Genomic DNA, 111743 nt, shown 5'->3' with positions numbered 1-111743 from the left:
TCCGCCGGATGGCGCTCAGCGAGCGCATCACCGACGAAACCCGCCGCCAGGTAAAAGAGAGCTTTCCGGAGCTCAACGAAATGTGCCAGCTGTCGGTGAAAGAGATATTCCTCAGCGAGGCGTACCGCGCCTTTGGCGACGCCCTGTTTCTGTCGCTGGCGGAAACCACCATCGAATTCGCCAGCCACGATCCGCAGCGCGCCCGGGAGATTATCGCCCTCGGCTTTGAAGCCATGTGGCACGCCCTGCATGAGGCGGACGCCTAATGACGCCGGAAACACTGCATCCCTGCGCTCACCGTATCGCCCTGACCTACCCGTTTACCGAGCACTGCTGGCCCTTTGGGCCAGAGTACGACGTGTTTAAGGTCGACGGCCGCATCTTTATGATCACCATGACTATTCGCGGCCGGGCGCTGGTCAATCTCAAGGCCGAGCCGCAGAAGTCGCTGCTGAATCAGCAAATTTATCGCAGTCTCGAACCCGGCTACCATATGAACAAGAAACACTGGATCACGGTGGTGCCAGGAGAGGATATCAGCGAGGATCTGCTGGCCGAGCTGATTGACGATTCGTGGCATCAGGTGGTGAACAAGCTGAGTAAAAAGGCGCAGCAGCGCCTGCGTCCGCGCTGATTTTCAGCCAAATGCGATAAGTGTTATCGCATTTTTCACCCTTATCATTTTGCGATCTTCGCTGTACTCTTCCTCTCCTGAACGCACCGGTAAGGTGCTGTAAACTGTGAGGAAGAGTTATGGATATCGTATCGGTCGCTTTGAAGCGCTATTCCACCAAGGCCTTTGACGCCACGAAAAAGCTGACTGCCGGGGAAGCGGAACAGCTGAAAACGCTGCTGCAGTACAGCCCGTCTAGCACCAACTCCCAGCCGTGGCACTTTATTGTCGCCAGCACCGATGAAGGCAAAGCTCGCGTGGCGAAAGCCGCCAGCGGCACCTACGTGTTCAACGAACGTAAAATTCTCGACGCCTCGCACGTGGTGGTGTTCTGCGCGAAAACCGCGATGGACGACGCCTGGCTGCAGCGCGTGGTGGATCAGGAAGAGGCCGATGGCCGTTTCGCCACCCCGGACGCAAAAGCCGCTAACCACAAGGGTCGCACTTTCTTTGCCGATATGCACCGCAAAGAGCTGAAAGATGACGATCAGTGGATGGCAAAGCAGGTGTATCTCAACGTCGGCAATTTCCTGCTGGGCGTAGCGGCGATGGGCCTCGACGCCGTGCCGATTGAAGGGGTTGATTTTGCGATCCTCGATGAGGAATTTGACCTGAAAGCCCAGGGCTACACCAGCCTGGTGGTGGTCCCGGTTGGCCACCATAGCGTGGAGGATTTCAACGCTACCCTGCCGAAGTCGCGTCTGCCGCAGTCGACGACCATTACCGAGATTTAATTCCCTTCTGCCGGGAACGCCCGGGCCATGGCGCAGCAGCGTCTCGCCCGGGACTTTCTTCACCCACTCTTTCCCCCTCTTTTCTGCCGTTTGTGCCAAGTTTCTGGCGCTCATAATCCCGCTTGTGCCAGGAATAACGACTTTAGTGTGAACCAGACGATTTAATTAATTGATAAATAATACTTTTCATTTCTGGCACGCCCTTTGCTCTTAACAGATACCGCTATCTGGATGAAGGAGAAACCGGGTGAAACATATCTATGTGGCCAGCCACGGCCATTTTGCTCGCGGACTGGTGAACAGTTTGTCGCTGCTGATTGGCGACGAACACGGCGTTATCCCGGTCTGCGCCTATGACGAAGATATCGTGACCACCGAACAGCTGGAGCAAACCCTGGAGCATCTCATCGTCCAGGCGAATGGTGATGAAGTGGTGATCTTCACCGACCTGCTTGGCGGCAGTATCAACAATAGCGCCGTGAGCGTCTTGATGCGACATCGCAACGTTTTCGTGGTCGCCGGCATCAATCTGACTCTGCTGCTGGAGTTTCTGCTGTGCGAAGAAGCCACTACCGAGGCCGCGATTATCTACGCCACCAGCGCGGCGCGTGAATCCATTGTTTTCATCAATCCTCTAATAACACAACCATCCTCTGACCCACAGGGAGAATCTCATGATTAAACTCGTGCGCATTGATTATCGGCTGCTGCACGGCCAGGTGGTTTTTGCCTGGACCCGAGCGCTGGATATCGACCATATCATCGTCGCCAACGCCAAAGCCGCGGCGGATGCCTTCATTACGATGTCGCTTAACCTGGCAAAGCCAGCGGGCGTCACGCTGGACATCGCCACCGTTGAACAGGCGGCGGAAAAGCTTAACAGCGGCAAGTTGGATCATAAAAAAGTCATGGTGGTCCTGGGCAATACTGCGGAAACCCTCGCGCTAGTGGAAAAAGTCCCGGGAATTAGCGCAATTAATTACGGCGGTCTGCCACAGAAGGAAGGGGCAAGACAATTCGGCAAGGCCATCTATCTGACCGAAGAGGAAATCGCCCATAGCAGAGCGCTAAAAGAAAAAGGTATTCGGCTGGAGATGCGTCAGGTACCCGCCCACTCGGCTGAACTCCTTAACGACCAACTTTAACTTCGGAGGTCACTATGTTGCTCACCGCAACGTTACTCGGACTGATCGCTGCCCTGGGGATACTTGATGGCCGCCTGCTTGGGGTATCAATGATCGATCGACCGCTGGTGATGTGCGCCCTCACCGGTCTGGTCTGCGGTAATTTACATGAGGGGATTCTGATTGGCGCTACGCTGGAGCTTATTTTCCTCGGCAACGTCGCCATCGGCGCCGCGCACCCGCCAGATATCGTGACCGGTTCCGTATTGGCCACCGCGTTTTCGATCATGTCCGGTCGTGGTCCAGAGGCTGCGCTCACCATCGCCATCCCTGTCTCAATGCTGGCGCAGACGCTGGGAATCCTGGTGCGCGTGGTGAACGCCCGCTTTGGTCATCTGGCGGACCGCTATGCGGCACAGGGTAATACCCGAATGGTCGGCCTGATGCACCTCGCCGGTCCGACGCTACTCTATTTTTTAAACGGATTTCTACCGGTATTTTTTGCCATTCTGCTTGGTTCTTCGGCGGTAAGCTGGTTCCTGGAGGCCATTCCGCCGGTGATAACCAATGGATTGATCGTCGCCAGTAAGATCCTGCCAGCGCTCGGCTTCGCCCTGCTGATCAGCATGATGCTCAGCAGCAAACTGATGCCGTACCTCGGTCTGGGATTTCTGATAGCGGCATATACCAAACTGGATATCATCGCCATCGCGCTGTTCGCTGTGGTGTTGGCATTTATCATCAGCCAGTTCCTTAATCTTAAGCAGCAGGAGAGCTAATCATGAGCGAAATGACGCAAACTGTGACTGGCGCTACCCAGCCGCAAAGCGATGATGCAAGCCGCATCACCGCCCGCGATTTACGCAGCGTGTTCTGGCGCTCCTTTACGCTACAGGGCTCCTGGAACTACGAGCGCCAGCAGCATATGGGCTATGCCTTCGCAATGTCGCCAGCCCTGAAGCGCATCTATCAGGACCCAACGGAGCTGGGGCGCGCCCTGCAGCGTCATCTGGTGCTGTTTAACACCACGCCCCATCTCTCGACCTTTATCTTCGGCCTGTCGATTGCCATGGAAGAAGAGAACCAGCGTAACCCCGAATTTAATGAGGAGTCGATAAACGCGATTAAAACCAGCCTGATGGGGCCGCTGGCGGGCATCGGCGACTCCATATTCTGGGGATCATTAAAGGTTATCGCCGCCGGGATGGGTATCTATTTCGCCCAGCAGGGCAGCCTGCTGGGACCGATACTGGCGCTGTTAGTTTATAACCTGCCGCATCTTTTGTGCCGCTGGTATGGCCTGAAGCTCGGCTACCGGGCGGGTACGACCTGGCTGATGAGAATTTACCAAAGCGGCCTTATGGACCGGGTGACCTATATCGCATCAATTGTTGGCCTCATGGTCGTCGGCGCGATGACCGCCAGCATGATAGATATCACCACCCCGCTCAGCTTTACCGCCGGGCAGACCACCATGAAGGCGCAGGAGTTTATTGACAAAATACTTCCTTCGCTGCTGCCGCTGCTTTTCACCCTTGGGATGTACAAGTTGATCCGCAAGGGAGTCAATATTAACTGGATCCTGCTAGGAACCGTCGCGTTTGGCATGGCGGCCAGCGCGCTAGGCCTGCTTTAAGAAGAGGAATATCACCCATGCACGTAGAAGACTATATGAATGAAACACCCGCCTGTCTGCTCGCTATGCTGACGCAGACGCGGGAAGATCTATGGCAGGCGGCAAAAGCGCTAACGGAGCGCGGCGTCACGCGTATTATCCTGACCGGCTCCGGTACCTCTTATCACGGCGCGCTGACCGCCCGCTCGTTTATGCAGCAGTGGTGCGGGCTACCCGTTGATGTCTACTGGCCTTTTCTGCTGGATGATTCGGCGCTGACCCTCAGCGACAAAGCGCTGGTCATCGGCATTTCTCAGGGAGGCGGCAGCCTCTCTACCCTCGCCGCAATGGAACGCGCCCGGGCAGCCGGGCATCTTACCGCTTCCATGGCCGGGGAAGCGCCAGCCGTTATCGACCGGGCGGCAGATTTGGTCTTAACAGTACCCTGTGGAGAAGAGCGGGCTGGCGCCAAAACCAAAGGGTATCACTGCACCATACTTAATCTGATGCTGCTGGGGCTTGCTGTCGCCAGTCGCCAGCGGCGCCTGAGCGATGAGGAGCGCAAGGCGCTACTCGTCCGCATGGATACCACGTTTAATCATTTGCCTACGCTCATTGAGGCCTCGCAGGCGTGGGTTCTCAATCATGCCCGACCGCTTATCGACAGCGCGGACATTCGCCTGACCGGTCCGGCAAGGCTGTTTGGCACCGTTCAGGAAGGTGCGCTAAAGATGCTTGAAACGCTACGCTGTCCGGTTGCCGGTTACGAATTTGAGGAGTTCATCCACGGGATCTATAACGCCTTCGACGAGCGCTCTACCCTGATCATGCTCGATCCGTTTCCCGATGAGCGTCAGGATCGCCTGGCGGAAATACTTGGCGGCTGGACTCAGCATATTTATCGCATTGGTCCACAAGTCGAAAATAACGGCAAAAATATGCCCTTCGCATTTATTAACGATCCCGACTTTGCGGTCTTTGAATATATTATTCCGTTACAAATGGTTTGTGCCCGACTGCCGCCAGTGAAGGGCATCGATCCCGCAATACCGAAGGATCCGCATTTCCACCAGAAAATGAAAAGTAAACAACTCAATTAATTGACGCATAGTAAAAGTTATCCGCGTTTCAGCGGAGGACCCGTTACATCCCAAGGAGACCAATATGTCTATAGCTCATCAAAACGCACATACTATTATTCGCGATATTTTATCTAAGCAGCACATTGAGCGCGTATGGTTTGTTGGCTGCGGTGGTTCATTAACCGGTTTCTGGCCGGGGAAATATTTTCTCGATTGTGAAGCTAAAAAGCTGGCCGTCGGCTATGTTACCAGTAATGAATTTGTCCATGCGACGCCGAACGCGTTAGGTAAAAACAGCGTAGTGATCCTCGCCTCGCAGCAGGGCAACACCGCTGAAACGGTGGAAGCCGCCCGCATCGCGCGTCAGAAAGGCGCCGCCACTATTGGACTGGTATATACCCCCGGCACGCCGCTGTGCGAACACAGCGATTACACTATTGAATACTGCTGGGCGCGCTATCCCGAAACCGTCGATCCGACGCAGCAAAAAGCGGCATACAGCCTGTGGCTGGCGCTGGAAGTGCTTGCGCAAACTGAGGGATACGCCCATTACGATGAGATGGTCAGCGCCTTTGCCAGTTTTGAATCCGTGGTACGCGGCGCTCAGCAGCAGGTTCAGGCGGATGCGCGCCATTTTGCCGAAGCCTGGAAGACCGAAAAGGTCATCTACATGATGGGCAGCGGCCCCTCATTCGGCGCCGCGCATCAGGAATCCATCTGTATTCTGTTGGAGATGCAGTGGATTAACTCCGCCAGCATCCACAGCGGCGAGTATTTCCACGGCCCCTTTGAGATTACCGAAACGGGAACGCCGTTTATTTTATTAAAAAGCAGCGGCCGCACCCGCCCGCTGGATGATCGCGCGATCCGCTTTATCGAACGTTACCAGGGAAAACTGCAGATTATTGACGTGGAAAAGGTGGGAATCGACGCACTGCACGCCAGCGTGCGCGAATATTTCTGCGGCCTGCTGCACAACTGCGTACTGGATGTTTACAACCTGGCGCTGGCCACCGCTCGCAACCACCCGCTGACCACCCGCCGCTATATGTGGAAAGTCGAATATTGATTCGCTAACCGCCTGCCAGCCCCGGCGTAATTCTCCGGGGCTGCGTTGAGGATTACCAGCTAAAATCTTCAATACGTAATTCAAAAATATCGTGAATATAGCCAATTTCCGCTACCGGTAGCGCCACGTTATAGAGTATTTTCAGGCGCTGGAACGAGTGATTCACCATGGCAATAAATTCGCCATGCTGGCTGGTAAATTGCTCAAGATCTTTATAATGGCTAATTTCATTACGCATTACCAGACGCTCAATCATACAGCTGAGATGCACATATAAACTGATAATTAAGTTATTATTAAAATGAAAACCAAGCGTATTTTGCCACTCAGCGATAATGGTTTCGATATGACCCATGGTTTTTCCAGCATTCAGTATCGTCAGAGAGTTGACAACGTTATGCAGTGAAAACTCACGAACCATATTTTTATTAATCAGCGCAATTTGCTTTTCATTAAGATAGCCGCTTAAGAGCTGACTTAGATGTCGATGCCCCTGCTCGCCAAGTAGTTCCTCAATGCCAACCCAGGGCACTCCGGCCAGCTGCGGGTCGTGGGTACCCACGACCGCAATAACTTCATACTGGTGGAGCAACGATACCGCCGTACGACTGTTTTTTAAGCGCGTATACTCGCAGGCGATGATGTTAATATCAAAATCGTTGAGCAGGCTCTTCTCCATCAGATTTTTAAATTTAAATGCGGTACCGATACCTGTAATACAGGTCACCAGCAGCACACGCTCTTTTTTTTCTGCGGGCCAGAACACATCCCAACGCGACTGATTAAGCGGCACGATCTCTTCGGCGATTTGTTCGATGTTTTTTCCCAACGCGATCTCGCTGGCAACGTTCAGCGCCATGCGGGTCGTGACGTTATCCACCACTACCAGCGGGCCGTTAATCACCGACAAAAGCGCATCGGCAATCTCCTTGGTGTAGCCCATATCAATAAGCACCATCACACCCGCACGCGTGTCCGTATGCTGGAGATAATCAACCACGGCGCGACTGACATCGTTAAACGCCACCTCCATCGGCATATCCATGGCCTGGTAGATCTTCTCGCCAATCAGGCGGTTGGCAACGCCGGCAATGCTGCTGGCGGTCGAATAACCGTGGGCGATTATCAGCGCTTTCACTTTTCCGCCGCTGGTCGCATCGATAGCATTACTGACAATGGCGGTAATCGCCAGACGGTCAATCGTATCGATGAGCAGATCGTATTTATTATTGACGACATCCAGTAGTTTCTCCGCGATGCGTTGCGCCAGCCCCGCCGAGGAGTCCAGCCAGCGCTGCATCACCAGACGCACGGGCTCAGCAACGCTGCGCGGCGCCAGAGGGAGACTGGTGAGGTAGCGGCCGGTAAGATAAGCGAATTCGACATTTAGCTGAAGGTCATAATTGACAGCGATTGCTTTGCCCACATCTTCAATAAAGCGCAGCCGTTTGTCCTGCAGAGAGACCGTACTCTCCTGATTCATCAGCGCATCAAGATAGAGCGTCACGTTCTGATAAATAAGCTTTTCAAAGGTCCGCACGCTAATATTATCCTGAGCCAACTCCTCGCACAGGCTACAAATATTTTCCGTTAGCCGTTGGTATTCATGGTGACGACCAGAAAAAAGAGGCTGCGCGTCGCCATCGCGGTAAATCATAACCCGCTCGCTATTTTGCTGAAGGGTAAAAGGCGCATCCGCCAGTAATCGGTCGGGCAGCAAACCCGCTTTTATATGTAAAAGACCGCTATCACGTTCGCCAAATGTCCAGGCGCTGGCGCAAATATTGCGAATCAAATTTTCCAGCCCACCGACATTTCCTTCAAGCGTTTCACGCATTAGCTGGCTGACGATTTCGCCATCCAGCGCCAGATCGTGGTTCAAACGCTGGGCTTCACGGCGGAAAAAGTGGTGGATAAACGCCAGCCGCTCGAATTGGCCGCGTTCAGCGATCGGCAGAATTTTTACAATCACCGGAATACGGCGAATAAAGGTCGCCAGGAAGTGTTTTTCCAGATCCTCGGTTGAAGCAAAAATTAGCCGCACCGTGGCGCTGCGCTCGTCGGCGCTCTCCCCCAGCCGGCGCCAGCTACCGTTATCCATAAAATGAAACAACTTTTCCTGGCCTTCGGGCGGCAGCCGATGAACCTCATCGATAAACAACACCCCGCCGTTGCTGGTCTCGATAAGACCAGGAACGGCCTTATCGGCGCCGGTAAAGGCCCCCTTCGCATGACCAAATAACTTCGAGGTCAGTAGTTCTGGATTATTCGCGTACTCGGCGCAGTTAAATACGGTAAAAGGCGCATCGGCAGGTAAAATACCTTCATCTATTGCGTAGTGCCAGAGCTGGCGAGCTAGAAAACTTTTCCCGGTGCCAGTAGGGCCCCGCAGCAGCAGCGGCAGACCTGCGCCAGGGTAGCTGATGGCAGCCTTGCACTGGCGCAATGCTTCCTGCAGGCTGCCCTGCGCGCCAATCAGCTGCGCCAGACTATCCTGACGATCCGCGCACAGCGCCTGAATGGAGGCGTATTCGCCGTGCCGAACCGCCAGGCGGTGATGATCGCGCAGAACGGTAACGGGTAAAAACAGCACCGGGCGACCGTTCACTTTGACCACCCGCTGCTCGCGATGGAGATTATTCAGATGATGGCTGATGATGCTGCGTTTTTGCTTCAAGCTATCGGCGATGGCCATAGCGTTAAACTCGCCCAGCGCTTCCGCCGTCAGCGCTCGCCCGGCGATCCGTTGTTCTAGTTGGCGAAAAATCGACTCCTTATTCATCTCGCTCCCCTGTCAAAAGCGTAAAATTCGCTTATACGACAATTCGCGCAGGACGTCGCTGCCGCCAGCCACACTTCTTTAAAAACGCTTAATTTTTCATGGCTTAACGTTCCCCGCATGCCAGATGCGCTCGGCATAGCGGCCAATCACCGCCAGCGAGACGGCAAGGATCAGGAAAAACAGCACTTTGTGCATCCCGTTCCAGAAAAACTCAAAGAAACGGGTATAGAGATTGATCGCCAGGAAGGTTAGTCCGAAGCCGCGCAGCATTCCGTCATCGGTTTTCAGGCTGATAAAAATGCAGACGCCGGCCGCTACGGCAAACAGCAGCCCCCACGGCAGGAGTCGCGCCTGGCTCACCTGGTACCAGCTGTCTGCGTCGTAATTGCCGAAAATCGACATGATCCACAGCGCAATAAACAGGTACGTGAGGCCCATCGCCTTGCTGACGGTAAACAGCTGCCGCTGGCGAAGCAGGGATTGCGCGCCGTAGCAGAGCGCCAGCAGCGCGCCGCCGAACAGGACGAAGCGAATCGGGTAGTTCATGCCCAGCCAGTAGGCGCCCCACCCCGAGACGTAGCCGGTTTCCGCGCCGAACCAGTTGCCCAGCGCCAGCAGAAAAAAGAGCCACACCAGCCCGGAGCGGGCAATATAGCCGATGGCACCGTAAATCACGCATCCGGCCAGAAACAGCGGTGCGATATGGCCGCTGCCGTTATCCAGCCGTTCGCCAAGCTGCCATAGCGCCACCGCGGTAAAGACGACGCCCAGAAACAAAATCGCCTCGGTGCTGTAGTGCCACTGCGTCTCCCGCCGCTGGCGGCGAAAACCCCAGCCGTAGCAGACGACTGCCAGCAGCGCAGGCAGCAGGATCCGCATCAGCGCCGAGTGGCTGAACAGGCTCAGCAGCCACGCCACCAGCTCGCTGTCGGCGAACAGACTGCCCAGGGAAATCAGCACGCAGGCCAGCGCGGTCCAGAAGGCATAGCGGCTCAGGCGCCGCCAGTCGAAGGGGGAGACGCGCATCGTTTGCGCCAGCCGCTGGCTGTCCGAGGGGGTTAACTCCCCGCTGGCCTGCCAGGCATTCAGCGCGCGCTGAATAATGCGCTGCTCTTTTCGGGTTACGTTCATAGGCATTCCTTGAGACTGATGACAAACCTGTTTTCGCTAATATGCTCGCCTTTCTGCCGGGCAGCGGCTGTCGCCCTCCCCGGCCTACTTAACCATTTATATATCAGATTGTTACTCCTTACCGTAAGCCCGCGTAAGCGCAGCGCCGCCGAGCATGATATCAGGCGCGGAGCCGCTTTATTGCCGGGTGGCGGCTGGCGCCTTACCCGGCCTACGGTCCGTATCAGCCAGCCGTTAACTTACCCACTTGTGCGACTGAAACTGCAGGTGTTGCGGCCTCAACATCGCTGAGACGTTCCCGGAAGGCCGGGGCAGCCCGCATGGATGCGGGCTGAGGGCCGTGTTTTGCAGGGACGCTGCCTCGGCCCGACCCGAAGCCTGCAGGGATAAGTCGAAGGGACCGCGTAGCGGCGATGTTGCTGGCCGGAGCCCGGGGGTACAGGGGGCGGCGGCGACTGGCCGCCCCCTGTGCGCTCCCTGCGCCATAAGAGACATAGCGCAGAAGAAATATCGGGAGCGCAATCTGCCCGGACATAACACGGGAGTGGTAGCCCTGCTAAGCGCAGTGCGAGCAGGGAATATCCCGGATGGCGGCGCGTGGTGCCTTATCCGGACTACAAAAGCGTCAAAACCACGCCTTAACCTCCAACGCCGTGGCCCATTAACGCCAGCGCGTGGCTGACGATGGTCTGACGGTTGACCGCCTGTAAACGCGGATCGCTGTGGATGCGTGAAAATGGCACCAGCACCAGGCTAATCACCGTGGTAAACAGCAGCTCCGGCGCCAGCGCCGGATTGATCTTGCCTTCCTGCTGCCAGCGACGCACCGTCCCCAGCATCACCTGAAAACGCTCCTCGCCGAAGCGGGCATCCATATGCTGGCGCAGAATCGGCATTTCGCCGATGATCTCCTGCATCCACAGCGGCGCGAACCAGGCGTTTTTCTCCGCCATATGCGCCAGCGTCTCGACCATCATCGTCAGCGCCAGTACCGGGTCCTGTGGATGATCGACAAAGATGCGGCTGATGTGATTGCGCAGCGGCATAAAGCGCTCCTCAATCAGCTGAGTCACCAGCGCATCCCGCGAGCTGAAGTAGTAATGCAGCATCGCCGGCGTCACCCCGGCCTCTTTGGCGATGGCGTTCAACGATACGCGGCCCGCCCCGTCGCGGGCAAACAGCGTCAGGGCGATGTCCATCAACTGTTCGCGGTTGGCGGTACCCGGTTTTTTACCGCGCGGCCGACCCGGGCGGCGGGGAGCATCCTGATCCTTTTGTGCTGTCATGATATGGCGATCTCTTGACCCGACTCATTCTTTCACTAAATATTAATTATGCATTTAATTAATTTCAAGCGAGCGTTGTAATGACTACTCAAGTCGCAAACCCACCGGTGCAGTCGATACGCCTGCTGTTCAGCGCATTGCTGCTGGTGATGCTGCTTTCAGCGCTGGATCAGACCATTGTCTCCACCGCGCTGCCGACGATTGTCGGCGAACTGGGCGGGCTGGACAAGCTTTCCTGGGTGGTCACCGCCTATATCCTCAGCTCCACCATCGCGGTGCCGCTGTACGGTAAATTTGGCGATCTGTTCGGCCGCAAAATCGTGCTGCAGGTGGCGATTGGGCTGTTTCTCGTCGGCTCCGCGCTCTGCGGGCTGGCGCAGAATATGACCCAACTGGTGCTGATGCGCGGCCTGCAGGGGCTCGGCGGCGGCGGCCTGATGGTGATCAGCATGGCGGCGGTCGCCGACGTCATCCCGCCCGCCAACCGCGGCCGCTATCAGGGGCTGTTCGGCGGCGTTTTCGGCCTGGCGACGGTGATCGGCCCGCTGATCGGCGGTTTTCTGGTGCAGCACGCCTCCTGGCGCTGGATCTTCTATATCAACCTGCCGCTCGGCCTGTTCGCGCTGCTGGTGATCGGCGCGGTATTCCACAGCAGCAATAAACGCAGCCAGCATCAGATTGACTGGCTGGGGGCGATTTATCTCAGCATGGCGCTGCTGTGCATCATCCTGTTTACCTCGGAAGGGGGCAGCGTCCATGCGTGGAATGACCCGCAGCTGTGGTGCATTCTGGCCTTCGGCATCGTGGGGTTCATCGGCTTTATTTACGAAGAACGGATGGCCGCCGAGCCGATTATTCCGCTGGCGCTGTTCCGCAACCGCAGCTTCCTGCTGTGCAGCCTGATCGGCTTCGTCATCGGCATGTCGCTGTTCGGGTCAGTCACCTTCCTGCCGCTCTATCTGCAGGTGGTGAAGGAGGCGACGCCCACCGAAGCCGGGCTGCAGCTGATCCCTCTGATGGGCGGCCTGCTGCTGACCTCGATTATCAGCGGGCGGATTATCAGCCGTACCGGTAAATATCGCCTGTTTCCGATCCTCGGCACCCTGCTCGGCGTGACCGGCATGGTACTGCTGACCCGCATTACCATTCACTCGCCGCTGTGGCAGCTGTACCTGTTTACCGGCGTGCTGGGAGCGGGTCTGGGGCTGGTGATGCAGGTGCTGGTCCTGGCGGTGCAGAATGCGATGCCGGCGCAGATGTACGGCGTCGCCACCTCCGGCGTGACCCTGTTCCGCTCGATTGGCGGCTCCATCGGCGTGGCGCTGTTTGGCGCGGTGTTCACGCACGTGCTGCAGAGCAACCTGCAACAACTGCTGCCGGAAGGCGCGGTGCTGCCGCCGGGAATGAATCCGGTGGCGGTCCAGCACCTGCCCGCGGATATCCGCCTCGACTACCTCGACGCCTTCGGCGCGGCGATCCACGCGGCGTTTCTGATGGCGGCCGGCATTATGGCGGTGGCGTTTGTCCTCTCATGGCTGTTAAAGGCGGCGCCGCTGAAGACCGCGACGCATTAAGCGGCCCCGGCGATGCGCAGCAGTGCCTGACGCAGCGCCGGTGCGGCAAAATCGATAAATTTGCGCAGCTTAAGCGGCGCCAGATCCCGAGCGGTATACAGCAAATGGACCGGCGCCGGATCCGGCTCGACGTTTTCCAGCAGCAGACGGAGCTCCCCGTGGCGCAGGCCATCCAGCGCCTGATAATGCAGTAAGCGGGCCACCCCCACCCCCAGCCGCGCGGCATCGGCGGCGCTCTCCGGCGTGGTGACGGATAGCACCGGCGGCAGGTTAATCAGCTGGTCCTCGCGCTCAGCGGCGCGAAAGCGCCAGCCGCGATAGGGCATCGGCGATTCAATGCGGATGATCGGCAGCGCCGCCAGATCGCGCGGCCGCTGCGGCTCGCCGTATTTCGCCAGCAGCGCCGGATGGGCGCAGGCCACAATCCGCATGGTGCCGAGGCGGGTGGCCACCATGCTGCTGTCCGCCAGGTCGCCAATCCGCACCGCCAGATCGACATGGTCGCTCACCAGGTCGGCATTGCGATCGCTGAGCAGCAAACGGACGCGAATTAGCGGGTAGCGGGCGATAAATTCACTGATTACCGGAAGAACGTGCTGGCGTCCAAACATCGTTGGCGCGGAGATCACCAGCTCGCCTTTTGGCTCCTGATATTCGCCCGTCGCCTGGCGTTCGGCGTTTTCCACCTCCTCAAGGATCCGCCGCGCGGCGGCAACATAATCGACCCCGGCGTCGGTGAGCGTCAGTTTGCGGGTGGTTCGCGCCAGCAGGCGTACGCCCAGCGCGCTCTCCAGTTCGCCAATATGGCGGCTGACGGTGGTCAACGGCATATTCAGCGCCCGCGCTGCCGCCGACATGCTCCCCAGCTCGGTCACTTTCACCAGCAGCGCCATCGCGCTTAATCGATCCATTATTCTCCCGTTTTGCGGAAAGATGATTGCCACTTTACCCGTATTATCATTCTTTACAGTACAGTCCATGATGGCGCCAGACAACAGGAGGCGCTATGGCAGCAACCTTTCTCGATATCGCTATCACCCCGGACGTGATGGATGTGCAGCATGAAATGGGCAGCGACTCGCTGTGGCAAACGCCGCGCAGTCGCCGCCAGGCCGACCGCTTCGGCGACAGCGAAGCGGGGATGATCGCCACCCGCGACAGCTTTTATCTGGCGACGGTGTCGCAGAGCGGCTGGCCCTACATTCAGCATCGCGGCGGCCCGCCGGGGTTTCTGCATCTGCTGGATGACACCACCCTGGCGATGGCCGATTTCGGCGGTAACCGCCAGTACATTACTACCGGCAATCTGCGCGGCAGCGACCGGGCCTGCCTGTTTTTGATGGATTATCCGCGCCGTGCCAGGCTGAAAATCTACGCCACCGTCGAGGTCCTGGCGGCAGAGGACCACCCGCAGCTGCTGGCGCAGGTGGCGCCGGCCAACTATCGCGCCCGCATTGAACGTCTGTTTCTTTTTCATTTGCAGGCGTTTGACTGGAACTGCCCGCAGCACATTACGCCGCGCTACAGCGCGCAGCAGGTGGCGGAGTACAACCAGAACCTGCAGCAACGTATTCATGACCTGGAGCAGGAGAATCAGCGCCTGCAGCAGCAATTAGCCCGTAGAGGAGAGTAAGCATGACCGAACAACGTCCCCCGTTACCGCCGTTTACCCGCGACAGCGCTATCCAGAAGGTCCGCGCCGCGGAAGATGGCTGGAACAGCCGCGATGCGGAAAAAGTCGCCCTGGCCTACACCGTGGATAGCGAATGGCGCAACCGCAGCGAATTTGTCCACGGTCGGGGGCAAATTGTTGAGTTCCTGCAGCGAAAATGGCGCAAGGAGCAGCAATACCGGCTGATTAAGGAGCTGTGGGCATGGCAGGAGAATCGCATTGCCGTGCGCTTCGCCTATGAGTGGTGCGACGACAGCGGCAACTGGTTTCGCTCGTATGGCAATGAGAACTGGGAGTTTGATAAGCATGGACTGATGCAGACGCGCTACGCCTGCATCAACGATCTGCCAATTAGCGAAAGCGAGCGCCTGTTCCACTGGCCGCAGGGGCACCGCCCGGACGATCATCCGGGGCTCAGCGATCTGGGGCTGTAAAACCGGCGCTGCGCGACGGATTAATCGGCTTTCGGGAAGTCGACCACCGTGTCGTTAACCCGGTTCACCATGTTGGTGAACAGGATGGCGCTGATGGCGCTGATAATCTCAATCACCTGCTGGTCGCTAAAACCGGCGTTGCGCAGCGCGGCGACGTCGGCTTCCGGCAGCGTACCGGTGGTGGTCACCAGGGTCTGCGCGAATTTCACCAGCGCATCAAGCTGCGCCTCTTCCGCATACTCCCCGCGGCGCAGGGCATGGATCTGCTCGCTGCTGAAGCCGGCTTTTTTCGCCATCAGGGTGTGCGCGGCCAGGCAGTAGTCACAGCCGGTGGCTTCGCTGACCGACAGATTAATCGCCTCCAGCTGTTGGGCGCTGAGGCTGCCTTTATGGAGCATCGCATTGTGCGCCAGCGCCTGCTGCAGCGCCGCCGGCGAGTGGCCGCCGATGGTCAGGTAGGCGTTCGGCACTTTGCCCATCGCTTTTTTGATCCCGGCGAAAATATCGGCGGCCTTGCCGGTGGCGTCTTGTTCACGGATATCTGCTAAACGGCTCATGGTTAACTCCTGTTGTTATCGAGGGTGTGTTGGCAATGGGGTCATCTTAGGCGCTTGCCGCATGCTAGACTGGCGGTCTTCGTCTCACCTTTTTGTCTTATCGTCTCAGGAGAAGCATGGACAGTCTCAGTCATCTGCTGGCGCTGCTGGCGCCGCGCTGCGAAGTGAACCTGCACTGTCGCTTCGGCGGCCGCTGGCAGGCCGGGCACCAGCAAATGCGCAGCGGCGTGGTGCCCTGGCACGTGGTGCTGCGCGGCGAGGGGCGGCTCAACGTCGGCGGCCAGACCCATCACCTGCGCGCGGGAGATGTCGTCCTCCTGCCCCACGGTTCGCCGCACCTGATGGAGAGCCTGGTGGAGTGGGGCCAGGTGCTGCCGGTGGCGCACCGGTTTAACGGCACGGTGACGGAAATGCGCGCCGGCCCGGCGGAGGGGGCGCTGGAGATGCTGTGCGGCGAATTCTATTTTGGTCCGCACGTCAGCTGGCTGTTCAGTGAAGCATCGACGCTGATCCATCTCCATACCGATGCGCGTGAAGACTGCCCGGAGCTGGACGCGCTGCTTAATATACTGGTGCGCGAGAGCCTGGCGCAGCGTCCCGGCGGCAGCGCTATCGTGCGCAGCCTCGGCGATACGCTGCTGGTGCTCCTGCTGCGCATGCTGCTTGGCGAGCAACAGCCGCCCGGCGGGCTGCTGCGCCTGATGAGCGATGAACGCCTGATGCCGGCGGTGCTGGCGGTGATGGCGACCCCGGAGCAACCGTGGACGCTGGAGAGTATGGCCGCCCGCGCGTTTTTATCACGGGCCACCTTTGCCCGTCATTTTGCCCGCGTCTATCACCTGACGCCGCAGGCGTGGCTGTCGCAGTTGCGAATGGCGCTGGCCGCCCGGCTGCTGCGCCTGGAGCGTCAGACCAACCTCGAGGTCATTGCCGAACGCTGCGGCTTTCAGTCGCTGGCGTCCTTCTCGAAGCGCTTCAAAATGCGCTATGGCGTGACACCGGGCGAGTGGCGACGGGGCTAGCGCCTCGCGTTTCGCGAAGATGATTTTATTTCCAGTTGCGTGGTTTGCTGTTTATTACCCGACCCGAAAGTCGCTATAGTTTTGCACGAAAAAAAACAATGACATTCAGGACAGACAGGGTGAAGAGGATGAGATTACGTTTACGGGCCGCCGCCGCAGTGATGCTGGCGGGTCTGGCGCTGGTCGGCTGCGACCAAAAGGGTAATGAAGCGAAGCACATTAAGGTCGGTGTGATTAACGGCGCCGAGCAGGATGTGGCGGAAGTGGCGAAGAAGGTGGCCAAAGAGAAGTACGGTCTGGAGGTCGAGCTGGTGGGGTTCAGCGGCTCACTGCTGCCCAACGAGTCGACCAACGCCGGGGATCTGGACGCCAACGTCTTCCAGCATCGGCCTTTCCTTGAGCAGGACAACAAAGCGCATAATTATCATCTGGTGGCGGTCGGGAATACCTTCGTCTTCCCGATGGCCGGCTATTCGCGCAAGATCAAGTCAGTCGCCGAACTGAAAGACGGCGCGACGATCGCTATCCCCAACGATCCGACCAACCTCGGGCGGGCGCTACTGCTGCTGCAAAAAGAGAAGCTGATTACCCTCAAAGCCGGGACCGGCCTGCTGCCGACGGCGGTGGATATCACCGACAACCCGCATAACCTGAAGATCATGGAGCTGGAAGGGGCGCAACTGCCGCGCGTACTCGACGATCCCAAAGTCGACGTGGCTATCATCAGCACCACCTACCTGCAGCAAACCGGGCTGTCGCCGGTTCGTGACGGCATCTTTATCGAAGATAAAAACTCGCCCTACGTGAACATCATCGTGACCCGGGAAGACAATAAAGACGCGCAAAACGTGAAGGAGTTTATGCAGTCGTACCAGTCGCCGGAGGTGGCGAAGGCGGCAGAGACTATCTTCAACGGCGGCGCGGTGCCTGGCTGGTAAGCCAACACACAGGGAGAGGCGCGTATGGTACGCCAACGGCAGGCTGACCTGCTGCTGATTGCCGCGACGGTGATTGCCGCCTGCGGCTGGATATTTTCCCGCGAGGCGATCGCCGGCATGCCGGTGTTCGCGTTTCTTGGGCTGCGTTTTTTCTTCGCCGCGCTGCTTCTGCTGCCGTTCTGCCGCGGTTTTCGCCCGCAAAAGCAGCACTGGCCAAAACTCATCATCAGCGGACTCTGGTTTGCGCTCAACCTCTGCCTGTGGATCTATTCGGTCTCCACGACGGCGTCGCTCGGCGAAGGGGCGTTTATCATGAGCCTGTCGATGATGTTCGTCCCGCTGACCGCATGGGTGATGATGAAGGTGCGCCCGCCGCGCGCCTGGTGGGAGTGCCTGCCGATTGCGGTGGTTGGCCTGGGGCTGCTCAGTCTGCATATGCCGATAGCCTTCCACCCCAGCCAGGGCTGGTTTTTGCTGACGGCGCTGGTGCAGTCGATCTGGTTCTGTTACACCAGCCGCTGCGCGCGTGAAGTACCGCTGATCCCCCTGACCACCGTGCAGCTGGCGATCACCGGTATCGTCGGGTTGACCATCTCCGCTGCCGTTGAACGCTGGGACCAGCCGATGACCCTGCCGACTCTCGGCTGGCTGGTGGCCAGCATTGTCATCGCCACCAGCCTGCGCTTCGGTCTGCAGATGAAGGGGCAGAAGTACGCGGCGGTGGCCAGCGCGGCGATCATCATGGTGCTCGAACCGCTGCTGACGGTCATTGCCGCCGCGCTGTGGTACGGCGAACAGCTGTCGCTGCAGAAGATTATCGGCGGCGTGCTGATCCTCGTGGCCCAGCTGTGGTTCCGCTGGCGGATGCTTAAGCCGTAAGCGAGCCGCTTCGCCGCTGCGCCATCAGCTGCAGCAGCGGCACCAGCGACAGCCCGTCCGGCATCTCGCCGCGGGCGATCAGTTTGTTTATCTCGTCGAAGGTAAACCAGCCGGTCTCCATCACCTCATCCTGATCTGCATCCATCCCCACCCAGTGTAAACCGGTGGCCAGCCAGGTGATAAACAGCTGATCGCTGCTGCCGTAGGAGGGGTTAAAGCGAATGATCTCCTCAACGCGTTGCGCCTGCCAGCCGGTCTCTTCCCGCAGCTCGCGCAGCGCGGCGACCGCCGGGTCTTCCCCTTCATCGACGCCGCCAGAGGGGATCGCCCACACCACCTTATCGATCAGGTAGCGGTAGTGGCGAATCAGCAGCACTTTCTCATCCTGGATGGCCACAATCCCCACCGCCGGGCGCGGGTAATGAATGGAATAAAAGTCGCGGCGCTCGCCGGGGGCGACATCAATACCCACCTTACGCATGCTGAACCACGGCGTCTCGGCGATGACCTGCGGGTCGTGCATATCGGCGGCGGTCAGTTTCTTTTTCATCCTGCCACTCCTGTCAAAAATTGAGCCTTAAGAACAACATAGCCGGAGGCGGATGGCAACCGCCGCAGGTTGGCCCGATTTCATCGATCATTGCCCAAACGCCCCTGTTGAGCCAGGCGGGGACTCAGTACGATGTTCGTCAGATGACCCCAGAGGAACGCCAACATGAACATCACCCACATCCGTAATGCGACCCAGATTATTCACTACGCCGGGAAAAGATTTCTCATCGATCCGATGCTGGCGGACAAAGGCGCCTGGCCGGGTTTTCCGGGCACCGCGCGCAGCGAATTGCGCAATCCGCTGGTTGAGCTGCCGTTTTCCCGCGATAAAATTGTCGACGTTGATGCGGTGATCGTCACCCATACCCATGACGATCACTGGGACGCGGCGGCGATCGCCGCGATCCCGAAAACCCTGCCGGTGTTCGTCCAGCATGAGGCCGACGCCGCGCTGCTGCGCAGCCAGGGATTTCAGGATCTGCGCCTGCTGTCGGCAGACAGCGAATTTGCCGGCGTGCGTCTGCTGAAAACCACCTCCGGCCAACACGGCAGCGACCGCACCTACGCGGTGCCGGCGATGGCTGAACGCCTGGGCGAGGCCTGCGGCGTGGTGTTTCGCCATCCGCAGGAGAAGACGCTGTGGCTGGTGGGGGATACTATCTGGCGCGATGACATTGCAGCCGACCTGCTGAAGCTGCGCCCGGACGTGGTGGTCCTCAACGCCGGCTACGCCCACGTCATCGGCTTTGGCCCGATTATCATGGGCAAGGAAGATCTCCTGAACGTGCACTTCACCCTGCCGGAAGCAAAAATCATGGCTATCCACCTCGAGGCGGTCAACCACTGCCTGGTGAGTCGGGAAGAGATGCGCCAGTATGCGCTGGATAATCAGATTGCCGATGTGGTTTCTATCCCGCAGGATGGAGAAACCGTCGTTTATTAACATGCGTAAGGGGAAGGGACGATGAAACTCACCGACGTGGCGATTGTCGCTGTAGAGGGCTTTAGCCCGTTTCACTACGCCGTCCCCTGCATGCTGTTTGGCGATTCGGTTTCGGAAATCAAACGCTTTAATCTGCACATTTGCGCCGAGCGGCCGGGGCTGCTGCGCGCCCGCGATGGTTTTGCGCTGTACGCCACCGGCGATTATGCCGCGCTGGAACAGGCGGATATCGTGGTGGTGCCTTACTGGGGCGAGGTCGATCGACGTCCGCCGCAGGCGCTGCTTGATAGCCTGGTGCGGGCCCGGGATAACGGCGCGGAGATTGTCGGCCTGTGTCTCGGCGCGTTTGTCCTCGGCTACGCCGGGCTGCTGGATGGCAGGCGAGCGGCGACTCACTGGGAGTTCGAGCAGGATTTCCAGCGCCGGTTTCCGCAGGTGCAGCTGGATATCAACGCCCTGTACGTCGACGACCAGCGGATCATTACTTCGGCGGGCACCGCGGCGGCGCTGGACTGTTGCCTCTACATCATCCGCCAGCGTTTCGGCAGCCTCGCGGCCAACCAGATCGCCCGGCGGATGATTGTTTCGCCGCACCGCGAGGGCGGCCAGGCGCAGTTTATCGCCCAGCCGGTGCCGAAAAACACCCGCGATGCGCGAATCAACTGCCTGCTGGATTATCTGCAGCAGCATATTGCCGAGCCGCACAGTCTCGATTCGCTGGCCCGGGTGGTGGCGATGAGCCGCCGTACCCTGACCCGCCACTTCGCCCGGGCAACCGGGATGAGCATTACCGACTGGCTGACCGCCGAACGTCTGCGCCGCAGCCAGACTCTGCTTGAGGCGGGCGATCTGCCGGTCGAGCAGGTGGCGGAGGCGGTGGGCTATCTTTCAGCGGTCACCTGGCGCCAGCAGTTTAAAGCGCGCTTTGGCGTCAGCCCGACGGAATGGCGGCGTACCTTTCGTCGCGGCGCTTAGCCGGCGAGGGTCGCACTGTCGATCACGAAGCGGTATTTCACGTCACCCTTGACCATTCTTTCCCAGGCTTCGTTGATCTCATCGCCGCGGATCAATTCGATATCGGCGACGATGCCGTGTTCGGCGCAGAAGTCGAGCATCTCCTGAGTTTCCGGAATACCGCCGATCATCGAGCCGGCAATTGACCGGCGGCGGAAGATCAGATTGAACACTTCCGGCGACGGATGCGGCGTAGCCGGGGCGCCAACCAGCGTCATGGTACCATCGCGTTTCAGCAGCGTGGTGAAGGCATCGAGATTGTGCGGCGCCGCCACGGTGTTGAGGATGAAGTCGAAGCTTTTGACGTGGGCCGCCATTTCGTCGTCGTTGCGCGACACCACCACGTCATCGGCGCCCAGCGCTCTGGCCGCATTACGCTTGGATTCGGAGGTGGTAAAGGCCACCACGTGGGCCCCCATGGCATGGGCCAACTTGATCCCCATATGCCCCAGGCCGCCGATGCCGACCACGCCGACTTTTTTACCCGGCCCGACGTGCCAGTGGCGCAGCGGCGAGTATGTCGTGATCCCAGCGCACAGCAGCGGCGCGACGGCGGCCAGTTGCGCTTCGGGATGGGTTATCCGCAGCACGTAGCGTTCATTGACCACTATCTGCTGTGAATAACCGCCAAGCGTGTGTCCCGGCGCGTCCTGGGTCGGCCCGTTATAGGTCAGCACCATGTGGTCGCAGTAGTTTTCCAGCCCCTCAGCGCACTCTTCGCACTGTTGACAGCTATCGACCATACAGCCGACGCCCACCAGATCGCCGACGGCGTAGCGCGAGACGGCGTTGCCGACCGCGGTCACCCGACCCACAATTTCATGCCCCGGCACGCAGGGATACAGCGTTCCCGCCCATTCCGATCGCGCCTGGTGGAGATCGGAGTGGCAGACGCCGCAGTAAGCGATGGCGATCTGTACATCCTGCGGCCCCGGGTCGCGGCGGGTGATGGCCATTGATTCCAGCGGCTGGCTGGCGGAGTAGGTACCAATAGCGTTGATCAGCATAGCGAAACCTCTTCTTGATGAATGGACTCAATAGAACGGGAGGGGAATGCGGGTGGTCAGTGGCATCGATAAGCGTAGCCTGGACTGGCCGAGATGCGAGGGGGAAAGCGGTAGAGAAACCCTCAGGCGCGGCCTTAACCAGCGCAGTAAATAATAAGATGGCCTTATCTTTATCGCCGCTAAGCCTTATAGGTATTTACGGCATATAGTATTATTTATTCCTGTAGAATAGAGATAAATAGTTATTGCAGATAATGATGCTTACACTCTTTTTATCCCCGTAACGTCTTGTCTTTTATTCGTTATTTCACCTGTTGATACTATGATTCTCAACGAATCACTTTTTCAACCAGACCTGATGGCATAAAAACCATGTCGATACCTGCAGCCAGCCCCTCTACCGACCAGGCGTTAACGTCCTTTTACTACGGAAGACAGACAAAGCCGTTATTGGCGGTGAAATCCCTGTTATCTGCGTTCCTGCCCGTCAGCTCACCCTTTGCGCTGCCGCGATCGACCTATTATCGTTTTCCGCCGACCCGGGAAGAATCTGGAATAATTTTAATCGAAGAGGGGATTGCCTCCGTTTGCCATGCGGAGAAGAGCATGGTTGTATCAACGATATTTGCCCCTTCGCTATTGGGATTAATCGATGGATACGGCGCGTTTAATGGTATCCCGGAAAAAAGCCACTGTTCCGTATTTGCTGAGACGGATTTGCGCGGAGGCTGGATAGGACACCAGGTGGCGGTCGAGATCCTCAATGAGAAAAACTTGTGGCAGGAGATGGCTCATATTCTGGCGCAGCGACTGATGGTGTTGAGGATGCGTTCGCAGGAGATGGTGGGGGTGGATTCTTATCCGATGGTGCGAACCCTGCTAACAGAGTTGGCGGACTACCCGGAGGAATATCGTCGCCAAATTAACGCGTTAAGCTTTATACAGCGCCGCACCAACCTGTCGCGCAGCCGTGTTATGTCGATTCTGGCAGAGCTGCGCAAAGGTGGTTACATTACGGTCCATCGCGGGGTGCTGGAAAAGATAACCCGCACGCTTCCCGCCCACTTTTAAACCCGCGCGGCGGAGGGGCGTGATTTTCCCACCCCTCGTCAGCCGGTGGGCTAAGGCTCAACCGGCGTCAGAAAGTCCAGCCGCAGCGGCTCAGCCAGCAGAGACTCCATCTGCGTCATAAACGCCTGAAAATAGGGCATCGCGACATGGGCATCGAGGGCGTCCTGTCCCTGCCACGCCTCGCGCATATAGAAGGTGTCCGGCGCGTCGCGCAGCTGAAACAGGGCATAGTCGAGGTTGCCCGGCTCCTGTCTCGTCGGCAGGAGCAGCGCCTGCAGGGCCTGGCGCAGTGCGTCCGTTTGGCCCGGTTTCGCCTTGAGCACGGCGATAAGCGATATCATCTTAAAACCCCTCCAGCACGATCTTGCCGACGGCGCGTCCGGTTTCCAGCTGGCGATGCGCTTTCTGCAGATTGGCGGCGGTGATGGCGCCGTAGTGTTCGCCAAGGGTGGTTTTGATAGTGTGGTTGTCGATCAGCGCCGCCACGCGGGTGAGCAGCTGATGCTGGGCGATCATATCATCCGTCTCAAACATTGAACGGGTGAACATAAATTCCCAGTGCAGGGACAGGCTTTTGGCTTTCAGCGGCACCACGTCCAGGGTCTCCGGGTCATCAATCAGCGCCAGCTTGCCCTGCGGGGCGAGGGCGTTGATCAGCGCGTTGAAGTGCTGCTCGGTATTGGTCAGGCTGGCGACATGGGTTACCGACGTGATACCAATGCGCGCCAGCTCGTCGGCGAGCGGCTTGCTGTGATCGATCACATGGTGCGCGCCCGCCTCGCGGACCCACTGCTGGCTCTCGGGACGCGAGGCGGTGCCGATCACCGTCATGGCGGTCAGTTTACTGGCCAGCTGGGTCAGGATAGACCCCACGCCGCCCGCCGCGCCGACAATTAGCAGCGTGTCGCCCGCATTGCCGCCTTCCTCAACGCCGAGACGGTGAAACAGCAGCTCCCAGGCGGTGATCGCCGTCAGCGGCAGCGCGGCGGCGGAGGCATTATCGAGGGTGCGCGGTTTGTGCGCCACCAGGCGCTCATCCACCAGCTGATATTCACTGTTGCTGCCGGCCCGGCCCAGCGCGCCGGCGTACCAGACCTCGTCCCCGGGCGCGAACAGCGTCACTTCCTCACCGACGGACTGCACCACGCCAACGGCGTCCCAGCCCAGCACCCGCGGCGTGTCGCCCTGAAAGCCGGCGCGCACTTTGGTGTCTACCGGATTGACCGAGATAGCCTTCACAGCGACCAGCAGATCACGCCCGTGGGCGGTGGGGATCGGCAGGTCGATCTCGGTTAAAGAAGGGATGTTGTTGCCGTCAGCGGCGGCTTGAGTAATGGCGATAGCTTTCATAACTGCTCCGGTCTGTGATTCGGGTGAATGAAAAGATGGAGCCATCGTAGACCGCTGCCGGGAGGGGAAAAACGGGCTAACGGCAATAACAGTTATATGCAGAAAGTGAAAATCAGCCCACCTGATAGAAGTCGAGCATCACCCCATCCTGGGTCCGGCCACCGGCGCAGATAAACAGCGAGGTGGTTAGCCAGCTGAGCGCGGGAGCATCCACCTCAAAGGTGGGCACGGTGCGAAAATAGATGGCTTCTGGCGGAATATCGCTAAAAAAGCGCATATCGTCGGCGAAAAGCTGGTCATGATACTGGGCCGGCACCCGGCGGATGCCATTGTTTTCCACATAGACTGTGCCTTCCGCCACCTGCAGGGCATAGCGGGCGGACAGCCTGCAGGTGCCGTCGGGTTCGATTATCTGGCTGTCGACGCCGCCGGGTAATACGTGGCCGCGAAGTTGACCCGAGACGCTGCCGCCGACAATCGGGATCAGCTGGCGCTTACCGGTCTGCGGGCTGCGGGAGACGATTATCGGTTTATCAACCTGGATGGTAATGGAAAAACAGTGTCTGAGTTCGGGGGTCATTATGGCTCTCCTGTTTCGGTTGGTAACGGCGCGCGGCCACCGCGCCAGTGTAACGGGTTTGCGAGAGACAAAATAACGCAGGGTTTGGATGAAAATGATTGGCTGTGATGATGAGTTGGGGGGCTGAGGTTGGTAGGGAGTGGCTGTGGGGGAGCAGGGGCAAACTGGCGGATTGATAACGTCAAACAGCGCTATCACCAGTGCATGAACATCGAATGCTCGGCCACGTTCCGCACGCTTGAATCCATCGACGGGGTTATTCGTTCACCGGCAACAGAGCCGGTCATCCCTGCACCCGCACCGGCGGCCACCGTTAATCGTGCCGGTGCGTAAGCACGGCCTGTCATCAGGAGAAACATACGTGACCACACTGACGCTACAGAAAGCCTTGGAGGCCTGTCAGGCAAATAAATCCGCCTGGCTGCAACGCAGCGATGAACTTACGCAGACCGAACATGTATACCGCGAACAGCTTGCCGGCAGAGGCCACAGCGGCCAGAGCCTGCAAACGCTGCGTGAGATTATCGACGTGAAAAAGTAGGAAATTAATCAGGCTGCCGGTCGCTACATCCGCTCGCATGAGGAGGTGCAGCGCATCAGCATCCGCGACCGATTAAATGATTTTATGCAGGCGCACGGCGCGGAGCTGGCCGCCGTACTTGCCCCTGAGCTGATGAATTATCCCTGGCAGCATTCCGCCATGCAGCACTCGGTCGACTATCTACGTGAGGCACTACAGGTCTGGCTGGTCGCCGGTGAAAAAAAATAATTATTCGGTGCAGGATAATGACATTTTAACGGCCATCGGATTCAGGCCTGACGCGGCTTCGCGCGATGATAATCGTGAAAAATTCACGTCTGCACAAAACCTGAATTACACCCGCCGTCGCGCAGAACTGGCCGTGCAGTAGTCCGCTTAAAAATCCCCCGAAAATCCCGCCATTTTTATGTATAAAAGCCATGCATAAGGAGCATGGTTTTGCATGCGTTTTACAGACATTGAATCCCCCGCCAGCGCCAGCACTGGCGCGCCCTGAGCCCGTCATGCACCTGCATTAAAAACGCCCCCTTAAGCGGGCAGGCGGGGCGGGGAGAGCATTGCGCGCATAATAATTGAATGCGATAAATTAATTGGGAAGGTTAATGCAGTTTTTATTTAATTTTGCTATAAGAGTTGGATGAATTACTGGTGTTAGGCGCTAAGCGAAGTAGTCGTGACGCAATATAAGGTGATGCAATGGATGTACGAGCACAAGAAAAGTTATTTAAAAAGCTCTTCTCTCCAAAATCTTTATTTGATGTATATACCGAGAGATTTAGTAAGTCCGCAGCAAAAGGCCTCGATAGAATCAACGGCATGCAATATTCAAACAGAGCCAGAAAGGAATTAAAGAAAGTCTCTGAAAAATGTCTTAACGGTTCTTTTAGATTTACTCCTTACTTAGAGAAGTTGAAAAGCAAAGGGAGAGGGAAAAAACCCAGGGTTATTTCTATACCAACGATTAGAGATCGCGTTGTATTAAAACAGCTCAATGTTTTTCTTTGTGAGGTTTTTCCTAATTGTGTACCGAAGAGCATAGCTTCAACTTATATTAGAAGTATATCAGATGATTTAAAAGGTGTGACCCCTGACGATATTTATGTTTGTAGTTGTGATATCGAAGGTTTTTATGACAACATAAACAAACATCGACTTAAAAAAATCTTATCAAAAGAAATAAGAAGTAAAAGGGCGCTGGATCTCATAGTTCATTCTCTTTTAACTCCAACAACTAGTGATAATGTTAATAAAAAAATGAGGAAGATATTTTTTGATAATGAAAAGGGAGTACCTCAAGGATTGTCAATATCTAACATTTTAGCTTCGATTTATCTGCAAGGTGTAGATAATGAAATGCTAAAATTTGATGTGACTTACTATAGATATGTTGATGATGTACTAATGTATGGTAATTATGATGACGTAAACTCAGCTTACCATTCATTAAGGCGCAGGCTTAAATATAGGGGGTTAAACACTCATCCGCCATCATCACCAAAAACACATTTAGGTTTTCTTAATGAGTCCTTTAGTTTTTTAGGATATGTGTTTAAAGAAAATGTTATAACAGTGCGAGATTCGACTGTTGAATCATTTATGAAATCAATTGCATCTAGGTTCAGTGATTATCTTCACAATAAAAACAAAAGGTTAAACAAATATACACATTTAACCTCTGATGATCTAAAAGACATTTTTCTGGAAGAGCTAAATGATAAGTTAACAGGAGCTATTAGTGAGAAAAAAAGATACGGGTGGGTGGCTTATTATTCAAATATTAACGACCTTTCTCTTCTTCATAAAATAGATTTTATAATAAGTGAAATGTTTAAGCGCTTGGATGATTTTGATAATTGTGCACCAGAAGGATTGAAAAAGGTAGCGCGTGCTTATTATGAAATGAAGTTTAGCCCACATAGAGGTTATATACGAGATTATGACCAGATTAAAACTATAAAACAAAAAACTGAATTCTTGCACCGACGTGGAAGGATTGCTGAAGGCGAGAGGTTAACTAAAGAACAGGTTGAAGAGCGTTATGAAAGATATAAAGCTAAAAATTTAGCTAGCATGCAAGCAGATGAAGGTGAAGTGTATCCTAAGTAATGCTATATTGAGCTTGACCAACGCCGACGGTACTTGCCTTGCAGGTGCCGTACCCCACGCGGTAAGGCCGTGATGGGCAGAAGTGCTCCTGACCTAAAATGGTAGTAAACCTTCATCGGGGGAAACCGCTGGTGAAGAGGATTGGACTGATATCTCCGGCGTTGCGTCATTTTATACTATTCATGGAGCTTATGATGAAAGATTTTTTGGATAGCCTAAGCAAATCCGCCTGGGAAACATCATGCGCAAGATACAATGCATCCCGTAGGTTAAAGGTTAGAGAGATTTTTTCGACTATCAGTCTCGCTTTAATTGGCCTTTCCGGTATCATACTCTCATTAATTCAATATTTTTGGATTACAGATATAAATCCTAAGCTCAATATATTAATAACTGCATTTTCCATTATCTTAAGCATGCTATTAATAATAATTAGTCTTATTGAATGGGGAGTCGCATCAGGAGCTAAATCTGAGGCTCTCTTTAGAAATGCTGAGTTGCTTAATGAGCATGAAAGGAAGATTTCTTTATTCAAAAACTGCTTAAAAGAAGAAATAATGGATGACGATTACAAATATATAGATAATCTTCGCGATGAGTATGAAAAAATAAAATCAACATGTACTTTCAACCATAGCCCTGTTGACTACGAGTATCATAAAATAGTAAAAAGTAGATATTATATTGCCCATACTTCTGAAAGCTTTAGTTTTTGGCGAGTGTTAAAAGGTAGAGTTAACTATTCCATTAGTAGTATTTGGGGGTACTTAATTATCTGGTCAATTGTTGCCATATTCTTCTTCAAAGTTTTAAAGGTAATAGCATCCCTATATTGATCATGAGTTGGAGCGTTTTCCGCTCCAATGTCTTATATAAAAAATCCGCATACTATTGCATCATATCTTTCCTTTTCTCTAAATACTGAGCATGGTTATATGTACCTCGAATAGTGTTTTTATCTACATGAGTTACTTGCATTTCAATCCATACACTGCCAAATCCCTTTTCGTGCAAAATGGTAGACATAGTATGTCTAAATCCGTGCCCTGTCGCACGAACTTTGTAGCCTAGTAATTCAATAACCTGTGACACATTTCTTGGGATATAGGTTTATTACGATTATTTCTACCAATAAAAATGTAGGGATAATGGCCAGTAATAGGTTTGAGCTGCTTGAAAAGGTCAATCACCTGAGCAGATAGCGGAACAATGTGAGGTCTGCGCATTTTCATCCTTTCTAAAGGGATTTCCCATATCCCTTTCTTAAGGTCAACTTCATCCCACGTAGCAAAACGCATTTCCTGCGTTCTTACACCAGTTAACATAACAATCTTAGTCGCATTTTTAGTGATGATGCTGCCGGTATACTTCTCAAGATCCCGAATAAAATGAGGTAGCTCTTCAGCGGATAAAAAAGGATGATGCTTTTGCTTAGGAACGGCCAGAGCGATGGCTAAATCAGGCGCAGGATTGTATTCAGCGCGGCCAGTTATGATTTCTTCGCGATAGGCCACTGTCCAGCCGTCAGCTTTGTTGGCGTGCCATTCTCGACATATGGCTTCGAATGAGCTCTCTATTGAGATTTGCTGTGCCAGCTTTTGGGCTTTACGTTCTTCTAATGGGTCTATGCCGCTTGCTACCTGCTTACGAGCTGTATCGCGTTTCTCACGTGTTTCCGCGAGACTCACAAGGTCATAGCAACCAAATGACATTAACCGCGCTTTTCCGGCAAAGCGAAAGCGGAAGCGCCAGCCCTTCGAGCCATCCGGATTGATAAGCAATGACAGGCCTTGCCCATCGTTCAATTTGTATGGCTTGTCTTGAGGCTTTGCTCGTTTGATTTGTATGTCTGTCAGTGCCATGTGTATAAGTCAAAAATGTGTATAAAAAATCTATACACATCACAATACATATTTATCTTGGATTCAGTGAGAACTTGGCGGATGGTTACGGATGGATGATTTACTATGTATATTGAAAATAAAGGGATTTTTATGCATTCTTGGATAGCGGCGGAGTAATTTTGGCGGAAGATCACAGGAGTTGAACCTGCCCGGGACCGCTGGCGGCCCCAACTGGATTTGAAGTCCAGCCACCTCACCGGAGATGACGATCTTCCGCGCCTCGATTGCTACATGGAGGCGGGGCGCATTATAGCTACTTTCAGCCGTTTACCACATACCTAAACGCACTTTTTTACTGTTAAAACTGGACTTTACAGAACAGTCCTGGACAAATCCTCACAAAATCAGTGAGTTACACTTTTTCACTCCCTGATTCCCTACCGCGATCACAGAAAACAAGAAACGTAATCTGATAACGAGATATCGCAATTCATCTTAGTGCGGCAAAGGTTTACAAAAACCGTAACCGGTACCAACCCTCGGTGCCGCTAAGGGAATAGTGCGCATATGAAAGATCACATTTTGTCCGTCAAAGAGAAAATTGGTTATGGCATGGGTGATGCCGCCAGCCACATTATTTTTGATAACGTCATGTTGTACATGATGTTTTTTTACACCGATATTTTTGGTATCCCCGCCGGCTTTGTCGGCACCATGTTCCTGCTGGCGCGCGCGCTGGACGCGATTTCCGACCCGTGTATGGGTCTGCTTGCCGACCGTACCCGCAGCCGCTGGGGTAAGTTCCGCCCATGGATCCTCTTCGGCGCTATCCCGTTCGGCCTCGTCTGCGTGCTGGCCTACAGCTCGCCGGATTTAAGCCACAACGGCAAGCTGATCTACGCCGCCGTGACCTACACGCTGCTGACCCTGCTCTACACCGTGGTGAATATCCCTTACTGCGCGCTGGGCGGCGTGATCACCGACAACCCGACGCAGCGCATTTCGCTGCAGTCCTGGCGCTTCGTGCTGGCGACGGCGGGGGGCATGCTCTCCACCGTGCTGATGATGCCGCTGGTCAACTTTATCGGCGGCGAAGACAAAGCGCTCGGCTTCCAGGGGGGCATCGCGGTGCTGTCGGTGATCGCCTTCCTGATGCTGGCCTTCTGCTTCTTTACCACCAAAGAGCGTGTCGAAGCGCCGCCGAGCAGTACCTCGATGCGTGAAGACCTGCGCGATATCTGGCGCAATGACCAGTGGCGGGTGGTCGGCGTGCTCACCATCCTCAATATCCTCGCGGTCTGCGTTCGCGGCGGCGCGATGATGTATTACACCACCTGGATCATGGGCTCGGCGGCGCTGTTCACCGCCTTCCTCACGACCTACTGCGTCGGCAACCTGATTGGCTCGGCGCTGGCGAAACCGCTGACCGACTGGAAATGCAAAGTCAGCGTCTTCTGGTGGACCAACGCCCTCCTGGCGGTGCTCAGCGTGGCGATGTTCTTCGTACCGATGGACGCCGAAATCACCATGTTTGTCTTTATCTTCGTCATTGGCGTACTGCACCAGCTGGTGACGCCAATCCAGTGGGTAATGATGTCCGACACCGTCGACTACGGCGAATGGTGTAACGGCAAACGCCTGACCGGCATCAGCTTCGCTGGCACCCTGTTTGTGCTCAAGCTGGGACTGGCGCTGGGCGGCGCGCTGATCGGCTGGATGCTGGCCGGCGGCGGCTATGATGCCGCCGCTAAAACCCAGAACAGCGCCACCCTCACCATCATTATCGCCTTGTTCACCCTCGTTCCGGCGGTGTGCTACCTGCTGAGCGCGGTGATCGCCAAACGCTACTACACGCTGAAAACGCCGTTCCTGAAAAAAATGATGGCCGAGCTGGCCGAGGGCGCGCGTCGCAACGAACAAGATTTCACCGCCGCCCCGATCGACAAAGAATGGCAAAACTAAGAGGACGTTTTAATGAAAATCAGTGATGGAAACTGGCTCATTCAACCAGGGCTCAACCTGATCCAACCCGTACAGGTTTACGAGGTGGAGCAGCAGGGGAATGAAATGGTGGTCTATGCCGCGCCGCGCGATGTCCGCGAACGCGCCTGGCAGCTGGATACGCCATTGTTCACCCTGCGCTTTTTCTCGCCGCAGGAAGGGATAATCGGCGTGCGCATGGAGCACTTCCAGGGCGCGCTGGATAACGGCCCGCACTATCCGCTGAACGTGCAGAAAGACGTCCATGTCGAAATGGAAAATACGGCCGGGTTCGCCGAGCTGAAAAGCGGCAGCCTCAGCGTGCGGGTGACTAAAGGCGAATTCTGGGCGCTGGATTTTCTGCGCGACGGCGTGCGTATCACCGGTAGCCAGCTAAAAAACAACGGCTACGTGCAGGATAGTAAGACCCAGCGCAACTACATGTTTGAGCGCCTCGACCTCGGCGTCGGCGAAACCGTCTACGGCCTCGGCGAGCGCTTTACCGCCCTGGTGCGCAACGGCCAGACGGTAGAAACCTGGAACGAAGACGGCGGCACCAGCACCGAGCAATCCTACAAAAATATCCCGTTCTATCTGACCAACCGCGGCTACGGCGTGCTGGTCAACCATCCGCAGCGCGTCTCCTTCGAGGTGGGCTCGGAGAAAGTCTCTAAAGTCCAGTTCAGCGTTGAAGGCGAATACCTTGAGTACTTCGTGATCGACGGCCCGACGCCGAAAGCGGTGCTTAACCGCTATACGCAGTTCACCGGCCGCCCGGCGCTGCCGCCGGCATGGTCGTTTGGTCTGTGGCTGACGACCTCGTTCACCACCAACTATGACGAAGCGACGGTGAATAGCTTCATCGACGGTATGGCTGAGCGCCATCTGCCGCTGCACGTCTTCCACTTCGACTGTTTCTGGATGAAGGCCTTCCAGTGGTGCGATTTTGAATGGGATCCGCAGACCTTCCCGGACCCGGAAGGGATGATCAAGCGCCTGAAGGCGAAAGGGCTGAAGGTCTGCGTGTGGATCAACCCGTACATCGGTCAGCGCTCGCCGGTGTTCAAGGAGCTGAAAGAGAAGGGTTATCTGCTGAAGCGCCCGGACGGTTCGCTGTGGCAGTGGGATAAGTGGCAGCCGGGGCTGGCGATTTATGACTTCACCAATCCGGAAGCCCGCCAGTGGTATGCCGACAAACTAAAAGGCCTCGTGGCGATGGGGGTCGATTGCTTCAAGACCGACTTTGGCGAGCGTATCCCGACCGACGTCCAGTGGTTTGATGGTTCCGATCCGCAGAAAATGCACAACCACTACGCCTTCATCTATAACGAGCTGGTGTGGAAGGTGCTGAAAGAGACCGTCGGCGAGCAGGAGGCGGTGCTGTTCGCCCGCTCCGCCTCGGTGGGCGCGCAGCAGTTCCCGGTGCACTGGGGCGGCGACTGCTACGCCAACTACGAATCGATGGCGGAAAGCCTGCGCGGCGGGCTGTCGATCGGCATGTCCGGCTTCGGTTTCTGGAGTCACGATATCGGCGGTTTCGAAAACACCGCGCCGGCCCACGTCTACAAGCGCTGGTGCGCCTTCGGCCTGCTCTCCAGCCACAGCCGGCTGCACGGCAGCAAATCCTATCGGGTGCCATGGGCCTACGATGACGAGTCCTGCGACGTGGTGCGCCACTTCACGCAGCTGAAATGCCGCATGATGCCGTATCTCTATCGTCAGGCGGCGCTGGCCAACGAGTGCGGCACGCCGATGCTGCGCGCGATGCTGCTCGAGTTCCCGGACGATCCGGCCTGCGACTATCTCGACCGCCAGTATATGCTGGGCGATTCGGTCCTGGTGGCGCCGGTGTTCTCCGAGGCCGGCGAAGTGCAGTTTTATCTGCCGGAAGGGCACTGGACGCATCTGTGGCATAACGATGAATTGCCGGGTAGCCGCTGGCATAAGCAGCATCACGATGCGCTGAGCCTGCCGGTCTACGTTCGCGACAACACCCTGCTGGCGCTGGGCCACAATGACCAGAAGCCGGATTACGCCTGGCATGAGGGCACCGCCTTCCAGCTGTTCCACCTTGAGGATGGACGCGAGGCACGCTGTGACGTTCCGGCGGCAGACGGCTCGACGATCTTCACCCTGAAGGCCAGGCGCCAGGGTAACGCCATCGCCGTGAGCGGCGAAGGCGAGGCCCGCGGCTGGACGTTATGTCTGCGCAATATCCCGCAGGTCGCGGGCGTGCAGGGCGGTACGCAGACCGGTAGCGAACTGGGCGTGGTGGTGAGCGCCGAGGGCAATACGCTGACGATTACGTTGTAAATAGGTTAACAGCAGCAGCCCTCTTCGCCCGGCGGAGAGGGTTTTTTTATTCCATTTTTGTACAAAAAGTAACGTTCATTTCATAGTGGTGACTCAGGCCGCAGACGCGGTTGTCGAACGGTGTTAGCGTATTCTGCCGCTGAGAGGAGCCCGCCATGGACGTAGAAAATATCTTTCGTGACGTGAAGCTAAGCAAAACGGAAATGACCGTGCTGCGCTTTATTCAGAACGACCCGGAGCAGTGTATCCGCCAGGGAGTTCGCGCTGTGGCTGAACAGTGCTACAGCAACCCCTCTTCCCTGGTCCGGCTGGCAAAGAAACTGAAGTTCAGCGGCTGGCTGGAGCTGGTCTATTTCATCAAGTTCAATATCACCATGCCGAAGCTCGATGTCACCAACGATATCGACTACATGAGCGTTCAGCCGGAAGAAGCGCTGACGCCGCTGCTGGCAAGCCTTAAACAGCAGCGCATCCTGATCCACGGCAGCGGCTTTTCACAGCTGATCGCCCAGTATATTTACAACAAGTTTCTCGTCACCGGCGTGAATGCCAGCCTGGCGCTGTGGCCCGATTACGAAATCCTCGAACAGAAAAACGCCGCCTGCTTCGACTCCATCTGGATCATTTCTAAATCCGGGCGCAGCAGCTCGGCGCTCAACTGGGTTAAGGCCCTGGAGGGGAAGGAGATTAATCTGGTTTGCTTTACCGGCGACTACCAAAGCCCGCTGGCGCAGGCCGCGGATACGGCGTTTATTATTCACGACCCGCAGAAGTTCGATGATGATATTTACTGGAGCAACCCGTTTTTCGGCTACTGCATCTTAGGCTTTGAGCGACTATTGAAGATGTGGTTTACCAGTCTACGTAGCAATAGTTAGCCCCCGCTAAGCGCGGTGCGAGCGGGGGAATCCCATCGGCAGCGGATTACCGCCAGGCGGCGAACTGCTCATCGTCGAGATAGGCTTCGACCAGGGTTTTCGCCAGTGAATAGGAACCGATCAGCGGATGCGCCATCAGCGCCCGCACCGCCAGCGATTTATCCTGCTGCAGGATCGCCGCCACCGCCAGCCGCTCATACTCCTTCACGCAGGCAATCATATTCTTCTGCGCCGTCGGTACCTTCACCGGCGTCACCGGCTTGAGGCCATCCCGGCTCAGGTCGCAGCTGATCTCGATCACGTCGTCCGGGCGCAAAAAGTCGAGCGTGTCGTGATTCTGGATCGACACCACGATCCGCTTAGTGGTGGTGCTGTTCACCGCTTCCAGGATATCCAGCGCCACTCCGGCATAGCCGCCGGTGTCCGGCTCTTCGATAAACTGGCGCAGCGTCAGCGGTTCGCGGGTGTGGAATTTCTCCTGCCGGGATTCGTTCTGCATATAGCTGTTTTCCCGGCGCAGATAATGCTGCATCCAGATGGTGAAGGCGGCCTCCGGTTGCGTTCTGGCATCCACGGTGCGCAGCGCCTCGCGCATCTCCTGATTGATGCGGGCGATCTGCTCTCCGCGCGTCTCGCCGGCCCCCTGAATCGCCTTCAGCGCCTCGTCGCGATAGTAGTAATAATAGAGATATTCATTGAGGAGCTGATTATCGCAAAGCCGTACCAGCTCCGGGGAGAAGTACTGCATCGCCGTCTTCTGGTACAGTTCCGGGCTGGCGATCAGCCGTTCGGTCACCTCTTCCCCACGGACGGTGAAGTGGGTAAACCAGGAGAAATGGTTCAGCCCATAGCATTCCACGCTGAGGTCGCGCTCCTCACAGCCAAGGATCGCCGGCAGTTCACGAATCAGCTCGGAGGGGGCATCGCAGATCCCATAGACCCGGCGCTTAAAGCCGGACTTAATAATCGCTTCCGTCACCAGACCTGACGGGTTGGTAAAGTTAAACAGAATGGCGTCTTCGGCGGCATGTTCTTCGATCAGCCGGCAATAGCGAAGGATCGCCGGGATCGAGCGCATGGCCATCGCGAAACCGCCGGCGCCGGTGGTCTCCTGGCCGAGAGTGTTATGCTCAAGCGCAATACGTTCGTCGCGAATGCGGCTTTCATCGCCGCCAACCCGCAGGGTGGTAATGATATAGTTGGCGTCCTGCAGGGCTGCGACCGGGTCGGTGGTGGTACTAAACTGAATATCCGGGCGAATGGTATTAAATACATAGCGGGCAATTTCGCCAAATATCGCCAGATTATCAGCAGAGTTATCGAGAAAAACGACTTCTGTTAAACCAATGCGGTGAGCGTTATAGGCCAGAGATTTCGCTAAAAATGCAGAGCGAACGCCGCCCCCGCCTAATACGGTTAATTTCATAAATACTCCTCATTAATTTTCTGCTAACCAGTTATCAACCCGGGAACGTACCTGTCCCACTTTGACGCCATAAATAACCTGAACTTCATTTCGATTGCGTACGACGCCGTTGGCGCCGGTATTTTTTAATTGCGTGTCATCAACCCGCGCCATATCGCGCACGGCCACGCGCAGGCGAGTAAAACAATTATCGACGGAGAGAATATTCTCCTTGCCCCCGAGGCCGCGGATAATGTCATCGGTGACCGACTGCGGTTGCGCGACTTTCTGGCGGTACTCTGCTTTGCTGTAGAGCTTCACGTTCTCGTCATCTTCCCGGCCCGGCGTTTTCAGGTTCAGCTTCACCACCAGGGTGCGGAAAATCACGTAGTAGACGGCGAACTGGCCGATACCGATAAGGACATAGCCCGGCCAGCGCGTTAAGGAGACCGGCAGCGGCAGGTTATAGATCAGAAACTCGATCAGGCCCGATGCTCCCCAGGGACGTACGGTGAATATGTCGCAAATGGCCTGCGAGGCGGCGGTTAACGTCGCGTGGATCACCCACAGCAGCGGTGAGACAAATAAGAAGGTGAACTCAATCGGCTCGGTGATGCCGGTCAGCATCGAGGTGATAATCGCCGGCAGCAGAATCGCCTTCGCCATCGCTTTCTTCTCCGGTTTCGCGGTGTGGTAGAACGCCAGCGAGGCGCCCGCCAGGCCAAAGATAGTGGTCATCCCTTGCTGCGAAAAACGTAATGCGTCGTTCATGACCGGTGTCAGGTCGGGATGGCGCATATAGGCGAGGAATATGGCCTGGGTGCCGGAGACCACCTGACCATCCACGTTCAGCGTGCCGCCAATCTGGGTGAGCTGGAAGGGGGACCAGACGAAATGGTGCAGGCCGGTGGGGATAAGGAATTTTTCAAAGAAACCATAGACGAAGACCCCGGCGACCCCGGCATTTTTCATAAAACCGGTGAGGGCGGAGATGCCGTGGGTCATAAAGGGCCAAATCCAGGTAAAGGCGATGGCGTAGAAGATAACCACCGGCGTCATCGCCACCAGCGTCAGCTTGGCGCCGCCGTACATCGACAGCGCGCCAGGCAGCTCAATGGCAGAGACTTTATTGTGCACCCACGCAATCGTGCAGCCGAGAATAATGCCCAGGAAAACGCCCATATCCACCACCACAAAGCCCAGCAGCTGGGTTTGCCCGGTGCCATAATATTCACCGTTAATTTTTTCGGCGAGTCCATGGGTGTGTTCCAGCCAGGAGTGGTTGGCGCCAAGAAACATAATAAAGCACATCACTGAAACCAGTGCGACTTCGGTTTTTTTATCCTTTGCCAGGCCATAGCTGATGCCGACGCAAAATAATAAGCCGAGGTTGCCAAATAAAGGCCAAAAGGTGTCGCCGAGCATTTGCCCAAGCTGATGTAAGAAACTGGTTTCAGCAATTAATGTCGGATTAGTTAATACTGAACTGAGGGCCAGAATTAAGCCAATGACCGGCAAGAACAATACGGCGCCGATCATGGCCCGGGAGAATTTTTGCATATTCTCCAGAATACGCTGACGTATTTCAGGCATGATTGATCCTTTTATATTTTTGTAGGTACAGGGAGCGGTTTTTTATCGACTTCCAGTGATTTGGTTATAGCAACTCTGATATTTGAAAGGAACCTGTTGCGCTAAATAGGTACAGATAGCCGCGTATTGCACACAGGTTTCAGGACTCGCACCCCAACTCTCTCCCTGAAAGGGAGAGAGATGTCAGAGTGGAGTTTTGCCGGGAAGCAATCCCTCTCCCCATAGAGGAGAGGGAATGGGCATCGCTATGGGGTGACGGGAGTGGGCGCTGGCGCGGCGGGGGCGGGGCTGACCTCGCCGTTGCGCATGATTTGCGCCACCTGCTGTTTCTCCATATTCACGGCGCTGAGCTGCCCGTTGACCGTCGGTTTGAGCGGGGCATCGGCTTGCACGCTGCCGCTGGCGGTCAGCTGGAGATTGCCATCCCCGCTTATAGGTAGCGACGGCCAGCCCCAGGCCTGCAGAATATTCAGCGGCACGCCGCGGCCGCTGAAGCTCAGATTGACCTGGCGCTGCGGCAGTTGGGATACCGCGGCGGTGGCCTGCAAAATGCCGCGCTCGGTGAAGGCGCTAAGCTCAGTGATATTGACCGTCGAGGCTGTGGCGTTCAGTTTGAGTGATGGGCGGCGCACGTCGATCCGGTTGAAAGTCGCCGCCGCGGCGTTCAGCGTCGCGCTGCCGTTCCATACTCCCCAGCTGCCGTTTTTCACCAGCTGTAGCTCGCCGCCATAGCCATCGAGGGCGGTAATTTGCCACGGGAAAGCAGGGTCCACATCGATGATCAGATTGCGGCTGGCGCTGAATTTTTTCAGCGTCAGGCTTTGCAGCCAGGCTGGCAGCGGCGTCATCCACAGCTGTTTCCAGTTCGCCGGCAGCGTGTACTCCAGTCCGGCGAAAGCGGTATCGTCGAGCACCAGGGCGTTCCCGGCGCGCAGCCAGTTGCCGGAGGTGCGCACCATGCCGCCCTCCCAGCGCGAGGAGAACTGGCGCAGCGCAATGCCCTGGGGAGAGAATTCGGCATTGAGGATCGGGTCGAAAAGATGCAGCGAGCCGTAGATAAATTCGCTGGCGTTCATCGACAGCGTGCCGTCCTCACTCTGCCAGCCGCCGTGGCTAAGGGTCAGGTTGCGCAGGCTCAGGTCGAGGTCGGTTACCGCCCAGTCCGGTCCCTGCAGGCGGGCGTCGGTGATGTCCAGGCGGCCAATCTGCAGAGAGGGGACCGTGGTTAACGGTGCGAAAAACTCGGCTAGCGAGGCGGGGCTTTGCAGTCGAATCTCGTTGAGCTGGAGGTTATCCACCCGCCAGCTGCCATCGGCGCTGCGTTTGGCATTGCCGGTTAAGGTGCCGCGGGCGACATCGGCGCCGAGGGTGGAGAGGGTGACCTCGCCCTGATCAATCTTACCCTGAATCAGAACGTTGCTGGCTTCGACGCCATTGAGCGTCATCGAGCCCGCGCTCATCTGGATCTGCGCCGTTTTCCCCAGCACATTGCCCGCCTCCGGCGTCCATGGGCTGACGCCGCCGGTGACGCGCTGCGCGCTGAGCGCCCAGCCGGTTTCCGGGCTGTTGAAAGCCATATTGCGCAACATCAGCCGGTCGGCAGCGAACGGCAGGTCTGCAGAGTGGGGTGACAGATTCAGAGTGCCGTCGTTAAGGACTATCTCATCCGCATGCAGCGGATCGCTAAACTGGCGGGTGCTGAAGCCAATGTCGACCGTTTTTGCCACCAAAGTGGCAGGCTTGCCTTCCCGACCAAAGGTGACGTTTCGCAACTGCACATGAAGGGGGGAGGAGAAATCGTGCTCCATCTCATCGAAGGAGACCTGCCAGCCGGTGCCATTGCTGAGCCAGGCGCTGGCCTGGCGGGCGCCCCAGTGGGTTTGCAGCAGGAACCACGCGCCAATAATGACGAGCAGCAGAGCGACTAGCAGCCAGAGAATCAGCTTTCCAAGAAATTTCATGGTCTTCCATTCTGTGAGATGCACATCACCGTGTTATGCCCGATTTAGGCGCACTTCTCAAGGCAGGCGTGGTTTATTTCCGTGATGGGGCAGGTGGTTGGAGGACGTCCCGGCCGATGCGCGACCGGGAACGCATGAGATCACGCCTTTTCTGGCGGGAAAATTAAATTCAGAACAATCGCCGTGATACCGCCGGCGGCAATCCCGGAGGAAAGCAGGTTTTTCAGCCAGTCCGGGGCGAACTGCAGGATCAGCGGCTGCTGCGACACGCCGAGGCCTACCGCCAGCGACAGAGCGATAATCAGGATCGCCCGACGGTTCAGCGGTTCACGGGAGACGATGCGCACGCCGGACGCGGCGATGGTGCCGAACATCACCAGCGTGGCGCCGCCGAGCACTGGCTCAGGGATATGCTGGACAAAGCCGCTCACCGCCGGGAACAGGCCGAGGACGATCAGCATCAGGGCAACCACAAAGCCGACGTAGCGGCTGGCGACCCCGGTCAGCTGGATCACGCCGTTGTTCTGGCCGAAGCAGGAGTTCGGGAAGGTGTTGAAGACCGCGGAAACGAAGGAGTTCAGGCCGTTAGCCAGCACGCCGCCTTTCAGGCGCTTCATATACAGCGGACCCGAGACCGGCTGTTCGGAGACGTCGGAGGTGGCGGTGATATCGCCGATGGTTTCCAGGGAGGTGATCATAAACACCAGCATCAGGGGCAGCAGCAGACTCCAGTCGATGCCGAGGCCATAATAGAGCGGCGTCGGGACGGTGATGAGGCTGCTGTTGGTCGGGGCGGTGTTGGCTGGCAGCATATCGAGGAACCACGCCGCCAGATAACCGGCAGCCATGGCAATCACTAGCGAGGCGATGCGCAGGTACGGGTTGCGCTGGCGGTTGAGGATAATAATCAGCGCCAGCACGATACCCGCCAGCAGCAGATTTTTCGGCGCACCAAAGGTGTGGTCAGCCATCGCCGCGTAGCCGCCGCCGATGGAGGTCAGTCCGACCTGAATCAGCGACAGGCCGATAATCATCACCACCACGCCGGAAACCAGCGGGGTAATGATACGGCGCGCCAGGTGCAGGATCCGGGAGAGGACCATTTCGGTGCAGCTGGCCAGCATCAGGGTGCCGAAGAGGGCGGCCATCATGGTGGGGACGTCGGCGCCGCCGGTTTTCAAGGCGGTACCGCCCATGATCAGCGGGGCGACAAAGTTGAAGCTGGTGCCCTGGATGGAGAGCAGTCCGGAGCCGACCGGGCCCCAGGCTTTGATCTGAATAATAGAGGCGACGCCGGAGGCGAACAGCGACATGCTGATGATATGTTGGGTATCTTGCGCCGGGAGACCGAGAGCCTGGCAGATTAACAGCGCCGGGGTGATCACCGCGACAAACATCGCCAGCAGGTGCTGGAAGGCGGCGAACAGGGTTTGCGGTAGCGGCGGGCGATCTTCGAGGCGGTAGATTAATTCGCTGGCTGGTTTATGCGCAACCGGTTGCGCATTTTCTGACTCTGCGGTGTTAACGGACATCACAAGCAATCCCAAGGTGGCAAAGCGGGAATTTTATCGGACTGTAGACCAAAAGCAAACGTTTGCCAGCGTTTGCTCATAAAAATTTATACCGTGAATATGCGCAACGAGATAATTAACATTTTGTATGCTAAATCGCATCATTCAGGATACAAAATATCTTTTTCTGTCAATTTTTCCGCCGTTCTGCGTAAAATCCCCCTCTGACTCCTCATGATGAGAAGCTAAAGACACCAGGAATATCGTCGCGTGTGAATGGATCATGCGCCCATAAGGAGCTTTTTATGTTTCATCTCGATACCTTATCGACGCTCGTTGCCGCAACGCTCGTGCTGTTACTCGGCAGAAAACTCGTACAAACCGTTCCCTTCCTTAAGAAATACACTATTCCTGAACCCGTTGCCGGCGGTCTGCTGGTGGCGCTGGCGCTGCTGGCGCTGAAAAAAAGCATGGATATCGAAATTGATTTCGATATGAGTCTGAAAGATCCGCTGATGCTGGCGTTCTTCGCCACCATCGGTCTTAACGCCAACCTCGCCAGCCTGCGGGCCGGCGGCAAGGTGTTGGGCACTTTCCTGATCGTGGTGGTTGGCCTGCTGCTGCTGCAGAACGCCCTCGGTATCGGCATGGCGACGCTGCTGGGGCTGGATCCGCTAATGGGTCTGCTGGCCGGGTCGATTACCTTATCCGGCGGCCACGGCACCGGGGCGGCGTGGAGTAAGCTGTTCGTTGAGCGCTACGGTTTTGCCAACGCCACCGAGGTGGCGATGGCCTGCGCGACTTTCGGCCTGGTGCTGGGCGGCCTGATCGGCGGCCCGGTGGCGCGTTATCTGGTGAAGCACTCTTCCTCACCGGACGGGACACCGGACGATCAGGTGGCGCCAACCGCCTTTGAAAAGCCGGACGTGGGGCGGGTGATCACCTCGCTGGTGCTGATCGAAAGTATCGCCCTGATCGCCATCTGTCTGACGCTGGGCAAGGTGGTTGCGCAACTGCTGGCGGGGAGCGTCTTCGAGCTGCCGACCTTCGTCTGCGTGCTGTTTATCGGCGTGATCCTCAGCAACAGCCTGGCGCTGGCGGGGTTGTATCGGGTGTTCGATCGCGCGGTATCGGTGTTGGGCAACGTCAGCCTGTCGCTGTTCCTCGCCATGGCGCTGATGAGCCTCAAGCTGTGGGAGTTGGCCTCGCTGGCGCTGCCGATGATTATTATCCTGGCGGTGCAGGCGCTGGCGATGGCGCTGTATGCGGTGTTCGTCACCTATCGGATGATGGGCAAAAACTACGATGCCGCGGTGCTGGCAGCCGGGCATTGCGGGTTTGGCCTGGGGGCAACGCCGACGGCGATCGCCAATATGCAGGCGATTACCGACCGTTTCGGGCCATCGCATATGGCCTTCCTGGTAGTGCCGATGGTGGGGGCGTTCTTTATCGATATCGTCAACGCGCTGGTGATTAAGCTGTACCTGCTGCTGCCGATGTTTGGTTGATAAAAAACCCGGAAGCGGTGCTGCGCACCTGTCCGGGCTACAAGATCGTGCTGTTTGGGGTTTTGTAGCCCGGCTCAGGCGTTTACGCCGCAAGCCGGGAATAACTTCACAATCTTACGCTTCGTCGTGCTCTTCCCACGCTAACGCGCGTTTCACCGCTTTCTTCCAGCCGCTGTAACGATAGTTACGCTCAGTAGTTTCAATCCCCGGGCGGAATTCGCGCTCAATCACCGCTTTCTCCTGCAGTTCATCCAGATTCTGCCAGAAACCGACCGCCAGACCGGCCAGATAGGCCGCGCCCAGCGCCGTCACTTCGCGTACTTCCGGACGCTCGACACGGGTGCCGAGGATATCGGACTGGAACTGCATCAGGAAGTTGTTAGCCACCGCGCCGCCGTCTACGCGCAGGGCGTGCAGACGAATGCCGGAGTCAGCCTGCATCGCTTCCAGCACGTCGCGGGTCTGAAAGGCGATGGACTCCAGCGTCGCACGGATAATGTGGTTGGAGTTCACGCCGCGGGTGAGGCCGAAAATCGCGCCGCGGGCATACGGGTCCCAGTACGGTGCGCCAAGACCGGTGAACGCGGGTACCACGTATACGCCGTTGGTATCCTTCACTTTGGTGGCGAAGTACTCGGAGTCGAAGGCATCGCTGATGAGCTTCATCTCGTCGCGCAGCCACTGAATAGACGCGCCGGCCATAAACACCGCCCCTTCCAGAGCGTAGTTCACCTCGCCGCGCGGGCCGCAGGCGATGGTGGTCAGCAGACCGTGGGTGGAGGTGACCGCTTTTTCGCCGGTATTCATCAGCATAAAGCAGCCGGTGCCGTAGGTGTTTTTCGCCATCCCTTCTTTGACGCACAGCTGGCCGAACAGGGCCGCCTGCTGGTCACCGGCGATCCCGGCGATAGGAATACGGGTCCCGCCTTTACCACCGATGTTGGTCTGGCCGTACACTTCGGAAGACTTGCGCACTTCCGGCAGCATGGCGCGCGGAATGTCCAGCGCGTCGAGCATCTTGTCGTCCCAGTCGAGGTCGTGAATGTTGAACAGCATGGTACGCGAGGCGTTGGTGTAGTCGGTGACGTGCACGCGGCCCTGGGTCATCTTCCAGATAAGCCAGGTGTCAACGGTGCCGAACAGCAGCTCGCCGCGCTTCGCACGCTCACGGGAACCTTCGACATGGTCGAGGATCCATTTCACCTTGGTGCCGGAGAAGTACGGGTCCACCACCAGGCCTGTGGCCTTGCGGATATACTCTTCCATCCCGTCACGCTTGAGCTGCTCGCAGATCTCCGCGGTACGGCGGCACTGCCAGACGATAGCGTTGTAGATGGGTTTACCGGTCTCTCGCTCCCACACCACCACGGTCTCACGCTGATTGGTGATGCCGATGGCCGCGATCTGATCGGAGTTGATATCCGCTTTGGCCAGCGCTTCGACCAGCGTCGAGCTTTGGGAAGCCCAGATTTCCATCGGGTCGTGTTCGACCCAGCCTGGCTTAGGATAAATCTGTTCAAATTCTCGCTGGGAGACGCTGACGATATTGGCATCATGATCCATCACAACGGCCCGGGAGCTGGTAGTGCCCTGGTCAAGCGCAACGATATATTTTTTGTCGGTCATAGTCGGTGTCCCGTAGTCAGATTACAGCGAAGCTTTATGTTGAGCGGTGGAAGAGGAGGGGCTCTGTTGCTCTTCCTCCACGCAGGTGTCGCAAGGCAGGTGACGGCCAATCAGCTTACGATAGCTGAATGCGCCCAGCGCCGCGCCGACCACCGGTGCGCACAGCGGCACCAGGAAATAAGGAATATCTTTGCCGCCGGTGAAGGCGACGTCACCCCACCCCGCCAGCCAGGCGAAGGCTTTCGGGCCGATGTCACGCGCCGGGTTCATGGCGAAGCCGGTCAGCGGTCCCATGGAGGCGCCAATCACCGCAATCAGTAGGCCAATCAGCAGAGGGGCCAGCGGGCCGCGCGGTATGCCGTTGCCATCGTCGGTCAGCGCCAGGATGACGCCCATCAGGATAGCGGTAATCACCATCTCTACCGCGAAGGCCTGCACAAAATTGATGTGCGGGTTCGGGTAAGTGGAGAAAATGCCGGCCAGATCGAGGCTTTCCACGCTGCCGCGAATCATATGGTGGGTGGTTTCATAATCGAGGAAAAGATTGTAGTAAAGCCCGTAAACTAATGCCGCAGCGCAAAAGGCGCCAGCGAATTGCGAAATAATAAAAGGAACCACTTTGCGGCCTTCGAAGCAGGCGAACAGCCACAGCGCGATAGTCACCGCTGGGTTAAGGTGCGCACCGGAGACCCCGGCGGTCAGGTAGATCGCCATGGCGACGCCCAGACCCCAGATGATGCTGATTTCCCATTGTCCGAAGCTGGCTCCCGCGACCTTGAGCGCAGCCACGCACCCAACGCCGAAAAAGATCAACAACCCGGTACCGAGGAACTCTGCGATGCACTGGCCTTTTAAGGTTGATGTTTGGCTCATAATCGAATCCTGAAGCGTGGTGATGATTATTGTATGTAGGGTGGTCACAGACGACCATATTGCCATGTAGGCATAGTGTTAATTTATCGTTAACGAGCAAAAACGAGAAATATCGAACTTCAAATGTGTGTGCCTCGTCAAGAAAATGAGCGTTTTCGCGCCATTTGCGCGCATCGAGAGCGCTGCCGGAGCGTTTCACCACGCATTTTGTTAACCATAAAATTAACATTGACCCATGAACTACGAGCGAACTGCGCTGAAAGCACCAGGTAAAGACTGAAAAGTGTTGCAAACCGCAATCTACGCGGCTTGCCGCTGGACAGGGGCGGCGGGGATTCATACAATCGACGATAACACCGCTATGTGCGCTAATTTTCGTTAAGGCGGGACCGCGTATACGAAACACGAGTTTCTATCAACGCCTTGCAAGTTCAGGAGAGGTATGACGATGTCATTAGAAGTGTTTGAGAAATTAGAATCTAAGGTTCAGCAGGCGATTGATACCATCACTCTGTTGCAGATGGAAATCGAAGAGCTGAAAGAAAAGAACAACACCTTGGTGCAGGAAGTTCAGAGCGCGCAGCATGGTCGTGAAGAGCTGGAGCGCGAAAACAGCCAGCTGAAAGAGCAGCAGCAGGGCTGGCAGGAACGTCTGCAGGCGCTGCTGGGTCGCATGGAAGAAGTCTAATCGCTTCGCGCCCTCTCCCGCCCGGGAGGGGGTCATCTTTACTCGCGTCTTTATATCCGCAAGTTATAGCCAATCTTTTTTTATTCTTTAATCATTGAATCGCTTTCTGGCACGCTTAACCCATCACAACATACATAAAGAGAGCGGTGCGATGAATAAGTGGGGCGTAGGGTTAACTCTGTTGCTGGCATCCGCCAGCGTTCTGGCAAAAGACATTCAGCTATTAAACGTATCTTATGATCCAACGCGCGAGCTGTACGAACAGTACAACAAAGCGTTTAGCGCACACTGGAAGCAGGAGACCGGCGACAACGTGGTGATCCGCCAGTCGCATGGTGGCTCTGGCAAACAGGCGACCTCGGTGATTAACGGTATTGAAGCGGATGTGGTCACGCTGGCGCTGGCCTACGATGTCGACGCTATTGCCGAACGCGGCCGCATCGATAAAAACTGGCTGAAACGCCTGCCGGATAACTCTGCGCCGTATACCTCCACCATCGTGTTCCTCGTCCGCAAGGGCAATCCGAAACAGATCCATGACTGGAACGATCTGATCAAACCGGGTGTGTCGGTCATTACCCCGAACCCGAAAAGCTCCGGCGGCGCCCGCTGGAACTACCTGGCGGCCTGGGGCTATGCCCTGCATCAGAATCACGGCGACCAGGCGAAAGCCCAGGAATTCGTCAAGGCGCTGTATAAAAACGTGGAAGTGCTGGACTCCGGCGCGCGCGGTTCGACCAATACCTTCGTAGAACGCGGCATCGGCGACGTACTGATCGCCTGGGAAAACGAAGCGCTGCTGGCGACCAACGAACTGGGCAAAGACAAGTTTGAAATCGTGACCCCAAGTGAGTCGATTCTGGCTGAGCCGACCGTCTCGGTAGTCGACAAAGTGGTGGATAAGAAAGGCACGCGTCAGGTGGCGGAAGCGTACCTGAAGTATCTCTACTCGCCGGAAGGCCAGGAGATTGCGGCGAAGAACTTCTACCGCCCGCGCGATCCGAATGTGGCGAAGAAATATGCTAACGAATTCCCGAAACTGAAGCTGTTTACCATCGATCAGGAGTTCGGCGGCTGGACGAAAGCGCAGAAAGAGCACTTCTCCAACGGCGGCACCTTCGACCAGATTAGCCAGCGTTAATTCTCTTGTCCCTGCTTGCGCTACGCTTAGCAGGGCTATAGTTTTGCGCGGTGCGTAGTCCGGGTAAGGCGTCAGCCGCCACCCGGGACAACGCCCCGTCCACCATCTGTTTTCATTTAGTCATCAAATTACGCTACTCTTCCGCTTCAGGCTTAACAGGGAATGAAAATGAGAAGAGTAAGATACTTTTTGCTGGCGCTGCTGGTGGCGATCCTCGCGGCGCTGGCGGGCGGCTACTACTGGCTGCACTCTGGCAACCCGGACGCATTACGCAAGATTGTCCTGCAGCAGTGCGTACCCCATCAGCAACAGCAGCAAAACCCGTCGCCGTGCGCGGAAGTGAACCTCAAGGGCGGCTATGTGCTGTTTAAAGACCGTAACGGCCCGCTGCAATATTTGCTGATGCCGACCTACCGCATCAACGGCACCGAAAGCCCGCTGCTGCTGGATCCGTTGACGCCGAACTTTTTCTGGCAGGCCTGGCAGGGGCGTGAAATCATGAGCCAGCGCCACGGCGCGCCGGTTCCTGATAACGCGGTATCGCTGGCGATCAACTCGCGCAGCGGGCGCACGCAAAACCATTTCCATATTCATATCTCCTGCCTGCGCCCCGATGTGCGCGCGCAGTTAGATAAGGATGCCGCGGCGATCAGCAGCCGCTGGCTGCCGCTACCGGGCGGGCTTCAGGGCCACGAATACCTGGCGCGCCGGGTGACGGAGGCGGAGCTGGCCCAGCGTAGCCCGTTCCTGATGCTGGCGGAAGAGGTGCCGGAGGCGCGTGAACATATGGGACGCTTCGCGCTGGCAATGGCGCAACAGAGCGACGGCTCGCTGGTGCTGCTGGCGACGGAGCGTAACCTGCTGACCCTGAACCGGGCTTCAGCGGAAGAAATTCAGGATCATCGCTGCGCCATCCTTAACGCAAACCACTAGTTCTGGCGTTTACCTGTCTTACCTGTCGTCGTATTCTTGCTGAAAAAAACGACAGGAGACAGGCATGTCGCTCTGGCTTACCCACCCGCTGTTCCTTCCTTCATTGATTGTCGGCGTCACCATCGTGCTCTGGGCGACGTCGCTGCTGCCGGAATTTATCACCGCGCTGCTGTTCTTCGCAGCGGCGATGATGGCGAAAATCGCTCCGCCGGAGGTGATCTTCGGCGGCTTTGCCTCTTCGGCGTTCTGGCTGGTGTTCAGCGGCTTTGTGCTCGGCATCGCCATCCGTAAAACCGGACTGGCGGACCGGGCGGCGCAGGCACTGTCGGCCAGGCTCACCGACTCCTGGCCGCGGATGGTCGCCAGCGTGGTACTCCTGAGCTACGCCCTGGCGTTCGTGATGCCCTCCAACATGGGGCGCATCGCGCTCCTGATGCCGATCGTGGCGGCGATGGCCCGCCGCGCGGGCATTGCCGACGGCAGCCGCGGCTGGTTCGGCCTGGCGCTGGCGGTGGGGTTCGGCACCTTTCAGCTGTCAGCGACGATTTTGCCCGCCAACGTGCCGAATCTGGTGATGAGTGGCGCGGCGGAAGGCTCGTACGGTATCCATCTGAATTATGTTCCCTATTTACTGCTGCATACGCCGGTGCTTGGCTGGCTGAAAGGGGCGGTGCTGGTGGCGCTGATTTGCTGGCTGTTTCCCGGCAAGCCGCATCCACCGCGCGACCTGGCGCCGCTGCCGCCGATGAGCCGCGACGAGAAACGTCTGGCGTGGCTGCTGGCGGTGGTCCTCTCGCTATGGGTGACCGAGAGCTGGCACGGCGTCGGCCCGGCGTGGACCGGCCTGGCGGCGGCTGTGATCACGCTGCTGCCGCGAGTGGGCTTTATCAACGGCGAGGAGTTTGCCAGCGGGGTGAATATGCGCACCTGCATTTACGTCGCCGGGATTCTGGGGCTAGCGATCGCCGTCACCCAAACCGGGATTGGCGGCGCAGTGGGCAATGCGTTGCTGCAGGTGATGCCCCTGGATAAAGACAATCCTTTCACCAGCTTTCTCGCCCTGACCGGGATAACCAGCGCGCTGAACTTTATTATGACCGCCAACGGCGTGCCGGCGCTGTATACCACCTTTGCCCAGAGCTTTGCCGACGCCACCGGTTTTCCGCTGCTAAGCGTGATTATGATTCAGGTGCTGGGCTATTCCACGCCGCTGCTGCCCTATCAGGCGTCGCCGATCGTGGTGGCGATGGGGTTAGGCAAGGTCCCGGCGAGGGCGGGGATGCAACTGTGTCTGGCGCTGGCGGCGGTGAGTTATCTGATTTTACTGCCGCTGGACTACGCCTGGTATCAGCTGTTGGGGAAACTGTAACGGCAAAAGAAAGCCCGGCTTGCGCTGTGCTAGGCCGGGCTCCCACGTTTTGTCAGTCAACCCGGTCGCGTGTCGCCACCGGGAAAAGCGAATTACGCTTTTTTCGCTGCTTCTGCTGCTTTAACGATCACCGCGAAAGCGTCAGCTTTCAGGGAGGCGCCGCCAACCAGCGCGCCGTCGATGTCCGGCTGGGTGAACAGCTCTGCGGCGTTGCCAGCGTTAACGGAACCGCCGTACTGGATGATCACTTGCTCAGCGATTTTGGCGTCAGCTTTAGCAATGTGGTCACGGATGAATTTGTGCACCGCCTGCGCCTGAGCCGGGGTCGCTGATTTGCCGGTACCGATAGCCCATACTGGTTCGTAAGCGATAACCACGCCTTCGAAAGCGGCAGCGCCCTGGGTTTTCAGCACGGCGTCGATCTGACGTGCGCAAACTTCTTCCGTTTTGCCCGCTTCGTTTTCGGCTTCGGTTTCACCGATGCACAGAACCGGGGTCAGACCCTGCTCTTTCAGCACGGCGAATTTCTTCGCGATCAGCTCGTCGGATTCTTTGTGGTAGGTACGACGCTCGGAGTGGCCGATGATGATGTACTGCGCGCCGATATCTTTCAGCATTTCGGCGGAGGTTTCACCGGTGAATGCGCCGGACAGGTTCACGTCAACGTTCTGCGCGCCCAGGTGAATGTGGCTGCCTTCTGCCGCGCGCTTAGCCAGGTCCAGATACATTTCCGGCGGGGCGATGGCAACTGCACAGCCGCTTACGCCAGCCAGCTCGGTACGCAGGTTCGCAACCAGTTCGTTTACCATGTGGCGGCTGCCGTTCAGTTTCCAGTTACCCATCACTAAAGGATGTCGCATTTTAATTCTCCACGCTACTTAAGCGAATTAAGGAATATAGCCGCCCCAGAGGGCAGCATGGTCTGTGAAACAGTATAGAGACTCGTCACTGGAAAGGCTTTGCTTTTTGTCATTTATTGTTACCTTCCAGCGTTTCAGATAGCGCCAGCTTAATCGGTTCAATGGCGAAGGTCAGGCCCTTTTCCCCATGATCTGCCACCACATAGCGCACGGCGCCTTCGGTATCGGCGAAGTAGCGCTTGCCCTTGCCGGCGGCCAGCAGTTTCTGCAGTTTTTGCTGGCTTTGCGTCTGGCTAAAAGTCGGCACGAAGGCGCGGATCATGGCGCTCATATACTCCAGCGCTTTGGTCCTGGCCGCCTTTTGCTCCGGCCCCTGGATCGGCAGCCAGGTGATCTGCATGGATTTGATCTTCAGCGTGCCGCGCTCCAGCGCGGTGGAGGCATAGAGATTTTCGTTAATTTTGCTGGCGGCGCGGGTCAGGTTAGCCCGATCGCGACTGGTGGCGATGGAACGGAATTCGTTCAGAGGCAGCTTTGGATTATCGGCGTTGAATTTCTCGCGGAACTGACTGATCGACTGGTCAAAGCTCGGCGCGCCGGCGAGCAGGTAGGGCGCTGCCGCGGTCGTCGATTCGCTCTCTGCGGACAACGCGTGCGGGCCGACGGCAAGGCCCATCAGCCCACTTAACCACAAAATTGTCCACTTCTTCATGCCCGTCGTTCCTTTTTTTGCCTGCTGACGATTAAATCGGGAAGCGCGGCGCTTGTCAAAAAGTCACGACGCCAGGGTAAACTACGCAGACGATGATGATAAGGAAAAACGCATGACCCTACAGCAGTGGTTATTCTCAATTAAAGGGCGCATTGGCCGCCGCGATTTCTGGATCTGGATTGCCATCTGGCTGGTGACCATGAGCGCCCTGTTTACCCTGGCAGGCAGCAATCTGCTCAACCTGCAGACGGCGGCGTTTATTATCGTCTGCCTGCTGTGGCCGACGGCGGCGGTGGTGGTCAAGCGGCTGCACGATCGCGGCAAATCCGGACTTTGGGCGCTGCTGATGATTCTGGCGTGGATGCTGCTGGCGGGGAACTGGGCGATGTTGCCGCAGGTCTGGCAGTGGGGCGTCGGGCGCTTTGTGCCGACGTTGATTATCGTCATGATGTTGATCGACCTGGGGGCGTTTGTCGGCACCCAGGGCGAGAATAAGTTCGGCAAGGAGACCCAGGACGTGCGCTGGAAAGCGGACGCCTGATTACCAGTAGTGCTCAGCCGTCATGTGGCCTGGCCGGCGACGCAGATGTTTGGTCATCTGCCGGGTCTCTTTTAACAGCTGTTGGGTATCGCGCACCATTTGCGGGTTGCCGCACAGCATCACATGGCTGGTGTCGGTGGTCATCGGCAGGCCGACGGCCTCTTCCAGCGCGCCGGTTTCAATCAGAAACGGCACCCGGCCGGTCAGCGAGCCTTCCACGGTTTCGCGGCTGACCACCGTCTGAATACGGAGTTTGCCGGCATAGCGCTGCTCCAGTTCGCGCATTAGCGGCAGATAGCTCAGGTCCGCGGCGTAGCGGACGGCGTGGACCAGCACCAGGTTGTTAAAGCGCTCAAGGTCCTTGCCTTCCTGCAAAATTGACAGGTACGGCCCCAGCGCAGTGCCGGTCGCCAGCATCCACAGGGTATCGCAATCCGGTACTTCCTCAAGGACGAAGAAACCTGCCGCTTCACTCACCACCAGGACTTCATCGCCCGGCTTCAGCGACGCCAGACGCGGGCTCAGCTTGCCTTCCGGGACGGTGACCAAATAGAACTCGAGGTCGGGATTGCCGGGGGCGTTGACGTAGGAGTAGGCGCGCTGCACGCGTTCGCCGTCGATTTCCAGCCCGAGCTTGGTAAATTGCCCGGCGGTAAACGGATGAACAGGCGCCCGCACGTATAAACTGAACAAGGCGTCCGTCCAGTACTCCACTTTTGTCACTTTGCCGCTAACCCAGTCCGCCATCGTCTTCTCCTGTTGCCAAGCGATGCCTTATCTTCGGTCCAGACGAGCCAGATTTCCACCCCGAAGGCGCAAGAAAGCTCTATTGATCAAATATAAACGAAGAACAGGGCAACCGCCTGCGGACGGTTGCCTGGGAGAGAAAAAGCGGTATTACAGGATGTGCTGCTGGATGTCTGGATCTTTACGGTCGAGGTAATGAATCGACTGGATACGACGGATAGTGCGCGACTTGCCGCGGATCAGCAGCGTCTCGGTGGTGGCCATGTTGCCCTTGCGGGTGATGCCGTCCAGCAGATCGCCTTTGGTGATCCCGGTGGCGGAGAAGACGACGTTATCGCTGCGCGCCATTTCATCCAGACGCAGCACTTTGCCCGCTTCAATGCCCATGGTTTTGCAGCGCGCCAGCTCATTTTCACCGATGCGGCGGTTCTCTTCGTTATCGCCCTTCACGTGGTGGCGAGCCAGCAGGCGCCCCTGCATATCCCCGTCGAGGGCGCGGATCACCGCGGCGGAAACCACCCCTTCCGGCGCGCCGCCGATGCCGTACAGTACGTCGACTTCGCTATCCGGCATGCAGGTGAGAATAGAGGCCGCGACGTCGCCATCGGGAATAGCGAACACGCGCACGCCCAGCTGCTGCAGCTGGGCAATGACCGCGTCGTGGCGCGGTTTCGCCAGCACGGTGACGGTCAGCTCGCCCAGCGGCTTGTTCAGGGCGCGGGCGATATTGTGCAGGTTCTCTTCCAGCGGCAGATTGAGATCGATAGCGCCTTTAGCGCCCGGGCCGACGATCAGCTTTTCCATATACATATCCGGCGCGTTGAGGAAGCAGCCCTTATCGCCGACCGCCATCACCGCCAGGGCGTTGGCCTGGCCCATCGCCGTCATGCGGGTGCCTTCGATGGGATCGACGGCGATATCTACCGCATCGCCCTTGCCGGTACCCACTTTTTCGCCGATATAAAGCATCGGCGCTTCATCGATTTCGCCCTCGCCGATGACGATGGTGCCGTCGATATTGACGAGGTTAAGCATAATGCGCATGGCGTTAACCGCTGCGCCGTCGGCGGTATTCTTATCGCCGCGGCCCAGCCATTTATAGCCCGCCAGCGCGGCGGCTTCGGTGACACGCGAAAATTCGATGGCCAGTTCTCGTTTCATAATCCACTCGTTGTGTAGAAAAGTTGCCCGCAGCGCGGCAAAAGCGCGCTACGCGTTGGAATAGCGTTCGGTTTCCGGCATCCAGCGCTCGATAAGCGCCTGGGCCTGCAGCGGATAGCGTTCATGAATGTGGCGAGCAATGCGCTGGACATCGGGGATCATCGCCTGATCGCGCAGTAAGTCCGCCACTTTAAATTCGGCGTTGCCGGTCTGGCGGGTGCCGAGCAGCTCGCCGGGACCGCGAATTTCGAGGTCTTTCTGGGCAATGACGAAACCATCGTTGCTGTCGCGCAGGACCTGCAGACGTTTCTGCGCCGTTTTGGAGAGCGGCGATTTATAGAGTAGCACGCAGTGGGAAGCGACCGCGCCGCGCCCGACGCGCCCTCTGAGCTGGTGCAGCTGCGCCAGACCCAGACGTTCCGGGTTTTCGATAATCATCAGGCTTGAGTTAGGCACGTCGACACCGACTTCAATCACCGTGGTGGCTACCAGCAGATGCATCTCGCCCTGCTTGAAGGCCTGCATCACCGCCTGCTTCTCCGCCGGTTTCATCCGCCCGTGGACGAGGCCGATATTGAGCTCCGGCAGCGCCAGTTTGAGCTCTTCCCAGGTGGCTTCCGCCGCCTGGGCTTCCAGCAGATCGGACTCTTCAATCAGCGTACAGACCCAATAGGCCTGGCGACCTTCATGGGTACAGGCGTTGCGCACGCGGTCGATAATATCGCTGCGCCGGGTGTCGGGGATGGCGACGGTGGTCACCGGAGTTCGGCCTGGCGGCAGCTCGTCGATAATCGAGGTGTCCAGATCGGCGTAGGCGGTCATCGCCAGGGTGCGGGGGATCGGCGTGGCGGTCATGATCAGCTGATGCGGGTGGAATCCCTGCTGCTGACCTTTCTCCCACAGCGCCAGCCGCTGATGCACGCCGAAGCGGTGCTGTTCGTCAATAATCACCAGCGCCAGGCCGTTAAACTGCACCTGCTCCTGGAAGATGGCGTGGGTGCCGACAATCATCTGCACCTCGCCGCTGGCGATAGCTTCCTGCTGCGCCTGACGGGCTTTGCCTTTCTGTTTGCCCGCCAGCCAGCCGACTTCTATGCCCAGCGGTTCGAACCAGTTGCGGAAGTTATTGGCATGCTGCTCGGCAAGCAGTTCGGTGGGCGCCATCAGCGCCACCTGTTTGCCGTGGACGATAGCGCGCAAGGCGGCCAGGGCAGCGACCAGCGTTTTACCGGAGCCAACGTCGCCCTGCACCAGGCGCATCATCGGCACGTCCAGCGCCATATCGTGTTCAATCTCGGCGGTAACCCGCGCCTGCGCGCCGGTGGGCTTAAAGGGCAGGGAGGCCAGCAGTTGGTTTTTCAGGGTATCGTTGGCGCCGAGCGGCAGGGCGTGATAGCGCTGGGCGCCTGCCCGCAGCGCCAGCATGCTGAGGTTATGCGCCAGTAGCTCTTCCAGAATCAGACGCTGCTGCGCCGGGTGCTTGCCGCTTTCCAGCTCGCTAAGTTGCAAGGAGGGAGGCGGGCGGTGCAGCGTACGCAGCGCCTCCGGCAGGCTCATCATCCCCTGCGCCAGCTCCGGCGGCAGGAGTTCGCTAATCGCGCAGGTTTCCAGGAGCTCAAGCGCCTGATCGGTGAGCTTGCGCAGGGTCGCCTGCTTGATGCCTTCGGTGGTCGGATAGACTGGGGTTAACGTTTCCTGCAGCTCCGGAGTACTCATATCGCCCTGGACGCGATATTCCGGGTGGATCATCTCGGCGCCGTACTTCCCGCGTTTGGCTTCACCGTAGGCCAGCACCCGACGACCGGTCGCGAGGCTGTTTTTCATCGCCGCGTTGAAGTTGAAAAAGCGCATGGTGAGGATGCCGGTGCCGTCGCTGATCTGGCAGGTCATCATCCGCCGGCCGCCGAAGGTGATATTGCTGTTGAGCACTTCACCTTCCACGGTGGCATAAACTCCGGGAAGCAGCTCGGCTATCGGGTAAAGATGGGTGCGATCTTCGTAGCGTAAAGGCAGGTGCAGCAGCAGATCCTGTACCGTATGCAGGCCAATCTTCGCCAGTTTGCTGCTCTGCGCAGCGCCCACACCGGTGAGTGAACTGAGCGGAACGGCATCTAACAGGCGGCCTGACATTGGGTTTACCTCGCAGCCTGCATGGTAGCCCACCACGCGGCATCGGCTTCCACTTCGCCCTGCTCGTTAACGTGGGGGTAAGGCAGACCTTTTTGTCTGGCGACGCGGGCCAGCACCGGATAGCCGCCTTCGAACAGCAGGCGCTGCTGCTCTTGTGGCGGCAGCATGCTGTTGGCGCGTTGGTACATCCCGGCATTCTGCCGCTGGCGCTGCGCCTCGTAGAGGATCAGCGCCGAGGCGACGGAAACGTTCAGCGACTGCACCATGCCGATCATCGGGATAATGATGTCCTGATCGGCCAGCGCCAGCGCTTCCTGGGTGATGCCGGTTTTTTCCTGACCCATCAGGATGCAGGTTGGACGCGTATAGTCGATTTCACGAAAATCGATGGCTTTGTCGGAAAGGTGAGTGGCGAGAATTTGCATGCCCTGGCCTTTCAGGTGGCCGACGGCATCTGCGATAGTGCGGTGGGTTTTAACCTGCACCCAGCTGTTGCTGCCCGCGGCGGCGGAGGCCATGGTACGCATCCGGCTGCTCGGCCAGACGGCATGCACTTCGTGTACGCCAACGGCATCTGCGGTCCGGATGACCGCAGAGACGTTATGAGGCTTATGGACCTGCTCCATGCAGACCGTCAGGTCAGGCTGACGCCTGGCGAGCATCTCGCAGATACGCTCGTAGCGCTTTGAGTTCATAAAGCTAGTTTCGGTTACGGGTGACTTTAATCACGTCCGGCATGACGCGGATTTTGCGCATGATATTCGCCAGATGCACGCGGTCGCGCGCGGTCAGGCGGATAAAGGCGCTGTATACGCGGCCATCTTTCTCTTCCGTATTCAGGCTCTGGATATTGGAAGACGCGGTGTTGATCGCCGCCGTCAGGTTAGCCAGCGCGCCCTGGTGGTTAAACATGTCCACCTTGATTTCGGTGATGAACTCCTGAGCGGTCTCTTTATCCCACTCAACCGCCATAAATTTCTCCGGCTCTTTCTGGTAGCCGCGAATGTTACGACAGGATTCATGGTGGATAACCAACCCTTTACCCGGGCTGACGTGGGCGATAATCGGGTCACCTGGAATTGGACGACAGCACTTGGCGAAGGTGATCAACACGCCATCGGCGCCTTTGATTGGCAGATGACCGTGGTTCGACGCGTTAGCCGGTACCGGCGCCGCAGCGGCTTCGCCCTGCTGCAGGTTTTTTGCCACCACGACGCTCATGGCGTTGCCCAGACCGATTTCCGCCAGCAGATCGTCAAGCGAGGCCAGCTTCATGCGATCGAGTTCGCGCTGGATATTCTCCGGTGGGATCTCGGCAAGTTTGCGGCTTCCGCCCAGCGCGTGATTGAGCAGACGACGGCCAAGGCTGACCGAATCGTCGCGCTTAAGGTTTTTCAGCAGCTGACGGATCTTGGCGCGCGCTTTCGAGCTGACGACAAAGTTCAGCCAGGCGGCGTTCGGGCGAGCGCCCGGCGCGGTGATAATTTCGACAGTCTGACCGCTGGAGAGCGGCTGCGACAGCGGATAGGGCTGACGGTCGACGCGCGCGCCGACGCAGGCATGACCGATATCGGTATGCACCGCGTAGGCGAAGTCCACCGGCGTGGCGCCGGCAGGCAGTTCGACAATGCGCCCTTCCGGGGTGAAAACGTAAATCTCATCGGGGAACAGATCGGATTTTACGCTCTCGATAAATTCAAACGAGCTACCGGCGCTCTGCTGCAGCTCCAGCAGGCTTTGCATCCAGCGCTGAGCGCGGATTTGCGCGGTGGTGCTGCTTTCGCCGCCGTGCTCTTTATAAGCCCAGTGCGCCGCTACCCCCATCTCCGCCATCTGGTCCATGTCTTCGGTACGAATTTGTACCTCGACCGGGACGCCGTGGGGGCCGATCATCGAGGTGTGCAAAGACTGATAGCCGTTAGCTTTCGGAATGGCGATGTAGTCTTTAAAACGACCCGGACGCGGTTTGTAGAGGCTGTGCATCTGGCCGAGCACGCGATAGCAGATATCGGCATCATGGACGATAACGCGGAAGGCGTAGATATCCATGATCGAGTGAAAACGTTGCTCTTTGAGCACCATTTTACAGTAGATGGAGTATAGATGTTTCTCGCGACCGCTGACGCGGCAGGGGATCCCCGCTTCCTGCAAACGCCCTTCGATTTCGGAGAGGATCTTTTGAATCATCTCCTTACGGTTGCCGCGCGCCGCTTTGACCACCTCTTTAATGACGCGGTAGCGATTAGGGTACAGCGCTTCAAAGCCCAGCTCTTCGAGCTCGGTTTTGATGTGATGGATACCTAAACGGTGCGCCAGCGGGCTGTAAATTTCCAGCGTTTCACGGGCGATGCGGCGGCGTTTATCCGGGCGCAGCGAGCCCAGAGTACGCATGTTGTGGGTGCGGTCGGCAAGTTTGATGAGGATGACGCGGATGTCCTGCACCATCGCCATGATCATTTTGCGAAAGTTTTCGGCCTGCGCCTCTTTCTTATCGCGGAACTTGAGCTTATCAAGTTTCGACACCCCCTCTACCAGCTCGGCGACGCTTTTACCAAAAAGCTGTTCCATGTCCTGGTAGGTGGCGGGGGTATCTTCAATCACATCATGCAGCAGCGCGGCCATCAGCGTTTCATAGTCGAGCTTCATCTCGGCCAGAATGCAGGCTACCGCGACCGGGTGCGTGATATAGGGTTCACCGCTTGAACGTGTCTGACCCTCGTGAGCGTCACGTGCAACGAGATACGCCTGCCGCAGACGCTTAATCTGGTCTTCCGGCAGGTAGTTTTGAATCAGCTGATTCAGGCTTTCAAACAGATACAAGGGCGACCCGCTGTGTGATTAACGACGACCTTCAGCAATCGCGGTAACGGCTTGTAATTCAGCGGCTTCCTGCTCTTGCTGTTCCTGGCGCTCACGTACGTCGAGGATCTGGTTGTTGATCAGACCTTCTTCGATTTCGCGCAGTGCGATAACGGTGGTTTTATCGTTTTCTTCCGGTACCAGCGGATCCTTTCCGCCAACCTGCATCTGACGAGCGCGACGCGCGGCGACCAGTACCAGGTCAAAACGGTTACCAATTTTCTCTACAGCGTCCTGAACAGTTACGCGTGCCATACTTAAAATGCTCCACAGGTGAAGAAATGACTGGGCATGATACTGAATGTGGGTTCAGTCTGCCAATAGTTTGGTGATTAAAGCGCCATGTCGCTGCTTTTGGCGGCTCATGCGCAGACGTTCAGCGCGGATGATATTTTTCAGGTCGCTCAGGGCGGTGTCAAAATCATCGTTCACAATCAGGTAATCATATTCCGCGTAATGGCTCATTTCCGCAACGGCCTGGGCCATCCGTTTCGCGATCACCTCTTCGCTGTCCTGGCCGCGGCCGCGCAGGCGACGGTCCAGTTCATCTTTTGACGGCGGCAGAATAAAAATACTGCGCGCGCCGGGCATGCTTTTACGGATCTGCTGCGCGCCTTGCCAGTCGATATCGAGGAAGACATCGACGCCGGTCGCCAGCACCTGCTCGATCGCTTTACGCGACGTGCCGTAATAGTTGCCAAAGACCTCTGCATGTTCCAGAAACGCGTTTTCGCCAATCATCGAGCGGAATTCGTCATGATTCACGAAGAAATAGTGTTCGCCGTGCACTTCACCCGGACGCGGCGCCCGCGTGGTATGGGAGACCGATACCTGGGTGTCATACAACGGTTGGGTTTTTAATAAAGCCTGAATCAGGCTGGATTTACCCGCGCCGCTAGGGGCGGAAACAATATAAAGCGTGCCTTGAGCCATGAGTGTCTTTTGTATGTGGTTATCGAAAGAGGTCCTACATACGAGCCTATTATACACGTCGCCGCGGCGTGACGCAGTCATTGTCACACTTTTTGCCGCTGTTTCTTTCATTTTGCCTGCCGTTTTCCTGAATTCGCCAGCCGTTGCTGCAATGAGGCGTAAATCCTGGAAGGCGTTTCGCAAGGCGAAAAAGCTTCCGTCGCGGCTCGCGGCATTCTGCAGCAGACTCTCCGCGAGGTGATGGAGGAGGGGACTGCAATGCGTAAAGGAGGGTGGTGGCTGGCGTTAGGGATGTTCTCTGCCAGCGCGCTGGCGACGTGTCCGGACTGGCCGCCGGCCAGAGGAAGGCAGGAGACATCACGCCTTCATCAGCAAATTGTCGCCTGGAAAGAGGCTTACTGGCGGCAGGGCGCCAGCGGAGTGAGCGATGACGTTTACGACCAGCTCACCCTGCGCCTGGCGCAGTGGCGACAATGCTTTCCGGGCGCGACGCCTGAGGATGACGATCTGCCTCCGCCCACCGGCGATGCGCGTCATCCGGTGGCCCATACCGGCGTGCGCAAGCTGGCGGATGAGGACAGCGTTGCCCGCTGGATGAAAAATAAATCCGACCTGTGGATACAGCCTAAAGTGGACGGCGTGGCGGTGACTCTCGTTTATCGCCAGGGGCGTCTGGTTCAGGCCATTAGCCGTGGCGATGGTCTGCGCGGTGAGGCATGGACCGCCCGAGCCCGGCAGATCCCAGCGCTGGAGAAAGTGATGACCGGTGAACTGGCCGACAGCGTACTGCAGGGGGAGCTGTTTCTGCGCCGGGACGGCCATGTCCAGCAGCAGGCCGGGGGGATGAATGCGCGGGCGAAAGTCGCCGGGTTGATGATGCGAGCCGACGCGGCGGCGGCGCTCAGTCAACTGGACGTTTTTATCTGGGCCTGGCCAGACGGTCCGTCCGATATGCGCCGTCGTCAGCAGCTGCTGGCGCAGGCGGGGTTTAAGTACAGCGGACAATATACCCATCCGGTGTCGCGCATCGAGCAGGTGGCGCAGTGGCGCCAGCGCTGGTATCGCTCGCCGCTGCCCTTCGTCAGCGACGGTGTGATTGTGCGCGAAGGACGCGAGCCGCCGGGGCGAGTCTGGTCGCCCGGAAAGGGCGAGTGGCTGGCAGCCTGGAAATATCCTCCGGCATCGCGGGTGATGCAGGTACGGGCGATCCGTTTCAGTACCGGCCGCAGCGGCAGACTCAACGTGGTGGCCGAGCTTGAGCCCCAGCGGCTGGATGATAAACGCGTGCAGCGGGTTAACGTTGGCTCTGTGTCCCGCTGGCAGATGCTGGATATTGGGGTTGGCGATCAGCTGCAGATCAGTCTGGCAGGGCAGGGTATTCCTCGGGTCGACGCCGTCGTCTGGCGGACGGCCGAGCGCCATAAACCGACGCCGCCGCCGGCGAAATTTAATGCGCTAACCTGCTATTTCGCCACCCCTGAGTGCAGCGAACAGTTTCTTTCCAGGCTGATCTGGTTGTCATCAAAGTCCGCCCTGAATGTCGATGGCGTGGGGGAAAATTTATGGCGCGTCATTCAGCAGCAAAACCCGATGACGCATATCTTTTCCTGGCTGGCGCTTACCGTTGAGCAGCTGCAGGCGGTGCCAGGGATTTCCGCCGCCCGCGGGCAGCACCTCTGGCATCAGTTTGATCTTGTTCGCAAACGACCTTTTATCCGCTGGGTGCTGGCGATGGGGATCCCGGTGCCGCAGGGGGCGCTGGCGCAGCTCGAAAGCGAGAACTGGCATTTGCTGGCGGCAAAAAGTGAAGCGCAATGGCGCACGCTGCCGGGCGTGGGGGAGATCAGAGCCCGCCAGCTGGTGGCTTTCCTGCACCATCCGGACGTGGTGGCGCTGGCGCAATGGCTTAGCGGGCAGCGCATCCCCGGATTTTAAGGCGGTTAGTGGGCGTCATGGGTGTAGTGGAAGACCGGTAGCCCCAGTTTCCAGCGTAGCGCCAGCATGCGGGCGGTAAAGCCGAACAGCAGTGTAGCCAGCACCACCACATCGTGGCTGCTGACGTAATGTTGCAGAGCAATATAGAGTACGGCTGCGGCAAAGGAGATCCCGGCATACAGCTCTTTCTGGAAGACCAGCGGAATGCGTTTGCAGAACATATCGCGCAGTACGCCGCCGAAGACACCGGTGATCACGGCGGCAATAGAGGCGATAACCGGGCCTTCGCCCATGTCCAGGGCGATCTGCGCGCCGATGATGGAAAACACGATCAGCCCCAGCGCGTCCAGCACCAGAAACAGCCGACGAAGGTGCGGCATCACCGGAGCGGCAATGGTCGTGAGGACGGCGGCGACGGCGACAATGATGACATATTCGGGATGCTTCACCCAACCAAGAGGATAGTGCCCCAGCAGGATATCGCGAACGGAACCCCCGCCCAGCGCGGTCGCAGTGGCGATAATGATGACGCCAAACGTATCCATCCGCCGGCGCCCGGCAGCCAGTGCGCCGGTCATGGCTTCCGCGGTGATACCGATTAAATACAGAACATGAAGCAGCATAGATCCCCCCAGGTAATGGCGGGCAGGTTAACGATTTGTGCGCAGGATCACGATTGAGATTTTCTAAAGCGAATCATTTACGCCAGGAAAAATTAATGGAAATAGTATCTTTGATGGCTTGATTTAAAGGTTTATTGGTTTTTTAGGGATTTTTATTGATTAGAAAAAGTAATGCTAAGTGAAGCGATGGGTATCACTATCGAAAACACTTTGATTACGCAATGTTTAAGTCTCGTCCTTTATTCTTTTATTTTTCCTTTTCAAGGCCTGAGAAAATGAGCGTCGCCGCCGGGAATAAAAATCATCTGATCCGCCTGATAGCCGTGGTATTAACCGGGATTCTGGCCGGTCTGTCCGGCATGGTTTTGGCACTGATTTTACACGCGATTCAGCACCTGGCTTTTGGTTACAGTTACGGGCAGATCGTCGGTTCGGTGTCATTTTTACAGGGCGTCACGGAGTCGTCCTGGCCACGCCGCATCGTGGCAATCGTGGCCGGCGGTGCCGTCGCCGGATTTGGCTGGTGGCTGCTTGGTCGCTATGGGCAGAGGCGGGTTTCCATTGCGGCGGCGGTGGCCAACCCCTGCGTACCCATGCCCGCGGGCACCACGACGATCCACGCGCTGCTGCAGATCGTCACCGTAGCGCTGGGCTCCCCGCTTGGCCGCGAAGTGGCGCCCCGGGAAATGGGCGCGCTGGGGGCGGGGATGGTGGCGCGTAAGCTGCGCCTGCTGGAAGATGAAACCCGCACGCTGATTGCCTGTGGGGCGGGCGCGGGTCTGGCGGCGGTCTATAACGTCCCGCTGGCCGGGGCATTGTTCAGCCTTGAGGTCATGCTGCTGTCGTTTAGCTGGGAAAAAACGCTGGCGGCGATAATGACCTCGGCGATTGCCGCGTGGACGGCCACCCTGGGGTTAGGGGATGAATCGCAATACCATTTTGTTTCCAGCGCACTTCCGCACACCTTTCTCTGGTGGGCGATTCTGGCGGGCCCGATTCTTGGCACCGGCGCCTGGCTCTTTCGCAAAGCGACCAGCGCGGCGCGTTCACGCGCGCGAAGTAACTGGCAGATGCCGGTGTTCTGTCTGCTGGGGTTTTCTCTTCTTGCCATCCTGAGTCTTTATTTCCCCGAGCTTCCGGGCAATGGCAAGGGTCCAATGCAGCTGGCGCTCAGCGACGGGCTGCCTCTCTCCATGGTCGCTGTCCTGTTAGTATTGAAGATGGTGGTGATTCTGGCGGTGCTGCGCGGCGGCGCGGAGGGTGGATTGTTAACCCCAGGGCTGGCGGTGGGCGGATTGGTCAGCCTGCTGCTCTGCGCGCTCTGGCAGCTCGGCTTCCCTGGCGGTGATAAAAGCAGCTTCGCTGTGGTGGGGGCGGCCGCGTTTCTCGCCGCCTCCATGCAGATGCCGTTGACCGCAGTGGCGCTGGTGATGGAGTTTACCCACATGGATCACAGCTATCTGGCTCCGGCGCTGCTGTGCGCGGCAGGGGCGTTTTTAACCTGCCGGGTGCTGGATAAAAAATAGGCTTACCGAGCCGCGGTGAAAGTCAGGGAGGGGCCCGTTGATCCTGAAAGTAAAATCAGCCGCGTTTTTCCCTGATGGTTGCCTCATGGTTAATAAGCCATATTTTTCGTGCAATGCCGCCGCCGTAACCGGTCATCGAACCATCTTTGCCGATAATTCGATGGCACGGGATGATAATCGCGACGCGGTTAGCGCCGTTTGCAGCAGCCACCGCGCGCGTGGCCGTTGGTTTACCTATCTCCATCGCAATCGATTGATAATGCGTCGTCTCACCGAAGCTAACGTGCTGTAAACGGCGCCAGACCGCTCGCTGGAATTCGCTGCCTGGGGTATCAAGCGCCACCTCGAACGATTGACGCTGTCCGGCGAAATACTCCGTTATTTCCTGTTGCGCCTGCCTGGTGTGGGCATTTTCACCTGCGATGATGCTGGCGTTGAACCGCCGCTGCAGGTCGCTGAATTCTGACTCCAGCGCTCGTCTGTCGACAAACTCCAGCAGACAAATTCCCCGTTGCGTTGCACAAACAAACATTGGCCCCAACGGGGTGGTAAAACGATGAATTAAAACAACCTGGCGTTGCGCGCTGGGTGCGAAACCGGTCAATTTTTTGCAGGTATAGCCGAAGCCGCTTAAGGACTCGTAACCGCTATCGAAAGCGACATCGGTAGTTGAGCGGCCTGTTTTTAATTCCTGAAGCGCCATATTCAAACGCTGCATCCGTTGAAAAGCCTGAAAGGTGATCCCGTGGTTTTGCAGGAACCAGCGGCGAATGCGTTCCGGGCTAATATCGTGCTGACGTAGCTCGCTATCGCTGAGGCGGACCTTTGGAGCTTCTCGCAGCAGGCGGAGCGCTTGTTCAACAAAGGCGGGGGCCGTCCGGGCATTCTCCGTCGGACGACAGACTTTGCATGGCCGGAAGCCGGCATCCAGCGCGGATTTAAAGTCATTATAAAATTCGACGTTTTCCCGCCGGGGTTTTCGCGCCCGACAGACCGAGATACAAAATACGCCGGTGGTTTTCACGCCGACGAAAAAAACGCCGGTGTATTCCACCGCGCGTTCAAGCAGCGCCTGATACCAGATATCGCACTGCATGCTGTCGGTAATTTTCATGGTCAAAAAACACCTGAGAAAGAGTGTTGGGTTTGCACCTGACATAATAAGTCTTTCAGTCTGGCCTGCGTCGCAGCATAAATAAAATTGCCCATCGAAATTCGTTTTACGCCCAGTGTCGATAAGGTGCTGAAGTCAGCCAGCTCAGGCATACACATTACGTTTAAGGGTAAAGGCACGTGGTGAACGATGGCGGTAATATCCTCCGCGCGGGTGACGCAAGGCACAAAAAAACCGCATGCGCCGTGTTTGGCGTAGAGTTGACCGCGATAGAGCGTTTGAACCAGCGCATCTTGTACGTTGAGAAGAAAGGTATCGGTGCGGACATTAACAAACAGACCGGGACAGGCGCGGGTGATTTCCTGCAGTTTGACGGCAAAGCGCTCCGCATCGTCAAGACGACGCGTACTATCCACCACATGACTATCCTCGAGATTTATTCCACTCACGCCGAGATGCGCCAGACGCCGGATATTGTCAATGATGAGGCTGGTTGTCGCGCCGTAGCCCGCCTCTAAATCGACGCTTAACGGCAGTTCGCTAACGGTTTTGATGCGTGAGACGACATAAAACAGCTCGTCAAAACTCATCTCTTCGCCATCTTCATACCCTAACATTGCGGCGATAGCAGCGCTGGAGGATCCCAGCGCCTGATAACCAGCCTGCTGAGCAGCCTGAGCGCTGCTGGCATCCCAGACATTGGCAAGCAACAAAGGTTGGTTTTGCTGGTGAAGCGCATTAAAGTCCATTCTTTTCTCTCGCGGTAGTGTTTTCCTGACTGTGCCGCGTTGTGCTTATTTGCCACAACCGAAAACTGGACGACTATTTTTTATAAGTAGATACTTATCATTCGCCCGTGAGAGAGATAAATAAAAAGGCCATGATTTATCATGGCCCTGGATACCGAAATACATTAACAAACGAGAAAGCGTTACTCGATATTCTGGATTTGCTCGCGCATTTGCTCGATGAGTACCTTCAGCTCAATCGCGGAGTTGGTCACCTCGGCGTTAATCGATTTTGACGCCAGGGTGTTCGATTCACGGTTGAACTCCTGCATCATAAAGTCGAGACGGCGACCCACAGCTTCTTTCTTCTTCAGAATGTTATAGGTCTCTTTAACGTGCGCTTCGAGACGGTCCAGTTCTTCGGCAACGTCGATACGCTGCGCCATCAGCACCAGCTCTTGCTCAAGGCGGTTATTTTCCAGCTGCACTTCCGCATCTTCCAGCTTGGCGACCAGACGCTCGCGCTGCCACTGGAGAATTTCCGGCATATGAGCGCGAACTTTCGCCACTTCGCCGCTCACGCCTTCAAGCCGCTGCTCGATAAGCGCTTTCAGGGCCTGGCCTTCCGTTTCGCGGGCGACGATGAAGTCGTCCAGCGCGCCGTCAAGAGCGGCCAGAATGTCGGCGGCGATGGCGTCGAGATCCTGCTCTTTGGCGGCCATCACGCCCGGCCAGCGCAGGATATCAACCGGGTTGATTTCCCCTTCATCGCTCTGCATTTTCACCCAGTTGGCAGCGTTTACCAGCTGTTTAGCCAGCTTTTCGTTGAGGATGAGTTCACCCTGAGCGCTGGGATCTTGTTCAAAACGCAAGGTGCATTCGACTTTACCGCGAGTCAGGCGGGCGCGAATGCGCTCGCGTACCACGGGCTCCAGACTACGGAACTGCTCCGGCAGGCGGAAGTACGTTTCCAGATAGCGCTGGTTTACCGAGCGCAGCTCCCATGCGGCGCTACCCCAGTCACCCTTGATTTCACGGCGGGCATAGGCGGTCATACTGCGGATCATAGGCGTTCCTGTTTTCGTAATAATGAATGCAAGGATTATAGCCGTGCGGGCGGTGACTTAACAGGAATAGTGATGAAATACTTCAAGGACGATTGTTTTAAGGGATATCGCCGCAAAGTTATTTTCACCAGGGGCTGTAGGTGGGGTTATATATTATGGGAATCCGTAGTTAATATTTTCTGATATTAGATACGGGCATGGAATTCGGATGCCTTTGTACAAATGCATATACCGCCAGACAAGCTATTCTGTGAGTTTTAGGAAGTATAACCACCAGAAATGAGATAGGGTATTACCTTTAAGCATTATGTATGTTTTTTTTGCATTGATTACTATAAATTTATTAAAACTTTGGTGATTGTATTTATGGTGAGAATACTGTTGTATTAATTATATCTAATTGTTTTGTTTTGGCCTTTTTAAGTTTTATGCGGTATTGTCCGACTGAAAGAACGCTAGTATAGTCGTTTACGATGAGTTCTATAAAAAGGATTTTAATATGGACGCTATCTTTGACAGAGTCGTAAGGGAATTTTTTCCAAATACAACCATACCTTTTTGGAAAAAATGGCTGTTCAGGACGGCATTTGGCAATAAGGTATTTTCTCGCTTAATATATAACGAGCGACTCGTTAATAAAAATGGGGTCGAGTGGGTTAATGCAGTTGTTGAACTCCTTGAGTTGAAATGTGAAAGCGAACACCACCAATTTAACAACATACCTGAGCATGGGGCTACGGTTGTTATTTCAAATCATCCGACGGTTATCGATGGACTTAGCTTAATACATACGGTCTCCCGAGTCAGGAGTGATATAAAAATAATAGCTAATCACGTTTTGCCAATTATATTCCCCCAGGTATCGGAACTTACCATTGGAATTGAGAATATGGCCGGTAAGATGAGCCATAAAAAATTCCGCGAGATGAACGATCACCTGCGAAAAGGAGGCGTATTGATTATATGTCCTGCGGGTAAGCTAGCTAACTGGTCTCTTTCCGGGTTACAGGAGCATAAGTGGAACCCCGGTTTTTTACAGCTTGCTATGAGAAATAATGCAGCATTGGTACCAATTCATATTACGGGAGCAAACAGTAAGATTTATTATCTTACTGCAACATTCTGGCGGCAACTGTCGAACATGATGGTTATTCGTGAAGCTCTCCGCCATCATGGCAAGACCATGAAAATCAATATAGGACAGCAAATAGCCTTATCCTCGTTTAAAGAATAAAATAAAGATCTTTCTGCCGCGGCAAATGTATGTTTGACGCACCTCCAGAGTATAGCGAAGAATGGCCCGGCTATGTTAGATACGATTGCGCCGCAAGAATTAGAACCAGGTAAAAAGGAGCTAATTAGCGCAATAGAGGAGTGCGAAATATTAAGGCAGTTTGAAGACGGTAGAAAACTAGTGATATATCGCTGTAATACTAACCGAACCTCACCCATTATTGATGAGTTAGGGCGCTTACGCGAACGCTGTTATCGCGATATTGGTGCCGGAACTGGTAACGACCGAGATAACGATGTTTTTGATGAAAGTTATTATCATATCATTTTGTGGGATCCTTCTGATGTGGAAATCCTGGGAGCATATCGTGTTATGCCCGTTGGCGAGCAGCTGGCCCAACATGGTGTAACAGGCCTCTATAGCAACAGCTTGTTTAAATACCATGATAATGCCTATTCCTGTTTAGAGCAGTGTGTGGAAATTGGCCGCGGCTTTATTCAGAAACCTTATCAAAAAAGTAAGGTGCTTGATTATTTATGGCAAGGGATATTTGACTTTATAAAAAGATATCCGGACTATAAATACTTGCTGGGTGTGCTGACCATTCCTGGAGCTTTTCCTGAAAAAGTACAGAAACTCATCATCAGTTTCTATAATATATATTTTCCCTCGACAGCTGATTTTTGTACGCCGATAGCATTGTTCACTGCCGAAAATGTACAGGATGATACTCCATTTTGTGGCGAAGATTTTAGAGCAGACTGGAGCATGCTTAATCACCTGCTGAGAGAAGAAGGTTATGAACTTCCCTGGCCTTTTAAACAGAGTGCTAAATGGTTCTCCCCGGGCGGATCGTCGATTCTTGCATTCACAAAAGATTATTCTTTTAATTCGATAGCTGGGTTAAATCTGAGCTCTATAGATAAATTGAATGAAAGCTACGTTAAGCATTATTTAAGAGATTAAACTGACGATGATTGTCCGGTCCTGGAGCGAGCGTGCCTCAATCCAGACCGTAGTGATAAGGGAAATGATATGCGTATGGATGCGTTTTAATGCGAAAGCCAATAAATGTATTTATTATACTGATATCGGTGCTGATACTCACCGCGTGTGATAACAAACCAGATAACATGTTATCCGGTTATTCACATGGAGAATTTGTATACCTTTCATATTCTGGTAATGAAAAAATAGAACGGATCTTGATCAATAAAGGAGATAACGTCGCCGCAGGACAGGAGTTAGTGAAGATTGAGTCCTTCGATGCGCAAAATATTTTCCTGCGCGCTGAGGAAAAGCTATCAGCAGAGAGCGCTCTATTACGAAATCTGGAATCTGGCGAACGGCCTGAAGAGTTGGATATTATACGTTCGCAGATAAAAAAAGCACAATCGGCAGAATCCCAGGTAAAGCGGCAGCTTGGGCGATATCGTAATCTTTACGCCAATCATGCCATATCGCTTGCGGAATGGGAGGATATCCGGGATGAATTAACTCAAAAAGGCGCACAGGTTGAAGAGTTAATTAATCAACTCAAAGCACGGCAACTTCCTGCCCGGCAGGATGAGATTAGCAAGCAGCGCTCAATGGTGGCCGCGGCAAAACTCGAACGGGATAAGGCGCTGTGGGATGTCCAGCAAACGACGATTGTTTCTCCGGTCAATGCTAAAGTCTTCGATATTATTTATCGTGCCGGGGAGCGCCCTTCTGCTGGTAAACCAATAATCAGTCTGTTACCTCCTGAGAATATAAAAGTACGCTTCTTTATACCCGAAGCGAAGCTCGGTAAATTTAAAATCGGATCTAAGGTAAAACTTATATGCGATGGTTGCGCTGAGCCCATTGCTGGCGTTATTAACTATATCAGCCCTGAGGCCGAGTTTACGCCTCCAGTTATTTATAGTACGAAACGTCGTGAGAAGCTCATTTTTATGGCGGAGGCTATCCCTGCGCTGCAGCAGGCAGGGCGGATGAAAATCGGCCAACCGTTTGATGTGGAGATTATTGGCGATGAATAATCTTTGTATTGATGTAAAAAATCTCAATAAACATTTTGGCGAGCATCACGTCGTAAAGGATTTCTCTTTACAGGTGGCAAAAGGCGAGATCTATGGTTTTCTCGGTCCGAACGGTAGCGGAAAAACGACATCGATTCGAATGATGTGTGGTTTGATTACGCCGGATTCCGGTGAAGGTACTTGTCTGGGTATGGATATCTTTACGCAGCGGGAAAAAATAAAAAAAAAGATAGGCTACATGACCCAGTATTTCTCAATGTGGGGAAATTTAACTATTCGGGAAAACTTACTTTTTATTGCGCGGTTATATAGCCTCGATCAGCGTAGAGATCGGGTTGAACGTGCGCTTTCTGAGTTAGGCCTCACTGCCCGACAGCACCAGCTGGCTAAGGAGCTTTCTGGGGGCTGGAAGCAAAGAATGGCCCTCGCCGCCTGTATGTTGCATGAACCTGTTTTGCTATTTCTGGATGAGCCGACTGCTGGCGTGGATCCCAAGGCGCGGCGAGAGTTCTGGCAAATGCTGCACCAGCTCTCTGACCGGGGGATCTCGATACTGGTGAGCACGCATTATATGGATGAGGCTGAGCGCTGCCATAAGGTTGCCTATCTCTCATATGGTCGGCTGCTGGCGAATGGCACTATTGCGTCGATTATAGCCTCCCAGAATTTGATCACCATGCGAACCAGCGGCGCCGGTCTGACGCTGCTTGAAAGCCAGCTACAGCGCTTGCCGGATATTGAGCAAACGGTCATTTTTGGCAATCAGCTTTATATTACATCCAGAGATGAAGCGAAGTTAAAATCCGCGCTTTTTGCCTTTACGCAACAGGGTTATGAGTTCTGTAAGGTGGATACCAATCTGGAAGATGCATTTACCTACTTGATGAAAAATAATTGTGAAAAAAATTAATTTTAGCTTCTCCGTTACGCGGTGGATTGGCGTGGTTATTAAGGAAATTCACGAGCTACGCCGTGATAAAGTCAGCATCAGTATGGTGCTCCTGACACCTCTTTTTCAGCTGATCATTCTTGGCTATGCCATCAATATGGATCCGCATAATCTTCCGACCGCCTTACTAAATTATGATACCGAACGCATGAGTCAAATCTTTGTGACGGAAGCGCAAAATACCGGGTATTTTTCGATGATTCCTGTCGATTCAGAAGAGGCGGCGCAGAAAGCCTTTGTGCGGGGGGATGTCACTTTTATCGTGACGATCCCTGAAGGGTTTACGCGCAAGTTACTGCGTGGAGAAAAGCCACAACTATTGATTCAGGGGGATGCCATCGATCCGATCACCACGGGGAATGCGCTCAGCGCCCTTGTGCAGGTGGCGAAGTCGATGTTTCAGCACGATTTGCCGGGCGACATGCGTGTGGTGCAAAAAGAGGATGATTTCGAGCTTATCATTCATCGCATGTTTAACCCTGAGGGGATAACCCAGTTTAATACTATTCCCGGTATTATGGGGTCGATACTCAGTACAACGTTAATCCTGATGACCGCCCTGTCAATTACCCGCGAGCGAGAAAACGGGGCGTTAGAAAATTTACTGGTCTCTCCGTTGTCCGGGCTTGAGGTCATTATTGGGAAAATAACGCCTTTTGTTATCATTGGTCTGTTTCAGGCGACGTTAATCCTGATTGCCGCCGTTTTGTTGTTCGATATCCCCCTTCACGGTAGCATCTTCCTACTATTTTTTGTGCTGTTAATTTATGTCTTTCTTTGTCTGTCAATTGGTATCGGTATTTCTGGCTTAGCACAAAACCAGCTGCAGGCGCTGCAAATGTCCTCTTTTTACTTTATCCCTTCCATTATGCTGTCCGGCTTTATTAGCCCCTTTATTAGTATGCCTGACTGGGCGAAAGCCATTGGCTCCTGTTTACCGCTGACCTACTTCATCCGCCTGGTTAAGGGCATTATGCTGAAAGGCTATTCAGCAACGGCATTGTTGCCTGACCTCTTGCCGCTGATAGGCCTGGCGGTGATTGTCATGGGTGTGGGGTTGAAATCTTATCGTAAAACGCTGGACTGACATTATCGGCGCGTCCGGCTGGAGTGGGCATAGGCTTTTTGCCATGAAATTCGTATAATGCGCCCTCACATTCGTTTCAAGCCGGAGATTTCTATCATGCGTCCAGCAGGCCGTAGCGCTAATCAGGTGCGTCCCGTCACCCTGACCCGTAATTACACAAAACACGCTGAAGGCTCCGTGCTGGTCGAATTCGGTGATACCAAAGTGCTGTGCACTGCCTCTATTGACGAAGGCGTTCCGCGTTTCCTGAAAGGCCAGGGCCAGGGCTGGATCACCGCTGAATACGGCATGCTGCCGCGTTCTACGCACACGCGTAACGCGCGTGAAGCGGCAAAAGGCAAGCAGGGCGGCCGGACGATGGAAATTCAGCGCCTGATTGCCCGTGCGCTGCGCGCAGCGGTTGACCTGAAAGCGCTGGGCGAATTCACGATTACTCTCGACTGCGATGTACTGCAGGCCGACGGCGGCACCCGCACCGCCTCCATTACCGGTGCCTGCGTGGCGCTGGCCGATGCGCTGAATAAGCTGGTCGCCGCCGGCAAGCTGAAAACCAATCCGATGAAAGGGATGGTGGCCGCGGTCTCCGTCGGTATAGTAAATGGCGAAGCCATCTGCGATCTGGAGTACATCGAAGACTCCGCCGCGGAGACCGACATGAACGTGGTGATGACCGAAGATGGCCGTATTATTGAGGTGCAGGGCACTGCGGAAGGTGAGCCGTTTACCCATGAAGAACTCCTCACTCTCCTGGCGTTAGCCCGAGGGGGGATCGAGTCCATTATCACGACGCAGAAGGCGGCGTTAGAAAATTAATGATTAAGGCGACTGAGAAGTCGCCTTTTTTTTGCGCTTTATCCTTCATCACACCTGCGAAGGGGAGCGCGCAGTCTGACAATGATGAAAAGTACCAAAGGAGCGAATCCATGAAGCCGTATCAGCGCCAGTTTATTGAGTTTGCGCTTAGCAAGCAGGTTCTTAAGTTTGGCGAATTCACGCTGAAATCCGGGCGCAAGAGCCCCTATTTCTTCAACGCCGGCCTGTTTAACACCGGGCGCGATCTGGCTCTGCTGGGCCGTTTTTATGCCGAGGCGCTGGTGGATTCCGGAATTGAGTTTGACCTGCTGTTTGGCCCGGCCTACAAAGGAATCCCAATCGCCACCACCACCGCGGTGGCGTTAGCCGAGCATCATGACCGCGATCTGCCTTACTGCTTTAACCGCAAAGAGGCAAAAACCCATGGCGAAGGCGGCAATCTGGTCGGTAGCCCGCTGCAGGGCCGGGTAATGCTGGTGGATGACGTGATCACCGCCGGTACGGCGATTCGCGAATCCATGGAGATTATCCAGGCCCAGGGCGCGCAGCTGGCGGGCGTTCTGATCTCCCTGGATCGTCAGGAACGCGGCCGCGGCGAGATCTCCGCCATTCAGGAAGTGGAGCGGGATTACGGCTGCCAGGTTATCTCAATCATCACTCTGAAAGAGCTGATTACTTATCTGGAAGAGAAACCCGAGATGGCGGAACACCTGGCGTCAGTTCGCGCCTATCGTGAAGCCTACGGCGTCTGATGATGCGCCCGGCAGCCTCGGCTGCCGGATTTCCGCTATATCAGCTTAGCGCCCTGCGCATTGACGTACAGCGAATAGATTGACGTGCTGGACGCCATAAACAGACGATTGCGCTGTTCGCCGCCAAAGCACAAGTTCGCGCAGCGCTCTGGCAGTTTAATGGTGCCGATATGCTTACCCTGTGGGTTGAAGATCCGCACGCCGTCGAGTTCTTCGTTTCCGCTTCCCCATCCGCACCACAGATTGCCGTCTGCGTCGCAGGCGATCCCATCGGCGGTACCGTTCCCACAGTCGAGATATACCCGTTTATTTTTCAGCGTATTGCCTTCCACATCCCACGCCAGAATTAAGCGGTTCGGTGTCGCCCGGCTTTCCACCACGTATAAGGTCTTTTCGTCCGGCGAGAAACACAAACCATTTGGCCCTTTTACGTCGCCCAGTACCACGCTCAGTTTGCGGCTTTCCGGCTCCAGACAATAGACGTTTTGCGGCAATTCTGATGTTGCTTTGTGGCCTTCGTAAAAACCACTGATGCCAAATGGCGGATCGGTAAACCAGATGGTGCCGTCTGACTTCACAACGATATCGTTTGGAGAATTGAGGCGATGACCCTGGTAGCTATCGGCCAGTACGGTAACAGACCCATCGTATTCGGTACGCGTAATGCGGCGGGTGTCGTGCTCGCAACTGATTAAGCGCCCCTGTCTGTCGCGGGCGTGACCATTGCTATAATTGGCCGGGTAGCGAAAGATGCTGGTTTCTCCGCTGACTTCATCCCAGCGCATGATGGCGTTATTCGGAATGTCGCTCCACAGCAGCATTCGCATGTCGCCGAACCAGACCGGGCCTTCCGCCCAGCGGAAGCCGCTGGCGATGCGTTCGACCTTTGCGCTGGCAAGCATATAGCGACGAAAGCTATCATCGACGGCCACGATGCGTGGGTCCGGATAGCGTTCAGAGGGGGCCCATGCTGCGAAGCTTTTTTGACTGACCAGTAGCGATGCGGTTGCCAACCCGCCTATCTTCAGTAAATCCCGCCGTGACGTCGCCATCAAATCTCTCCTTGTCGGGTGGTGTTGGGGGAGGGTGAAATGTTCAGCAAGCTGGATAGTAGGAAAGGAAAGCGGAAACGCGCATTGGGCAATTCAACCAATGGCCCTGGGATTTGCGACAAACTTACGCAGATTGCGAGGAGAATCATGCAGCCTGGCGGCTGCATGTGAGGATTTACTGCAGCTGTGCGGCGACCAGCGGCCAGCGGGCGTCGAAATCATCCGTCGGACGATATTTGAACTCGCTGCGCACAAAGCGCGACAGCATGCCCTCGCAGAAAGCCAGCAGCTGGCTGGCCAGCAGGGTTTCGTCGAGGGTGTAGCCTTCGCCTTCGCGCATTTTTTTCTCGCGCATCACCTGGCGTAGCTGCGCTTCGATGCGCTCAAAAAGCTGGTTGATGCGACCCTGAAGCCGGTCCTGTTCGAACATCAGCGCGTGCCCGGTGAGGATACGCGTCAGCCCAGGATTACGCTCGCCAAAGCCAAGAATCAACAGAACGATCAGGCGCAGGCGCGCGGTGGTGTCCTTTTCATCTTTCAAAATCAAATTGATGCGCGTAATCAGACTGTCTTCAATGAACTCGATCAGGCTGTCAAACATGCGGGTTTTGCTGGGAAAATGGCGATACAGCGCGGCTTCAGAGACGCCGACGGAAGCCGCCAGTTTCGCGGTGGTAATACGCTGACTACCATCGCTGGATTCCAGCATCAGCGCCAGAGATTGAAGTATTTCTTCGCGACGATTCCGTTTCGCAGTTTGCTTTTCTGCCATGTTTTAAAATACCCCTGAAAATAAGCACTTGTCAGGCAGACATCCACAACGCGACCGCAAACCAGGGCTTGCGGTAATGTTATTGCGTTATGCGCGTTGGGATGCAGATTCCGTGTTGCTGGGCTTATTTACGCCCTGAGTGACCGAAGCCGCCTTCGCCGCGGTCGGTGGCATCGAAGGATTCCACCAGGTTAAATTCCGCCTGAACGACCGGCACAAAGACCATCTGTGCGATACGTTCGCCCGGCTCGATAATAAAGCTCTGCTGACCGCGGTTCCAGACGGACACCATCAGCTGCCCCTGGTAATCGGAGTCGATAAGGCCCACCAGGTTGCCCAGGACTACGCCATGCTTATGACCCAGGCCGGAGCGCGGCAGGATCACCGCCGCCAGAGAGGGATCGGCGATATGAATCGCAAGGCCGGTCGGCAACAGCGTGGTTGCGCCCGGCGCCAGCTCTACGGCGTCGTCGAGACAGGCTCGCAGGTCAAGTCCGGCGGAGCCGGAGGTGGCATAGGTCGGCAGCGGAAATTGCTGGCCGACACGCGGGTCCAGAATCTTAACGTCGATTTTTTTCATCATAACGGGTCACGATCTCGTCGAGTAATAATTGGCCCAGGAGTTCCTTGCGCTCAAGTGGTAAGCGCTTTTCTCCATCCTGCCAGAAAAGGTGTAGTGCGTTGCTGTCGCTGTTAAAGCCCTGATTAGGCTGGGATACATCGTTGGCGCAAATCAGGTCGAGGTTCTTGCGGGCACGTTTTTGCCGCGCATATTCTTCCACATTATTCGTTTCGGCGGCAAACCCAACGACGTAGGGGCGATGTGATTTTAGCGCCGCGACCCCGGCCACGATATCCGGGTTTTTAACCATTTTTATTGTTAATTCATCACCTTGTTTTTTTATTTTATCTTCGGCGATGACGGCGGCGCGGTAATCCGCTACCGCGGCGCAGCCAATAAAAATGTGCTGCTGCTGGGCGCCAGCCTGGACGGCCGCTTCCATCTCCAGCGCGGTAGTGACATCAATGCGCTGCACAAACGGCGGGGTCGGTAGCGATACCGGCCCGCTGATCAAGGTCACGTTCGCGCCCCGCTGCGCTGCGGCGGCGGCAATCGCGAAGCCCATCTTGCCAGAGCTGTGGTTGGTGATATAACGCACCGGATCCAATGGCTCACGGGTCGGGCCCGCGGTAATCATGAGGTTGAGATGTTGCAAATCTTTGACAGGGGAGGCGAAATGCTGCGCGGCCATGTCTACGATAGTTAACGGATCGAGCATTCTCCCCGGGCCGACGTCGCCGCAGGCCTGGCTACCGCTGTCTGGTCCCCATAGCAGCAGCCCGCGGGTAGCGAGCGTCTGCAGATTATGCTGGGTGGCCTGCGCGCGATACATCTGCTGGTTCATGGCGGGCACCACGGCAACCGGGGATGGAGTGGCAAGACAGATCGTCGACACCAGATCGTTGGCCATGCCGGCCGCCACGCGAGCGATTAAATCGGCGGTCGCTGGGGCGAGGATCACCAGGTCGGCCCATTTACCGAGCTCAATATGGCCCATTGCCGCTTCCGCCGCCGGATCGAGCAGGCTGTCGGAAACCGGATAGCCGGATACCGCCTGCAGGCTGAGTGGGGTGATGAACGCTTTTGCCGCCTCCGTCATCGCGACACGCACTTCCGCGCCGCGTTCACGCAGCCGGCGCACCAGTTCCGGGGTTTTATACGCCGCGATGCCGCCGCTGACGCCCAAGACGATTTTTTTACCCGCCAGAGTCATCATGATGTCTTCCTGTTGCCGTAGACCAGAATCCGCGCATCTTATCACAATCCTGCCGCCGTCGTGCCTCTGCCGGGCATTCACTTTGCGAGCGGCTACGCAGGGTGAAAATCGGCGGGTCGGCAGCGCCGTCAGGCTGTGCCAGGATAGGCTGATTCACCCAGGAGGGCGCATGGACGGAATGGAAAATCTGATGCCACGGGAGAAGATGCTGCAATACGGCATCGAAACGCTAACGGATGTTGAGCTACTCGCGCTTTTTCTGCGCGTCGGCACGCGTCGTCAGGATGTGCTCAGCTATGCCCAGGCGTTACTACAGCGTTTTGGCTCACTCTACGCTCTGCTTTCCGCTGATAAAGCGCAACTGATTGCTGTGGACGGACTGGGGCTGGCGAAATATGCGCAACTGAAGGGCATTGCCGAGCTGGCGCGACGCTATTTTAGCTCGCAGCTGGTCGAGGAGGCCGCGCTGGTCACCCCCTCGATGACGCGCGAGTTTTTACAAAGCCAGCTGACGGAAGAGGAGCGCGAGATCTTTATGGTGATCTTTTTAGATAATCAGAACCGGGTGTTGAAACATAGTCGTCTTTTTTCTGGTACTCTTAGCCACGTTGAGGTGCATCCGCGAGAAATTGTACGCGAAGCCATCAAAGTGAACGCCGCCGCCGTGATCCTTGCGCATAATCATCCCTCCGGTAGCCCGGAGCCAAGTCAGGCCGACAGACTGATTACCGAAAGGGTGATAAAATGTTGTAGATTCATGGAGATACGCGTGCTTGATCATCTGGTTATCGGCCGCGGTGCGTATGTATCTTTTGCCGAACGTGGCTGGATTTAGCCCCGAACTGGCGATCCTTCGGGATCTTTGTCTGTTCGGGACTTGAGCACATCGCCGAGTCAGCGTATACTACGCCACCTTTGAGAATCTCGGGTTTGGCATTTGGGCCTGGCAGTCGAGAGTTCACATTGAACTGCGATGACCAGGCTGTAAAGCCTGACGAGGCGCCAATACCCCATACGAAGCTCGAGCTAATTTGATTTTTGGAGAATAGACATGTCCCGAGTCTGCCAAGTTACTGGCAAGCGTCCGGTGACCGGTAACAACCGTTCCCACGCACTGAACGCGACTAAACGCCGTTTCCTGCCGAACCTGCACTCTCACCGTTTCTGGGTTGAGAGCGAGAAGCGTTTTGTCACCCTGCGCGTATCTGCTAAAGGTATGCGTGTAATCGATAAGAAAGGCATCGATACAGTTCTGGCTGAACTGCGTGCCCGTGGCGAAAAGTACTAAGTACTTAGAGGAAATAAATCATGGCTAAAGGTATTCGTGAGAAAATCAAGCTGGTTTCTTCCGCTGGTACTGGTCACTTCTACACCACCACGAAGAACAAACGTACCAAACCGGAAAAAATGGAACTGAAAAAGTACGATCCGGTTGTACGTCAGCACGTTATCTACAAAGAAGCTAAAATCAAATAATTTTAGCCTCCTTGTATAAAAACCCCGCTTCGGCGGGGTTTTTTGTTTTTAAAACTCCCCCATATTGCTTTCACATACTCCCTTTTCAGTCACCTGTCCGTGAAGCACAATACGTCGGGTAAACGGAGGAAAATCATGCCTGAATTACCAGAGGTTGAAACCAGCCGCCGCGGCATCGAGCCGCACCTGGTTGGCGCAACCATTCTGCACGCCGTCGTGCGCAACGGACGGCTGCGCTGGCCGGTTTCCGAAGAGATTTATCGCCTGAGCGACGTTCCGGTTCTCAGCGTGCGTCGCCGCGCCAAATACCTGCTTCTGGAGCTGCCGGACGGCTGGATCATCGTCCATCTTGGGATGTCGGGGAGCCTGCGCATCCTGAGCGAAGAGCTGCCTGCTGAAAAACACGATCACGTTGACCTGGTCATGAGTAACGGCAAGGTGTTGCGCTACACCGATCCACGCCGCTTTGGCGCCTGGTTGTGGACCAGAACGCTGGAAGGCCATCCGGTACTGGCCCATCTTGGCCCGGAGCCGCTCAGCGACGCGTTCAACGCCGACTATCTCCAGCAAAAATGCGCGAAGAAGAAAACCGCGATCAAACCCTGGCTGATGGATAACAAGCTGGTGGTGGGCGTGGGGAATATCTACGCCAGTGAATCGCTGTTCTCCGCCGGGATCCATCCTGACCGGCTGGCGTCCTCGCTGTCGCGGGAAGAGTGTGAGCAGCTGGTGAAGGTGATTAAGCTGGTCCTGCTGCGTTCGATAGAGCAGGGCGGCACCACGTTAAAGGATTTCCTGCAAAGCGATGGCAAGCCGGGCTACTTCGCCCAGGAGCTACAGGTCTATGGCCGCAAGGGCGAACCCTGCCGGATCTGCGGCACGCCGGTCGTCGGGACCAAACATGCCCAGCGGGCGACCTTTTATTGCCGTCAGTGCCAGAAATAGTTCTCAAGAACAGGAATGTTTGTCGGCCAGGTCAGCGGGCCTGCGGGTGCGCATCTGGTGGGCCGGGGGCGTTTGTAGGCCAGGTCAGCGTAGCGCCATCTGGCACAAAGACCGGGACAGAGCCGGTGTGAATGGCCAAGCGGCGTAGTGCTGCGCCAGCCGACGTGGCTCATGACCCGGCAGATGCGTTACTTCAGCTTATTCAACAGCGCCTGATGCACATTAGCTGGCAGAAAGTGAGAAACGTCGCCCTGGTGGCGCGCCACTTCCTTCACCAGTGAGGAAGAGATAAACGACCACTCTTTGCACGGCATCAGAAACACGCTCTCAAGGGTGGGCATCAGGTGGCGGTTCATATGAGCCAGCTGCATCTCATACTCGAAATCCGCCACCGCCCGCAGGCCGCGGATCAGGATATTGGCCTGCTGCGCGCGCGCGAAATTGGCCATTAAATCACTGAAGCCGATAACCTCCACGTTCACCAGGTGGGCCGTCGCCTGCTCTGCCAGCGCAATGCGCTCATCAAGGCTGAACATCGGCTTTTTACTCGGGCTGGCGGCGATAGCCAGCACCACTTTATCGAACATACTTGCCGCGCGGGTGACAATATCGATATGACCGTTGGTGATGGGGTCGAAGGTACCCGGATAGATCGCTTTTGTGCTCATGATGACTCTTTCTCCGAGTAGCCGTGGCTCAGCGCCCACAGCTCGGTATATTTCGTAAACGTATACTGCGCGTTGACCATCGCCAGTAACCATCCCTGTTTACCGTCCAGCACCCCACCGCGCAATAGCAACGTCTTGAGGAACGCGCCCAGCGTATGGCTGAAAATCCCTGCCATCGAGGTCTTCTTGCCCTTCTGGTGACGCTCAAGCGCCCACGCGGCGGCATACGCCAGCTGTTTTTGCTGGAAGCCAGCGAAGTCGCGGCAGGTCAGGTGCAGGAGATCGCCGGTCAGCGGAATAACCTCGGCGCCCAGGCTATCCAGCGATTCATGGACCAGATTATCGTTATAGCGGTAACGGGCGCGTTCGTACAGGCGCAGGACGCGATCGGGATACCAACCGCTGTGGCGCATAAAGCGTCCGAGAAAATAGTTACGGCGGGCGATGCTGTAGATGGCGCCGCGCTGGGGGGCGTCCAGTACCTTAAGAATAGCCTGCCTGAGTTCTGGCGTGACGCGCTCATCGGTATCGATCATCAACACCCAGTCGCCGGTGGCGTAATCCTGCGCGCGCTGGCGCTGAATGCCATAGCCTCGCCAGTCGGTATGGGTATAGACCTGGGCGCCGAGGCCGCGGGCCAGCTCAACGGTGTTGTCGGTGCTGCCGGAGTCGAGGACGATAATTTCATCCGCCCAGCTAACGGAGCCCAGACAATCCGGCAGCAGGTCGGCGGCGTTTTTAGCGATCATCACCACGGAAAGCCGGTTCGACATTAATGACTCCGCTGCGGCAGGTAAGGTTGCAGTAACTGTAGCAGACGCGACAGCGCGCCCTGGTTCTGGTGCAGCACTTCCACCGCGTGACGGCCATACCACAGACGGTAATCTTCATCGGTCAGGAGCGTGGACACCTCCCTGACCAGCGAATCGGCATCGGTAACGGTGATCAGGCCATCGTCCTGCTGCAGCTTGGCGCAGATATCTTTGAAGTTGAAGGTATGCGGACCCATCAGCACCGGAATGGCGTGCGCCGCCGGCTCTAGCGGGTTATGGCCGCCGCGCTCCACCAGGCTGCCGCCGACGAAGGCGAGGTCGGCAATGCCGTAGAGCAGCATCAGCTCGCCCATGGTATCGCCAATGACTACCTGGGTACTGGAGGAGGGGATCTCGCCCGTGCTGCGCAGAGTAAAGCTCATCCCAGCCTTTTGTACCATCTCACGGGCGTCAGGGAAGCGCTCCGGATGGCGGGGAACAAGGATCAGCAGCAGGTTCGGGAAAGCCTCCAGCAGTTTTTTATGCGCCTGGAGGATGATTTGTTCTTCACCGTCGTGGGTGCTGGTGGCAATCCAGACCTTGCGGTGCGGTGCCCATTGCCGACGCAGCGTCACCGCCCGGGCCGCCAGCTCTGGCGTGACGGAGATATCGAATTTCAGGCTGCCGGTGACCGCCAGCTGGTTGCGCTTCAGCCCCAGAGAGAGGAAGCGGTTACCATCTTCTTCATTCTGCGCGGCGATAAGCGTAATGCGGCTCAACAGGCGGCGCATAAAGCCGCCCAGTTTGGCATAGCCTTTAGCGGAACGTTCGGACAGGCGCGCGTTGGCGATCACCAGCGGGATCTTACGCTTATGCAGCGCGGCCACCATATTCGGCCACAGCTCGGTCTCCATAACGATCACCAGCTTCGGCTGAACGGTGTTCAGGAAGCGGTTCATGGCGCCGGGCAGATCGTAGGGCAGATAGACGTGATGAACATCTTTGCCAAACGCCGACATGGCGCGCTCGGAGCCGGTCGGCGTCATGGTGGTGACAGTGATCGGCAGAGAAGGGTAGCGGTGGCGCAGGGCGCGGACCAGCGGAATGGCGGCTAAGGTCTCGCCGACGGAAACGGAGTGCAGCAGAATGCCATCCGGCTCTACCTTGTTCTGACAGAAGCCATAGCGTTCCGCCCAGCGTTTGCGATAGGCAGGAGCCTTACGACTGCGCAGCAGCAGCCGCAGCCACACCAGCGGCTGAATAAGGTAAAGTAGGGTGGTATAAAGCAATTCCAAACTATTTATCCGTTCTCTGTTTTGGCGGGCAAATTCTAAGCATTTAGCCCGCGTAAAGCTATCTCTTTGGCGGAAACAGCGGGTTTTTGGTCTATCCCGCGTGGCGATAACGCTTAATACGCAGATAACGGCGTCCCAGGCGCCAGCGTAAACGGAAAGTACAGGCGTTTTTCCAGATTAACCGCCAGATACCGCGGTCGAAGAATTCGTTAATAATAACATGCTTTTTGGACTCATCTTTCATGCTATCGAAGGTATGGATGATCCCCAGGCCTTCTTTGGCGATCTGCCAGCGACAGGCGGCGATATGGCGTACTTTATCCGGGTAGCGCTGGTTAATCGCCTCCAGCATCTCCAGAATCTTCATATAGTGGCGCGCCGAACGCATCAGCGTGTCGTCGTTGTCCGGCTTATGCGACACCGACTCAGAGTGAATGTAGTAATCATAGAACTGCTGACTGGTGTACTGCACGCGCTCCGCGGCCAGCAGGGCTTCTGTGGTCCATGGGATATCCTGATGGCGCAGGCCAGGCTCGAAATGGAAGTGATGCTGGCGGATAAAGTCGTGACGATAAATATTAAGCCAGGTGACGTGCAGAAACTTCCGCGAGTCCAGGGCCTGCTTAAGCCAGACATGGCCCGGCAGCACATCCGTCGAGGGCAGGCGATCCAGTGGGAAGATCGGGTGGCTCTCGCGGCGCTTTTCGTACACATAGGTGCCGTTGCAGGTGGCGATATCGAGATGTTCTTTCTCGGCCATCTCCAGCAGCGTGCGATACATGCCCGGATAGAGTTTGTCGTCGATATCCGGAAACGCGAGATATTTGCCGCTGGCGGCGGCGAGGCCGGTATTGCGCGCGACCGAGACGCCCTGGTTTTCCTGCTCCAGCACCTGGACGTTCTGCAGCCGCTCCTGCCATTCGGCGATCACCGCCAGGCTGTTGTCTGTCGAACCATCGTTCACCAGGATCAGTTCATAGCTGTCCAGCTGCTGCTGTTCAATGCACTCAAAGAATTGCGCTAGAAATTTCTCACCGTTGTAGACGGCAGCCACGATGCTCAATAAAGGCGTTTGACTCATAAATCTTCGATCCTGGTTAACTAACGGCGTCAGGTGCGCTGCAGCTGACGGTACTGCTGACAAATGGATACGACGCTGAATTTTTCCAGCGCGGCATCGTCGATGGCCGGCGGGTTATGGTAAATGCTTTGCATCGTCTGAGCCAGCGCCGGACTGGTCAGATCCGCCAGACCGCGGGCAAGTTCGCCGGTGAGGATCTCGGTGACGCCGCCGGGGCAGCGGGTGCTGGCGACAGGAGTATGTAACAGCAGCGCCTCCACCACCACATTGCCGAATCCTTCGCTATCGGAGCTCAAAACCAGCATCCGTGCGCCTTTGATCCACGGTAAGGGGTTTTTCTGAAAGCCTTTGAACCACACCCGGTCTTCAATCTCAAGCGTTTTGGCCAGCTGGCGCAGGCGCTGCTCTTGCTCCGGTTTTCCCTGGCCTAGCAGCACCAGCGGTGCGTCGATGCCGCTCTGCGCATAGGCTTCAAGCAGGCGGTCGTGACGTTTGCCGGGATGGAAGCGGCCGACGTGAATCAGGTAGTCGCCGTCCGGGCGCTCGCTGTCGGCTTCCGCTCCGGCGCGCAGGGCAGTGATATCGAAGGGATTGTAGATGGTTTTCAGCTGTGCCGGGCGCAGGGCAAACTCTTCCACCAGATCTCGCCCCACCGCGTCGGAAACCGTCACCACGTTGCGACCCTGATAAATTCGCTTAATTTTCTGCTGCTTCATCCAGCGGTCAAAGCCGGTGCGGTGCCCGAGATAGGAGGCAGAGAATACGCCGTGCAGACAGAACCAGACGTTACGCTCGCGCAGCGCCCGGCTGCGGGCGACGATGCGGTCGGTTTTGTGCAGGTTGGAGAGCACAAGGTCAAATTGCCCCTGCTGTTCGGCCCGCACGACTGCGGCATCCAGCTGGCGGGCGCGGCGGGACAGCTCGGTCAGCTTGCGCCACGGTTTACGGCAGCGATCGGCAACTACCTGGTAGTCGAGCCCCTCGGGCAATGGGTACTCGCAGACATCGCGCAGCGAAATGAGCGACACCCGATCGCCGTCGCGCAGGAACTGTGCCGCCAGGGTCAGGACCACTTTTTCCGCGCCGCCGCCGGGTAAACCGTCAATCACAAATAAGATGCGCATCGTTAATTCACCAGATCCTGATAAAGAGAAAGCAGCTGGGTTGAGAGTCGCTCGCTGGTGCAGGCCATAATGCGCTCGCGGGCGTGACCGCCTTCCGCGGAGCCCAGCGCGCGCGCGGGCAGGGCCATTACCGCCTGCTGTAGCGCCGGGATATCCAGAGCGTCGCAGACGTAACCATTGTGGCCGCCGACGATAAACTCCGCCCCGCCGCAGCCGGTAGTGGTGATCACCGGCAGACCGCAGGCCATTGCCTCGAGGATGACGTTGGGGAACGGATCGTAGAGGGTCGGCAGCAGCAGACCATCGGCCATTTGATAGAAGGGCAATGTCTCCGACTGCATGCCGAAGAAGCGCACCCGCGCTTCACAGTTCAGGCTCTTCGCCAGCGCCTGATAGCGAGGCTGATCCTTATCTTTGCCGACCACCAGCAGGTAGCGATCGGTGGGGGCGATGGCGCGGATCGCCGCCGCCAGCCCTTTACGTTCAAAGCCGGAGCCGACGTAGATCAGGCAGGTCGCCTGCAGCGGCAGCTGCCATTTGGCGCGTAAGGCGGCAAAGGTCTCTTCGTCCGGCGGCAGGAAGCGCTGGTTGTCAATGGCGTTGTAAATAACGTGGATCTTCTCCGCCGGCAGGCCAAAGTCTTCGATGATCTCGCGCTTGATCATCTCGGCGTTGCAGATCACCCCGCGCAGGTGTGAGTCTTCATACATCTCGCGCTCCGCCTGCATGACGTAGCGGTGGTAACGGTCGGCGAACAGCAGGCGGCTTTTCCAGGCCGGTAAAATGCGCGAGCGCTGCTGCAGCCAGCGGCGATGAACGCCATCGCCAGCGCGGTAGAGATCGCAGCCGGGAATACGTTCATGGCTCTGCACCAGGTCGAAGGACTCGCGCTGCCAGAGCGCGCGCGCGGCGTTGGCAAAGCCGCGCTCGCGGCTGATGCGCCCCCATTTACGTGGGTTACAGATATGGATCTGCCAGTCCGGTTTCACCGGCCCCTGCCATTCGCGGGTGATGACGTTCAGCTGCAGATGACTGCTGTCGAGGGCTTCCAGCGCGCGGGAGACAAACCGTTCTGCGCCGCCGTCCGGGCGGTACTTCTGCCGCACCAGAGCCAGCCTGAATTTACTCATGCCAGTACCTTTTTCGCCGCCGCGATCACGGCGTCGGTAGGAATTAAATCAAGATAACGTTCGTCGGTGTTGGTGTTGATAGCGTCCGGATCGGGCAGCGGACCGAAGTCGCCGGCCCAGATCACCTCGCCTTTCGCCTGCCACGGACGCCAGAAGGTCAGCTTCGAGGGGCCGAACAGGGCGACCAGCGGAGTGCCAAGGGCTGCAGCCATATGCATCGGCACCGAGTCGACGCCGATAAACAACCGGGCATGATCGATCACCGCCGCCAGCTGGCGCAGCGTTAACTGGCCGGCTAAAGAGTGTAGTCGCGCCTGCGGGCAGCCGGCGATGATGGTATCCACCATCTTCTTCTCTCTAGCATCGGGGCCGGAGGTGAGCACCACCGCGTATCCTTCGGCGGACAGCGCGTTGATCAGGGCGCTCATCCGATCTTCGCGCCAGCATTTAAAGAACCAGCGCGACGTCGGCTGGATGACGATGTAGTGTTCCCGGAAGTCCTCCGGCAGCAGGGCGCGGCTGGCGGCCCAGTCTGCTTCGCTGTAGCCCATCCGCGCCGGCGCATCGTTCAACTGGAGACCGAGCGGAGCGAGAATAGAGAGATTCTGCTGTACCGTATGCAGCTGGTTGTGCTGTTGGGTGGAGGCCAGCGCGGTGTGGCAATAGCGCCAGACCGGGTGGCGGCGCTTCGGAAAATCAAAACCAATCCGCGTCGCGGCGCCGGTCAGTTTGCTGATAACCGCGCTCGGCCACTGGTCGGCCAGGTTAAGCACCATATCGTACCGCTGCTGGCGCAGCGTCTGAATGAGCTGCCATTGCATCTTCAGCTGATACCTTTTTCCCTGCTTTTTCCAGCGGCGATCGAGACCATAAATATGGTGGATATCGGGGTTGGCTGCGAGCATATCCCGGGTCTCTTCATACAGCAGGACATCCACGCTGGCGGCGGGGTACTGCTGTTTCAGCGCGTGAATAAGCGGGGTGATCAGCAGCATGTCGCCATGATGGCGCAGCTTAATGACCAGGATCCGCGCCGGGTTCAACGGGCCGCGGGAGAGGGTTTCAGGCGTCATACTCTGTTCTTCATCCAGGATAAGGGTTCCGATTCTAGGGGATCAGACAGATTGAGAGAAGCGTTGTATTGCTCTACCATGACCCGATACGTATGGCCTGAGGACGTTTTCGTGCACAATCCCGCATTTCTCATCACGATTGATACAGAGGGCGATAACCTCTGGCAAAAACATGACAGCATCACCACCGAGAATGCGCGTTATCTTCCGCGTTTTCAGCAGCTTTGCGAAAAGTATGGCTTTAAACCGGTCTATTTGACCAACTATGAAATGGCCATCGACCCCTTTTATATCGAATTCGCCAGAGACGTGATTGCCCGCGGCACCGCGGAAGTCGGCATGCATCTGCATGCGTGGAACAGCCCGCCGACCGAGCCGCTGACCGCAGATGACTGGCGCCATAAGCCTTATCTTATTGAATACAGCGACGCTATGATGCGTGAGAAGGTCGACTATATGACGCGTCTGCTGGAGGATACCTTCCAGACCAAAATGGTTAGCCATCGCGCCGGGCGCTGGGCCTTTGACGAGCGCTATGCGCGTCTGCTGGTGGAGTACGGGTATCAGGTGGATTGCTCGGTGACCCCGCGGGTGAACTGGAAGACCGCCAAGGGGGCGCCGCAGGGCGATGGCGGGACCGATTATCGCCGCTTTCCGCAGCATGCCTATTTCCTCGATGAAAATGACATCAGCCGCGAGGGCCACTCGCCGCTGCTGGAAGTGCCGATGAGCATCCAGTACAAGCACTCAGCGTGGATGAACAGCGTGAAGCAGGGCTACGACCGCCTGCGCGGCAAAGTGCGATCCCCCTCCGTACACTGGCTGCGACCGATGGGCGGCAATGTGGAGACGATGAAAAAAGTCGTCGAACAAACGTTGACGCAGGGCAATGACTACGTGGAATATATGCTCCACTCTTCAGAGTATATGCCCGGCGGCAGCCCCACGTTCAAGAATGAACGGGATATTGAGCGTTTATACGCTGACCTCGAAGCCTTTTTTAGCTGGCTGGCGCCGCAGGTGAAGGGCATGACGTTGGCAGAATATTACCAGCGGAAAATTACACAGCGCTAACACAGCTCAAGGTACCGTATGCGTATCCTTAAACAATTAACGCGGAAAAAGAATGCCTTTTTCCGCGGCATTAAATTTAATTTAATTAACTATCGATACAGAAATAAGCCGGCGCGTAAAGCGTTCGACCCAGCGGCTGTGCGCCGCGTGCTGCTATTGCGTCTGGATGATAAAGTCGGTGATATGGTGGTCACGACCGGCTGCGCCAGAATACTGGCCGAACGGGGATATCAGGTTTCGGTGTTAACCGGACCAATATGCAGCGAAATATTAGCAGGCTCAGAATTCATTCAGCAAGTATATTTATATCGGCCCCGCATGTCCTTAAATACGTTGCGGGCGGCGGGTTTTGATGCGGTTATCGATTTTGATGACGTGACCAGCTATGAACGCTTTAAATTACTCGCCGATTTACGGGCGACCAGCGTGATTGGTTTTAATAAAGAGCCCTATAAACTTTACGATCACTCAATCGCTTTTTTTGACGGCAACAGCCATATTTCCCTGCGCTATAAGCAGGTGGTGAAGCTGTTTGGCATCGTTGACGACCGCCCGTATCACTATCATCTCCCCGGCTGCCGCCATGAGCGGGAGAAAGTGGCCCGCTTGCTTTCTCAGGCCGGAGAGGTCGAACTGCGTATCGCCATTAACCCTTTTACCGCCTCCGAGGATAAAGACTTCTGTCGTCACCAGGTGGCGACCCTGGTCGAGCGGCTACATGCTCTGCCTTACCGGGTCTGTATCGTGATGGTGGGGCGCAGTGAAAAAATCCGCCAGCTGGGGCTGGATATGGCGCTGTACATCGCCGACAGCACCATCAACTCCGCCGTAGAAGTGATCCGCAGCTGTGATTTAGTCATTACGCCGGACACCTCTATCGTGCATATTGCCCGGGCTTTCGATAAGCCGATGGTGGCGGTCTATAACAAACGCAAACTCAAGAATACCGGGCTGCCCGGCTATCACATCTGGGCGCCGGGCTATGACAAGGCGAAGCAGATAGTCTGTGAAGAAGCGAATGTCGCCGATGTGGCGATTGAGTCGGTGTGGCCCGTGATTAAAGAGCAGGCCGACCGGCTGGTCGCCGCCCGCAGTTAATTTAAAAAGTTAATATAAAAAGGGCCGCTGACGGCCCTTTTTGTTAGCGTTTTTCCGCCAACCCTTTGCTGAGCGCAATGCCCAGCGGCAGCCAGAACAGCACCCAGGTTTCCCGGGGATTGCTGATGATAAACATCCCCTGCGAGGCCATAAACACCAGCGCGTAAAACAGGATCGCCAGACTGTAGCGGCTGTCGGTATGGCGCTTGCGCCACGCCTGCCATAGCCCGCAGGCAATGATCGCCAACAGCAGCAGTAACCCCACGATGCCGCCTTTCAGCAGGGCGCCCATATACACACTGTGGGTGGTGGTGATGTGCTCGCCGCTGTAGTTGATGAAATCCAGTTCATAGCTGAAACCGCGCCCCAGCCACGGCTGGCTGGCCATCTCCGACAGCGTATGGTGCCAGATGCTCAGGCGCAGCCCGCTTTGGGTGCCCAGCTCCTCGAAACGGGCGAGCAGCATGTCGCCCACCGGCGTCATGACCAAAAGCAGCGCTACCAGCACGGCCAGCGCCGCGGCGATCAGCAGGTTGCGGCGGGTGAAGACGTGCAGGTGCAGCGTACAGCCGACCGCCAGCACCAGGGCGATGATCGGCCCGCGGCTTTGGGTGAGCAGCAGCATCACCAGCATGATGACCACCGGCAGATAGAGCCAGTGGCTGGCTTTTTCTTTCAGTAGCATGCCGCAAATTAAAATGCCGATGCCGCAGTAACCGGCAAGGTCGATAACGTTCGTTGGTCCGGGGTTCTCGGGGGAGACCGCTCGTTCGGTGAGAACCAGCGTATGATCGATAATCAGCGTCCACAGGGAGAGCACGGTGATCCCGCCGACCACCGCCAGCATCGCCAGTCGGCGGGTTCGTCCGTCCCTGAGCAGCATCGTCATCAGCAACAGATACCCGGTCAGATACACGCCGTGGGTGATCGGCGAGTCAATATGCTGCGGCGTATGGCCCCACACATTACTGAGGGCGTAATAGATAAAGAAAGCCGCCAGCAGCGTCCAGGTCTGCCACTGCTCGCGTAACACCCCGGCCAGCGCCTGGCGGTTTTCCTGGCGTACCAGCGACAGCAATAGCAGCAGGATCGATAAATGCAGCAGATTATTGGTCCGGGTGGACATGCAAAAAATCGCGCTGAAAAATAAAAACAAAGGAAAGACAATCGAGTAACCCTGTCTGGCGAAGTTACTCACTTTTAAAGTACTCATTAAACGCAACCTTTTCGAAGATAGTATCCGGCACAGCGCTTTCTGGGGAAAAATTAATCACCCGAATCTGGCGTTGCTGCAGTACCTGCGCGGCATGCGCAAAAGAGGGCATGACGAGGGTATCCACTTTTGTTGCCAGGTAAGAAGGCAATTTTTCTTGTTGTGTTTCGTAGAATCGCGGCTGGTTAAAGTTGGTCATATCCAGGCCGCTCACCAGGATAGTATTGAAGCCCAGCCAGGCGAGAATTTGCAGCGCCCAGTAGACCACCGTGCCGGCATCAAAGATGCCCTGGCGAATATCGGTGCTAAAACAGATATCCGGGCGCTGAGGATGAAAGCACATCGCCGCATTCTGCTGGTAAGTGCGCTTTATCGCTTCGCTGGCGACTTTCGGCTGGTAAATCTTATAGCAACCGTCCTCAATCAACGCCAAACGGCAGCGCAGCGCGTCCCCATAGCGATCGACGATTTTGGCGATCCCGTGCATGGTGGTGAACAGCAAAATATCCGGCTGGCTGACAATGGCGCGGATAATGTCCGGCTTCTTATCGAAAAATTCCATGTCGACGATGGTATAGAGCGAAAAGTGCAGCCGGTCGGCAAGATGCCAGGCGCCATTGACGCCCATCACCGGGATCGTTTTCGACAACAGGGAAAAATCGATATTGCGGGTTGAGGGGCCGGTGGCGGTCAGCAGGACTTCGCCCTGCATACTGTTTTTCAGCGCGCTCAGGCTGACCAGCGGCACCGTTTTCCCTTTATAGCGTAACGCGCTGATTTCGCCGCTTGGCGCACGCGTAATACGGGTAAAAGGCCACAGATTTTCATTGTGGCGATACGCGCGAGGGCGCGTATAGCGGTAGATCTGCTTAAACAGGGATCCCATCAGAGCAGCCCCTGATTTTGCAGGAGAAGATGAATCCGGCTGGCCGCAATATCGCCGGTGCTGGCGCTGTTTTCCGGCCGCACGATATGCTGGTTTTTACCGTATCCGCCAATCAGCCCCGGGTCGGTCGGGCCGTAGAGCGTAAAGTTCGGTTTATCCAGCGCGGCGGTCAGATGGCTCAGCCCGGTATCGACCGAGACGACGGCCCGGGCGCCGGCCAGAACCTGCGCTACCTGCTCAAGGCTCATGCGCGGCAGCACTTCAACATACTCCCGGCCTTCCGCCAGCCGCTTCGCCCGCGCCTCTTCGTGCGGGGCGCCCCACGGCAGCTTAATGTGGACGCCGCTGTCGGCCAGCAGATCGAGAAGCTCCTGCCAGCGGGTTTCCGGCCAGTGCTTATCGTCGCGGGTGGTGGCGTGCAGAAACACCAGATAGGGCGCGGCAGCGCTAGCCTCGTGCTGCAGGAAATGGCGCGCAATGGCGTAATCCCCCTGGGTCTGGGGTTTCGCGTAGCCAAGGCTTTTGGCGAACAGCTCACGGGTACGCTCCACCGCGTGCTGCTGTTTCGCGATATGGTGGCGGCGGTTGTAAAACAGGCTCGCCAGCGGCTCGCGGGCCGTTTGCCAGTCCATACCGTGCTTGACGCCGTGCGCCAGGCGAGTAACCAGCGCGGCGCTTTTTACCAGCCCCTGGGCATCGATGATGGCGTCATACTTTACCGCCTGAACGGCCTCGCGAAAGGCTTGACGCTCGGCTTTGATCGGCGCGGAGAACCAGGCTTTGCGCCAGCGGCGGATTGCCACCGGGATCACCCGCTCGACGCTTTCATGCCAGGAGGGGATCTGCGCGAAACCTTCTTCAACCACCCAGTCGAAGCGGATGCCGGGGATAGCCTGCGCGGCGTCGGTTAGCGCGGGCAGCGTGTGCAGCACGTCGCCCATGGAGGAGGTTTTAACGATCAATACCCGCATCCGTTACGCTTCCTCGTGCTCGGTTTTTTCCGCTAACAGTTCGTTTAGCTCTTGCAGGACGCGTTCTGGGGTGATGTCGATCAGGCTCTGATGATAGCCTTCGGCGGCATCGCCTTTGCGCACCTTGTGGTAGCCGGTAATCAGACGGATAACCCGCGCTTTATGCGACAGCGGCGGGGTAAAGTCCGGACTGCTCGGGCCATACAGCGCCACCAGCGGGCGGTCCAGCGCCGCGGCGACGTGCATCAGCCCCGAATCGTTAGTCACTACAGCTTTACAGGCGGCGATCAGAATGACCGCCTGCTCCAGCTGGGTTTCACCCGCCAGATTACGGCACCAGGCCTGCTGCTCGCTGCTGAGGGCGGCGATGATCTCTTTGCCGGCCTCGTTATCTTTCGCCGAGCCGAAAAGCGCAATCTGATAGCCATCGTCGATAAGCTTTTTCGCCAGCGCAGCATAATGATAGTGCGGCCAGCGTTTGGCCGGGCCGAACTCCGCGCCGGGGCAGAAGCCGACGATCGGCCGATCGTAGGACAGGTTAAAGGCGCTGCAGGCCTGCGACTTTTCCCCTTCGTTGACCTGCAGCTGCGGCCACAGCAGCGGCTGCGGCAGATCTTTGGCGCAGCGCATCACGCCGTTGTCGTAGGCCAGCGCCACGTAGCGTTCCACCATCAGCGGCCAGGCGTCTTTGTCCAGCACCCGGGCGTCGTTGAGCAGGCCGTAGCGCATCTCGCCGCGCCAGCCGGTGCGCAGCGGGATATTGGCAAAGAAAGGGACTAATGCCGATTTAAACGAGTTCGGCAGCACGTAAGCGCGATCGTAGCGACGTTCGCGCAGGCTGTGGCCGAGCTTACGGCGTTCGCCGATAGCCAGCGCGCCGTGACCCAGCGGCATCGGGATCGCTTCGTTCACTTCCGGCATGCGCGAAAGCAACGGACGGCACCAGGCTGGCGCCATCACGTCGATAATCGCCTGGGGATAGCGCGCCCTGAGCGTACGATAAAGACTTTGCGACATCATCATGTCGCCCACCCAAGACGGGCCTACCACCAATATTTTCATGCTTGTTTCTTACGCGTCGCGGTTTAGCCAGGCCATATATTCCGTTACGCCTTCGGCAACGGTTTTGAACGGTTTGTCATAGCCCGCTTTGCGCAGGTTAGTCAGATCCGCCTGTGTGAACGCCTGGTAGCGGCCTTTCAGTTTGTCCGGGAACGGGATGTACTCGATGCTGCCTTTTTTGTGGTACGCCAGGGTCGCATCGGCGACGGCCTGGAAGGATTCCGCACGGCCGGTGCCGAGGTTAAAGATGCCGGAAACGCCGTTTTCCCAGAACCACAGGTTGACGTCAGCCACGTCCCCCACGTAGACGAAGTCGCGCTTGAAGCCGTCGCTGCCTTCGAACAGTTTCGGGCTTTCGCCATTATTCAGCTGGGTATTGAGGTGGAAAGCGACGCTCGCCATGCTGCCTTTGTGGCCTTCGCGCGGCCCGTAGACGTTGAAGTAGCGGAAGCCGACGATCTGCGAATTGGCTTCCGGCAGGATCTGGCGGACGTATTCGTCGAACAGGAATTTGGAGTAGCCGTAAACGTTCAGCGGCTGTTCGTACTCGCGGGACTCGATGAAGTCGCTGGTGCGTCCGCCATAGGTGGCCGCGGAGGAGGCGTACAGGAACGGGATTTCGCGCTCCAGGCAGTAGTGCAGCAGCTCTTTGGAGTACTGATAGTTGTTGTCCATCATGTACTTGCCATCCCACTCGGTAGTGGAAGAGCACGCGCCTTCGTGGAAGATTGCTTCGATTTCACCGAACTCTTCACCCGCCATAATCTGGATCAGAAAGTCTTCTTTATCCATGTAGTCAGCGATGTTCAGGTCAACCAGGTTTACAAACTTGGTGCCGTCTTTCAGATTGTCGACAACCAGAATGTCGGTGATGCCTTTGTCATTCAGCGCTTTAACGATGTTGCTGCCGATAAAGCCTGCGCCGCCGGTAACGATGATCATAACTGTACCTTTGAAGTTGAGAGCCCGGAGACAATCCGGACATGAATGCTCTTATCATATCACCACATGAGCAAGCCTACAGCCATTCGCAGAATAAGGTGCTGGGCTGACGTGATTTATGCTGCAAATAATTCATTCAGGCCTGCATCATCTCGTATCAGCGTATAGCTTTGGGTAATATGTGCCAAATTTTGCCGAATCTGGAGAGTTGCAATGCGTGGTGATTTCTACAAACAGTTAACTAGCAATCTGGAGACCGCTCGGGCCGAAGGGTTGTTCAAAGAAGAGCGCATCATCACCTCGGCGCAGCAGGCGGACATTACCGTCGGCGACAGCCACGTGATTAACTTCTGCGCCAATAACTATCTGGGTCTGGCGAACCACCCGGAACTGATTGCCGCGGCGAAATCCGGCATGGACAGCCACGGTTTCGGGATGGCCTCGGTACGCTTCATCTGCGGCACCCAGGATACGCATAAGCAGCTGGAGAAGAAGCTGGCCGATTTCCTCGGTATGGAAGACGCGATCCTCTACTCCTCCTGTTTCGACGCCAACGGCGGCCTGTTTGAAACGCTGCTCGGCCCGGAAGACGCCATTATCTCCGACGCCCTGAACCATGCCTCGATCATCGACGGCGTGCGTCTGTGTAAAGCGAAGCGCTTCCGCTATGCCAACAACGATATGCAAGAGCTGGAGGCGCGTCTGAAAGAAGCTCGCGAGGCCGGCGCGCGTCACGTGCTGATCGCCACCGACGGCGTGTTCTCGATGGATGGCGTGATCGCCAACCTGCAAGGCGTTTGCGACCTGGCGGATAAATACGATGCGCTGGTGATGGTCGATGACTCCCACGCCGTCGGCTTCGTCGGCGAAAACGGCCGCGGCTCCCACGAATACTGCGATGTGATGGGGCGCGTCGACATCATCACCGGCACGCTGGGTAAAGCGCTGGGCGGCGCCTCCGGCGGCTACACCGCCGCGCGCAAAGAGGTGGTTGAGTGGCTGCGCCAGCGCTCCCGTCCGTATCTGTTCTCCAACTCTCTGGCGCCGGCCATCGTGGCCGCCTCCATCAAAGTGCTGGAGATGGTTGAAGAGGGGGCAGACCTGCGCGATCGCCTGTGGGCTAACGCGCGTCTGTTCCGCGAAAAAATGACCGCGGCAGGCTTCACGCTGGCCGGCGCCGACCACGCCATCATTCCGGTGATGCTGGGCGAGGCGGTGGTGGCGCAGAACTTTGCCCGCGAGCTGCAGAAAGAAGGGATCTATGTCACCGGCTTCTTCTATCCGGTGGTACCGAAAGGCCAGGCGCGTATTCGCACCCAGATGTCGGCGGCGCATACCCCTGAACAAATTGAGCGTGCGGTGGAAGCCTTTACCCGCATCGGCAAACAACTGGGCGTCATCGCCTAATAAGGGTATGAGATGAAAGCGTTATCCAAACTGAAAGCGGAAGAAGGCATCTGGATGACCGACGTACCGGAACCGGAAGTCGGCCATAACGATCTGCTGATTAAAATCCGCAAGACCGCCATTTGCGGGACCGACGTGCACATCTACAACTGGGATGAGTGGTCGCAGAAGACCATTCCGGTGCCGATGGTGGTCGGTCACGAATATGTCGGCGAAGTGGTGGGGATTGGTCAGGAAGTGCGCGGCTTTAAGATTGGCGACCGCGTCTCCGGCGAAGGGCATATCACCTGCGGCCACTGCCGTAACTGCCGAGCGGGCCGCACCCATCTGTGCCGCAACACCATCGGCGTGGGCGTCAACCGCCCGGGCTGCTTTGCTGAGTATCTGGTGATCCCGGCCTTTAACGCCTTTAAAATCCCCGACAATATCTCTGATGACCTGGCGTCTATCTTCGACCCGTTCGGCAACGCGGTGCACACCGCGCTCTCCTTCGATCTGGTCGGGGAAGACGTGCTGGTTTCAGGCGCCGGTCCGATCGGCGTGATGGCGGCGGCGGTAGCGAAACACGTCGGCGCGCGTAACGTGGTGATCACCGACGTCAACGAGTACCGTCTTGAGCTGGCGCGCAAAATGGGCGTTACCCGCGCGGTGAACGTGGCCAAAGAGAACCTTAATGACGTGATGGTCGAGCTGGGGATGACCGAAGGTTTCGATGTGGGTCTGGAGATGTCCGGCGCGCCGCCGGCGTTTCGCAGCTTGCTGGATACCATGAACCACGGCGGCCGTATCGCGATGCTGGGTATCCCGCCGTCGGATATGTCCATCGACTGGACCAAGGTCATCTTCAAAGGGCTGTTTATCAAAGGTATCTATGGTCGCGAAATGTTCGAAACCTGGTACAAGATGGCGGCGCTGATCCAGTCTGGTCTGGATCTCTCACCGATCATCACCCACCGCTTCGGCATTGATGACTTCCAGAAAGGTTTTGACGCGATGCGCTCCGGCCAGTCCGGTAAAGTGGTTTTGAGCTGGGACTAACCCCCCATGCTGGCGTAAAAATCAGCAAAAAAGGCGCCTGCGGGCGCCTTAATTTAGATTTGGATAACATTTTTAGCCTGCTTAATATTAAGCGCACAATTTCTACATCGATTTTACGGTTATTCGCTTATACAGTGTGTTTAGTCGCAGTTTAACTTTGTAACTATCATGCTTAAACTCTCCGTATGCTTACTGACCTGTAACTCTGCGCGCCTGCTGATGGAGGTACTGCCGCCTCTGCTGAAGGTTGCCGATGAATGTATCGTCGTCGACTCCGGCAGTACCGACGAAACCGTCGCTATTTGCCAGCAGTTTGGTCTCACCGTCCATCACCATGCCTATAAAGCCCACGGCGCGCAGATGAACTATGCCATCGGGCTGGCCAGCCATGACTGGGTGCTGTGCATGGACAGCGACGAAATTCTTGATAATGACGTGGTGACGGCCATTCAGGCGCTAAAAGCGGGGGAGGAGCCTGACCCGACCTGCGCCTGGCGTCTGCCGCGCTACTGGTTTGTGCTAGGCAAACAGGTACGGACTATCTACCCCATTTCCTCACCGGATTATCCGGTGCGCCTCTTTAACCGCCAGCAGGCGCGGTTTAACGATCGGCCGGTGGATGACCAGGTGGTCGGACACGCGAGCTCCGTCAGGCTGCCGGGCTTCGTTCGCCACGATACCTTTTATTCGCTGCATGAAGTGTTTAATAAGCTGAACAGCTATACCACCCGGCTGGTGAAGTACCAGCAGATCAAACCTTCGCTGACGCGGGGGATCGTCAGCGCCATTGGCGCTTTCTTTAAGTGGTATCTGTTTAGCGGAGCGTGGCGCTATGGCAAGGTCGGCGTGGTGACCGGCCTGTACGCGACGTTTTACAGCTTTCTGAAATATTTTAAGGCGTGGTACGCCCACGAAGATAACCAGGCGCCCGTCGCGCAAAAGCGAACGGACCCCTGAGTGGTCTAGTTGCCGGGATTGTCCCAGCCCTGCCATTTGAGGCGATAGTACTGGATCAGCGCGCTCTGGCTGATGCTATCGCTGAGGATAGTGAAGAAGCGGCTGGCGTTCACAGGCTCCAGCGGGCGCTTCGGTTTGCAAGACTTCACGCCATGGAACGGATTACGCGGCTTCTGCTGCGTTTGTTGCGCGGGCGGCTGGGCGTAGTTTGGCGTCGAGTTGTCGACCTGCGGCTCGTTGAGCAGGCTGCTCGGGCGCACCAGCGTGATATCCGGCGGCAGGTTATAGACCATCTGCTGCAGCACCCGCACCGTCGTCGGATGCGGATGGCCAATGGCTATCGCCGAACCGTTGCGCCGCGCCAGGGCGATGGCGCGATTGAACTGGTTGCGGATATCGGCTTCATTCTGCGTATCGTCGAGAAACACTTTGCGCTTAATCACCTTCACGCCGGTACCCTGCGCGGCGCGCATGGCCTGGGTGTTGCCGATGGTGACGCTGTCGAGAAAATAGAGATTGTAGCGCTCCAGGGCCTGCATCACCTTCTGCATGCCAAACAGGTTGGAGGTCATCGCGCTGCCCATATGGTTATTCAGCCCGACGGCGTAAGGGACTTTGCCGTAAGCCTCGCGAATAATGCGCTCGATCTCCTCGCTGCTCATTTCGGGACGCAGGGTGTCTTTTTCCAGCGGCTGTTTGCTGAGCGGCGCCATTGGCAGGTGGATGAGCACTTCATGGCCCTGATTATGCGCTTTAGTGGCCATTTCCCGGGCGTGCGGCGCGTTCGGCAGCACGGCGACGGAGATAGTTGCCGGCAGCGCCAGCACCTGATTCTCGGTCTGCGGGCGGTAGCCAAAATCGTCAATAACGATGGAGAGTTTGCCAGCGAACGCTGGCGCCGCCAGAGCCAGCGAACCGGCTACGGCAAGAGCAATTGCGCGAAATTGAAGCAAAACTTATCTTCCCAACCACGGCTGTGGATTGACCGCCTGACCCTGGCGGCGAATTTCGAAATAGAGCGACGGACGGCCCTGACCGCCGCTGCTGCCTACGAGCGCGATAGGCTGGCCGGCACGCACCTGGGTACCAACGCTGACCAGCGCGCTTTGGTTATAGCCATACAGGCTCATGTCGCCTTTGCCATGTTCGACCACCACCACCAGACCATAGCCCTGCAGCCAGTCGGCCAGAATGACCCGACCATCGGCAATGGCTCTGACTTCGGTGCCTTCAGACGCGGCGATAACCATCCCTTTCCAACGTAGTTCACCTTGCAGCTGTTCGCCATATCGATGAAGGAGCGGACCGCGAACCGGCCAGAACGCCTGACCGCGCGGCGAGCCCAGCCCGCCGGTGCGTGACATCAGCGAACGCTCACTTTCCGTTGGTTTATAGGTGGTGCCTTTGCGCGATGCTTCCTGCTGGCGGTCGCGCACCGCCTGCGCGTCGCGTGCTTCCCGATCGGCGCGGGCTTTGGCGGCAGCTTCCGCCTGGGCGATACGACCGCGTAGGCGCGATTCGTTAGCCCGTAATTCACTTAATTGTTGCTGACCCTGCTGAATGGAAGACTCCAGGCCGGAAAGGGTCTTTTTCCGTTCGTTACGCGCCTGCTCCAGCTTCGCCTGCTGGGCCTTTTGCTCGTAGACCAGCGTTTGCTGCTGGCTCTGTTTTTCTTCGAGCATCGACTTTTGCACCGCCATCTCTTCGCGCGTTTTCTTCAACTCCGCGATAGTCTCCTGGCGGGCCTGGTTGAAATAGCTGAAATAGACCTGCATCCGCTGATTGCGCTGGCCCTCTTCACCGCTGAGCACCATCTGGATGCCGGTATGCGGCCCCTGGCGGAAAGCGGCATCGAGCTGCGCGGCGAGGTTCCGCTCCTGAGACGCGCGCTGGCGCTCCAGCTTCGCGAGAGCGGCGTTCATCTCGTCAATCTGCTTATTGAGCTGGTTCAGGCTATCCTGGGTTTCGCGCAGTTTGCGGGCCGCGGCGGCGATCGCCTCTTCCTGCGCTTTGAGCTGGGCGAGCAGGCTTGCGCGCTGCTGCTGCTGTTGCTTAATCGCCCGCTGCCTGGCGGCGATGTCGGCCTGGATGGACTTTAGCTGATCGCGATCGTCGGCATGCGCAGATGACGCGCACAGCAATACGCCAGCGCTGAGCGCGCTGGCGTAAAGGACGGATCGAACTGCCGCTGCGATCCATGTAGTTGAATACATCGCCTTTCCCCTCATGGGGAAGGATTATTCCACGATGAACAGCGGCTTGCCAGTCATCTCTTGCGGGATTTCCATTCCCATCAGCGACAACATGGTCGGGGCGATGTCGGAAAGTTTGCCGCCGTTGACCGCTTTGACCGCTTTATTACCGACGTAGATCAGCGGAACCGGTAGATTGGTATGGGCGGTGTGCGCCTGGCCGGTGGCCGGGTCGCGCATCTGCTCGGCGTTGCCGTGGTCGGCGGTGATCAGCAGTTGGCCGCCAACGGATTCCACCGCCTGAGCCACCTGGTCGATGCAGCGATCCAGCGCTTCAACCGCTTTTACGGCTGCTTCCATCACCCCGGTATGGCCAACCATATCGCCGTTCGGGTAGTTACAGATGATGGTGTCGTATTTTCCGCCTTTGATGGCGGCGACCAGTTTCTCGGTCAGCTCGGCGGAGCTCATTTCCGGCTGCAGATCGTAGGTCGCCACTTTCGGCGAGTTAATCAGGATCCGCTCTTCGCCTTTAAACGGCTCTTCTACGCCGCCATTGAAGAAGAAGGTGACGTGAGCGTATTTTTCAGTTTCGGAGATGCGCAGCTGGGTTTTATCGTGCTTCGCCATCCACTCGCCGAAGGTATTGGCCAGCGAGGCGGGCGGATAGGCGCAGGCGACTTTGATGTCGGCGGCGTATTCGGTGAGCATCACGAAATCGAGATTAACCACTTTCTTACGCGCAAAGCCGTCGAAGTCGGCGTTGACGAAGGCGCGGGTGATTTCACGCGCGCGGTCGGCACGGAAGTTCATGAAGATCAGCGCGTCGCCGTCTTCCATCGCGGCATCGGCCTGGCCGGCGGCGCGGATAACGGTCGCTTTCACGAATTCGTCGTTTTCGTCACGGGCGTAGGCGGCCTGCAGACCTGCGACGGCGGTATCGGCCTGGAATTCGCCTTTGGCCAGGGTCAGCAGATCATAAGCTTGTTCCACGCGATCCCAGCGGTTGTCGCGGTCCATGGCGTAATAGCGGCCGATGAGCGACGCGATGCGACCTTTGCCCAGCGCGGCAAATTTGGCTTCGAATGTCGCCAGCGTTTTTTCCGCACTGCGCGGCGGCGTATCACGGCCGTCGAGGAAGGCGTGCAGGTAGATCTTCTCAGCGCCGCGCTCTGCCGCCAGCTCCACCATCGCCATGATGTGATCTTCGTGGCTGTGGACGCCGCCTGGCGACATCAGGCCCATGATATGTACTGCTTTGCCGGCGGCAACCGCTTTATCGACCGCGGCGGTCAGTACCGGGTTGGCGAAGAAGGTGCGTTCTTTAATTTCCACATCGAGACGGGTCAGGTCCTGATAGACGATACGACCGGCGCCCAGGTTGACGTGGCCTACTTCGGAGTTCCCCATCTGACGGTCCGGCAGGCCGACTTCGAGGCCGGATGCATCGATCAGGGTATGTGGACGTTTGGCCCACAGCGCGTCCATTACCGGCGTTTTAGCGCTATAAATGGCGTTATCCTGTTGGTCTTCGCGATAGCCGTAGCCATCCAGAATCACCAGTACCATAGGTTTTTTAGAAACCGACATTGCGACAACCTCATGCTCAAAGACAGAAATTTTGCGTAATTTTACTACAGCTGAATCGTTTAAATCCCCGTGAAAGATCAAAGAAAGGGAGCGGCCGGGCCGCGCCGGGTCAGCGAGAGCGGCTTTTTTTCGCCACCGCCCGCAGAAAATACATTACATCGCGCTCACTGGCTGTAATTGCCGCAAGGCACAGGTATACTCCTTTCCTGGTTTTTTTCTCACTTAGTCGGGAGTTGTAACCCCCCATGCAAGAAATTATGCAATTCATCGGCCGTCACCCGGTCCTGAGCATCGCGTGGATCGCGCTGCTGGGTGCGGTAGTGTTCACCACCTTCAAGGGGCTGATGTCGAAAGTTAAAGTCATCACCCGTGGTGAAGCGACGCGTCTTATCAATAAAGAAGATGCGGTGGTGGTCGACCTGCGTCAGCGTGACGATTTCCGTAAAGGCCATATTGCCGGCGCTATTAACCTGCTGCCCAGCGATATCAAAGCCAATAACGTCGGCGAGTTGGAAAAACACAAATCGCAACCCATTATTGTGGTAGACGGTTCCGGCATGCAGGCGCAAGAGCCCGCCAGCGCGCTGAACAAAGCCGGGTTTGAAAAAGTCTTTGTACTGAAAGAGGGCATTGCTGGCTGGAGCGGCGAAAACCTCCCTCTGGTACGCGGCAAATAACTTACCTCGCGTGGTGATGCCGCCGCGTTTTCTCCTTCATGCCTGACGTGAAGGGAACACAGGCTGCGGCGTAAAACCCTCAGGGTAACAACAGGAGTGAAGTCATGGCCAATATTGAGATCTACACCAAAGCGACCTGCCCGTTCTGCATCCGCGCGAAAGCGCTGCTGAACAGCAAAGGCGTAACGTTCCATGAGTTGCCGATCGATGGCGATGCCGCGAAGCGTGAGGAGATGATCCAGCGCAGCGGACGGACGACGGTTCCGCAGATTTTTATTGATGCGCAGCACATTGGCGGCTGTGACGACTTGTATGCGCTTGATTCACGTGGTGGACTTGATCCCCTCTTGCGCTAATTTTTGCGCGCTTTCCCTGGCGGAAGCGCGTATTTAAGGACAACACGAAAGGGTTTTACTATGTCAGAACAAAACAGCACCGAAATGACCTTCCAGATCCAGCGTATCTATACCAAAGATATCTCTTTTGAAGCGCCGAACGCGCCGCAAGTTTTCCAGAAAGACTGGCAGCCGGAAGTTAAACTTGATCTGGATACCGCCTCCACCCAGCTGGCTGAAGGCGTTTATGAAGTGGTGCTGCGTGTGACCGTGACCGCTGCGCTGGGCGAAGAAACCGCGTTCCTCTGTGAAGTACAGCAGGGCGGTATTTTCTCCATCGACGGCATCGAAGGCACCCAGATGGCGCACTGCCTCGGCGCATACTGCCCGAACATTCTGTTCCCGTACGCGCGCGAGTGCATCACCAGCCTGGTTTCCCGCGGTACCTTCCCGCAACTTAACCTTGCGCCAGTGAACTTCGACGCGCTGTTCATGAACTATCTGCAGCAGCAGGCTGGCGAAGGTGCTGAACAACATCAGGATGCCTGATGAACGCACTTAATGCTGCAATGACTGTGATCGGTGCCGGCTCTTACGGCACCGCTCTTGCCATCACCCTGGCAAGAAATGGCCACCACGTTGTGCTGTGGGGCCATGACCCGAAACATATCGCGACGCTGCAACACGATCGCTGCAACGCCGCGTTCCTTCCCGATGTGCCTTTCCCGGATACGCTGCATCTTGAGAGCGACCTGGCCACCGCGCTGGCCGCCAGCCGCGACATCCTTGTCGTGGTGCCGAGCCATGTATTCGGTCAGGTGTTACGCCAGATTAAACCGCTGATGCGTTCCGACGCGCGGCTGGTGTGGGCCACCAAAGGCCTGGAGGCCGAAACCGGCCGTCTGCTGCAGGACGTGGCGCGTGAAGCGCTGGGCGATGATATTCCGCTGGCGGTGATCTCGGGGCCAACCTTCGCCAAAGAGCTGGCCGCCGGCCTGCCGACGGCGATTTCGCTGGCGGCCACGGATCCGCAGTTTGCGGAGGACCTTCAGCGCCTACTGCACTGCGGCAAAAGCTTCCGCGTCTACATCAACCCGGACTTTATCGGCGTGCAGCTCGGCGGCGCGGTGAAAAACGTCATTGCCATCGGGGCAGGTATGTCGGATGGCATCGGCTTCGGCGCCAATGCGCGTACGGCGCTGATTACCCGTGGGCTGGTGGAAATGTCCCGCCTCGGCGCGGCGCTGGGCGCCGATCCGGAAACCTTTATGGGCATGGCCGGCCTCGGTGACCTGGTGCTCACCTGCACCGACAACCAGTCCCGTAACCGTCGCTTCGGCATGATGCTCGGCCAGGGTATGGACGTGCAGAGCGCCCAGGACAAGATTGGCCAGGTGGTTGAAGGCTACCGCAATACCAAGGAAGTTCGCGTTCTGGCACAGCGTTTAGGTGTCGAAATGCCAATAACCGAGGAAATTTATCAGGTATTGTATTGCGGAAAAATTGCGCGCGAGGCAGCATTGACCTTATTGGGTCGCGCCCGCAAGGACGAGCGCAGTAGCAATTAGCTTTCCTTTGTCACCTGAATGACCCTGCCAGCGCAGAACTGGCAGGTCATTACTATATCGCCTGGAGTATGCAATGCCGTGTGAAGAACTGGATATCGTCTGGAATAATATTAAAGCCGAAGCCCGGGCTTTGGCTGACTGTGAGCCGATGCTCGCCAGTTTTTACCACGCAACGCTACTCAAGCATGAAAATCTCGGCAGCGCGCTGAGCTATATGCTGGCCAACAAGCTGGCTTCCCCGATTATGCCGGCGATCGCCATTCGCGAAGTGGTGGAAGAGGCCTACGCCGCCGATCCGGAAATGATCGCCTCCGCCGCCTGCGATATTCAGGCGGTGCGCACGCGCGACCCGGCGGTGGATAAATACTCCACGCCGTTGCTCTATCTGAAGGGTTTCCATGCCCTGCAGGCCTATCGTATCGGCCACTGGCTGTGGACTCAGGGGCGACGCGCGCTGGCGATTTTCCTGCAAAATCAAGTCTCCGTCTCTTTCCAGGTGGATATCCACCCGGCGGCGAAAATCGGCCGCGGGATCATGCTCGACCATGCCACCGGCATTGTGGTCGGCGAAACGGCGGTGATTGAAGATGACGTCTCTATTCTGCAGTCGGTCACCCTCGGCGGGACCGGTAAAACCAGCGGCGACCGTCATCCGAAAATTCGCGAAGGCGTAATGATTGGCGCCGGGGCGAAGATCCTCGGCAATATTGAAGTCGGGCGTGGCGCGAAGATTGGCGCCGGTTCGGTGGTATTGCAGCCGGTTCCGCCGCACACCACCGCGGCGGGCGTACCGGCGCGTATCGTCGGCAAGCCGGAGAGCGACAAGCCGGCGATGGATATGGATCAGCATTTCAACGGCATCCACCACACCTTCGAGTACGGCGACGGGATTTGATGTATTGCCATTTGCCGCTGCTAAGCACAGAAATGTAGCCCGGATAAGGCGCAACGCGCCGTAATCCGGGAACCGCTCAGGTTAGCTGCGCAAGACCGCGCCAGGATACCCCAGCTGGCGCCAGGCTTCATACACCACCACCGACACCGCGTTTGACAGGTTCATACTGCGGCTGTCCGGCATCATCGGAATACGGATTTTCTGCTCCGGCGGCAGGGCATCGAGGATGCTGGCCGGCAGACCGCGGGTTTCCGGGCCAAACATCAAGAAATCGCCGTCCTGATAGCTCACTGCGCTGTGCGCAGGCGTGCCTTTGGTGGTCAGGGCGAACAGACGCTGCGGCTGCGCGCTGGCGACAAACGCCGCGTAATCCGCATAGCGCTGCACGGCAGTGAACTCGTGATAGTCCAGTCCGGCGCGTCTCAGGCGTTTATCGTCCCAGGTGAAGCCCATCGGCTCAATGATATGCAGACTGAAGCCCGTGTTGGCGCACAGGCGGATAATATTCCCGGTGTTCGGCGGGATCTCTGGTTCGAATAACACGATGTTCAGCATACTGCCCCCTTAATTGCGGGGGGCAGAATAGCAGATATTTGGCGAACCCTCACCCTGAGGGAGAGGGGCGGCGTAAGGGAAAACGTGGAGAATTACGCGGCGTTATTCTGCTTCAGCGCATCGAAGGTCTGCAGCGCTTCGGCGTTCTGCACCAGCGAATCACGGCTGATTTCACGGATACTTTTCGCCCCGGTGAGGGTCATCGCCACTTTCATCTCTTTCTCGATGAGGTTCAGCAGATTCGCCACGCCCTGCTTACCGTGGGTCGCCAGGGCGTACAGGTAAGCGCGGCCCAGTAGCACGCTGTCGGCGCCCAGAGCGATCATCCGTACCACGTCGAGCCCGTTACGGATGCCGCTGTCGGCGAGAATAGTGATGTCGCCTTTCACCGCGTCGGCAATTGCCGGCAGGGCGCGGGCCGAGGAGAGCACGCCATCGAGCTGGCGGCCGCCGTGGTTGGAGACGACAATGCCGTCAGCGCCGAAGCGCACCGCATCGCGGGCGTCCTCCGGATCGAGGATCCCTTTGATCACCATCGGACCGTCCCAGAAATCGCGGATCCACTCCAGGTCTTTCCATGAAATCGACGGATCGAAGTTATTCGCCAGCCAGCCAATGTAATCCTCAAGCCCGGTCGGTTTGCCGAGATAGGCGGAGATATTGCCCAGATCGTGCGGGCGACCGTTAAGGCCGACGTCCCACGCCCACTGCGGATGGGTGACGGCCTGCCAGTAGCGGCGCAGGGCGGCGTTCGGGCCGCTCATGCCAGAATGGGCGTCGCGGTAGCGGGCGCCGGGAGTCGGCATATCGACGGTAAAGACCAGCGTCGAGCAGCCCGCGGCTTTGGCGCGCTCCAGCGCATTGCGCATAAAGCCGCGGTCGCGCAGGACATACAGCTGGAACCACATCGGGCGCTTGATGGTCGGGGCGACCTCTTCGATCGGGCAGACGGAAACGGTAGAGAGGGTGAACGGAATGCCTTTGTCGTCCGCCGCGCCGGCGGCCTGCACTTCGCCGCGGCGGGCGTACATCCCGCACAGCCCGACCGGCGCCAACGCCGTCGGCATCGCCAGCTTCTCGTTGAATAACGTCGTTTCCAGACTCAGGTCCGACATATTGCGCAAAATACGCTGGCGCAAGGCTACATCGGAAAGGTCCTCGACGTTGCGGCGCAGGGTATGTTCGGCGTAGGCGCCGCCGTCAATATAGTGGAACAGAAACGGCGGCAGGATACGCTGTGCGGCGGCGCGATAGTCGCTGGCGGCGGAAATAATCATCACGAGTTCTCCCTGGAATTTTCATTGTGGTCACCGGGCAGGCGGGTAATTCGCGCCTGGCGGGCCTGGTCTTCATCAAAACGTTTGATGGTGGCGTGGACAAAGCCTAAGTGGCCCATCATCGCCTGGCGCGCCGCCTCGGCGTCGCCGGCGACAATCGCCTCCATGACGGCCTGGTGCTGTTCGGTCAGGCGGGCAAACACCGGCGGCACCTGATACATGCGCTGGCGGCTCTGCTTAACGGAGGAGTGCAGCAGGTCGAAAAAGCCGCGCATGGTTTGCAGGAGCACCACGTTATGCGAGGCTTCGGCGATCGCCAGGTGAAAGCGGACATCCGCCTGCGAGGCGATATCCGGGTCTTCACTCTGGGTCGCTTCAAAGCACAGACGAATTTTTTCTTTATCGGCGTCGGTGGCGCGCATCGCCGCGTGCCACGCGGTGCTGGCTTCGATGGCGTGGCGGGCTTCGAGGATATCGAAGCTGTAGTCCGGGTCATCGGCCAGCAGCGTCTTCAGCGGCTGGACGATGTTTTGCTCTGACCACGGCTCATGCTGAAAGCGGACGAAGGTGCCGCCGCCGCGACGGCTCAACAGCACCCCTTCATTGACCAGCATCGCCAGCGCTTCGCGCAGGGAATTGCGTGAGACGCCGAGCTGGGCGGCGAGCTGGCGCTCGGCGGGCAGTCGCATGCCCGCCTCCAGCTGTTGTTCTTCAATCAGCGCCCGGACGCGACGCGCCACGTCGTCGGCCAGGCGTTTAGGCATCACTATCACGGGATCATCCAGGTTAAAACGTAGGCCTGCAGCGTGGTGATCAGCCCCACCATGCAGGTGAAGATCAGGCTATGTTTGACGGTAAAGCGGAACAGATCCGACTCTTTGCCCACCAGGCCTACCGCGGCGCAGGCGATGGCGATCGACTGCGGGGAAATCATCTTGCCGGTAACGCCGCCGGTGGTATTAGCCGCGACCAGCAGAATATCGGAGACGCCAATCTGCTGCGCCGCCGTTGCCTGCAGCGCGGCGAACAGGGCGTTAGACGAGGTGTCCGAACCGGTCAGGAATACCCCCAGCCAGCCAAGGAACGGCGAGAAGAAGGTAAACGCGTGGCCGGTATGGGCCAGCGCCAGGGCCAGGGTCGACGACAGCCCGGAATAGTTAGAGATAAAGGCGAACGCCAGCACCATGCCGATAGAGTAGATCGGCAGCGCCAGATCCTTCAGCGTCCCGGCGAAGGTGGTCAGCGCATCTTTCGGCTTCATGCGCAGCCAGACGATGGACAGCAGGGCGGCGAACAGAATGGCGGTGCCGGTTGCCGACAGCCAGTCGAATTTATACACCGCGGCGTAGGGCGTCGCGGCGCTAACCACCGGCGGCATACGGGCAACCATTTTGTCGAGGAATGGTACCGAAATATTGATAACGAAGTCATACATCGCGCCGCCAGGAGCGAACAGCGCTTTGAATGGCGGCACGCTCCACAGGGTCACGGTGGCGGTCAGGAACAGGAACGGCGACCAGGCGCGGATCACTTGTCCCGCCGTGTAGCGTGTGCGGGCCAGCGTCATATCCACCTGCGAGGCGCCGAGATCGCCGAAGCGGAAGATGCGTACCGGCTGCCAGCGTTTGAGGAACAGGGTCAGACAGACCAGGGAGACCAGCGACGAGATGATATCCGGCAGCTCCGGGCCAAGGAAGTTCGAGCTGAGGTACTGGGCAATAGCGAACGAACCGCCTGCGACTATCACCGCCGGCCAGGTCTCTTTAATGCCGCGCCAGCCGTCCATAATCGCCATGATCCAGAACAGCACGATAATGGTCAGGAACGGCAGCTGGCGGCCCACCATCTGGCCGATGGCGAAGCTATCGATACCGGTCACCTGGCCGGCGACCAGAATCGGGATGCCCATCGCGCCGAAGGCCACCGGCGCGGTGTTGACGATCAGGCACAGGCCAGCCGCATACAGCGGGTTAAACCCGAGACCAACCAGCAGCGCGGCGGTAATCGCGACCGGTGCGCCGAAACCCGCCGCCCCTTCGAGAAAGGCGCCGAACGAGAAGCCGACGATCAGCATCTGCAGGCGCTGGTCCGGCGTAATCGACAGAATCGATGAGCGGATGATGTCGAACTGTCCGGTCTTCACCGAGATTTTATAGACGAAGACCGCGGCGATAATAATCCACGCGATAGGCCACAGGCCGTAGAAGAAGCCGTAGACCACCGAGGCTAAGGCGCGGTCCACCGGCATTTTATAGAACAGCAAGGCAACGACCAGCGCGATTGCGACGGTCCAGGTGGCAGCGATGTAGCCTTTCAGTTTGAGCTTAATCAGCGCAAAAAAGAAAAACAGAATCGGTAGCGATGCGATAAGACTGGATAGCCAGATATTACCGGCGGGATCGTAGTTTTGTTGCCAGAGATTCATGCAGGGTCTCCATCGGGCCGCCAGGAGAGGAGGGCTGAGTCTGCGCTCATTGCCGATCCCACCGAAAGTAAAATTGGCCCGGCCAATTAAGGGTATCAGGGTTGATGACAATGAATGGTTAATCAGATGTTACTCTTAAGCAACGTGTTTGTGATGGGTTTTGACGGATTTGTGAACTGCCAGGGGGTGGATGAAATTATTGGTTGGACCAATCGACCCGGCTGAAGGTAAAAATGTGGGGGGAGTGAAGACAGAATAGCCCTCTCCGTACGGAGAGGGCTGGGGATCAAAATTCGCTGCGGGCGAAACCGGTCATCTCTTTCAGACCCATTTCCCGGCCCAGGGCGGTCATCGGATGGACAACCACCAGGCCGCGAACGCTTTTCTTCAGCTTGCCCATATCGGCCTGCTCTTTTTTGGTAATCGCGCGGCGGAACGGCAGGCTCATCAGTTTCTGCGCCTCTTTGCTCAGCTTCTGGCTCTGGACGGAACGCAGACGTTCAATCTCCGTTTCCAGAGTGGCTTTTTCTTTTTCCAGTTCAGCATATTTATCGGCGGCTTCCACCAGCGACAGCTCGGCCTGCTGGTGGCGGATGGCGTCGAGACGATCGCTCAGACGCTTGATTTCATTCTTTTCGACTTCTTTCATGGTGATTTGATCTGTTAATAAAGGGGCTTCATTCGCCTATAGTATGTGCCGTGACCGCTATTGTTGATAGCTATTTATCAAAAATTCGCCGTTTGTCGCCCGCGGAATGCAATATCATTTATCGCTAATAATTTGAATTTTATTAATATTCCGCCTAATACCCGTTCTAATTTCATTTCTGTGAAGCCTGTCGGCAGATAAGCACGTTTTCCTTAACCCACGCTGGTGAATTGGCTAATGCTTAATCAGATTATTCCCAAAAGGAGGACGTGATGGCAAAGATCGGCGACGGCGTACCACGTTTAATCGACAAAGCGGTTGATTTTATGGCTTCCAGTCAGGCGTTTATGGAGTATTTGAAAAAGTCTCCGCGTCTGCAGCATGTACCGCGAGACATTCCTCAGGATAAGGAAGCGTTGTTCCTGCAGCGTCTGGAATATTATCGTCAGCTTTACCGGCCGACCTGCGACCAGACGGAACCGGAATCAGAGCGTTGATTTCTGAAAGGCTTTTTTTAAGCTGATTCGTGAAATCAGCTCAGTCAGGGACAGCACCATCGTTGAGCGCACCATCTGCTGGTAACGCAGTTTCTGCATTGCCAGCAGTTCGGCATCGCTGTCATCAAATTGCGGCGTTGGCGGCAGGGCGGCGACGCAGTGCAGCTCGCCGAACGGACCGATAATTTCGTCGTCGGTAAAGCTGTACTCATTGCCGTCGTGGTTAAGCTCTTCGCGCAGGGCCATCAGCAGCTCAGCGTCTTCATATTCGGCACGACTTATCACCCCAAGGCCATAAATCAGCTTCAGGCGTACAGAGAGATCGCCGAGCGGCCCGCTGCCCTCCAGCAAGGGCTCGACGGCGTATTTCACCGCGTAGTCGTCTTTACGGAACACCTGAAGCACCAGAATATTGACCGCTTCCGTTAACAGCTCGACGGTGGCGATCAGGAAGCTTCGTACGGTTTTGCCAGCATTCAGACGCTCAAGCACACGGTTTTCAAATGCTTGTGTTTCTTCCATCATTGCCTGCATATCTGACAGGAGTCGTAATGGGCGCGACGTTGGTCGCGCCAGGTTGTGCATCATTTTTCCGCGTTGTAGTCGTTAACGGCCTCCGCGACGACATCACTTGCGGCATCCAGGCCGGAAATCTGCGCCAGCGCGGCCTGCGGCCCCTTGTCGGCGATCAGTGCCGCCAGCTCCTGCGCCTGCGGATCGTCTTCGCTACGGAAATGCATCGCCGCCGCAATCCCTTTCACCAGGTTGCGGTGCGGCAGCCCGTATTCCAGTGTACCCAGCAGCGGCTTAATTAAACGGTCGCCAGCGCTCAGTTTGCGCAGCGGCTGACGGCCAACGCGCTCAACATCGTCTTTCAGGTACGGGTTCTCGAAACGGCCAAGTATTTTCTGGATATAAGCCGCGTGCTTCTGCGGGTCAAAGGCGTAACGTTTGATCAGCACCGCGCCGCTCTCTTCCATCGCGCCCTGCACGACGGCACGAATTTTCTCGTCGAGGATCGCGTCGCGAATCGTCTGATGGCCCGCCAGTTTTCCGAGGTAGGCGGTTATAGCATGCCCGGTGTTCAAGGTGAAGAGCTTGCGTTCGACAAATGCCATCAGGTTATCAGTTAATTCCATCCCCGGGATAGTCGGCAGCGCGCCCTTGAACTGAGTCTTATCGACAATCCATTCGCTAAAGGTTTCCACGGTGACTTCCAGCGGGTCATGAGTGGCGGAAGCCGATGGCGGCACAATACGGTCAACGGCAGAGTCGACAAAGCCGATATGCGCTTCCACCCACGCTTTATCTTCTTCCGCCAGCGCGTTAAACACGTGGCCTTTTAACTGCGTGGTGCCGCGCACCATATTTTCGCAGGCGATGATGTTCAGGGGGCGTTCGGTGCCCTGCGCTTTGCGCTGCGCCAGCCCTTTGGCGATCGCTGGCGCGATGCGCTCGAGCACGACGGGACCGACGGCGGTGGTGACCAGATCCACCTCAGCGATCAGGTCCACAACCTCATCGCCGATGCTGCTGACGGCATTGACGCCGGAGACGGTGTCCACCTGCTCATTCTCACCGACGACGTGAACCTGATAGCTATGACGGGCATTCAGGGCATCAAGTACGGTCTGATTGACATCGGCAAACGTCAGTTCGATGCCCGCGTCGGCCAGCAATTTACCGATAAAGCCACGTCCGATATTACCTGCGCCAAAATGTAATGCTTTCATAGTATTAACCTTCAATTAATGTTTTCACCTGAGAGGGCTGGGGTGAGGCCTTTCCCCTCACCCCAACCCTCTCCCAAAGGAGAGGGTTGGATAGCGCTGATTATTTATTTAACAGCGCCAGAACTTCGTCGACGCTGGTGGTTTTCGCCAGGCGCTCAATCACGGTTTCGTCATCCAGCGCGTTAGTCAGACTGGTGATAACCTGAATGTGCTCGTTATTACGAGCGGCGATGCCGATGACCAGACGCGCGACTTCATCTTCTTCTTCACCGAAGCGCACGCCTTCCGGGTACTGGCAGAAGACGACGCCGGTTTTCAGCACGCGGTCCTTCGCTTCGATGGTGCCGTGCGGTACCGCGATGGACTCGCCGAGATAGGTCGAGGTCAGTTTTTCGCGATCCAGCA

109 protein-coding genes, 1 tRNA gene and 3 pseudogenes (2 of these 113 running past the window's edge) are annotated in these 111743 nt (G+C 56.9%); 54 read left to right on the top strand and 59 right to left on the bottom strand.

What is annotated here, in order from left to right:
* The 9 genes from BHE81_RS18690 to BHE81_RS18650 form a co-directional block, all read left to right on the top strand.
* A protein-coding gene (locus BHE81_RS18690) for a TetR/AcrR family transcriptional regulator (RefSeq protein ID WP_004176968.1) crosses the window boundary here: on the top strand, window positions 1–266 show its 3' portion. The gene continues 316 nt to the left of window position 1, outside the view; 266 of the gene's 582 nt are visible here — the last part of the coding sequence; its start codon lies off the left edge, out of view; the stop codon is at window positions 264–266.
* A complete protein-coding gene (locus BHE81_RS18685; protein WP_023342943.1) occupies window positions 266–634 on the top strand; it encodes an MmcQ/YjbR family DNA-binding protein in 369 nt (122 codons plus the stop codon). The genes BHE81_RS18690 and BHE81_RS18685 overlap by 1 nt, the downstream gene beginning before the upstream one ends.
* Window positions 635–753: 119 nt before the next feature.
* Window positions 754–1407, top strand: a complete 654-nt coding sequence (nfsB, locus tag BHE81_RS18680) for an oxygen-insensitive NAD(P)H nitroreductase (protein ID WP_004178896.1) — start codon at window positions 754–756, stop codon at window positions 1405–1407.
* Window positions 1408–1654: 247 nt separating this feature from the next.
* Window positions 1655–2089: a PTS sugar transporter subunit IIA gene (locus BHE81_RS18675; protein WP_002893017.1), complete on the top strand. Its 435-nt coding sequence runs from the start codon at window positions 1655–1657 to the stop codon at window positions 2087–2089.
* Window positions 2082–2552 (top strand): PTS sugar transporter subunit IIB, encoded by a 471-nt coding sequence (locus tag BHE81_RS18670; protein ID WP_004176974.1) that lies wholly within the window; start codon window positions 2082–2084, stop codon window positions 2550–2552. Before BHE81_RS18675 ends, BHE81_RS18670 begins: the two co-directional genes overlap by 8 nt.
* A 14-nt stretch (window positions 2553–2566) precedes the next feature.
* Window positions 2567–3310 carry a PTS mannose/fructose/sorbose/N-acetylgalactosamine transporter subunit IIC gene (locus BHE81_RS18665; protein WP_004183295.1) on the top strand — a complete coding sequence of 248 codons (744 nt, stop codon included), beginning with the start codon at window positions 2567–2569 and terminating at the stop codon, window positions 3308–3310.
* Between the two features lie 2 nt (window positions 3311–3312).
* Window positions 3313–4167, top strand: coding sequence for a PTS system mannose/fructose/sorbose family transporter subunit IID (locus BHE81_RS18660; RefSeq protein ID WP_004176976.1), 855 nt, complete (start codon window positions 3313–3315; stop codon window positions 4165–4167).
* Window positions 4168–4184: 17 nt separating this feature from the next.
* On the top strand, window positions 4185–5246 hold the full coding sequence (locus BHE81_RS18655; RefSeq protein ID WP_002893005.1) for an SIS domain-containing protein: 1062 nt from the start codon (window positions 4185–4187) through the stop codon (window positions 5244–5246).
* 64 nt (window positions 5247–5310) lie between these two features.
* On the top strand, window positions 5311–6297 hold the full coding sequence (locus BHE81_RS18650; protein WP_004147471.1) for an SIS domain-containing protein: 987 nt from the start codon (window positions 5311–5313) through the stop codon (window positions 6295–6297).
* A gap of 52 nt (window positions 6298–6349) precedes the next feature.
* Here BHE81_RS18650 and BHE81_RS18645 read toward each other — a convergent pair whose 3' ends face one another.
* The 3 genes from BHE81_RS18645 to BHE81_RS18630 all read right to left on the bottom strand — a co-directional run bounded on the left by BHE81_RS18645 (window position 6350) and on the right by BHE81_RS18630 (window position 11496).
* Complete coding sequence (locus BHE81_RS18645) at window positions 6350–9079, bottom strand: sigma 54-interacting transcriptional regulator (RefSeq protein ID WP_023302205.1); 2730 nt, start codon at window positions 9077–9079, stop codon at window positions 6350–6352.
* 96 nt (window positions 9080–9175) lie between these two features.
* Window positions 9176–10210, bottom strand: a complete 1035-nt coding sequence (locus BHE81_RS18640; RefSeq protein ID WP_002892998.1) for a DUF2157 domain-containing protein — start codon at window positions 10208–10210, stop codon at window positions 9176–9178.
* A 638-nt stretch (window positions 10211–10848) separates the two neighbouring features.
* The gene (locus BHE81_RS18630; RefSeq protein WP_004181564.1) at window positions 10849–11496 is read right to left on the bottom strand and encodes a TetR/AcrR family transcriptional regulator; all 648 of its coding nucleotides are present in this window, start codon (window positions 11494–11496) and stop codon (window positions 10849–10851) included.
* A gap of 80 nt (window positions 11497–11576) precedes the next feature.
* Between BHE81_RS18630 and BHE81_RS18625 the strand changes: the two genes are divergently transcribed.
* Window positions 11577–13070 (top strand): MDR family MFS transporter, encoded by a 1494-nt coding sequence (locus BHE81_RS18625; protein WP_149888818.1) that lies wholly within the window; start codon window positions 11577–11579, stop codon window positions 13068–13070.
* Here the strand turns inward: BHE81_RS18625 and BHE81_RS18620 are convergent.
* On the bottom strand, window positions 13067–13981 hold the full coding sequence (locus tag BHE81_RS18620; RefSeq protein ID WP_002923020.1) for a LysR family transcriptional regulator: 915 nt from the start codon (window positions 13979–13981) through the stop codon (window positions 13067–13069). The two genes, BHE81_RS18625 and BHE81_RS18620, sit on opposite strands and share 4 nt — an antisense overlap.
* A gap of 95 nt (window positions 13982–14076) precedes the next feature.
* Between BHE81_RS18620 and BHE81_RS18615 the strand changes: the two genes are divergently transcribed.
* Window positions 14077–14703: a pyridoxamine 5'-phosphate oxidase family protein gene (locus BHE81_RS18615; protein WP_021440922.1), complete on the top strand. Its 627-nt coding sequence runs from the start codon at window positions 14077–14079 to the stop codon at window positions 14701–14703.
* A gap of 2 nt (window positions 14704–14705) precedes the next feature.
* Window positions 14706–15176 (top strand): DUF1348 family protein, encoded by a 471-nt coding sequence (locus tag BHE81_RS18610; RefSeq protein WP_021440921.1) that lies wholly within the window; start codon window positions 14706–14708, stop codon window positions 15174–15176.
* Window positions 15177–15196: 20 nt separating this feature from the next.
* Here BHE81_RS18610 and BHE81_RS18605 read toward each other — a convergent pair whose 3' ends face one another.
* A complete protein-coding gene (locus BHE81_RS18605; protein ID WP_004145017.1) occupies window positions 15197–15733 on the bottom strand; it encodes a carboxymuconolactone decarboxylase family protein in 537 nt (178 codons plus the stop codon).
* A gap of 116 nt (window positions 15734–15849) precedes the next feature.
* Between BHE81_RS18605 and BHE81_RS18600 the strand changes: the two genes are divergently transcribed.
* The 3 genes from BHE81_RS18600 (at window position 15850) to BHE81_RS18590 (ending at window position 18572) form a co-directional block, all read left to right on the top strand.
* The gene (locus BHE81_RS18600) at window positions 15850–16755 is read left to right on the top strand and encodes an AraC family transcriptional regulator (RefSeq protein ID WP_004150236.1); all 906 of its coding nucleotides are present in this window, start codon (window positions 15850–15852) and stop codon (window positions 16753–16755) included.
* A gap of 128 nt (window positions 16756–16883) precedes the next feature.
* Window positions 16884–17693, top strand: coding sequence for a lipoprotein NlpA (gene nlpA, locus BHE81_RS18595; RefSeq protein ID WP_004173884.1), 810 nt, complete (start codon window positions 16884–16886; stop codon window positions 17691–17693).
* 24 nt (window positions 17694–17717) lie between these two features.
* A complete protein-coding gene (locus BHE81_RS18590) occupies window positions 17718–18572 on the top strand; it encodes a DMT family transporter (RefSeq protein ID WP_021440919.1) in 855 nt (284 codons plus the stop codon).
* On the opposite strand, the gene BHE81_RS18585 is transcribed toward BHE81_RS18590, so the two are convergent.
* Window positions 18562–19122, bottom strand: coding sequence for an NUDIX hydrolase (locus tag BHE81_RS18585; protein ID WP_021440918.1), 561 nt, complete (start codon window positions 19120–19122; stop codon window positions 18562–18564). The genes BHE81_RS18590 and BHE81_RS18585 overlap by 11 nt on opposite strands.
* A gap of 165 nt (window positions 19123–19287) precedes the next feature.
* Between BHE81_RS18585 and BHE81_RS18580 the strand changes: the two genes are divergently transcribed.
* Together BHE81_RS18580 and BHE81_RS18575 are read left to right on the top strand one after the other, a co-directional pair.
* Complete coding sequence (locus BHE81_RS18580; protein ID WP_004173886.1) at window positions 19288–20067, top strand: MBL fold metallo-hydrolase; 780 nt, start codon at window positions 19288–19290, stop codon at window positions 20065–20067.
* Window positions 20068–20088: 21 nt separating this feature from the next.
* Window positions 20089–21042 (top strand): GlxA family transcriptional regulator, encoded by a 954-nt coding sequence (locus BHE81_RS18575; protein ID WP_004145010.1) that lies wholly within the window; start codon window positions 20089–20091, stop codon window positions 21040–21042.
* Here BHE81_RS18575 and BHE81_RS18570 read toward each other — a convergent pair.
* The gene (locus tag BHE81_RS18570; protein ID WP_004901462.1) at window positions 21039–22088 is read right to left on the bottom strand and encodes an NAD(P)-dependent alcohol dehydrogenase; all 1050 of its coding nucleotides are present in this window, start codon (window positions 22086–22088) and stop codon (window positions 21039–21041) included. The two genes, BHE81_RS18575 and BHE81_RS18570, sit on opposite strands and share 4 nt — an antisense overlap.
* Window positions 22089–22460: 372 nt before the next feature.
* Between BHE81_RS18570 and BHE81_RS18565 the strand changes: the two genes are divergently transcribed.
* Window positions 22461–23159: a winged helix-turn-helix transcriptional regulator gene (locus tag BHE81_RS18565; protein WP_020801609.1), complete on the top strand. Its 699-nt coding sequence runs from the start codon at window positions 22461–22463 to the stop codon at window positions 23157–23159.
* Between the two features lie 50 nt (window positions 23160–23209).
* Here the strand turns inward: BHE81_RS18565 and BHE81_RS18560 are convergent, their stop codons facing one another.
* The 3 genes from BHE81_RS18560 to BHE81_RS18550 all read right to left on the bottom strand — a co-directional run bounded on the left by BHE81_RS18560 (window position 23210) and on the right by BHE81_RS18550 (window position 25089).
* Window positions 23210–23500, bottom strand: a complete 291-nt coding sequence (locus BHE81_RS18560) for a putative quinol monooxygenase (protein WP_002922965.1) — start codon at window positions 23498–23500, stop codon at window positions 23210–23212.
* Between the two features lies 1 nt (window position 23501).
* Window positions 23502–24509: a zinc-binding alcohol dehydrogenase family protein gene (locus BHE81_RS18555; protein ID WP_004181552.1), complete on the bottom strand. Its 1008-nt coding sequence runs from the start codon at window positions 24507–24509 to the stop codon at window positions 23502–23504.
* A gap of 112 nt (window positions 24510–24621) precedes the next feature.
* On the bottom strand, window positions 24622–25089 hold the full coding sequence (locus BHE81_RS18550; protein ID WP_002922963.1) for a DUF3237 domain-containing protein: 468 nt from the start codon (window positions 25087–25089) through the stop codon (window positions 24622–24624).
* Between the two features lie 123 nt (window positions 25090–25212).
* Between BHE81_RS18550 and BHE81_RS18545 the strand changes: the two genes are divergently transcribed.
* The 4 genes and pseudogenes from BHE81_RS18545 to BHE81_RS18525 all read left to right on the top strand — a co-directional run bounded on the left by BHE81_RS18545 (window position 25213) and on the right by BHE81_RS18525 (window position 28572).
* On the top strand, window positions 25213–25422 hold the full coding sequence (locus tag BHE81_RS18545) for an ogr/Delta-like zinc finger family protein (protein WP_048264100.1): 210 nt from the start codon (window positions 25213–25215) through the stop codon (window positions 25420–25422).
* Window positions 25423–25450: 28 nt separating this feature from the next.
* A pseudogene (locus BHE81_RS18540) lies at window positions 25451–26000 on the top strand (phage polarity suppression protein).
* A 326-nt stretch (window positions 26001–26326) separates the two neighbouring features.
* On the top strand, window positions 26327–27736 hold the full coding sequence (locus tag BHE81_RS18530) for a reverse transcriptase domain-containing protein (protein WP_023342572.1): 1410 nt from the start codon (window positions 26327–26329) through the stop codon (window positions 27734–27736).
* A 191-nt stretch (window positions 27737–27927) separates the two neighbouring features.
* Window positions 27928–28572 (top strand): SLATT domain-containing protein, encoded by a 645-nt coding sequence (locus BHE81_RS18525; RefSeq protein WP_223177848.1) that lies wholly within the window; start codon window positions 27928–27930, stop codon window positions 28570–28572.
* A 52-nt stretch (window positions 28573–28624) separates the two neighbouring features.
* On the opposite strand, the pseudogene BHE81_RS18520 reads toward BHE81_RS18525, so the two are convergent.
* Together BHE81_RS18520 and BHE81_RS18515 are read right to left on the bottom strand one after the other, a co-directional pair.
* Window positions 28625–29598: pseudogene (locus tag BHE81_RS18520) on the bottom strand (tyrosine-type recombinase/integrase).
* A 162-nt stretch (window positions 29599–29760) separates the two neighbouring features.
* Window positions 29761–29855: transfer RNA gene (locus BHE81_RS18515), tRNA-Sec, on the bottom strand.
* Between the two features lie 292 nt (window positions 29856–30147).
* Between BHE81_RS18515 and BHE81_RS18510 the strand changes: the two genes are divergently transcribed.
* The 3 genes from BHE81_RS18510 to BHE81_RS18500 all read left to right on the top strand — a co-directional run bounded on the left by BHE81_RS18510 (window position 30148) and on the right by BHE81_RS18500 (window position 34751).
* Window positions 30148–31542: a glycoside-pentoside-hexuronide family transporter gene (locus tag BHE81_RS18510; RefSeq protein WP_002922962.1), complete on the top strand. Its 1395-nt coding sequence runs from the start codon at window positions 30148–30150 to the stop codon at window positions 31540–31542.
* Between the two features lie 12 nt (window positions 31543–31554).
* Window positions 31555–33873, top strand: coding sequence for an alpha-xylosidase (gene yicI, locus BHE81_RS18505; protein ID WP_023301427.1), 2319 nt, complete (start codon window positions 31555–31557; stop codon window positions 33871–33873).
* 155 nt (window positions 33874–34028) lie between these two features.
* Window positions 34029–34751 (top strand): MurR/RpiR family transcriptional regulator, encoded by a 723-nt coding sequence (locus BHE81_RS18500; RefSeq protein WP_004173889.1) that lies wholly within the window; start codon window positions 34029–34031, stop codon window positions 34749–34751.
* Between the two features lie 46 nt (window positions 34752–34797).
* On the opposite strand, the gene BHE81_RS18495 is transcribed toward BHE81_RS18500, so the two are convergent.
* From BHE81_RS18495 to BHE81_RS18480, 4 genes are all read right to left on the bottom strand, one after another.
* A complete protein-coding gene (locus BHE81_RS18495) occupies window positions 34798–36177 on the bottom strand; it encodes a glycoside hydrolase (RefSeq protein WP_002922956.1) in 1380 nt (459 codons plus the stop codon).
* A gap of 12 nt (window positions 36178–36189) precedes the next feature.
* Window positions 36190–37749 (bottom strand): PTS transporter subunit EIIC, encoded by a 1560-nt coding sequence (locus BHE81_RS18490; RefSeq protein WP_002922953.1) that lies wholly within the window; start codon window positions 37747–37749, stop codon window positions 36190–36192.
* Between the two features lie 245 nt (window positions 37750–37994).
* Complete coding sequence (locus BHE81_RS18485; protein WP_004901441.1) at window positions 37995–39710, bottom strand: AsmA family protein; 1716 nt, start codon at window positions 39708–39710, stop codon at window positions 37995–37997.
* Between the two features lie 140 nt (window positions 39711–39850).
* Window positions 39851–41242, bottom strand: coding sequence for a nucleobase:cation symporter-2 family protein (locus BHE81_RS18480; RefSeq protein ID WP_002922950.1), 1392 nt, complete (start codon window positions 41240–41242; stop codon window positions 39851–39853).
* 284 nt (window positions 41243–41526) lie between these two features.
* On the opposite strand from BHE81_RS18480, the gene gltS reads away from it, so the two are divergent.
* Window positions 41527–42729 carry a sodium/glutamate symporter gene (gltS, locus tag BHE81_RS18475; RefSeq protein WP_002922948.1) on the top strand — a complete coding sequence of 401 codons (1203 nt, stop codon included), beginning with the start codon at window positions 41527–41529 and terminating at the stop codon, window positions 42727–42729.
* 114 nt (window positions 42730–42843) lie between these two features.
* Here gltS and glpK read toward each other — a convergent pair whose 3' ends face one another.
* Window positions 42844–44355: a glycerol kinase GlpK gene (gene glpK / locus BHE81_RS18470; RefSeq protein ID WP_002922944.1), complete on the bottom strand. Its 1512-nt coding sequence runs from the start codon at window positions 44353–44355 to the stop codon at window positions 42844–42846.
* Between the two features lie 21 nt (window positions 44356–44376).
* Window positions 44377–45228 carry an MIP/aquaporin family protein gene (locus tag BHE81_RS18465; RefSeq protein ID WP_002922941.1) on the bottom strand — a complete coding sequence of 284 codons (852 nt, stop codon included), beginning with the start codon at window positions 45226–45228 and terminating at the stop codon, window positions 44377–44379.
* 442 nt (window positions 45229–45670) lie between these two features.
* Between BHE81_RS18465 and zapB the strand changes: the two genes are divergently transcribed.
* From zapB to BHE81_RS18445, 4 genes are all read left to right on the top strand, one after another.
* On the top strand, window positions 45671–45916 hold the full coding sequence (gene zapB, locus BHE81_RS18460) for a septal ring assembly protein ZapB (protein WP_004150222.1): 246 nt from the start codon (window positions 45671–45673) through the stop codon (window positions 45914–45916).
* A 151-nt stretch (window positions 45917–46067) separates the two neighbouring features.
* A complete protein-coding gene (locus BHE81_RS18455; protein ID WP_002922936.1) occupies window positions 46068–47057 on the top strand; it encodes a sulfate ABC transporter substrate-binding protein in 990 nt (329 codons plus the stop codon).
* Window positions 47058–47219: 162 nt separating this feature from the next.
* The gene (locus BHE81_RS18450; RefSeq protein ID WP_014906767.1) at window positions 47220–47990 is read left to right on the top strand and encodes a CDP-diacylglycerol diphosphatase; all 771 of its coding nucleotides are present in this window, start codon (window positions 47220–47222) and stop codon (window positions 47988–47990) included.
* 64 nt (window positions 47991–48054) lie between these two features.
* Window positions 48055–49359 (top strand): SLC13 family permease, encoded by a 1305-nt coding sequence (locus tag BHE81_RS18445; protein ID WP_004151505.1) that lies wholly within the window; start codon window positions 48055–48057, stop codon window positions 49357–49359.
* A 92-nt stretch (window positions 49360–49451) separates the two neighbouring features.
* Here BHE81_RS18445 and tpiA read toward each other — a convergent pair whose 3' ends face one another.
* Both tpiA and BHE81_RS18435 read right to left on the bottom strand, forming a co-directional pair.
* A complete protein-coding gene (tpiA, locus tag BHE81_RS18440) occupies window positions 49452–50219 on the bottom strand; it encodes a triose-phosphate isomerase (protein WP_002922909.1) in 768 nt (255 codons plus the stop codon).
* Between the two features lie 109 nt (window positions 50220–50328).
* On the bottom strand, window positions 50329–50931 hold the full coding sequence (locus tag BHE81_RS18435; RefSeq protein WP_004186171.1) for a YiiQ family protein: 603 nt from the start codon (window positions 50929–50931) through the stop codon (window positions 50329–50331).
* 112 nt (window positions 50932–51043) lie between these two features.
* Between BHE81_RS18435 and BHE81_RS18430 the strand changes: the two genes are divergently transcribed.
* Window positions 51044–51472: a DUF805 domain-containing protein gene (locus BHE81_RS18430; protein WP_004173894.1), complete on the top strand. Its 429-nt coding sequence runs from the start codon at window positions 51044–51046 to the stop codon at window positions 51470–51472.
* Here the strand turns inward: BHE81_RS18430 and fpr are convergent, their stop codons facing one another.
* From fpr to gmk, 7 genes are all read right to left on the bottom strand, one after another.
* Entirely contained in the window at window positions 51473–52219 is a 747-nt protein-coding gene (gene fpr, locus BHE81_RS18425) for a ferredoxin--NADP(+) reductase (protein ID WP_002922904.1), read from the bottom strand.
* 150 nt (window positions 52220–52369) lie between these two features.
* Window positions 52370–53380, bottom strand: a complete 1011-nt coding sequence (glpX, locus tag BHE81_RS18420) for a class II fructose-bisphosphatase (RefSeq protein WP_002922903.1) — start codon at window positions 53378–53380, stop codon at window positions 52370–52372.
* 48 nt (window positions 53381–53428) lie between these two features.
* Window positions 53429–55510, bottom strand: a complete 2082-nt coding sequence (gene recG, locus BHE81_RS18415; RefSeq protein WP_004151504.1) for an ATP-dependent DNA helicase RecG — start codon at window positions 55508–55510, stop codon at window positions 53429–53431.
* Window positions 55511–55515: 5 nt separating this feature from the next.
* Window positions 55516–56205 (bottom strand): tRNA (guanosine(18)-2'-O)-methyltransferase TrmH, encoded by a 690-nt coding sequence (gene trmH / locus BHE81_RS18410; RefSeq protein WP_004181538.1) that lies wholly within the window; start codon window positions 56203–56205, stop codon window positions 55516–55518.
* Between the two features lie 4 nt (window positions 56206–56209).
* A complete protein-coding gene (gene spoT, locus BHE81_RS18405; protein ID WP_004150214.1) occupies window positions 56210–58330 on the bottom strand; it encodes a bifunctional GTP diphosphokinase/guanosine-3',5'-bis pyrophosphate 3'-pyrophosphohydrolase in 2121 nt (706 codons plus the stop codon).
* A gap of 18 nt (window positions 58331–58348) precedes the next feature.
* Window positions 58349–58624, bottom strand: coding sequence for a DNA-directed RNA polymerase subunit omega (gene rpoZ / locus BHE81_RS18400; RefSeq protein ID WP_000135058.1), 276 nt, complete (start codon window positions 58622–58624; stop codon window positions 58349–58351).
* Window positions 58625–58678: 54 nt separating this feature from the next.
* Complete coding sequence (gene gmk / locus BHE81_RS18395; protein WP_002922664.1) at window positions 58679–59302, bottom strand: guanylate kinase; 624 nt, start codon at window positions 59300–59302, stop codon at window positions 58679–58681.
* 258 nt (window positions 59303–59560) lie between these two features.
* Here gmk and ligB point away from each other — a divergent pair, with 258 nt between their 5' ends.
* Window positions 59561–61237 carry an NAD-dependent DNA ligase LigB gene (gene ligB / locus BHE81_RS18390; RefSeq protein WP_023342573.1) on the top strand — a complete coding sequence of 559 codons (1677 nt, stop codon included), beginning with the start codon at window positions 59561–59563 and terminating at the stop codon, window positions 61235–61237.
* Window positions 61238–61242: 5 nt separating this feature from the next.
* Here ligB and BHE81_RS18385 read toward each other — a convergent pair whose 3' ends face one another.
* Window positions 61243–61860, bottom strand: coding sequence for a trimeric intracellular cation channel family protein (locus BHE81_RS18385; RefSeq protein ID WP_002922654.1), 618 nt, complete (start codon window positions 61858–61860; stop codon window positions 61243–61245).
* A gap of 275 nt (window positions 61861–62135) precedes the next feature.
* Between BHE81_RS18385 and BHE81_RS18380 the strand changes: the two genes are divergently transcribed.
* The gene (locus tag BHE81_RS18380) at window positions 62136–63386 is read left to right on the top strand and encodes a chloride channel protein (protein ID WP_009308789.1); all 1251 of its coding nucleotides are present in this window, start codon (window positions 62136–62138) and stop codon (window positions 63384–63386) included.
* Between the two features lie 55 nt (window positions 63387–63441).
* Here the strand turns inward: BHE81_RS18380 and BHE81_RS18375 are convergent, their stop codons facing one another.
* From BHE81_RS18375 to BHE81_RS18365, 3 genes are all read right to left on the bottom strand, one after another.
* Window positions 63442–64500: a bifunctional transcriptional activator/DNA repair enzyme AdaA gene (locus BHE81_RS18375; RefSeq protein ID WP_019725183.1), complete on the bottom strand. Its 1059-nt coding sequence runs from the start codon at window positions 64498–64500 to the stop codon at window positions 63442–63444.
* A 2-nt stretch (window positions 64501–64502) separates the two neighbouring features.
* Window positions 64503–65249, bottom strand: a complete 747-nt coding sequence (locus BHE81_RS18370) for an isocitrate lyase/PEP mutase family protein (protein ID WP_019725184.1) — start codon at window positions 65247–65249, stop codon at window positions 64503–64505.
* 182 nt (window positions 65250–65431) lie between these two features.
* On the bottom strand, window positions 65432–66295 hold the full coding sequence (locus BHE81_RS18365; RefSeq protein WP_002922636.1) for a YicC/YloC family endoribonuclease: 864 nt from the start codon (window positions 66293–66295) through the stop codon (window positions 65432–65434).
* Window positions 66296–66794: 499 nt separating this feature from the next.
* On the opposite strand from BHE81_RS18365, the pseudogene BHE81_RS18360 reads away from it, so the two are divergent.
* Window positions 66795–68495: pseudogene (locus BHE81_RS18360) on the top strand (lysophospholipid acyltransferase family protein).
* Window positions 68496–68532: 37 nt separating this feature from the next.
* Here BHE81_RS18360 and BHE81_RS28290 read toward each other — a convergent pair.
* Window positions 68533–68664 (bottom strand): hypothetical protein, encoded by a 132-nt coding sequence (locus tag BHE81_RS28290; RefSeq protein ID WP_065809828.1) that lies wholly within the window; start codon window positions 68662–68664, stop codon window positions 68533–68535.
* On the opposite strand from BHE81_RS28290, the gene BHE81_RS18355 reads away from it, so the two are divergent.
* The 5 genes from BHE81_RS18355 (at window position 68624) to pyrE (ending at window position 73151) form a co-directional block, all read left to right on the top strand.
* The gene (locus BHE81_RS18355; RefSeq protein WP_270031033.1) at window positions 68624–69550 is read left to right on the top strand and encodes an HlyD family secretion protein; all 927 of its coding nucleotides are present in this window, start codon (window positions 68624–68626) and stop codon (window positions 69548–69550) included. The two genes, BHE81_RS28290 and BHE81_RS18355, sit on opposite strands and share 41 nt — an antisense overlap.
* Window positions 69543–70460: an ABC transporter ATP-binding protein gene (locus tag BHE81_RS18350; RefSeq protein ID WP_004173902.1), complete on the top strand. Its 918-nt coding sequence runs from the start codon at window positions 69543–69545 to the stop codon at window positions 70458–70460. The genes BHE81_RS18355 and BHE81_RS18350 overlap by 8 nt, the downstream gene beginning before the upstream one ends.
* Entirely contained in the window at window positions 70447–71586 is a 1140-nt protein-coding gene (locus BHE81_RS18345) for an ABC transporter permease (RefSeq protein WP_032410114.1), read from the top strand. The genes BHE81_RS18350 and BHE81_RS18345 overlap by 14 nt, the downstream gene beginning before the upstream one ends.
* A gap of 96 nt (window positions 71587–71682) precedes the next feature.
* A complete protein-coding gene (gene rph, locus BHE81_RS18340; protein WP_002922602.1) occupies window positions 71683–72399 on the top strand; it encodes a ribonuclease PH in 717 nt (238 codons plus the stop codon).
* A 110-nt stretch (window positions 72400–72509) separates the two neighbouring features.
* Window positions 72510–73151: an orotate phosphoribosyltransferase gene (gene pyrE / locus BHE81_RS18335; protein ID WP_002922600.1), complete on the top strand. Its 642-nt coding sequence runs from the start codon at window positions 72510–72512 to the stop codon at window positions 73149–73151.
* A 35-nt stretch (window positions 73152–73186) separates the two neighbouring features.
* Here pyrE and BHE81_RS18330 read toward each other — a convergent pair whose 3' ends face one another.
* The 4 genes from BHE81_RS18330 to coaBC form a co-directional block, all read right to left on the bottom strand.
* Complete coding sequence (locus tag BHE81_RS18330; protein WP_004173905.1) at window positions 73187–74203, bottom strand: SMP-30/gluconolactonase/LRE family protein; 1017 nt, start codon at window positions 74201–74203, stop codon at window positions 73187–73189.
* Window positions 74204–74378: 175 nt separating this feature from the next.
* The gene (gene slmA / locus BHE81_RS18325) at window positions 74379–74975 is read right to left on the bottom strand and encodes a nucleoid occlusion factor SlmA (RefSeq protein ID WP_002922598.1); all 597 of its coding nucleotides are present in this window, start codon (window positions 74973–74975) and stop codon (window positions 74379–74381) included.
* 124 nt (window positions 74976–75099) lie between these two features.
* On the bottom strand, window positions 75100–75558 hold the full coding sequence (gene dut, locus BHE81_RS18320) for a dUTP diphosphatase (protein ID WP_004145270.1): 459 nt from the start codon (window positions 75556–75558) through the stop codon (window positions 75100–75102).
* Window positions 75536–76750, bottom strand: coding sequence for a bifunctional phosphopantothenoylcysteine decarboxylase/phosphopantothenate--cysteine ligase CoaBC (gene coaBC, locus BHE81_RS18315; protein WP_004188117.1), 1215 nt, complete (start codon window positions 76748–76750; stop codon window positions 75536–75538). Before coaBC ends, dut begins: the two co-directional genes overlap by 23 nt.
* A 172-nt stretch (window positions 76751–76922) precedes the next feature.
* On the opposite strand from coaBC, the gene radC reads away from it, so the two are divergent.
* The 4 genes from radC to mutM all read left to right on the top strand — a co-directional run bounded on the left by radC (window position 76923) and on the right by mutM (window position 79174).
* A complete protein-coding gene (gene radC / locus BHE81_RS18310) occupies window positions 76923–77588 on the top strand; it encodes a RadC family protein (RefSeq protein WP_002922589.1) in 666 nt (221 codons plus the stop codon).
* A gap of 216 nt (window positions 77589–77804) precedes the next feature.
* Window positions 77805–78041 carry a 50S ribosomal protein L28 gene (gene rpmB / locus BHE81_RS18305; RefSeq protein WP_000091955.1) on the top strand — a complete coding sequence of 79 codons (237 nt, stop codon included), beginning with the start codon at window positions 77805–77807 and terminating at the stop codon, window positions 78039–78041.
* A 20-nt stretch (window positions 78042–78061) separates the two neighbouring features.
* Window positions 78062–78229, top strand: a complete 168-nt coding sequence (rpmG, locus tag BHE81_RS18300; protein WP_002922510.1) for a 50S ribosomal protein L33 — start codon at window positions 78062–78064, stop codon at window positions 78227–78229.
* Window positions 78230–78364: 135 nt separating this feature from the next.
* A complete protein-coding gene (gene mutM, locus BHE81_RS18295; RefSeq protein WP_004173907.1) occupies window positions 78365–79174 on the top strand; it encodes a bifunctional DNA-formamidopyrimidine glycosylase/DNA-(apurinic or apyrimidinic site) lyase in 810 nt (269 codons plus the stop codon).
* Window positions 79175–79362: 188 nt separating this feature from the next.
* On the opposite strand, the gene coaD is transcribed toward mutM, so the two are convergent.
* The 7 genes from coaD to rfaQ all read right to left on the bottom strand — a co-directional run bounded on the left by coaD (window position 79363) and on the right by rfaQ (window position 86297).
* Complete coding sequence (coaD, locus tag BHE81_RS18290; RefSeq protein WP_002922501.1) at window positions 79363–79842, bottom strand: pantetheine-phosphate adenylyltransferase; 480 nt, start codon at window positions 79840–79842, stop codon at window positions 79363–79365.
* On the bottom strand, window positions 79839–80615 hold the full coding sequence (locus tag BHE81_RS18285; protein WP_002922500.1) for a glycosyltransferase family 2 protein: 777 nt from the start codon (window positions 80613–80615) through the stop codon (window positions 79839–79841). The genes coaD and BHE81_RS18285 overlap by 4 nt, the downstream gene beginning before the upstream one ends.
* A complete protein-coding gene (gene waaA, locus BHE81_RS18280) occupies window positions 80615–81889 on the bottom strand; it encodes a lipid IV(A) 3-deoxy-D-manno-octulosonic acid transferase (protein ID WP_002922499.1) in 1275 nt (424 codons plus the stop codon). Before waaA ends, BHE81_RS18285 begins: the two co-directional genes overlap by 1 nt.
* Window positions 81890–81980: 91 nt before the next feature.
* Complete coding sequence (locus BHE81_RS18275) at window positions 81981–82970, bottom strand: glycosyltransferase (protein ID WP_004173909.1); 990 nt, start codon at window positions 82968–82970, stop codon at window positions 81981–81983.
* Window positions 82971–82999: 29 nt separating this feature from the next.
* Window positions 83000–84094, bottom strand: a complete 1095-nt coding sequence (locus BHE81_RS18270) for a glycosyltransferase (protein WP_023301434.1) — start codon at window positions 84092–84094, stop codon at window positions 83000–83002.
* A gap of 2 nt (window positions 84095–84096) precedes the next feature.
* Window positions 84097–85224: a glycosyltransferase family 4 protein gene (locus BHE81_RS18265; protein ID WP_023342577.1), complete on the bottom strand. Its 1128-nt coding sequence runs from the start codon at window positions 85222–85224 to the stop codon at window positions 84097–84099.
* A complete protein-coding gene (gene rfaQ, locus BHE81_RS18260) occupies window positions 85221–86297 on the bottom strand; it encodes a putative lipopolysaccharide heptosyltransferase III (protein ID WP_004181527.1) in 1077 nt (358 codons plus the stop codon). The genes BHE81_RS18265 and rfaQ overlap by 4 nt, the downstream gene beginning before the upstream one ends.
* A gap of 111 nt (window positions 86298–86408) precedes the next feature.
* Here rfaQ and BHE81_RS18255 point away from each other — a divergent pair, with 111 nt between their 5' ends.
* Together BHE81_RS18255 and BHE81_RS18250 are read left to right on the top strand one after the other, a co-directional pair.
* The gene (locus BHE81_RS18255; protein ID WP_004186133.1) at window positions 86409–87371 is read left to right on the top strand and encodes a polysaccharide deacetylase family protein; all 963 of its coding nucleotides are present in this window, start codon (window positions 86409–86411) and stop codon (window positions 87369–87371) included.
* 18 nt (window positions 87372–87389) lie between these two features.
* Entirely contained in the window at window positions 87390–88469 is a 1080-nt protein-coding gene (locus BHE81_RS18250) for a glycosyltransferase family 9 protein (protein ID WP_002922472.1), read from the top strand.
* A gap of 43 nt (window positions 88470–88512) precedes the next feature.
* Here BHE81_RS18250 and BHE81_RS18245 read toward each other — a convergent pair whose 3' ends face one another.
* From BHE81_RS18245 to rfaD, 5 genes are read right to left on the bottom strand one after another with little or no spacing between them, the layout of a single operon-like run.
* The gene (locus BHE81_RS18245) at window positions 88513–89682 is read right to left on the bottom strand and encodes an O-antigen ligase family protein (RefSeq protein ID WP_004164973.1); all 1170 of its coding nucleotides are present in this window, start codon (window positions 89680–89682) and stop codon (window positions 88513–88515) included.
* The gene (locus BHE81_RS18240) at window positions 89660–90568 is read right to left on the bottom strand and encodes a sugar glycosyltransferase (protein ID WP_002922468.1); all 909 of its coding nucleotides are present in this window, start codon (window positions 90566–90568) and stop codon (window positions 89660–89662) included. The genes BHE81_RS18245 and BHE81_RS18240 overlap by 23 nt, the downstream gene beginning before the upstream one ends.
* Window positions 90568–91539 carry a lipopolysaccharide heptosyltransferase RfaC gene (gene rfaC / locus BHE81_RS18235; RefSeq protein ID WP_004152048.1) on the bottom strand — a complete coding sequence of 324 codons (972 nt, stop codon included), beginning with the start codon at window positions 91537–91539 and terminating at the stop codon, window positions 90568–90570. Before rfaC ends, BHE81_RS18240 begins: the two co-directional genes overlap by 1 nt.
* Window positions 91540–91542: 3 nt before the next feature.
* Complete coding sequence (rfaF, locus tag BHE81_RS18230) at window positions 91543–92601, bottom strand: ADP-heptose--LPS heptosyltransferase RfaF (RefSeq protein ID WP_004196077.1); 1059 nt, start codon at window positions 92599–92601, stop codon at window positions 91543–91545.
* Between the two features lie 9 nt (window positions 92602–92610).
* Window positions 92611–93543: an ADP-glyceromanno-heptose 6-epimerase gene (gene rfaD / locus BHE81_RS18225; RefSeq protein ID WP_002922463.1), complete on the bottom strand. Its 933-nt coding sequence runs from the start codon at window positions 93541–93543 to the stop codon at window positions 92611–92613.
* Between the two features lie 213 nt (window positions 93544–93756).
* Between rfaD and kbl the strand changes: the two genes are divergently transcribed.
* From kbl to BHE81_RS18210, 3 genes are all read left to right on the top strand, one after another.
* Window positions 93757–94950 carry a glycine C-acetyltransferase gene (gene kbl / locus BHE81_RS18220; protein ID WP_002922462.1) on the top strand — a complete coding sequence of 398 codons (1194 nt, stop codon included), beginning with the start codon at window positions 93757–93759 and terminating at the stop codon, window positions 94948–94950.
* A 12-nt stretch (window positions 94951–94962) separates the two neighbouring features.
* Window positions 94963–95988 carry an L-threonine 3-dehydrogenase gene (gene tdh, locus BHE81_RS18215; protein WP_110246566.1) on the top strand — a complete coding sequence of 342 codons (1026 nt, stop codon included), beginning with the start codon at window positions 94963–94965 and terminating at the stop codon, window positions 95986–95988.
* 168 nt (window positions 95989–96156) lie between these two features.
* Window positions 96157–96945 carry a glycosyltransferase family 2 protein gene (locus BHE81_RS18210; protein ID WP_002922460.1) on the top strand — a complete coding sequence of 263 codons (789 nt, stop codon included), beginning with the start codon at window positions 96157–96159 and terminating at the stop codon, window positions 96943–96945.
* A 5-nt stretch (window positions 96946–96950) separates the two neighbouring features.
* Here the strand turns inward: BHE81_RS18210 and BHE81_RS18205 are convergent, their stop codons facing one another.
* Genes BHE81_RS18205 through gpmM form a run of 3 tightly spaced genes read right to left on the bottom strand, consistent with a single transcriptional unit; the run spans window position 96951 to window position 100727 of the window.
* Window positions 96951–97898, bottom strand: coding sequence for a divergent polysaccharide deacetylase family protein (locus BHE81_RS18205; RefSeq protein ID WP_002922459.1), 948 nt, complete (start codon window positions 97896–97898; stop codon window positions 96951–96953).
* A gap of 3 nt (window positions 97899–97901) precedes the next feature.
* Window positions 97902–99173, bottom strand: coding sequence for a murein hydrolase activator EnvC (gene envC, locus BHE81_RS18200; protein WP_002922458.1), 1272 nt, complete (start codon window positions 99171–99173; stop codon window positions 97902–97904).
* A 9-nt stretch (window positions 99174–99182) separates the two neighbouring features.
* Window positions 99183–100727 carry a 2,3-bisphosphoglycerate-independent phosphoglycerate mutase gene (gene gpmM / locus BHE81_RS18195; protein WP_004152046.1) on the bottom strand — a complete coding sequence of 515 codons (1545 nt, stop codon included), beginning with the start codon at window positions 100725–100727 and terminating at the stop codon, window positions 99183–99185.
* A 245-nt stretch (window positions 100728–100972) separates the two neighbouring features.
* Between gpmM and BHE81_RS18190 the strand changes: the two genes are divergently transcribed.
* The 5 genes from BHE81_RS18190 to cysE all read left to right on the top strand — a co-directional run bounded on the left by BHE81_RS18190 (window position 100973) and on the right by cysE (window position 104202).
* Window positions 100973–101404, top strand: a complete 432-nt coding sequence (locus tag BHE81_RS18190) for a rhodanese-like domain-containing protein (RefSeq protein WP_002922436.1) — start codon at window positions 100973–100975, stop codon at window positions 101402–101404.
* 104 nt (window positions 101405–101508) lie between these two features.
* Window positions 101509–101760 (top strand): glutaredoxin 3, encoded by a 252-nt coding sequence (gene grxC / locus BHE81_RS18185; protein WP_002922429.1) that lies wholly within the window; start codon window positions 101509–101511, stop codon window positions 101758–101760.
* A gap of 60 nt (window positions 101761–101820) precedes the next feature.
* The gene (secB, locus tag BHE81_RS18180; protein ID WP_002922428.1) at window positions 101821–102288 is read left to right on the top strand and encodes a protein-export chaperone SecB; all 468 of its coding nucleotides are present in this window, start codon (window positions 101821–101823) and stop codon (window positions 102286–102288) included.
* Complete coding sequence (gpsA, locus tag BHE81_RS18175; RefSeq protein ID WP_002922427.1) at window positions 102288–103307, top strand: NAD(P)H-dependent glycerol-3-phosphate dehydrogenase; 1020 nt, start codon at window positions 102288–102290, stop codon at window positions 103305–103307. The genes secB and gpsA overlap by 1 nt, the downstream gene beginning before the upstream one ends.
* Before the next feature lie 73 nt (window positions 103308–103380).
* Window positions 103381–104202 (top strand): serine O-acetyltransferase, encoded by an 822-nt coding sequence (gene cysE / locus BHE81_RS18170; protein WP_002922426.1) that lies wholly within the window; start codon window positions 103381–103383, stop codon window positions 104200–104202.
* Window positions 104203–104283: 81 nt separating this feature from the next.
* Here the strand turns inward: cysE and trmL are convergent, their stop codons facing one another.
* The 5 genes from trmL to BHE81_RS18145 form a co-directional block, all read right to left on the bottom strand.
* Complete coding sequence (gene trmL / locus BHE81_RS18165) at window positions 104284–104757, bottom strand: tRNA (uridine(34)/cytosine(34)/5-carboxymethylaminomethyluridine(34)-2'-O)-methyltransferase TrmL (RefSeq protein ID WP_004181521.1); 474 nt, start codon at window positions 104755–104757, stop codon at window positions 104284–104286.
* A gap of 92 nt (window positions 104758–104849) precedes the next feature.
* Window positions 104850–106034, bottom strand: coding sequence for an FMN-dependent L-lactate dehydrogenase LldD (lldD, locus tag BHE81_RS18160; RefSeq protein WP_002922420.1), 1185 nt, complete (start codon window positions 106032–106034; stop codon window positions 104850–104852).
* Entirely contained in the window at window positions 106034–106807 is a 774-nt protein-coding gene (gene lldR / locus BHE81_RS18155; protein ID WP_002922415.1) for a transcriptional regulator LldR, read from the bottom strand. The genes lldD and lldR overlap by 1 nt, the downstream gene beginning before the upstream one ends.
* The gene (lldP, locus tag BHE81_RS18150; RefSeq protein WP_002922413.1) at window positions 106804–108459 is read right to left on the bottom strand and encodes an L-lactate permease; all 1656 of its coding nucleotides are present in this window, start codon (window positions 108457–108459) and stop codon (window positions 106804–106806) included. The genes lldR and lldP overlap by 4 nt, the downstream gene beginning before the upstream one ends.
* A gap of 286 nt (window positions 108460–108745) precedes the next feature.
* Complete coding sequence (locus tag BHE81_RS18145; protein WP_002922410.1) at window positions 108746–109108, bottom strand: YibL family ribosome-associated protein; 363 nt, start codon at window positions 109106–109108, stop codon at window positions 108746–108748.
* Window positions 109109–109380: 272 nt separating this feature from the next.
* On the opposite strand from BHE81_RS18145, the gene BHE81_RS18140 reads away from it, so the two are divergent.
* Complete coding sequence (locus BHE81_RS18140) at window positions 109381–109605, top strand: hypothetical protein (RefSeq protein WP_002922402.1); 225 nt, start codon at window positions 109381–109383, stop codon at window positions 109603–109605.
* On the opposite strand, the gene mtlR is transcribed toward BHE81_RS18140, so the two are convergent.
* The 3 genes from mtlR to mtlA all read right to left on the bottom strand — a co-directional run.
* Window positions 109594–110190 carry a mannitol operon repressor MtlR gene (mtlR, locus tag BHE81_RS18135; RefSeq protein WP_002922401.1) on the bottom strand — a complete coding sequence of 199 codons (597 nt, stop codon included), beginning with the start codon at window positions 110188–110190 and terminating at the stop codon, window positions 109594–109596. The two genes, BHE81_RS18140 and mtlR, sit on opposite strands and share 12 nt — an antisense overlap.
* A complete protein-coding gene (mtlD, locus tag BHE81_RS18130) occupies window positions 110190–111338 on the bottom strand; it encodes a mannitol-1-phosphate 5-dehydrogenase (RefSeq protein ID WP_004145239.1) in 1149 nt (382 codons plus the stop codon). Before mtlD ends, mtlR begins: the two co-directional genes overlap by 1 nt.
* Window positions 111339–111438: 100 nt before the next feature.
* A protein-coding gene (gene mtlA / locus BHE81_RS18125) for a PTS mannitol transporter subunit IICBA (RefSeq protein WP_002922397.1) crosses the window boundary here: on the bottom strand, window positions 111439–111743 show its final stretch. The gene runs 1603 nt beyond the window's last position; only the last 305 of its 1908 coding nucleotides appear in the window; its start codon lies off the right edge, out of view; the stop codon is at window positions 111439–111441.

The sequence above is a fragment of the Klebsiella sp. AqSCr genome (genome assembly GCF_008452795.1).
GTDB classification, from domain to species: domain Bacteria; phylum Pseudomonadota; class Gammaproteobacteria; order Enterobacterales; family Enterobacteriaceae; genus Klebsiella; species Klebsiella pneumoniae.
The sequence above is the reverse complement of the archived record's forward strand: the minus strand, read 5'-3'. Positions and strand labels throughout refer to the sequence as shown.

What these genes read in the sequence shown, in the direction of transcription:
- BHE81_RS18190 (WP_002922436.1), top strand. Translation starts at nt 100,973, where the DNA reads ATGCAAGAAATTATGCAATTCATCGGCCGTCACCCGGTCCTGAGCATC.
- rpmG (WP_002922510.1), top strand. Translation starts at nt 78,062, where the DNA reads ATGGCTAAAGGTATTCGTGAGAAAATCAAGCTGGTTTCTTCCGCTGGT.
- mtlR (WP_002922401.1), bottom strand. Translation starts at nt 110,190, where the DNA reads ATGCACAACCTGGCGCGACCAACGTCGCGCCCATTACGACTCCTGTCA.
- BHE81_RS18600 (WP_004150236.1), top strand. Translation starts at nt 15,850, where the DNA reads ATGGACAGTCTCAGTCATCTGCTGGCGCTGCTGGCGCCGCGCTGCGAA.
- BHE81_RS18240 (WP_002922468.1), bottom strand. Translation starts at nt 90,568, where the DNA reads ATGGGATCCCTGTTTAAGCAGATCTACCGCTATACGCGCCCTCGCGCG.
- BHE81_RS18380 (WP_009308789.1), top strand. Translation starts at nt 62,136, where the DNA reads ATGAGCGTCGCCGCCGGGAATAAAAATCATCTGATCCGCCTGATAGCC.
- trmL (WP_004181521.1), bottom strand. Translation starts at nt 104,757, where the DNA reads ATGCTGAACATCGTGTTATTCGAACCAGAGATCCCGCCGAACACCGGG.
- BHE81_RS18565 (WP_020801609.1), top strand. Translation starts at nt 22,461, where the DNA reads ATGTCGATACCTGCAGCCAGCCCCTCTACCGACCAGGCGTTAACGTCC.
- BHE81_RS18385 (WP_002922654.1), bottom strand. Translation starts at nt 61,860, where the DNA reads ATGCTGCTTCATGTTCTGTATTTAATCGGTATCACCGCGGAAGCCATG.
- BHE81_RS18275 (WP_004173909.1), bottom strand. Translation starts at nt 82,970, where the DNA reads ATGAGTCAAACGCCTTTATTGAGCATCGTGGCTGCCGTCTACAACGGT.
- slmA (WP_002922598.1), bottom strand. Translation starts at nt 74,975, where the DNA reads ATGGCAGAAAAGCAAACTGCGAAACGGAATCGTCGCGAAGAAATACTT.
- BHE81_RS18375 (WP_019725183.1), bottom strand. Translation starts at nt 64,500, where the DNA reads ATGAAAATTACCGACAGCATGCAGTGCGATATCTGGTATCAGGCGCTG.
- rpmB (WP_000091955.1), top strand. Translation starts at nt 77,805, where the DNA reads ATGTCCCGAGTCTGCCAAGTTACTGGCAAGCGTCCGGTGACCGGTAAC.
- recG (WP_004151504.1), bottom strand. Translation starts at nt 55,510, where the DNA reads ATGTCAGGCCGCCTGTTAGATGCCGTTCCGCTCAGTTCACTCACCGGT.
- BHE81_RS18585 (WP_021440918.1), bottom strand. Translation starts at nt 19,122, where the DNA reads ATGAAAAAGAAACTGACCGCCGCCGATATGCACGACCCGCAGGTCATC.
- rfaC (WP_004152048.1), bottom strand. Translation starts at nt 91,539, where the DNA reads ATGCGGGTATTGATCGTTAAAACCTCCTCCATGGGCGACGTGCTGCAC.
- nlpA (WP_004173884.1), top strand. Translation starts at nt 16,884, where the DNA reads ATGAGATTACGTTTACGGGCCGCCGCCGCAGTGATGCTGGCGGGTCTG.
- BHE81_RS18370 (WP_019725184.1), bottom strand. Translation starts at nt 65,249, where the DNA reads ATGGACTTTAATGCGCTTCACCAGCAAAACCAACCTTTGTTGCTTGCC.
- BHE81_RS18465 (WP_002922941.1), bottom strand. Translation starts at nt 45,228, where the DNA reads ATGAGCCAAACATCAACCTTAAAAGGCCAGTGCATCGCAGAGTTCCTC.
- rfaD (WP_002922463.1), bottom strand. Translation starts at nt 93,543, where the DNA reads ATGATCATCGTTACCGGCGGCGCAGGCTTTATCGGCAGCAACATCGTT.
- rph (WP_002922602.1), top strand. Translation starts at nt 71,683, where the DNA reads ATGCGTCCAGCAGGCCGTAGCGCTAATCAGGTGCGTCCCGTCACCCTG.
- rfaQ (WP_004181527.1), bottom strand. Translation starts at nt 86,297, where the DNA reads ATGACGCCTGAAACCCTCTCCCGCGGCCCGTTGAACCCGGCGCGGATC.
- BHE81_RS18550 (WP_002922963.1), bottom strand. Translation starts at nt 25,089, where the DNA reads ATGACCCCCGAACTCAGACACTGTTTTTCCATTACCATCCAGGTTGAT.
- coaBC (WP_004188117.1), bottom strand. Translation starts at nt 76,750, where the DNA reads ATGACTCTGGCGGGTAAAAAAATCGTCTTGGGCGTCAGCGGCGGCATC.
- BHE81_RS28290 (WP_065809828.1), bottom strand. Translation starts at nt 68,664, where the DNA reads ATGTTATCTGGTTTGTTATCACACGCGGTGAGTATCAGCACCGATATC.
- gmk (WP_002922664.1), bottom strand. Translation starts at nt 59,302, where the DNA reads ATGGCTCAAGGCACGCTTTATATTGTTTCCGCCCCTAGCGGCGCGGGT.
- kbl (WP_002922462.1), top strand. Translation starts at nt 93,757, where the DNA reads ATGCGTGGTGATTTCTACAAACAGTTAACTAGCAATCTGGAGACCGCT.
- BHE81_RS18270 (WP_023301434.1), bottom strand. Translation starts at nt 84,094, where the DNA reads ATGCGCATCTTATTTGTGATTGACGGTTTACCCGGCGGCGGCGCGGAA.
- BHE81_RS18450 (WP_014906767.1), top strand. Translation starts at nt 47,220, where the DNA reads ATGAAAATGAGAAGAGTAAGATACTTTTTGCTGGCGCTGCTGGTGGCG.
- BHE81_RS18560 (WP_002922965.1), bottom strand. Translation starts at nt 23,500, where the DNA reads ATGATATCGCTTATCGCCGTGCTCAAGGCGAAACCGGGCCAAACGGAC.
- gpmM (WP_004152046.1), bottom strand. Translation starts at nt 100,727, where the DNA reads ATGTCGGTTTCTAAAAAACCTATGGTACTGGTGATTCTGGATGGCTAC.
- BHE81_RS18620 (WP_002923020.1), bottom strand. Translation starts at nt 13,981, where the DNA reads ATGGATCGATTAAGCGCGATGGCGCTGCTGGTGAAAGTGACCGAGCTG.
- glpK (WP_002922944.1), bottom strand. Translation starts at nt 44,355, where the DNA reads ATGACCGACAAAAAATATATCGTTGCGCTTGACCAGGGCACTACCAGC.
- BHE81_RS18610 (WP_021440921.1), top strand. Translation starts at nt 14,706, where the DNA reads ATGACCGAACAACGTCCCCCGTTACCGCCGTTTACCCGCGACAGCGCT.
- BHE81_RS18685 (WP_023342943.1), top strand. Translation starts at nt 266, where the DNA reads ATGACGCCGGAAACACTGCATCCCTGCGCTCACCGTATCGCCCTGACC.
- tdh (WP_110246566.1), top strand. Translation starts at nt 94,963, where the DNA reads ATGAAAGCGTTATCCAAACTGAAAGCGGAAGAAGGCATCTGGATGACC.
- BHE81_RS18430 (WP_004173894.1), top strand. Translation starts at nt 51,044, where the DNA reads ATGACCCTACAGCAGTGGTTATTCTCAATTAAAGGGCGCATTGGCCGC.
- gpsA (WP_002922427.1), top strand. Translation starts at nt 102,288, where the DNA reads ATGAACGCACTTAATGCTGCAATGACTGTGATCGGTGCCGGCTCTTAC.
- grxC (WP_002922429.1), top strand. Translation starts at nt 101,509, where the DNA reads ATGGCCAATATTGAGATCTACACCAAAGCGACCTGCCCGTTCTGCATC.
- pyrE (WP_002922600.1), top strand. Translation starts at nt 72,510, where the DNA reads ATGAAGCCGTATCAGCGCCAGTTTATTGAGTTTGCGCTTAGCAAGCAG.
- BHE81_RS18480 (WP_002922950.1), bottom strand. Translation starts at nt 41,242, where the DNA reads ATGTCCGTTAACACCGCAGAGTCAGAAAATGCGCAACCGGTTGCGCAT.
- BHE81_RS18495 (WP_002922956.1), bottom strand. Translation starts at nt 36,177, where the DNA reads ATGAAATTAACCGTATTAGGCGGGGGCGGCGTTCGCTCTGCATTTTTA.
- mutM (WP_004173907.1), top strand. Translation starts at nt 78,365, where the DNA reads ATGCCTGAATTACCAGAGGTTGAAACCAGCCGCCGCGGCATCGAGCCG.
- cysE (WP_002922426.1), top strand. Translation starts at nt 103,381, where the DNA reads ATGCCGTGTGAAGAACTGGATATCGTCTGGAATAATATTAAAGCCGAA.
- BHE81_RS18140 (WP_002922402.1), top strand. Translation starts at nt 109,381, where the DNA reads ATGGCAAAGATCGGCGACGGCGTACCACGTTTAATCGACAAAGCGGTT.
- BHE81_RS18455 (WP_002922936.1), top strand. Translation starts at nt 46,068, where the DNA reads ATGAATAAGTGGGGCGTAGGGTTAACTCTGTTGCTGGCATCCGCCAGC.
- BHE81_RS18485 (WP_004901441.1), bottom strand. Translation starts at nt 39,710, where the DNA reads ATGAAATTTCTTGGAAAGCTGATTCTCTGGCTGCTAGTCGCTCTGCTG.
- zapB (WP_004150222.1), top strand. Translation starts at nt 45,671, where the DNA reads ATGACGATGTCATTAGAAGTGTTTGAGAAATTAGAATCTAAGGTTCAG.
- BHE81_RS18350 (WP_004173902.1), top strand. Translation starts at nt 69,543, where the DNA reads ATGAATAATCTTTGTATTGATGTAAAAAATCTCAATAAACATTTTGGC.
- trmH (WP_004181538.1), bottom strand. Translation starts at nt 56,205, where the DNA reads ATGAACTCAAAGCGCTACGAGCGTATCTGCGAGATGCTCGCCAGGCGT.
- BHE81_RS18645 (WP_023302205.1), bottom strand. Translation starts at nt 9,079, where the DNA reads ATGAATAAGGAGTCGATTTTTCGCCAACTAGAACAACGGATCGCCGGG.
- tpiA (WP_002922909.1), bottom strand. Translation starts at nt 50,219, where the DNA reads ATGCGACATCCTTTAGTGATGGGTAACTGGAAACTGAACGGCAGCCGC.
- BHE81_RS18250 (WP_002922472.1), top strand. Translation starts at nt 87,390, where the DNA reads ATGCGTATCCTTAAACAATTAACGCGGAAAAAGAATGCCTTTTTCCGC.
- BHE81_RS18670 (WP_004176974.1), top strand. Translation starts at nt 2,082, where the DNA reads ATGATTAAACTCGTGCGCATTGATTATCGGCTGCTGCACGGCCAGGTG.
- BHE81_RS18625 (WP_149888818.1), top strand. Translation starts at nt 11,577, where the DNA reads ATGACTACTCAAGTCGCAAACCCACCGGTGCAGTCGATACGCCTGCTG.
- rfaF (WP_004196077.1), bottom strand. Translation starts at nt 92,601, where the DNA reads ATGAAAATATTGGTGGTAGGCCCGTCTTGGGTGGGCGACATGATGATG.
- BHE81_RS18510 (WP_002922962.1), top strand. Translation starts at nt 30,148, where the DNA reads ATGAAAGATCACATTTTGTCCGTCAAAGAGAAAATTGGTTATGGCATG.
- BHE81_RS18435 (WP_004186171.1), bottom strand. Translation starts at nt 50,931, where the DNA reads ATGAAGAAGTGGACAATTTTGTGGTTAAGTGGGCTGATGGGCCTTGCC.
- BHE81_RS18630 (WP_004181564.1), bottom strand. Translation starts at nt 11,496, where the DNA reads ATGACAGCACAAAAGGATCAGGATGCTCCCCGCCGCCCGGGTCGGCCG.
- fpr (WP_002922904.1), bottom strand. Translation starts at nt 52,219, where the DNA reads ATGGCGGACTGGGTTAGCGGCAAAGTGACAAAAGTGGAGTACTGGACG.
- lldP (WP_002922413.1), bottom strand. Translation starts at nt 108,459, where the DNA reads ATGAATCTCTGGCAACAAAACTACGATCCCGCCGGTAATATCTGGCTA.
- BHE81_RS18655 (WP_002893005.1), top strand. Translation starts at nt 4,185, where the DNA reads ATGCACGTAGAAGACTATATGAATGAAACACCCGCCTGTCTGCTCGCT.
- lldD (WP_002922420.1), bottom strand. Translation starts at nt 106,034, where the DNA reads ATGATTATTTCCGCCGCCAGCGACTATCGCGCCGCCGCACAGCGTATC.
- BHE81_RS18285 (WP_002922500.1), bottom strand. Translation starts at nt 80,615, where the DNA reads ATGTCGAACCGGCTTTCCGTGGTGATGATCGCTAAAAACGCCGCCGAC.
- BHE81_RS18490 (WP_002922953.1), bottom strand. Translation starts at nt 37,749, where the DNA reads ATGCCTGAAATACGTCAGCGTATTCTGGAGAATATGCAAAAATTCTCC.
- BHE81_RS18525 (WP_223177848.1), top strand. Translation starts at nt 27,928, where the DNA reads ATGATGAAAGATTTTTTGGATAGCCTAAGCAAATCCGCCTGGGAAACA.
- envC (WP_002922458.1), bottom strand. Translation starts at nt 99,173, where the DNA reads ATGAGGGGAAAGGCGATGTATTCAACTACATGGATCGCAGCGGCAGTT.
- yicI (WP_023301427.1), top strand. Translation starts at nt 31,555, where the DNA reads ATGAAAATCAGTGATGGAAACTGGCTCATTCAACCAGGGCTCAACCTG.
- BHE81_RS18615 (WP_021440922.1), top strand. Translation starts at nt 14,077, where the DNA reads ATGGCAGCAACCTTTCTCGATATCGCTATCACCCCGGACGTGATGGAT.
- BHE81_RS18580 (WP_004173886.1), top strand. Translation starts at nt 19,288, where the DNA reads ATGAACATCACCCACATCCGTAATGCGACCCAGATTATTCACTACGCC.
- gltS (WP_002922948.1), top strand. Translation starts at nt 41,527, where the DNA reads ATGTTTCATCTCGATACCTTATCGACGCTCGTTGCCGCAACGCTCGTG.
- BHE81_RS18500 (WP_004173889.1), top strand. Translation starts at nt 34,029, where the DNA reads ATGGACGTAGAAAATATCTTTCGTGACGTGAAGCTAAGCAAAACGGAA.
- BHE81_RS18245 (WP_004164973.1), bottom strand. Translation starts at nt 89,682, where the DNA reads ATGAGTACTTTAAAAGTGAGTAACTTCGCCAGACAGGGTTACTCGATT.
- nfsB (WP_004178896.1), top strand. Translation starts at nt 754, where the DNA reads ATGGATATCGTATCGGTCGCTTTGAAGCGCTATTCCACCAAGGCCTTT.
- BHE81_RS18605 (WP_004145017.1), bottom strand. Translation starts at nt 15,733, where the DNA reads ATGAGCCGTTTAGCAGATATCCGTGAACAAGACGCCACCGGCAAGGCC.
- BHE81_RS18660 (WP_004176976.1), top strand. Translation starts at nt 3,313, where the DNA reads ATGAGCGAAATGACGCAAACTGTGACTGGCGCTACCCAGCCGCAAAGC.
- BHE81_RS18650 (WP_004147471.1), top strand. Translation starts at nt 5,311, where the DNA reads ATGTCTATAGCTCATCAAAACGCACATACTATTATTCGCGATATTTTA.
- BHE81_RS18640 (WP_002892998.1), bottom strand. Translation starts at nt 10,210, where the DNA reads ATGAACGTAACCCGAAAAGAGCAGCGCATTATTCAGCGCGCGCTGAAT.
- radC (WP_002922589.1), top strand. Translation starts at nt 76,923, where the DNA reads ATGGACGGAATGGAAAATCTGATGCCACGGGAGAAGATGCTGCAATAC.
- glpX (WP_002922903.1), bottom strand. Translation starts at nt 53,380, where the DNA reads ATGAAACGAGAACTGGCCATCGAATTTTCGCGTGTCACCGAAGCCGCC.
- BHE81_RS18330 (WP_004173905.1), bottom strand. Translation starts at nt 74,203, where the DNA reads ATGGCGACGTCACGGCGGGATTTACTGAAGATAGGCGGGTTGGCAACC.
- BHE81_RS18555 (WP_004181552.1), bottom strand. Translation starts at nt 24,509, where the DNA reads ATGAAAGCTATCGCCATTACTCAAGCCGCCGCTGACGGCAACAACATC.
- BHE81_RS18665 (WP_004183295.1), top strand. Translation starts at nt 2,567, where the DNA reads ATGTTGCTCACCGCAACGTTACTCGGACTGATCGCTGCCCTGGGGATA.
- BHE81_RS18265 (WP_023342577.1), bottom strand. Translation starts at nt 85,224, where the DNA reads ATGAGTAAATTCAGGCTGGCTCTGGTGCGGCAGAAGTACCGCCCGGAC.
- secB (WP_002922428.1), top strand. Translation starts at nt 101,821, where the DNA reads ATGTCAGAACAAAACAGCACCGAAATGACCTTCCAGATCCAGCGTATC.
- BHE81_RS18210 (WP_002922460.1), top strand. Translation starts at nt 96,157, where the DNA reads ATGCTTAAACTCTCCGTATGCTTACTGACCTGTAACTCTGCGCGCCTG.
- ligB (WP_023342573.1), top strand. Translation starts at nt 59,561, where the DNA reads ATGCGTAAAGGAGGGTGGTGGCTGGCGTTAGGGATGTTCTCTGCCAGC.
- mtlD (WP_004145239.1), bottom strand. Translation starts at nt 111,338, where the DNA reads ATGAAAGCATTACATTTTGGCGCAGGTAATATCGGACGTGGCTTTATC.
- BHE81_RS18365 (WP_002922636.1), bottom strand. Translation starts at nt 66,295, where the DNA reads ATGATCCGCAGTATGACCGCCTATGCCCGCCGTGAAATCAAGGGTGAC.
- BHE81_RS18570 (WP_004901462.1), bottom strand. Translation starts at nt 22,088, where the DNA reads ATGCTGATCAACGCTATTGGTACCTACTCCGCCAGCCAGCCGCTGGAA.
- dut (WP_004145270.1), bottom strand. Translation starts at nt 75,558, where the DNA reads ATGATGAAAAAAATCGACGTTAAGATTCTGGACCCGCGTGTCGGCCAG.
- BHE81_RS18575 (WP_004145010.1), top strand. Translation starts at nt 20,089, where the DNA reads ATGAAACTCACCGACGTGGCGATTGTCGCTGTAGAGGGCTTTAGCCCG.
- coaD (WP_002922501.1), bottom strand. Translation starts at nt 79,842, where the DNA reads ATGAGCACAAAAGCGATCTATCCGGGTACCTTCGACCCCATCACCAAC.
- rpoZ (WP_000135058.1), bottom strand. Translation starts at nt 58,624, where the DNA reads ATGGCACGCGTAACTGTTCAGGACGCTGTAGAGAAAATTGGTAACCGT.
- BHE81_RS18445 (WP_004151505.1), top strand. Translation starts at nt 48,055, where the DNA reads ATGTCGCTCTGGCTTACCCACCCGCTGTTCCTTCCTTCATTGATTGTC.
- BHE81_RS18590 (WP_021440919.1), top strand. Translation starts at nt 17,718, where the DNA reads ATGGTACGCCAACGGCAGGCTGACCTGCTGCTGATTGCCGCGACGGTG.
- BHE81_RS18530 (WP_023342572.1), top strand. Translation starts at nt 26,327, where the DNA reads ATGGATGTACGAGCACAAGAAAAGTTATTTAAAAAGCTCTTCTCTCCA.
- BHE81_RS18145 (WP_002922410.1), bottom strand. Translation starts at nt 109,108, where the DNA reads ATGAAAGAAGTCGAAAAGAATGAAATCAAGCGTCTGAGCGATCGTCTC.